Here is a 113,705-nt window from a genome sequence, read left to right on the forward strand (position 1 = left end):
GCATGACCTTGGTGATCTCTTCGGCGGCGGTGTTCAGCGCCTCCTTCAACGGCATCTCGCCGCCGATCGCCTGGTTGAGCCGCAGTTCGGTGATCGCCAGAACCTGGGTCGCCTCGGGAAAGGTGAAGGTCAGCCGCGCATTGGGCAGCGCCTCGGCCATCGCCTTCATCCAGCGGTATTCCGGTTGATCGGCCATCTCGCTTTCCAGCACCGCCCGGCTGACCGGCATCGAACCGGCCTCGGCATAGGCGCGCTGCGCGGCGTCGGTCTGGAACCAGCTCAGGAAGGCCAGCGCCGCCTGCTTGTTGTCGTCCGAGATATTCTTGGGCACGCCGGCCAGCCAATGGCCCAGCGGCGTGGCCGAGGGGATCTCGGCGGTGCCCGGCGGCGGCGCATAGGCCACCTGGCCCACAACCATCGACTTGCTTTCGTCGTCGAACAGCCCCGGGGCCGGCACCGAATTGATATGCGCCGCGCGCCCCGTCGCCATGTTCTGGATCACATTGGTCTGGGTTTGGCCGGCGGTCGAGGGGTGGCCGACGTCATTGGCCAGCTTCAGATAGGTTTCCATCCCCGCCAGAGTGCCCTCCGAGTTGATCGAGACCTGGAAGCTGCCATCGTCCTGCTGATCGACGATACCGCCGCCATGCGACCAGATGTAGGGAAAGACGTCATAGGTCACGTCGAATGTGCCGCGCTGGCCACGCTGCGAAATACCGTACCGGCGGTCGGTTTGCAGGGTCTTGGCGTTCTCGTAGAGCTCATCCCAGGTCTTGGGCACGGAAAGGCCGGCCTCGTCATAGAGATCCTGCCGATAGTGCAGGATCAGCACGTTGGGATTGACCGGAACGCTCAGCAGATCGCCGCCGTCGCAGGTGATCGTCTTGGCCTCAGCGTTCCAGCAGGTGCTGTCGTCGAAGGTGTAGATGTCATCGGAGAGCTCGAAAGAGGCGTCGATCTCTTGCAGCGGCGCGATGAAACCGCCGGTGTAGAACTCGACGAAAAAGCCGGCGTTCATGATCAGGATGTCAAACGGGCTCTCATCGGCGCGCACGGCGGTGCGCTGTTTCTCGAGGCTGCCGGCAAAGGGGTTCACGTCGAGCTCGACGGTATTGCCGGTCTCGTCCTCGTAGGCCTCGACCACGGCCTGAAAGCCGGGGAACCAGGGCGACTGGTTGATGACGATGGTGATCGGCGCCTCTTCGGCCGCCGCAAGCGAGGCGCTCAGCGCCAGGGCGCTGGCGGCAAGTGTCGCGGTCATTCTGCTTTGGTAAGTCATAGATCCTCCCATGGGTCTGAAATGCCAGTGCCTCCCGCACCGATCCGAGGCCAACCTAACTCGCGGCGAGCCATTCCAGAAATGAAAAGAATTCCGGTCTCCATAGCCAATGGCTATGCCACTTCCCCGAATGCTGTCCCCTGCACCGGCCGATTGGCGGTGCGGATCAGTTGAAGGGGTCGGCGGTGCATTCCTCGATCAGCCGGTCGGCCACCGCCCGCGCCGCCGGGGTCAGCAGGCCCGGTTTGCGATAGATCAGCCCGGCCTGGCGGTTGGTCACCAGATCGGGCACGTCGATCTCGATCAGCCGGCTGCCCTCGGGCGAGAGCAGCTGCGAGCGGGTGGTATAGATCAGCGTGTCGGTCTGCGCCGCATGGGTCAGCAGAAAGGTCAGCGAGGTCGAGACGACATTGGCCCGTGGCGGGGTGAGGCCGAGGCTGATCACCCGGCCGTCGAGCTTGCGCCGGGCCAGGGTATTGTCGGGCGGCAGCGCCCAGGCCAGCGCCAGCGCCTCGACCGGGGGCACGTTGGTGCGGCCCGCCAGCGGATGCTGCGGCCGGCCGACGCAGATCAGATCATCTGCCGTGAGCAGGTGGAATTCCAGGTTGGCGCTTTCGCTGTCGATCGGCCGTTCCGCAACGACGAAATCCAGCGTGCCGGTGGCCAGCCCGCGCAGCAGCGAGCTGTCGAAACCGGTCTGCACCTCGACCTGCACGTCGGGCCGCTGTTCGGTAATCCGGCTGATCGCCTCGGGCAGCTTGCGCCGTACCCAGGACGGCCCGGCGCCGATCCGCACATGCCCGCCCTGGCCTTCGCGCAACTGGGCGATTTCATCGGCGGCGTCGCGCACCTGGGCCATCACCACCCCGGCATGTTCCGCCAGCCGGACCCCGATCGGCGTCAGCGTGATGCCATGGGCGTGGCGTTCCAGCAGCGGCGTGCCGACCTGATCCTCGAGCAGCTTCAGGGCTTTCGACAGCGTCGGCTGGGCGACGTTCAGCTCGGATGCGGCGCGGGTGATGTTGCCGGTCTGGGCGGTGCGAAAGAAATAGCCGAGAAGGCGCAGATCGAAATTGCGGGGGTGCATGTTTCCCTCTCCCTTGCGCGCATGGCCGACGCCGGGACCATAAGCCGCCCGAGGGCCGGGCGCAAAGGGGCATTGCCGCCTTCTCGTGCGCCACCTGCGGCTAGAACATCACCCGCGGCAGCCAGGTGGCCAGCGCCGGGAAGAACCAGACGACAGCCACGCCGATGGCCTGCAAGACGATGAACGGCAGGACCCCGCGATAGATATGGCCCGTGGTGACCTCGGGCGGGGCCGCCCCCCGCAGATAGAACAGCGAAAATCCGAAGGGCGGCGTCAGGAACGAGGTTTGCAGGTTGATGGCCAGGACGATGCCAAGCCAGATCGGATCATGGCCGAGCAGGATCAGCGTCGGCACCACCAGCGGCAGCACGATGACCGAGATTTCGACGAAATCGAGGAAGAACCCCATGAAGAAGACGATTACCATGGTCACCAGCAGCGCCCCGGTTGCGCCGCCCGGCAGGTTCTCCAGCCAATGCGCGACCCGCTCTTCGCCGCCAAGCCCGATGAACACCAGCGAGAACATGCCGGCGGCGAGGATGGTGGCAAAGATCATCGCCGTCATGGTCATGGTCGAGGCCACCGCCCCATGCACCACCCGGTCGCGCAGCAGGTTGTTCAGGGCGGCCAGGATGCCGGTCACCCCGACCAGGGTCAGAACGATGTACAGCCCGCCGGCCAAGTAGGCGCCTGTCCCGAGATCGCCGCGCTGCAACCGCACCGGAAACAGCCCCGCCGCGATCGCCAGAACGATCAGCGCCGCCGCCGCGACGGCGATCACCCCCCGGTGCCGCCCGCGCCGCGCCCCCGCCAGCAGGAGCGCACCCACCGCGCCCACCGCCGCCGCTTCGGTCGGAGTGGCCAGCCCGCCGAGGATCGAGCCCAGCACCGCAAAGATCAGCAGCACCGGCGGCACGATGGCGCCCAGCACCTCGGGGCGTGACGGCCGCGGAAGATCCGCCGGTGCCGGCGGCATGTCGTCGGGGCGCAGCACGCCGCGGGCCAGCACATAGATCAGATAGAGTGAGACGAGCACGAGGCCGGGGACCAGCGCGGCGGCAAAGAACTGGCCGACCGACAGCGCCTCGACCGCGAATTTGCCCTGTTCGTATTGCGCCTGCTGATAGGCGTTCGACATCACGTCGGCGAGGATGATCAAAAGCGTCGAGGGCGGGATGATCTGGCCCAGGGTGCCGGCGGTGCAGACGATGCCCGAGGCGACACGCGGGTCATAACCCGAGCGCAGCATGGTGGGCAGCGCAATCATTCCCATGGCCACAACCGTCGCCCCGACGATTCCGGTCGAAGCGGCGAGCAGCGCGCCCACTAGCACCACCGAGATGCCAAGCCCGCCGCGCAACTGGCCGAAGGCGCGCCCCATGGTATCCAGCAGCTCTTCGGCAATGCGGCTTTTTTCCAAGAGCGCGCCCATCAGGACAAACAGCGGAATGGCGATCAGCACCTGGTTCGAGATCAGCCCAAACACCCGTTGCCCGAAAGCGCCCAGAAGCGAGATGTCCATCGCGCCCAGAGCCCAGCCCAGATAGGCAAAGAGCACCGCGACACCGGCAATCGAAAAGGCCACCGGAAAGCCCGACAGGATCGCCACCACGAGAGCCGCGAACATCAGAAGATCGAGAGTGTCGCTCATGCCGCGTCCTCATTGGCAAATAGCCGCGCGAGGATCGCCAGCGATTGCAGCGCCACCAGCGCGCAGAACAGCGGGATCAGCGATTTCAGCAGGAACACCGCCTCGATCCCGCCAACCGAGATCGGGCCCTCGAGAATGCGCCAGGAGTTGCGCACCGACGGCCAGGACCACCAGGCCAGCGCCGCCATCGATGGCAGCAGGAAAAGAAGATGCCCGGCAATGTCGATGCGGCGCCGGGCAGCCGGCGTGACCTTGGCATAGAAGATGTCGACCCGGACGTGCTTGTCCACCAAGAGCGTGTATCCGGCCGCCAGCATGAACAGCATGGCATGCAGGTAGAGCACGCTTTCCTGCACCCAGATCGAGTTCACGCCAAAGACATAGCGCCCGATCACGATGCCGAACTGGATCAACACCATGGCCAGGGCAAACCAGCGCAGCACCCGGGCGACACCCCGGTTCAGCCCATCGATCAAGCCTGCAAGTCTCAGCATCCGCCACCTCTTCCCGTCGCGACAGGGCCGCGCGCGAGGGACATGCCCCCGCGCGCCGCCGGATCAGTAACCCATCACCTGGGCGCGGGCGTTCATCTGACCGTTGTCGGCATAGCTCATGTAACCGCCGACGCTGTCGCGATAGGCAACAAAGCTCTCGGTGATGCGGCGCACCAGCTCGTCATCGTCCTCGCGCAACTCGTCGATCACCTCCTTCGCCGCCGCGCCCATGGCGTCGATCACGTCCTGCGGGAACATGCGGACCTGCACGCCATCCTCTTCGACCAGCTTCTTCAGCGAAGCCGCGTGCTTGGTGGTGTATTCGGTCCAGACCGGGTTGTAGAGGCTTTCGCAGGCCAGCGAGACCGCCTGTTTCAGATCCTCGGGCAGATTGCCGAAAACCTCGGCATTGACGCCGCATTCCTCGGCCGAAGAGGGTTCGCCGACACCGGGCCAGTAGTAGGTCTTGGCCACCTGCTGATAGCCCAGCGCGCTGTCGGTCCAGGGGCCGATGAACTCGCCGGCATCAAGCGCCCCGGTCTGCAACGCCTGGAACATCGCCGGGCCGGACATGGCCTGTGCTGCCATGCCGATCTTTGCCGCCATTTCCGAGGCCAGGCCGGTGGTGCGGAACTTCATGCCCTTGAGATCCTCGACCGAGGTGATCTCATCGCGGAACCAGCCGCCCCATTGCGGGCCGGAATTGCCGCAGAGAAAGGGCTTGATGCCGAAGCGGCCATACATCTCGTCATAAAGCGCCTGGCCGCCGCCGTGGTAGAGCCAGCCGAATTGCTCGTCGGCGCGCAGGCCGAAGGGTTGCGAGCCAAAGAGCAGGATGCCCTTGGATTTCGACCCCCAGTAGGCCGGCACCGCGTGGTAAAGCTCGGCGGTGCCTTCGCTGACGGCGTCAAAGACGCCGGGCCCCGGCACGATCTCGCCCGAAGCGTAAAGCTTGACCTCGATCCGCCCGCCCGAAAGCGTGGTGATCCGGTCGGCCAGCATCTGCGCCGCCACCCCCGGCCCAGGCAGGTTCTTGGGCCAGGCGGTGACCATCTTCCATTGCTGCACATCCTGCGCAATCGCCGGTGTCGCCAGCGGCGCGGCGGCCGCGCCAAGCGCGCCGGTGGTGAGAAATTTGCGTCTGTCCATTTTTTGTCTCCCTGTTGGATTGGATCAGTTCTTGAGAATGCCGGGCAAGTTCAGCCCGTGGTCGCGGGCACAATCGATGGCGATGTCATAACCGGCATCGGCGTGCCGCATCACGCCGGTCGCCGGGTCGTTCCACAGCACGTTGGCGATGCGGCGGTCGGCGTCCTCGGTGCCGTCGCAGCAGATCACCATGCCGGAATGCTGCGAAAACCCCATGCCGACTCCGCCGCCATGGTGCAGCGAGACCCAGGTCGCGCCGGAGGCGGTGTTGAGCAGCGCGTTCAGCAGCGGCCAGTCGCTAACCGCATCCGAGCCGTCCTTCATCGCTTCGGTCTCGCGGTTGGGCGAGGCCACCGATCCGCTGTCGAGATGGTCGCGGCCGATCACCACCGGCGCCTTCAACTCACCGTTGCGCACCATTTCGTTGAAGGCCAGCCCCAGCTTGTGACGCACGCCGAGCCCGACCCAGCAGATCCGCGCCGGCAGCCCCTGAAAGCTGATCCGCTCGCGCGCCATGTCGAGCCAATTGTGCAGATGCGGGTCATCGACCAGCTCTTTCACCTTGGCATCGGTCTTGTAGATATCTTCCGGGTCGCCCGAGAGCGCGGCCCAGCGGAACGGCCCGATGCCACGACAGAACAGCGGCCGGATATAGGCCGGAACGAATCCGGGGAAGGCAAAGGCGGTTTCAAGCCCCTCTTCCAGCGCCACCTGGCGGATGTTGTTGCCGTAGTCCAGCGTCGGCACGCCGGCGTTCCAGAAATCGACCATCGCAGCGACATGCACCTTCATCGAGGCGCGGGCGGCCTTTTCCACCGCCTTGGGATCGCTTTCCTGGGCCTCGCGCCACTCTGCCACGCTCCAGCCCTGCGGCAGATAGCCGTGGATCGGATCATGCGCCGAGGTCTGATCGGTGACCATATCGGGGCGCAGGCCGCGCTTGACCAGCTCGGGATAAACATCCGCCGCATTGCCGATCAGTGCCACCGATTTCGCCTCGCCCGCCTTGGTCCAGCGGTCGATCATCGCCAGCGCCTCATCGAGCGAATGGGTCTTTTCGTCGACATAGCGCGTGCGCAGGCGGAAATCGGCGCGGCTCTCGTCGCATTCCACCGCCAGACAGCAGGCGCCGGCCATCACCGCCGCCAGGGGCTGCGCGCCGCCCATGCCGCCAAGACCGGCGGTCAGGATCCAGCGGCCGGTGAGATCGCCATCGTAGTGCTGGCGGCCGGCCTCGACAAAGGTCTCGTAGGTGCCCTGCACGATGCCCTGCGAGCCGATGTAGATCCAGGACCCGGCGGTCATCTGGCCGTACATGGCGAGGCCCTTCTTGTCCAATTCATTGAAATGATCCCAGTTGGCCCAATGCGGTACCAGGTTGGAATTGGCGATCAGCACCCGCGGCGCATCCTTGTGGGTGCGGAAGACGCCCACCGGCTTGCCGGATTGCACCAGCAGGGTCTGGTCCTCTTCCAACGCCTTCAGGCTGGCGACGATCAGGTCGAAATCCTCCCAGGTGCGCGCGGCCCGGCCGATACCGCCATAGACCACCAGCTCATGCGGGTTCTCGGCCACATCCGGGTGCAGGTTGTTCATCAGCATCCGCATCGGCGCCTCGGTCAGCCAGCTCTTGGCGCTGATCTTGGGGCCGGTGTCGGGAAAGACGTCGCGGATGTTGTGGCGGGGGTTGGTCATGCGGTGCCTCCAAGCTGCGGGGCCATGTCGGCCAGTCTTTGCAGGATACGGGTAAGAGGGGCGCGCAGGCGCGCGGCCTTGGCGCTGTCATAGCTCCAGGGCGCGTGCTCTGCGGTCAGATAGGTGGATTGCGCCAGTTCCATCTGGATGGCGTGAATTCCAGTCTCGGGCCGGCCATAATGGCGGGTCGTCCAGCCCCCCTTGAACCGGCCGTTCACCACCGTGGAATAGCCTTCGGACGCGGCGCAGATCTCCTGCACGGCGGCCTCGATGTCGGGCGCGCAGGTGGTGCCATTGTTGGTGCCGATGTTGAAATCCGGCAGGGTGCCGTCGAACAGGAACGGGATCTGCGAGCGGATCGAATGGCAATCGTAGAGGATCGCAACGCCGTGCCGGGCGCGCACCCGCTCCAGCTCGGCCATCAGCGCGCTGTGATAAGGCGCGTGAAAGGCGGCGCGGCGGGCTTCGATCTCGCCGGCATCGGGCGGGCTGTCCCAGATTTCCTTGCCGTCGAAATCGGTGAGCGGCACGAGGCCGGTGGTGTTCTGGCCGGGATAGAGGCTCTGGCCCGAAGGGTCGCGGTTGGCGTCGATGACATAGCGATGAAAACCCGCGCGCACCGTGGTCACCCCGGGCAGCAGCCCTGCGTAGAGGTCGTGAATGTGCCAGTCGGTGTCTTCCAGGCCCCGGCCCCGATCGTTCAGCCGGGTGCTGATATCGTCAGGCAGCCAGGTGCCGGTGTGCGGCAGGCCAAGCACCACCGGGCCCTCGCCGCGGGAAATCTCGACCGGGGTCATGGCGCAAGCTCCGGCATCCTGATCTCTGCGGCGCGGCTGAGCGCCGCGCCCCGAACCAGTTCGGCCGCCCGTTCCAGATCGGGCGCCATGTAGCGATCTTCTGTCAGGCCCGGCACGCTCTCGCGCAGACAGGCCAGCACCTGCCGCAGCGGCGCGCTGGTGGAGAGCGGCGCGCGAAACTCGATGCCCTGGGCGGCACAGAGCAACTCGACGCCGAGGATGCGGTCGAGATTGGCCACCATCCGCCCCAGCCGCACCGCGCCATGGGCCGCCATGCTGACGTGATCCTCCTGATTGGCCGAGGTCGGGGTGGAATCGGTGACACAGGGGTTGGCGAGATGCTTGTTCTCGCTCATCAGCGCCGCCGTCGTCACCTCGGCGATCATCAGGCCCGAATTCAGCCCCGGGTCCGGGGTCAGGAAGGGCGGCAGGTCAAAGCTCAGCGTCGGGTCGACAATCAGCGCGATGCGGCGCTGCGCGATGGCGCCGATCTCGGCCAGGGCCAGCGCGATCATGTCGGCGGCAAAGCCTACCGGCTCGGCGTGGAAATTGCCGCCCGAGACAATCAGGTCGGCCCCCACCAGCACCAGCGGGTTGTCGGTGGCGGCATTGGCCTCGGTCTCCAGCGTGCGGCCGGCCATCCGCAGCAGGTCCATCGCCGCGCCGGTCACCTGCGGCTGGCAGCGGATGCAATAGGGATCCTGCACCCGGGTATCGCCCTCGCGGTGGCTTTCGCGAATTTCCGAGCCGTCGAGCAGCGCGCGCATGCAGGCCGCCGCCTCGATCTGGCCGGCATGGCCGCGCAGGGCGTGGATCTCGGGTTGCAAGGGCGCGGTCGACCCCATGATCGCATCGGTGGACATCGCCGAAGTGACAAGCGCCGCCTGCATCGCGCGCCAGCCGTCGAACAGCCCGGCCAATGCGAAAGCGGTCGAGAACTGCGTGCCGTTGATCAGCGCCAGCCCCTCCTTGGCGCCAAGCGCCACCGGTTCCAGCCCGGCCCGCCGCAGTGCCTCGGCGCCGGGCAGCGTTTCGCCTTCAAAGACCGCCTCGGCCTCGCCCATCATGACGGCGGCCATATGCGCCAGCGGCGCCAAATCGCCGGAGGCGCCGACCGAGCCCTGAACCGGGATCACCGGCGTCACGTCACGGGCCAGCATCGCTTCGAGGAGCGCGATCAATTCCATCCGCACGCCCGAGGCGCCCCGCCCCAGAGACAGCAACTTCAGCGCCATCATCAGCCGGGCATGGCGGCGCGGGATCGGATCGCCCACGCCGCAGCAATGCGACAGAATCAGGTTGCGTTGCAGCGTCGCGGTATCTTCGGGTGCGATCTTGACGCTGGCCAGCTTGCCGAAACCCGTGTTCACGCCATAGACCGCCGCGTCGCCGCTGGCGGCGGCATCGATCCGCGCGGCGGCCTCTTTGATGCCGGCGTGGCAGGCGGGATCGAGCCGCGCCGGGCTCTGGTCGTGATAGATGCGGGCCAGCGCGGCAAGCGTGGTGGTGCCGGGGGTTAGGGTAATCATGCCCGTCCTCCGTGAATCCGCCGGTAGAGCGGGTTGATGCCGATGCCATAGCTCAGCTCGGCCGGCGCCTCGACGTCCCAGAGCGCGAGGTCGGCGCGCATCCCGGGCGCGATCACACCGCAATCCTTGAGACCCAGCGCACGGGCCGCATGGCAGGTGGTGCCGGCCAGCGCCTCGGCCGGGGTCAGGCCGAACAGGGTGCACCCCATGTTCATCGCCAGAAGCAACGAGCCCATCGGCGACGATCCCGGGTTCCAGTCGGTCGCCACCGCCATCGGCACACCCGCCGCGCGGAACGCCGCAACCGGCGGCTTTTGCGTTTCGTGCAAGGTGTAGAAGGCGCCGGGCAGAAGCACCGCGACGCTGCCCGCGGCCTTGAGCGCGCGCGCGTCCGCCTCGGTGGCGAATTCGACGTGATCGGCCGAGAGCGCGCCATGGCTGGCCGCCAGTGCGGTGCCGCCGATATTGCTCAGCTGCTCGGCATGCAGTTTCACCGGCAGACCCAGCGCCGCGGCCCGGTCAAAGAGCCGGGCGATCTGGGTGGTGTCAAAGGCGATGCCTTCGCAGAACCCGTCCACCGCATCGACCAGTCCCGCGTCATGGGCGGCCTCGAGCGCCGGTATGCAGACCTCGTCGATATAGGCGTCGGCCGTCTTCCCTTTCGGCACCGCATGGGCGCCCAGAAACGAGGTGACGACGCGCAGCGGCCGTTGCGCGCCGACCGCCCGCGCCACCCGCAGCATCTTCAGCTCGGTCTCTATATCCAGCCCATAGCCCGACTTGATCTCGACCGTGCCGACGCCCTCGGCGATCAGCGCATCAGCGCGGATCAGCGCGGCGTCCAGCAAGGTCTGTTCGTCCGCCGCTCGGGTCGCCGAGACGGTCGAGACAATCCCGCCGCCGGCCCGCGCGACCTCTTCGTAGCTGGCGCCCTGCAAACGCATCTCGAACTCGCGGGCGCGGTTTCCGCCGTGCACGATGTGGGTGTGACAATCGATCAGCGCCGGGGTCAGCAGCCGCCCGCCGCCATCGATTTCTTGTCCGCGCCACGCCGGATCGGCCTCCGCCATCGGGCCGACCCAGGCGATCCGGTCGCCCTCGATCCGCAGACCGGCCTGCCGGAGGAGGGAATACGCCCCATCCGCCCCGTCCATGCGTGCGACCGACACGTTGGTGATGAAGACCGGGTCTGACATAACATCTCCTTGCTTTGATGCCTACATAAAGCTAATATGTACGTACTTATTTTGTCAATGGAGATGACACATGCAGGAGATCCATGCGCGACAGGCACTTACGGCCGAGGGTTGGGTCGGCGACCTGCGCATCGCCATCGACAACGGCCGGATCGCGCGAATCTCCACCGGTCCGGCCGAGGGCCGCCGCTCGGTCGATCTGCTGCTGCCGGCGCCGGCGAACCTGCACAGCCATGCCTTTCAGCGGGCGATGGCCGGCCTGACCGAAACCCGCGGCCCCGACCCCAAGGACAGCTTCTGGACCTGGCGCAAGCTGATGTACCGTTTTCTCGACCGGCTGACGCCCGATCATGTGCAGGCCATCGCGGCGCTGGTCTTTCTCGAGATGCAGGAGGCCGGCTACGGATCGGTGGCCGAGTTCCACTATCTGCATCACGACATCGGCGGCGTACCCTTTACCAACCTGCCGGAAATGGCCGAACGGATCGCCGCCGCCGCGCAGGAAACCGGGATCGGGCTCACCCTCTTGCCGGTGCTCTACATGCAGGGCGGCTGTGACGGCCGCGCCCTGCAAGGCGGACAACGGCGGTTCGGCTGCGACATCGATCTCTTTGCCCGGCTGCACGCCGAAAGCGCCGCGCGGATCGCCCGTGGCCCGGAAGATCACGCCATCGGCCTGGCGCCGCATTCGCTGCGCGCCGTGCCGCCCGCGGCGCTGGCGTCGGCGCGTGCCATCGCGCCCGAAGGCCCGTTTCACATGCATCTTGCCGAACAGCAGGCCGAGGTCGCCGAGGTCGAGGCCCATCTCGGCGCCCGGCCGGTGGACTGGCTGCTGCGCAACGCCGAGGTGACGCCGGATTGGTGCCTGATCCACTGCACCCAGATGAGCGATGGCGAAACGGCCCGGCTGGCCGCCACCGGCGCCGTGGCCGGGCTCTGCCCGATCACGGAATCGAGCCTTGGCGACGGCATCTTCAACGGCAAGAGCTTTCAGCAGGCCAGGGGGCGCTTTGGCATCGGCTCGGATTCCAACATCCATATCGCGCTCTGGGAAGAGCTGGCGACGCTCGATTATTCACAACGCCTGCGTGACCACAGCCGCGCCGCCCTGGCCACCCCGGAGCAATCGACGGGGCGGGTGCTCTTTGACACCGTTGCCCGCGCCGGCGCCCAGGCGGCAGGCCGGCAGGCGGGGCGCATCGAGACCGAGCAATTTGCCGATCTGATGGCCATATCCACCGACAATGAATTCCTTTGCAATCGCAGCGGCGACGCGGTGCTCGACAGCCTGATCTTTACCGGCCGCGGCCGCGCCTGTGTCACCGATGTCTGGAGCGCCGGCCGCCACATGGTACAAGACGGTCGCCACATCCATCGCGACCGGATAGTACGGACGTTCCTCGACGTGATGGACCAGCTTGGACAAGAGATATGACACCGCCGACCCGCCTGTCCTGGAAAGACGTGCGCGACGAGATCCACAAGGCGATCCTGTCGGGCCGCTACGGCCCCGGCGACCGGCTGCCCCGCGACGCCGATATCGCCGAAGAGATGAACTGCGCCCGGTCGACCGTGCAGCGCGCGATGCAGGATCTCTCTGACAGCGGGCTGGTCGATCGCCGCCGCAAGGGCGGCACAAGGGTGCGCGCCGAGCCGGTGACCCGCGCCACGCTCGACATTCCGATCACCCGCCGCGAAGTCGAACAGCGGGGCGGGCGCTATGGCTATCAGCTGATCCGCCGGGTCGAGGAGACCGCGCCGCACAGCGTGCTGGCGACCTTCGAACTCACCACCCCGCAGCCGATGCAGCGGATCGAAGCGCTGCATTTCTCCGATGGCCGGCCCTATATCCTCGAAGACCGCTGGGTCTGCCCGGAGACGGTGCCGGAGATCCGCGATCTCGATCTCACCAGCCAGAGCGCGAACGAATGGCTGGTGCTCAACAAGCCCTACAGCCGCTGCGACATGCGTTTCTTTGCCATAACCGCCGAACCGCAGATGGCCGAGCTGCTGGAAACCGAGGTTGGCGCCGCGCTTTTGGTGATCGAACGGACCACCTGGATCGAGACCGCGCCGATCACGACGGTCAAGGCGATCACCGCGCCGGGCTACCGGCTCCTGACCACCAGCTGAACGCCGCGCGCCTCTGGGTCTGCGTCCCTTTCGGGTCTTGCCGCGCGCAGGGTCGACGGCGCGCCCTGCCCTGGCCATATAACCGGACTACCAAGAATTGCCGGGAAGGTATTTCCGGACTTTCAAAATTCCTGATAAAGAGTTGTCGCAGCTTTGCGGGTGGCCGGAATGGCCGTTCAGACGCATAGTCGGGCAAACGCCACGCCGGCTTCAGGAGCGCTCATGACCGCGAAATACTATGCCCCCCACGGCGGCCACCCCGGCCAGGACCAACTGCTGACCGACCGTGCCGTCTTTACCGATGCCTATGCCGTCATCCCGAAAGGAACGATGCGCGACATCGTCACCAGTTTTCTGCCGTTCTGGAACGACACCCGGCTCTGGGTGATTTCCCGCCCCCTGAGCGGCTTTGCCGAAACCTTTTCGCAATACATCATGGAAGTGCAGCCCGGCGGCGGCTCGGACCGACCGGAAACCGACCCCGGCGCCGAGGGCGTGCTGTTTGTCGTCGAAGGCACCGCAAGCCTGACGGTGCAGGGCGAAACCCATGAGATGACCCCGGGCGGCTATGCCTATCTGCCACCCTCGACCGATTGGACCCTGTACAACCGGGGCAAGGAGACCCTGCGCTTTCACTGGGTGCGCAAGGCCTATGAGGCGGTCGAGGGCCTCGATCTGCCCGATGTGCTGATCCTGAACGAAAACGACATCGCGCCGACAGAGATGCCCGGCACCGACGGCAAATGGGCTACCACGCGCTTTGTCGACCCGAACGACCTGCGTCACGACATGCATGTCACCGTGGTGACCTTCGAGCCCGGCGCGGTGATCCCCTTCCTGGAAACCCATGTCATGGAACACGGGCTCTATGTGCTGGAAGGCAAGGCAGTCTATCGCCTCAACAACGACTGGGTCGAGGTCGAGGCCGGCGATTACATGTGGCTGCGCGCCTTCTGCCCGCAGGCCTGTTATGCCGGCGGCCCCGGCAAGTTCCGCTACCTGCTCTACAAGGACGTCAACCGCCACATGGCGCTGCGCCCGGCCCACGCCGGCCTTGCCTGCGGCCACCGGGTGCGCCAGGCCGCCGAATAGCCGCAGTCTGACCTCCGCGCCGTGACCGCGCGGCCGGAGCCAACGGCCGAGGCCCCGGGCCAAGCCCGGGGCGCGCCGCCTCACACCTCGCGCATTATCCCGCCGATGGCATGGGTCAGATCCCGCGCCGCCGCGATCACCGGGCGGCTCAAGCGGTCGACCTCTGCCATGCTGACGCGGCTTGTCGGGCCCGAGACCGAGATCCCCGCGATCGCCTCGCCGTTCAGATCGAACACCGGGGCGGCGATACAGCGCATGCCGGCATTCTTTTCCTCATTGTCGATGGAAAAGCCCCGGGCCCGCACTTTCCGCAGATCCGCCCGCAGCGCCTCCCGGTCAGTGATCGTGTGATCGGTGAACACCTCCAGCCGGGTCGCGGCCAGAAAACGGCCCAGCCGCGCATCGTCCATCTGCGCCAGAAGCACCTTGCCGATGCCCGAGGAATGCATCGGCGACAAGGTGCCCGGCGGAAAGAAGGCGCGGATGCTGGCATGGGTTTCGACCTGGCTGAGAAACAGCACCGCGCCTTCCTGCTCGATCCCGAGATTGGCGGTCTCGCCGGTGTCCTCCATCAGACGCCGCAGGTACGGCCTGGCCCGGTCGACAAGGCTGGTGCGTCGCAGAAACCGCGCGCCGATCACATAGGCGCGGGGCCCGATGTGCCAAGTCTGATCCTCGGCGTCGAATTCCACCAGCCCCCGGCCTTCCAGCGTCACCAGAATCCGGTAAACCGTGGCCGGCGCCTGCCGCGTTTCGCTGGCCAGAGCGGTCAGCGACCTGCCCTGCGCCGCGCTGAGATATTCGAACACCTCCATCGCCCGATCCAGCGATTTGATGGTGTTCTGCGCGGTCTTGTCTTCCCAGCCCCGCGGCCGGCCCCGGGCCCGCCGCGGGCCTCGTTTTCCGCCATTGTCTTGAGAATCCATAAGAACCATCTGCTTTCCAGTGAAAGATAAATTCACTATATGAAAAATACAACTCATTGGCAATCATGGTATTTTTCGAAACCGGGGCATTCCGAAAGCCGATTTCAAAATAATGTCGCCCGCCGTCGTCGTCATTTAAGGTGCAGACAACGACGGAAGGAGACCCCCCATGAGCTTTCAAAACCCTGTTTTCATCCCGGGTCCGACGAACATCCCGGAAAACCTGCGCAAGGCCTGCGACATGCCGACGATCGACCATAGATCGCCGCTCTTCGGCCAGATCCTGCACCCGGCCCGCGAGGGTGTACGCAAGGTTCTGAAAAGCGACAGCGCCGAGGTCTTCATCTTCCCCTCGACCGGCACCGGCGGCTGGGAAACCGCGCTGACCAACTGTCTCTCGGCCGGTGACAAGGTGCTCTCGGCGCGCAACGGCATGTTCTCGCACCGCTGGATCGACATGTGCCAGCGCCACGGGCTGGACGTCCAGATCGTCGAGACCCCCTGGGGTGAAGGCCTGCCGGCGGATCGCTTCGAAGAGATCCTGACCGCCGACACCAACCACGAGATCAAGGCCGTTCTGGCGACCCACAACGAGACCGCTACCGGGGTCAAATCCGACATCGCCGCAGTGCGCAAGGCACTGGACGCCGCCGGCCACCCGGCACTGATGTTCGTCGACGGCGTGTCCTCGATCGGGTCGATGGATTTCCGGTTTGACGAATGGGGCGTCGACGTGGCGGTTGCCGGCTCGCAGAAGGGCTTCATGCTGATGGCCGGTCTCGCCATCGTCGGCTTCAGCGAAAAGGCGATGGCAGCCACCCAGACCGCGACACTGCCGCGCACCTTCTTTGACGTGCATGACATGAAGAAGGGCTATGCCAACAGCGCCTATCCCTACACCCCCGCCGTCGGCATGTTGAACGGTCTGAACCAGGCCTGCACCATGCTGCTGGACGAGGGTCTCGAGAACGTCTTTGCCCGGCATCACCGCATCGCCGAAGGCGTGCGCGCCGCCGTGGGCGCCTGGGGGCTGGAGCTCTGCGCCGCCTCGCCGGACCTCTATTCCGACACGGTCAGCGCGATCCGCACGCCGGAAGGCTTCAACGCCACCGACATCGTGTCGCACGCCGCCAGCAAATACGGCGTCGCCTTTGGCGTCGGTCTGGGCGAAGTCGCGGGCAAGGTGTTCCGCATTGGCCACCTCGGCTCGCTCACCGACGTGATGACCCTGTCGGGCCTCGCCACGGCGGAAATGTGCATGGCCGATCTCGGCCTCGACATCACGCTGGGCTCGGGCGTTGCCGCCGCGCAGGAATACTATCGCGAGCATGCCGTCGCGGCCCGGAAATCCGCAGCCTGAGGATCCGTCTCATGAAGGATACACCGATGTATATCCCCACCTACGACGACATGCTGGCCGCGCATGAGCGCATCAAGCCGCATATCCGCAAGACGCCGGTCCGCACCTCGGACTACCTCAACGAGCTTGCCGGGTGCCAGCTGTTCTTCAAATGCGAGAACTTCCAGGAGCCGGGGGCCTTCAAGGTCCGCGGCGCCTCCAACGCGGTGTTCGGGCTGGATGACGCACAGGCGAAACTGGGCGTCGCGACGCATTCCTCGGGCAACCATGCCTCCTGCCTCAGCTATGCGGCTATGAAGCGCGGCATCCCCTGCAACGTGGTCATGCCGCGCACCGCGCCGCAGGCCAAGAAGGACACCGTCCGGCGATACGGCGGCAAGATCACCGAATGCGAACCCTCGACAAGTTCGCGCGAAGCGACCTTTGCCGAGGTACAGGCGAAAACCGGCGGCGATTTCGTGCATCCCTACAACGATCCCCGGGTGATCGCCGGGCAAGGCACCTGTGCCAAGGAATTCGTCGAACAGGTCGACGGGCTGGATTTTGCCGTGGCCCCGATCGGTGGCGGCGGCATGATCTCGGGCACCTGCCTGACGCTTTCGACGCTGGCGCCCGAAACGAAAATCATCGCCGCCGAGCCGGAACAGGCCGACGATGCCTATCGCAGCTTCAAGGCCGGGCACATCATTGCAGATGACGCGCCCAAGACCGTGGCCGACGGGCTGCTGGTGCCGCTCAAGGATCTGACCTGGCACTTCGTGTCGAACCATGTCTCCGAGATCTTCACCGCTTCCGAGCAGGAGATCGTCGACGCGATGAAGCTGGTCTGGAAACACCTGCGTGTGGTGATGGAGCCGTCCTCCGCCGTGCCGCTGGCCACCATCCTGAAAAACAAGGAGCACTTCGCGGGCAAGCGCGTCGGCGTGATCGTCACCGGTGGCAACGTCGACCTCGACAAGTTGCCGTGGATGGTGGGTTGAAGACCCGCCTTACCCGGATTTCCGTAGGCCGGGCGGCCGCCCGGCACCTTCTCAGGGAGCAAGAAAGATGAAAGACATGACCAACCTCGACAATTTCGAAGTCGGCTACGACATTCCCGCCAAGCCCGGCATGGACGAGGCCGATATCCAGACCCCCTGCCTGATCCTCGATCTCGACGCGCTCGAGCGCAACATCAAGAAAATGGGCGATTACGCCAAGGATCACGGCATGCGCCACCGGGCGCATGGCAAGATGCACAAGTCGGTCGACGTGCTGAAGCTGCAAATGGAGCTGGGCGGCGCGATCGGCGTCTGCTGCCAGAAGGTCTCGGAGGCCGAGGTCTTCGTGCGCGCCGGCATCACCGAAGTGCTGGTTTCTAACCAGGTTCGCGACGCGGCCAAGATCGAACGGCTGGCGCAGTTGCCCAAGCGCGGCGCAAATATCATCGTCTGCGTCGACGACCTGGCCAATGTCGCCGACCTCTCGGCGGCGGCCAAGGCCGAGGGCACCGAACTTGGCGTCTTTGTCGAGATCGACTGCGGCGCCGGGCGCTGCGGCGTGACCAGCACAGAGGCCGTGGTCGAGATCGCCCAGGCCGTGCAGGCCGCCGACAACCTGACCTACAAGGGCATCCAGGCCTATCAGGGCGCGATGCAGCACATGGACAGCTACGATGACCGCAAGGCCAAGATCGATGCCGCCGTGGCCCAGGTCAGCGACGCGGTCGCGGCACTCAAGGCGCTCGGCATCGAGACCGAGCTGGTCTCGGGCGGCGGCACCGGATCGTATTACTTCGAATCCAATTCGGGCGTCTACAACGAGCTTCAATGCGGCTCTTATGCCTTCATGGACGCCGATTACGGCCGCATCCTCGACAAGGACGGCAACCGGATCGACGCCGGCGAATGGGAAAACGCCTTTTTCATCCTGACTTCGGTGATGAGCCACGCCAAATCCGACAAGGCGATCTGCGACGCCGGCCTCAAGGCGCAGTCGATCGACAGCGGGCTGCCCTTCATCTACGGCCGCGATGACGTGGAATACGTCAAATGTTCGGACGAGCACGGTGTGATTTCCGACCCCAAGGGCGCGCTCAAAGTCAACGACAAGCTGCGCCTGGTGCCCGGCCACTGCGACCCGACCGCCAATGTGCACGACTGGTATGTCGGTGTGCGGAACGGCAAGGTCGAGACCGTCTGGCCGGTCTCGGCCCGAGGCAAGGCCTACTAAGCGCCTGAAACCCCGGGGAGGGGGAGAGCCCGAGAGGGCCAAAGTCGCCCGTGTGTATGCTCACCTTCCGGCAGTGGCACACGGGCGCACGAATTTTATGTGGGAGACAATACATGTTCATCGTACCCGAAAGAGACATCGCCGACCTTATGACCCGCGAAGCGGCTTTCGACGCCGTCGAAAAGGTGTTTGCCGCCATGGCGTCGGGCGACGCCTACAACTTCCCGGTCGTCCGCGAGGCCATCGGGCACGAGGATGCGCTTTACGGCTTCAAGGGCGGTTTCGACCGCGCCGGGCTGACACTCGGGCTGAAGGCGGGCGGATATTGGCCGAACAACCTTGAAAAGCGCGGCATCATCAACCACCAGTCGACCGTCTTCCTGTTCGATCCCGACACCGGCAAGGCCAAGGCGATGGTCGGCGGCAACCTGTTGACCGCGCTGCGCACCGCGGCGGCCTCTTCGGTGTCGATCAAGCATCTGGCGCGCAAGGATGCCAAGGTGATCGGCATGGTCGGCGCCGGCCATCAGGCCAAGTTCCAGCTGCGCGCCGCGCTCGAGCAGCGCGACTTCGAGAAGGTCATCGGCTGGAACTTCCATCCCGAGATGTTGCCCAATCTCGAAGAGGTCGCCAGCGAGGCCGGTCTGCCATTCGAGGCGGTCGCGCTCGAGGGTCTGGCCGAGGCGGATGTGATCATCTCGATCACCTCGTCGTTCGATGCCATCCTGCACGCGGATCATGTGGCCCCCGGCACCCATATCGCCTGCATGGGCACCGACACCAAGGGCAAGCAAGAGGTCGAAACCGCACTTCTCGGCAAGGCCACGGTCTTTACCGACGAGGTGGCGCAATCGATCTCGATCGGCGAGGCACAACATGCGATCGAGAGCCAGATCCTGCGGGCCGAGGACATCACCCAGGTAGGCGCCGTGATCAACGGCACCCACCCGGGCCGGATCTCGGACGACGAGATCACCCTCTTCGACGGCACCGGTGTCGGTCTTCAGGATCTGGCCGTCGCGGCGGCGGTTGTCGATCTGGCGGTGGCCAAGGGCCTCGCCATCGAAGTGGATTTCTGACGCCACCGACCCGCGTCCACCTTCGCAAAATTCACTGACCTTGCCTCAGGTTGCGCCCGTCCGGGCGCAGCCGGCCCCTTTGTTTGTCCAGAGGTTTGTCATGCTTCTGCCCCTGTCATTGTTGTTCGTGGGTGCTGTCCTCGTGCTCAACGGCCTGTGGATGGCGGGACGGATTTCCGACCGCGAGATCGTGGTGATCAATTTCGCCACCGCCGCGATCACCGCTACCGTCGCCATCCTGTCGCTGGTGCGGGCAACCGGGGTGGCCGAGGTCCGCAGCGTGGCGATGACGCTGTTGTTCAGCGTGACCTACCTCTGGGTGGCGATCAACCGGCTGAGCGGGTCGGACGGGCGCGGTCTGGGCTGGTTCAGCCTCTTCGTGGCGCTCTCGGTCCTGCCTGAAGCGGTGCGCAGCCTCGCCGTCGCACAAAGCGCGATGGATGTCTGGCTGGGCCTGTGCTGGGTCGCCTGGGCGGGACTGTGGTTCACCTATTTCCTGGCGCTGGGCCTGCAACGGCCGATCCAGTCGCAGGCCACCGTTGCCACGCTGGCCAGCGGCGTGCTGACCGCCTGGCTGCCAGCGCTGTTTCTGATGTACGGGGCACCGGCCTGAGCCACGCCCCGGATGGTCGCCGGCCGGGGAGGGCCGGCCGGCGTCCGCCCCACCCGGCAGGGCCGCATCGTGAGGATGCGGCGCCCTGCCACACGGAATTTCTCGCAAATCAGGAGGAGAGAGAGAAATGTCATCCGACATGACGGCCGATACCGTCACCCCCGATGCGGTGCACGCCGTTGACGAAAAACTGCCCGCCGGCAAGCTGTTCACGCTCGGGCTGCAACATGTGCTGGTGATGTATGCCGGCGCCATCGCCGTGCCGCTGATCGTCGGCCGCGTCCTGGAACTGACCCCAGAACAGGTCGCCTTTCTGATCTCGGCCGACCTGTTTGTCTGCGGTCTGGTGACCATCATCCAGTCGTTCGGCGCCTCGAAATGGTTCGGCATCAAGATGCCGGTCATGATGGGGGTGACCTTTGCCTCGGTGGGCCCGATGGTGGCGATTGCCGCCGCCAACCCGGGCACCGAAGGCGCGCGCATGATCTTTGGCGCAATCATCGGCGCGGGCGTGATCGCCATGCTGATCGCGCCGCTGGTCAGCCGCATGCTGCGGTTCTTTCCCCCTGTGGTGACCGGGACCATCATCCTGGTGATCGGCGTGACGCTGATGCGGGTCGGCATCCAGTGGATCTTCGGCGTGCCGGTCGGCCCGACCGCGCCGCAGCTTGTCGATCCGGCGCATGCCGACTGGCTGACCCAGATCCGCGATCTCGGCGCTGGCGCGGTTCCGGCAGTGCCCGAGGGGCTGAAACTGGCCCCCACCGTGAACAACGTGAACTATGCCACACCGCAGAACATGATGATCTCGGCCCTGGTGCTGGGGACCATCGTCGTGGTGATGAAATACGCCCGCGGTTTCCTCGCCAATATCTCGGTGCTGGTCGGTATCGTCGTCGGCGCGGTGGCGGCCTCGGCCCTGGGCATCATGCACTTCGAGCATGTCGGCAAGGCCGAATGGTTCGAGCTGATCACCCCGTTCCGCTTCGGCCTGCCGATCTTTGACCCGATCATGATCCTGACCATGACCCTGGTGATGATCGTCGTGATGATCGAATCCACCGGCATGTTCCTCGCCCTGGGCGACATCTGCGGCAAGAAGATCGAACGCCCGTCGCTGTCGGCCGGCCTGCGCACCGACGGCCTTGGCACGCTGATCGGCGGTCTGTTCAACACCTTTCCCTATACCTCGTTCAGCCAGAACGTGGGCCTTGTCGGGGTAACCGGCATCCGCTCGCGCTATGTCTGCGTGATGGGCGGCGCGATCATGATCGTGCTCGGGCTGGTGCCGAAGATGGGCGCGCTGGTCGAAAGCCTGCCGGTGGCCGTTCTCGGCGGCGCCGGGCTGGTGATGTTCGGCATGGTGGCCGCAACAGGCATCCGCATCCTTGGCGGCGTCGAATTCAAGGAGAACCGCTACAACGGGCTGATCGTCGCGATTTCGCTCGGGATGGGGATGATCCCGCTGATCGCCCCGGAATACACCATGTGGCTGCCGCATGCGATCGAACCGCTGATCCATTCCGGCATCCTGCTGGCCTCGATTGCCGCCGTGGGACTGAACGTCGCGTTCAACGGCGCCAGGGACGTCAGTGAAGACGAGTTGCGCACCGCCGCGCTGCAAGCGGAAGGTGGTCACTGATCCCCTGCTTTGCTAGGCTCTGACAACCAAGCCCCGGCCGGCGACGGCCGGGGCTTTTCTGTCTCGCACCCTCCCTGGCAGCCAAAGAGTGAACACATGGGCGCACGATCTTCGCAAGTGGTGACGGTGGTCATCCGCCGGTTGCCGGTGACCGCAAGGCCGGAGGTCCAGGCGAAAATGGACCGGCTGCGCGCGGCGGCGCGGCAATACCCGGGTTATCAGGGCGCGGATGACACCTATCTGCCTGCAACCGACACCCATGTCGATCTTGTCACCCTGTTCCGCTTCGATTGCCGCAAGAACCTGAAGCGCTGGGAAGGCGCGCCGGAGCGCAAGCGGCTGATCGCCGAGGTGGACCGGCAGTGCCTGGAGATCTCGGACCGCGCCGCCTTTGACGGGCTGTCGCTGCTGCTGCCCGACACCGTCAAGGTGAGCAAGCTCGAGACCGTCGTTGTCCTGATCGCGCTGATCCTGGCCCTTGGCTGGCTGGCGAATATGCTGCTGCCGCCGATGGCCGAGCCCTGGCGGACGGTGCTGACGGTCGCGGTCAATGTCTGCCTGATCAGCTATCTTTTCCTGCCGTGGTCGATCCGGCTTCTGGTGGCGATCCGCAAACGCCTGTTGTCCTGACCCGCAAGAAAAAGCGGCGCTCCGAAGAGCGCCGCCTGGCTGTCATCTATGCGCGACCCGCCCTGACGGCGGCCGCTGCGCGGTTCAGGCGCGGCTGTCCTTGGCGTAAGAACCTTCACCGTGACCGGACATGCCACCCGAGACTTCCTCGGTGGATTCGTCGGTCAGCTCTTCGGGCAGCACCAGGTTCAGCACGATAGCGAGGAAGGCCGCCGGCAGAAGACCCGAGGTCAGCAGCACGCGGGCGGTTTCCGGCAGGTGCTGGAGCGCACCCGGTTCGAGCTGCAAGCCGAGGCCGAGGCTCAGCGAGATGGCGAAGATCACCATGTTGCGCCGGTTCCAGTGCACGTCCGAGAGCATCGAGATGCCGGCCGCGACCACCATGCCGAACATTACGATCACACCGCCGCCCAGCACCTCGATCGGCACCGTGCGGATCACGCCGCCCACTTTCGGGACCAGCCCGCAGATGATAAGGAAGATCGCGCCGCAGGTGACCACGTGGCGGCTCATCACGCCGGTCATGGCAATCAGGCCGACGTTCTGGCTGAACGAGGTGTTGGGAAAGCCGCCGAAGATGCCGGCCAGCGCCGTGCCGAAACCGTCGGCATAGGTCGCGCCGGTGACTTCTTCGGCCGTGGCCTCGCGGCCCGCGCCGCCCTTGGTGATCCCCGAGACATCGCCCACCGTTTCAATCGCCGAGATAAAGGCCATCAGGCAGAAGCCGATCACCGCGGCAATCGAGAACTCGAAACCGTATTTGAACGGTTGCGGCAGCGCGAAGGCGGCGGAATTGGCCCAGGAGCCGGTGATGGCGTCGAGGCTGAGCATCCCGACCGCAATGGCATAGACATAGCCCACGATCAGGCCGATCAGCACCGCCGAGATCGACAGCATGCCCTTGGTGAAGAACTTCAGCCCCAGTGTCACCACGATCACCACGATCGCCGCCGACCAATTCAGCAGGCTGCCGTATTCCGGCGTGCCGATGGCCGGAACGCCGCCCGCGGCATACTGGATGCCGACCTTGACCAGCGCGAGGCCGATCATCGTCACCACGAGGCCGGTAACCAGCGGCGGCAGGGCAAAGCGCAGCTTGCCGACGAAAGTCCCGATAAAGGCGTGGAAGATGCCGCCGACGATCACGCCGCCGAACAGCGCGGCAAGCCCGTCGACGCCCTTGCCCGCAACCAGCGGAATCATGATCGGCAGAAAGGCAAAGGACGTGCCCTGCACGATCGGCAGCGCCGCGCCGACCGGCCCGAGGGTGATGGTCTGAAGCAGCGTGGCGACACCGGCAAACAGCATCGACATCTGGATAAGGTAGAGCAGTTCGGGAAAATCAGCCGAGCCCGAGCCAAAGCCAAATCCGGCGGCGCCGGCGACGATGATCGCCGGTGTCACGTTGGACACGAACATCGCCAGAACGTGCTGGATGCCCAGCGGTATGCCCTTGGCCAGACCCGGGAAGTAATTTGGATCCCGGAGTTGCTCCGGTGTCCCGATTGATGTGTCAGCCATTGTGTCTCTCCCCATTATAGCTGATGGTGAAGGCCGCCCCTCCTCCTGGCGGCCCGGTGATCAGTCCGCCACCACCTCGTAGGGCGTGTCGAACCAGTGCTCCTCCAGGTTGGCGCCGTCGCCGATGCGGTCGATCACCGCAAACACCCCGGACCCGCCGAGCGGTGTCAGCACCCCGTGCCAGACATTGCGCCCGATATTGACCGCCTGCCCCGGTTCCGTGCGATAGGCACGCGGCTGGCCAGGGCGGCCGTTTTCATCTTCGGCCAGAACGACAAGAAAGCCCTCGTCGCTCATCGGGATGAAGGCCTGTGACCCCAGCGGATGCCGCTCCATCATCTCCAGTCGGAACGGCAGGCTGAAGACCTCGGATTTGAACAGGCTGATGCCGGCGCGGCCGTCGACGATGTCGAGCGCGGCCAGATCGTGGAACCGACCGCAGAGGCCCTTGTTGATCAGCTTGTCGGGCGTCCCCGCGCAGCCGATCAGCTCGGCCAGACCGGCCATGGCCCTTGCCTCGGCGGGCCGGGCGGTGATCTTGTCCGATGTCACGGTCATGGCAGCAGATCCTTAAGGCGGAATTCGGCAATGCGCTCGACCTGCCGGCAGGCCTCGGCGAATTCGGTGTCGCGGTCGTTGCTGATGCGGCGGTCAAAGGCCGCCATGATCGACGCCTTGTCGTGATCGCGCACCGCGATGATGAAGGGAAACCCGTGCTTTTCAACGTAGTCGTCGTTGAGCCGCGTGAAGGTTTCGCGCTCTTCGTCGGTCAGCATGTCGAGCCCGGCACCGGCCTGTTCCGAGGTGCTCTCGGCGGTCAGCCGCCCGGCCGCCGCCAGTTTTCCGGCCAGATCGGGGTGCGCGGTCAGCACACCCAGGCGCTTGTCGGGCGCGGCGGTGCGGAACACCCGCGCAAGTGCATTGTGCAGCCCCAGGGCGGTGTCATGTGCCGGCCCCAGTTCCAGGTCATGCGCCCCTTCGGCGATCCAGGCCGAATGTTCGAAAATGCCACCGAACCTGCTCACGAAATCCTCGCGCGTCATCTCGCTGGGCCGCTCCCGGCGTTCATGCGGACGAGTCTTTGCCCAGTGCTCGGCGATTTCCAGACGCGTCGGGCACCAGACGTCGTCAAAGCTGAGAATATAGTCGATGAACCGCTTCAGCGCCGCGATCTTGCCCGGACGGCCGACCAGCCGGCAATGAAGGCCGATCGACATCATCTTGGGACTGCCGGCCTGACCTTCGGCATAAAGCGTGTCGAAGGCATCCTTGAGATAAGAGCCGAAATCCTCACCCGTGACCCAGCCCGGCGCGGTGGCAAAGCGCATGTCATTGGCTTCCAGCGTATATGGAATGATCAGCTGGTCACGGTCGCCGTATTCGCGCCAATACGGCAGATCGTCGTCGTAGGTGTCGGAAATATAGTCAAATTGCCCGGTTTCCGCCGCCAGTCGCACGGTGTTTTCGCTGCACCGGCCGGTGTACCAGCCGCGCGGTTCCTCGCCCACCACCTCGGTATGCAGGCGGATCGCCTCGGCGATGGCCGCACGTTCCTCGGCTTCGGGCATGTCCTTGTGTTCGACCCATTTCAGACCGTGGCTGGCAATCTCCCAGCCGGCAGACTTCATCGCCGCGACCTGCTCGGGGCTGCGCGCCAGTGCCGAGGCGACGCCGTAGATGGTCACCGGTATTGCCGCCCCGGTGAACAGGCGGTGCAGGCGCCAGAAACCGGCCCTGGCGCCGTATTCGTAGATCGATTCCATGTTCCAGTGGCGCTGCCCCGGCCACATCGCCGCACCGGGGATGTCGGACAGGAAGGCCTCGGAGGCCGCGTCGCCGTGCAACACGCAGTTCTCGCCGCCCTCTTCATAGTTCAGCACGAACTGTACGGCCACCTTCGCACCATTGGGCCATTGAGCGTCGGGAATGCGGGGACCGTAACCGATCATGTCGCGCGGATAACGTGTCAATTTGGAACTCCTTTTGGTCTTGCCCCTTCATAGAGCATAAAATCAGATGTGTTTTTCAAATAATACTAGAAGGAGCATCTTGTCGCCTGCTGTTTGTGTCCGGCGGGCTTTCACGCGTACAAATCAACAAGCATAAAAGGAGGCTACCCGTGACCGGCTATCTGACAACACATGTCCTCGACACTGCACGCGGCTGCCCGGCGGAGGGCCTGAAGATCGAACTCTATCGGATCGAAGGCGACAGCCGGACGCTTCTCAAGACGCTGAAGACCAACGATGACGGGCGCACCGACGAACAGATCCTGCCGGCGGAAAAATTCGCGACCGGCACCTACGAGCTGGTGTTCCATGCCGGCGCCTATCTGGATGCCACCGGCACACCGCCAGAGACGCCGCGGTTCCTTGACGTCATACCGCTGCGGTTCGGGATGTCGGAAGCGTCTCACTATCATGTGCCGCTGTTGCTGTCGCCCTTCGGCTACAGCACCTACCGGGGCAGCTGAGCGACGCTCAGCTCCCTTGGCCCCCCGATCATCCCTGGGCGGCCTCGCGCACGGTCGCCCCGATCCGGTCGATGATGAAATCCATGAACAGCCGGGTCTTGGGATCCTGCCGCCGCCGGTGGGTGAACAGACAGGCCATCTGCACCGGCTCCGGCGGGGTGTCGGTGGCCACGGGCACCAGCGCGCCCGATTTCAGGTGATGCGCGATCTCGAAGATCGGCTTCATCACGATGCCCTGCCCCGCCAGCGCCCAATCGGTCAGCACATCGCCATCATCGGATTCGTACCGGCCCTTGACCGGAAAGCGCTCGGGCCCGGTCGCGGTCATCAGTCGCCACTGGAACTCGGCCGCGCCGGGAAACCGCAGGTTGAGGCATTCATGCCCCTGCGCCAGGATCTCCTGACCATTCGCCGGCATGCCGCGCCGGTCCACATAAGACGGAGCGGCGCAGAGAATGCGTTCGACATCGGCGATCTTTCGGATCCGCAGATTGCTGTCTTCCGGCTGGCCGAGAAAGAAGGCCAGATCGAGCCCCTCGGTGGTGAGATCGACCTTGCGGTCGGTCAGCCGCAGGCGGACGCTGACCTCGGGATATTCAGTCAGAAAATCGGGCACCTCCGGCGCGATCAACCTGCGTCCCACACCAAGCGGCGCCGCTACGTAAAGCGACCCCTTGAGGTTCTCGGTCATGTCGACGATCTGCGCCTCGGCATTTTCCACCGCCTCGAGGATCTCGATCGCCCCCCGATAGAAGGACTTGCCCTGTTCCGTCGGGTTCAGCGACCGGGTGGTGCGCTGAAACAGCCGCACGCCGAGATGTTCCTCGAGCTGCGCGATCCGCGCCGAAGTCACCGCCGGAGAAATCCTCAGATCGCGCCCGGCGGCGGACATGCTGCCCAATTCGTAGACGCGAACAAAGGTGCGGATACTGTCGAAATAGGACATTGTTCGTTTTTCTTTGAGACTGCTTGGTGTTTCACGGCAATACCAGAACAAACGCCGGTCCGCTAGTCTGGCTGCGAACACGAATCTTGGGAGAACCGCCATGTATGACTTGGCAATCATTTGGGACTGGATCGCCTTTTCTGTGCGATGGCTCCACATCATCACCGCGATGGCCTGGATCGGCGCCTCGTTCTACTTCGTGGCGCTCGACCTGATGCTGAAGCCCAATCCGAACCTGCCCGACGGCGCGCATGGCGAGGAATGGGAGGTGCATGGCGGCGGCTTCTATCACACCGTCAAATACCTCGTGGCGCCGGCCGAGATGCCCGAGCATCTGACTTGGCACAAATGGCAGAGCTATTCGACCTGGCTGTCGGGCGCCGTGCTGTTGATGATCATCTATTGGGTCGGCGGCGAGCTCTTTCTGATCGATCCGACCAAGGCCGATCTGTCGCTGTGGCAGGCGATCCTGATTTCCGGCGGCTCGCTCACCATCGGCTGGATTGCCTATGACTTCCTCTGCAAGTCCAAGCTGGGCGAAACTCCGACGCTGCTGATGCTGCTGCTGTTTGCCATCCTCGTGGCGATGTCCTGGGGCTACAACCAGATTTTCACCGGCCGCGCGGCGCTGCTGCACCTCGGCGCCTTTACCGCGACGATCATGACCGCCAATGTGTTCTTCCAGATCATGCCGAACCAGCGCATCGTGGTGAACGACCTCAAGGAAGGCCGCACCCCGGACGCCAAATACGGCAAGATCGCCAAGCTGCGCTCGACCCACAACAACTATCTGACGCTGCCGGTCGTCTTCCTGATGCTGTCCAACCACTACCCGCTGGCCTTTGCCACCGAGTACGCCTGGATCATTGCCAGCCTGATCTTTCTGACCGGTGTCACCATCCGGCACTACTTCAACACCATGCACCGCACCGGCAAGGGCCCGCATTGGACCTGGGCGGTCACCGTGATCATCATGCTGGTCATCGCCTGGCTGTCGATCGTGCCCAGCATGGACAGCTACGAGGAATCCCAGGCCCGGGCGCTAACCCCCTACGAGCAGAAGTTCGCCTCGGCCGAAGGCTTCGCCGAGGCCTATGACACCGTGGTCGGCAATTGCTCGATGTGCCACGCGCGAGAGCCGGTCTGGGAGGGGCTGCATTGGGCGCCCAAGGGGATCTTTCTGGAAACCGAGGCCGATGTCGCGCGCAATGCGCAGCAGGTCTTTCTGCAAGCCGGGGTCAGCCACGCCATGCCGCCGCCCAACGCGATCCAGATGGATGAGGCGGACCGCCGGACCCTCGTTGCCTGGTATCGCGACGGCCTTTAGGGTTGAACACCGGGGCGCAAGCGTATTCACTTGACGCGCCCCGGCCGCGCCGAACCTGGCGGATCGACCCGATCCCGCCGCGGTGCGGGCGGGTGCCTCCGCAACCGGCTGGCCGCATGTCGGCACGACTTACCACGGCAGGTTCCGATGCCAGAAAAACCGCGCGCCGCAGCCAGGGACCGCCTGGCGCTGATCCCCGAAGGCGCGTTCAGCTATCCGATCGACCGGCCCGGACCCACACGGTGGTTCGGGTTTCTGCTGTTGCCCGAGTTCACGCTTCTGGCTTTCAGCTCGGCCATCGATCCGCTCAGGATTGCCAATCAACTCGCCGGCAAGCCGCTTTACGGCTGGCTCGTGCTGTCCGAGGACGGCCAGCCGGTGCCCGCCTCTGCCGGGCTGGAGATCTCGGCGCAGGCCGGTCTCGAGGCGCTCGACCCGGGAGTGCACCTGTTTGTCTGCTCCGGCAATCGCGGCACCGAGGTCGCCACGGACCGTGCCCTGGCCGCGATCCGCAAGCACAGCCGCTTTGGCGGCGCGGTCGGCGGCATCTGTACCGGCGCCGCCACGCTGGCACGGGCCGGCCTGCTGGACGGCAAGCGGTTCACCCTGCACTGGGAGAACCAGCCGGGGTTCACCGAGGCCTTTCCCGACCTCGAGCCAAGCAGCACGCGGGTGGAAAGGGACGGAACGCTGCTGACCTGTGGTGGCGGATCGGCCGCCACCGACATGATGGTCGACATCATCGCCGCGGATTACGGCCGGGACTTTGCCATCGCTGTCGCCGACATGTGCCTGAACGCCCCCGCACCCGCGCCCGACCGCGAACAGCGCTCATCCATCGCCAAGGCGATCAGCTCGCGCAACGCCCGGCTGCTGCATGTGCTCAGATCGATGTATGCTCATATCGAAGAGCCGCTGACGCTTGACGGGTTGGCCGAGAATGCCGGAATTTCGCGGCGCCAACTGGAGCGGCTGTTCCGCCTGTTCCTGAAGGAATCCCCCGCCACCACCTATCGCAACATCCGCCTCGACCGGGCGCATTCGCTGCTGGCCGAGACCGACATGAGCGTGATGGAAATCGCGCTGGCCACCGGGTTCAGCGATGTCGCCCTGCTGGCGCGGCACTACAAGGCCCGCTTCGGGCAGACGCCTTACGGCAAACGCGGCAAGAAATGACCACCGCCGCTCCGCGCAGGGCAGCAACGGTTCGATCCGCGCCCAACTCTTGTCGTCCAACCAGAAAAGACTGCTCATCAAGATGCCCTCCTGCACATCTTGATCCACAGAAACACCAGACCGGGAACCATCTTGTTGAGTGCAGACCCTAGGGATCCTGGGTGCCGACAAACATCCGGTCTTTGGCGGCGGTGATGTGGTGGCGCATGGTGGCCGCCGCGACCTCGGGCTGCTGTAGGCGGATCGCCTCGAGCACGGCGCGGTGTTCGGCCAGCACCAGATCCTGGCGCCCCGGGGTGTCGAGCAGCGTCAGCGACCGCGAGAGCTTGACGCCAAAGCCGATCTGTTCGCCGAGGGATTCGAGCACCGAGGCAAAGAACGGGTTTTTCGAGGCCCGCGCAATGGCCAGGTGCAGCTTCTGGTCCGCCTCGACGCCGAGCGCATTCTGCGCATAGGTCTGCTCCATCTCGCGGTAGGCCTGATCCATCGCCGCCAGATCCTCGTCATCGCGTCGCCGCGCCGCCCAGGCCGCCGCCGCGCCTTCGACATCGATGCGGAATTCGTAACAGCGCTGCACATCCGACACCGAGTCCAGCGGCACAAAGCTGATCAATTGCCGGTCGGGCCGCCGCAGTACATAGCTGCCCGATCCACGGCGCGACTGGACGATCCCGTCATCGCGCAGCCGCGACAGTGCCGCGCGCACAATCGGGCGAGACACGCCGAAGGTCTGGGCCAGGAGCTCTTCTGCGGGCAACCGGCTGTGGACCGGATATTCCTCTTCGAGGATCTTGGCCAGTAGCTGGTCGTAGACTTGATCCGCCAGTGAGGGGCGCCGGGTCTCTGACAACATGGTCTCCTTTGGCTTGGGTTTGACACGAGTCTACACCGGGCAGGCGCCGGATGTCCCTTATAAGACACCGGCGCCCGGTTGTAACGGCCTGTCCCTGCCAAACCGCATGTCCGGTGCCGCCCCCGAAACGCTAACCCTGCGGTCCCGGAGACGGCCTTGACGCGGACGCGCCTTACCCGGCCTCTGCCGGCGCCGGCTTGTCGGCCGGTTTGCGGATCACCAGGAAGTAGACAAAGACCAGCGTCAGCACGACAAAGAACAGGCTGTCGGGATTGGTGAAGAAGGTCGTCGGATCGCCGTTGGACAGCGCCAGCGAGCGGCGCAGGAACTCCTCCAGGTTGGGCCCGAGGATATAACCCAGCAGCATGGTGATCACCGGAAAGCCGTTGCGCCGCAGGTAGAAGGCCAGCACACCCATGCCAAGCGCCATGAACATCTGAAAGGCGGAATAGGTCGCGACATAGCTGCCCACCACGGCCAGAAGGGCAATGACGGCATAAAGCACGTCCTTGCGCACCGAGACGATGCGGATGAAATACGGCCCGATCAGGTAGAGCGTCAGAGGAATGAGCACCACGGCGGAAAACAGCAGCGCGGCCAGCATCGGCGCGATCAGACCGGCCTGATCCGACATCAGCTGCGGCCCCGGCTGGATGCCGTTGATCACCAGCACGCCCAGCATGATCGCGGTGATCGGATCGCCGGGGATGCCGAAGGTCAGCATCGGCACCATCGCCCCGCCGCAGACCGCGTTGTTGGCGCTTTCCGAGGCGGCGATGCCCTTGGGGTTGCCCTTGCCGAAGCTCTCGGGCGCGTCCGAGGTGCGCACCGCCTCGGTATAGGCGAGGAAAGAGCCCATCGACCCCCCCGCCCCCGGCAGCGTGCCGACGAAATAGCCGATCAGGCAGGACTTGAAGTAACAACCAAAGCCGATCTTGCGGATGTCAGAGAGCGGCGGCAGGAAATCGCGGCGCCTGATCCTGACCTTCTCGGCGGCCGCTGCGGCGGCGCTGATATCGCGCGACGAGGCGGCTTGCATCAGCACCTCGGCAATGGCGAAGGTGCCGATGATAACCGGCATCAGATCGATCCCCGCGGTCAGGTTGGAATAGCCATAGGTGAAGCGGGTGATCGGCTCCATCGCGTCAAGCCCGACGGTGGCCAGCATCAGCCCGATACAGGCGGCCAGACCGGCCTGCGGAATGCGGCCGCGCTGCGCGATCACCACGACGATCAGCGCGAATGCCAGGAGAGAGAATTTGCCGGTGGTCTTCACCAGAAGCGACAGCTCGGCCACGAAGGGCGCGACCGCGATCAGCAGCAGTGCGCCGACCGCGCCGCCGAACATCGAGCCCAGCGCCGCATGACCCAGCGCCAATGCGCCCTTGCCCTGCTGCTGCATCGGATAGCCGTCGAGCGCGGTCATCATCGACGAGGGCGCGCCGGGAATGTTGATGGTGGTGGCGGTGATCGAGCCGCCGCACATGCCGGCCATGTAGATGCTGGCGCAGGCCATCAGCGCGGTCTCGACGTTGAGCGTGTAGGTCAGGGGCAGCAGAAGCGCCATCGCCAAGGTCGCGGTCAGCCCGGGAATGGCGGCAAAGATGGTGCCGATCACGAAGCCGAGGATCACGTAGGTCAGATTGAACGGATCGAGCAGCAGGGAGAAGCTGTTGATGACAAGAAGAATGAAATCCATGAGTTACCCCCACAGCGTCGGGAGGCGAACCCCGAACAATTGCTGGAACATGACATAGGCGACGCCGGTGATGACCGCGGAGATGGCGGCCTTGATCACAAGCTTTTCGAAAGACGAGAAGATCACGATCAGCGCAAAGACGAAGAGGCCCGACGAGAGGAAGTACCCCAGCGGCTTGAAGGCGACGATATAGGCAAAAATCGCCGCACCGACCCAGAGATGGGTATAGCTGCGCGGCCCCTCGGTCGCGGCGGCATCGGCGCCTTCGCGCAGTTTCTGAACGATCAGGATGCCGGCAAAGACGATGGCCGCGCCGCCCACCAGGATGGGAAAGAACGATGGCGTCAGACCGCCATCGGAGGTCGGCGCACCGAGGCTCAGGGCCGAAATGAAATATCCGACAGACACTGCCAGAGTGACATAGAGAAATACCAGGTGTCTGTTTAAGAGCATCGTCTTCTCCCGCGATGGGTGTGGTAAAATCGGAAGGGCCGGAGGCTTGCGCCGCCGGCCGGGCATGTCTCCGGCCGGGGACCGGAGACATGATGGGCGTGGCTTACAGGTTCAGCTCGTCCATGAGTGTGAAGGTCTTGTCCTGAAGCGCATCGATCCAGCTGACGACCTCGTCAGACCCCAGCCAGTCGGCGGTCACACCGACCTGTGCCAGCCAGTCCTGGAACTCGGCGCTGTCATAGGCGGCCTTGAAGGTCGTCTCGAGCGTGTCGATCGCGTCATCGGGGGTGTTCGCGGGGGCCGCGAGCACGATGAAGCTGCCGGTCTGAAGGTCATAACCCTTGGATTTCAGCGTCGGAACGTCGGTATAGGTGGCGTTCTGCACCGAGGTCAGCTCGACCACGCCCTTGGCGTCGCCCGACGACAGGATGCCGCTGAAATCGCCCAGCGAGGAGATCGCCGCGTCAAGCTCGCCCGAGAGCAGCGCTTCGGCTTCGGCACTCGACGAGCCGGCATAGGTGATGACGTTGAAATCGACGTCCAGCAGCTTTTCCAGTTGCATCGCCGAGAGATACGGGCCCGAGCCCTTGGGCGCCACGCCGAGCGTGACGGTGCCGGGGTTTGCCTTGGCCCGTTCGACCAGTTCCTCGAAGGTGTTGATGCCGGTGTGCTTGGACACGACGATCGCATCGGCCTCGGAGGTGATGCGGGCGATCGGCGTCATGTTGTCGAGCGAATAGCCCGGCACCATCTGACCGCGCGGCAGGGTGATGACGCTGTCATAGGTCAGCACGCCGACGGTGTGGCCATCGGGGCGCGCACTGGTCATCTGGATCAGGCCGGTGGCCGTCACGGCGCCGGCGATGTTTTCCACATAGATCGACTTCGGCAGATCCTGCTCGGCGATGTTGCTGATCTTGCGCGAGATCGCATCGGCGCCACCGCCTGCGGGCCAGGGCACGATCAGGCGAATGTCCCGGGTGGGGAAATCCGCCGCAGCGACCGATGTGCCAATGATACAGGCACCAAGTGCCAGCGCGAGTTTGCTTTTCAGGCTTTGGGAAATCATAGACCTGTTCCTCCTTCACAGATGTCGTCATCCAGATAAATCTGGCCGTTTGAATGCACCGATTGGCCTGACGACGCGAAGGCCTCGCCAGTGCGGTTTCGGTTTTGTCTTTGGTGGGGGCGCAAAACCGGACTGTCGGTCCGACCTCACGTGCGCGCTGCGGCATCGACAGGGCGCGACATATGTCATCGCCGTGCCGGACCTTGCGCCTCTCGAAGCGGGCTTGCGCCACGCTCCCGATGCGACTGATAACACCCTCCCATATATTACCCAGCCGGGGCCGCCTCGGAGTGTCGCCGGATCAGACCGGACGCTCCAGGAGGCTTGAGTCACATTACTGAATAGCTTTTTACAAATCAACGGAAAAAGTTACTAATTATCCGCAATTTTTACGCATTTCTTGCAAAATCTGTCTACTTTAGCGACAAATATAGACGAAACCTGACAGGTCTTTGGCGATTGGGACGCCTGTTGACAAGATCTGTAAGGCCGGACCTGCGGAGCGCCTCGGATCAGGCCCCGCGATGTGACGGCGCGAAACAAAAATGGCCCGCCAACCGCATCGGAACGCGGCGGCGGGCCATGAGGTACCGATCCGGGAGAAGGTCAGACCTTCACAAGATCGGCCGGGAGGAGCTCGTCGGGGAGGTTCTGGTAACACACCGGCCGCAGGAAACGGCGAATCGACAGCGTGCCGACGGAGGTTGCGCCAAAGTTGGTGCTGGCCGGGTACGGCCCGCCGTGCACCATGGCGTCGCAGACCTCGACCCCGGTGGGGAAACCATTGGCCAGAACCCGGCCGGCCATGCGCTCGAGCAGCGGCAACAGCGCGCGCGCCAGCTCGATGTCTTCGGCCTCCATCTGAAGCGTCGCGGTCAGCTGCCCTTTGAAGCTCTGCGCGACCTGTGTCATCTGCGCGGCGTCCGCCACCCGGATCACCAGCCCGAGCGGGCCAAAGACCTCTTCCGACAGCGCCTCGTTCTCGAGCCAGTCGCCAGCGGACACCTCGAACAGGTAAGGCGCAGCCGCGCGGCCCTCGCAGGCGGTGCTCAGCAGGGATTTGACGCCGGCGCCTTCGGCCACCCGGCGGGCGCCGTCGCGATAGGCCGCGGCCATGCCATCGGTCAGCATGGTCTGGGCGGCAACCGCCTTCAGTCCCTCGGTCGCCGATTGCACGAAGGCATCCGCCTCCGGCCCGTCGATCACGATGGCAATGCCGGGATTGGTGCAGAACTGACCGACCCCCATGGTCAGGCTTCCGGCCCAGCCGGTCCCCAGCTCCACGCCTCGGGTCGAGGCCGCTTGCGGCAGAACGAACATCGGATTGACGCTGCCCAGTTCGCCGAAGAACGGGATCGGCTCGGGGCGCGCGGCGCAGAGGTCAAAGAGCGCCCGTCCGCCGCCGAGACTGCCGGTGAAACCGACCGCCTTGATCCGGGGGTCCGTCACCAGTGCCTCGCCCACGGCGCGGCTGCCGCCCTGGACAAGGCTGAAGATGCCCGCGTCCATTCCGAGCGTGTCCAGCGCCGCGACGATGGCATCCGCGACGACTTCACCGGTGCCGGGGTGCGCGCCATGGCCCTTGACGACCACCGGACAGCCGGCGGCCAGCGCGGCGGCGGTGTCGCCGCCGGCGGTGGAAAAGGCGAGCGGGAAGTTGGAGGCGCCGAAGACCGCCACCGGGCCGACCGGGCGCTGCATCATCCGCAGATCCGGGCGCGGCAGGGGCTGACGCTCGGGCAGGGCCGCGTCGTGGCGGCGGTCGAGGTAATCGCCGTTCAGGACATGCTCGGCAAACAGCCGCAGCTGGCCGGTGGTCCGGCCGCGCTCGCCCTCGAGCCGTGCCGCGGGCAGGCCGGTTTCGGCGCTGCCGATTTCGGTGATCTGCGCGCCGCGGGCGTCGATCTCGTCGGCGATGGTGGTCAGAAGCCGCGCCCGGGCCTCGCGGCTGGTGGCGGCAAATCCGGCAAAGGCGGCCTCGGCCGCCGCGCAGGCCTCGGCCACCAGCTCGGGCGTGCCGGCCGAAAACTCAAAGGTGCTGCCGCTGGCCGGAGCGGAGGAGAACCGCGCCGCCGCGCCGACGCGCTTGCCTGCGATCCAGTGATCTCCGTGGGGCGTAAAAGTCATGTTATCGTCCTGTCCGTTCGCGCCATGCGCTATATTTCACTAGGTTGTCTTCGTCGGTCGCCGGATAGAGGCCGATGATCGCGGCCCCTTCGTTGACCTGTTCCAGAACGAAATCCTCGTAGGATTCCATGCCGGTGCACTCCTCGGCGATCTCTTCCGCCAGATGCGCCGGGATCACCATCACACCATCGCCGTCGCCCAGCATCACGTCGCCCGGAAAGACCGGCGCGTCGCCGCAGGAAATCGGCACATTGATGTCGATCGCCTCGTGCAACGTCAGGTTGGTCGGCGCCGAGGGGCAGGCAAAATAGGCCGGTATCTCGAGCGCGCCGATGCCCATCGCATCACGCACCCCGCCATCCGACACCACCCCCGCGACGCCGCGCTTTTGCAGCCGGGTGACCAGGATCGATCCGGCGGTGGCGGCGCGGCTGTCCTTGCGGGCATCCATCACCAGCACATGACCCTCGGGGCAGGCCTCGACCGCCACCCGCTGCTTGTGGTCGCGGTCACGGAACACGGTAAGCGGATTGCGGTCTTCCCGCGCCGGGATATAGCGCAGGGTGAAGGCCTGGCCGACCATGGTCACCGGCTTGCGTTCGACCGGCACGACGCCCTGCACGAACTGGTTGCGCAATCCCCGCTTGTAGAGCGCCGTGGCAACGGAGGCCGTGGATACCCTTTTGAATTTGTCACGTGTCTCGCTGGACAAGATGTAATCGCTCATGGTCATTCCTATCGTGTGGCTGGTAGCAGCCCTGGTTATCGTGACTTCGGCCCGCCCCAGCGGCGGCAGGCAGCCCCGGCGCTGCGCGGCCGTCGGGCGCCGCGAACCGGCGCCGGACGCAGATCGGCCCGCCCGTCGGGCAACCGCACCGGCCACCAAACGCCGGTGGCGTTCAGCGGCTCGACCGCACTCCGATTTTCAGAAGAGTCAGCAGATCGCCCCCTCCAAACTCCCTCCGCCAAAGTTAACAGGATTAGTATACTTTGGCCGGAAATGTGTCAATATTAGTAATGGAAAACTTCACAAATTTGACGACAGATGGTGATTTTCGCGGAAATCAGCGCACAGAATTTACAGATTACGAAATCATCGCGCTGATGCAGACATGAAAAAACCGGCCGTTGTTGCCTGCGGCCGGGGAAAAATCGGTCTGGTCTGGGGTGCCGGGGCCTTAGCGCGACAGGGCCATCGCCGCCATCGCCGGCAGGCGCAACAGTTCTTCGGCCTGCGTCACCCGTTCGGGCGTGTAATAGCCCTCTTCATGCAGGATGTTGACCGTGGCTACCAGCTCTCCGCCGAGGATCACCGGGAGGTTGACCACCGAGGCGCAACCCAGCCGGCCGATCAGCTCGGCATCCGGGAAGACCGCGTCGATATCGGCCAGCGTATTGGCGACAAAGCTCTCGCGGCGGCCGTGCACCTGCTCGAACCAGGGGTTGAGCGTGATCTCCTTGGTGCCGGAGGTCGGATAATTCTCCGGGTCGTCGGTATAGGCGCGGCGCGCGAGCATCGCCTGCATGTCGGCGGTCATCACGGTAAAGAGCTTGGCGCCCACCGTGGCCTTGGTCAGGGCGCAGAGCGCGTCAAAGGCCTGGGTTTCGGTCACGGCCCCGGACAGCGCATCCTCGAAGGCACGCAGGGCGGTCTTGGTCTCGGTCATCAAATGTCCTTGCGATCTGGATTGCCACCCGAGGCGGCATAGAGGGATTGCGTATAGGGATCCTGAAAGCTGCCGTCGTGCAGCGCGGTCGCCGGGGCGATCTCGACGATGCGGCCCTTGTTCATCACCGCCATGCGGTCGCACATGAAGCTCACCACCGGTAGGTTGTGGGTGACCAGCAGATAGGTCAGCCCCTGTTCGCGGCGCAGCCGTTTCAGCAGGTTGAGGATCTCGGCCTGAACCGAGACATCCAGCGCCGAAGTCGGCTCGTCGAGCAGCATCACCCGCGGCTCCAGCATCAGCGCCCGGGCGATGGCCACCCGCTGGCGCTGCCCGCCCGAGAGCTGGTGCGGAAAGCGGAAGCGGAAGCGCGTGTCCAGCCCGACGGCGGCCAGCATCTCGACCACGCGGCGGCCGCGGTTGCCGATGCCCTGCACCTGCAATGGCTCGGACAGCACCGCATCCACCGTCTTGCGCGGATGCAGCGAGGCATAGGGGTCCTGGAACACCATCTGGCAGCGGCGGGCAAATCCGTGATCCACCATGTGGCCGCGCGGCTGGCCCAGCACGCTGATTTCGCCGGTCCATTCCGGGGCCAGCCCGGCAATCGCCTTGAGCACGGTGGATTTGCCGGAACCGCTCTCGCCCACCAGCGCAAAGCTCTCGCCTTCGGCAACCTCGATATCGACTCCCTGCACCACCTTGGTCGGCCCGTAGGAGATATCGAGGTTCTTGAGGGAAATCGCGCTCATGTGCCGCTCCATGCGCTGCGGTCGAGCACCGGCAGCTCGTCGCGGGTTTCTTCCATCCGGGGCACCGCCGCCAGCAGCCCCCGGGTGTAGGGGTGGCGCGCTTTGTGCAAATCGGCGGCGGCGCAGCTCTCGACCACCTGGCCGGCATGCATCACCAGGATGCGGTCGCAATAGCGCGCCACCAATTGCAGGTCGTGCGAGATCAGGATCAGCCCCATGCCCTTGTCGCGCACCAGCTCGTCGATCAGGTCGAGCACCTGCGCCTGCACCGAGACATCCAGCGCCGAGGTCGGCTCATCGGCGATCAGCAGGTCGGGCTGCGGAATCAGCATCATCGCGATCATGATGCGCTGGCCCATGCCGCCGGAAACCTCATGCGGATAAAGCCCGGTCACCCGCTCGGGATCGTTGATGCGTACCGCGTGCAGCATCTCGATCACCCGCGCCTGCACGTCGCGGCGCGCCAGTGTCTCATGCGTCAGCAGCGCCTCGGCGATCTGCGCGCCCACGGTCATCACCGGGTTCAGCGAGAACTTGGGATCCTGCATGATCATCGAGATCCGCGCGCCGCGCAGATCGCGCATCCGCCGTTCGGACAGCGTTGTCAGGTCGATGCCGTCAAACGCCAGCCGATCCGCCTCCTGCCGGCCCGGCGTGCGGATCAGCCGCAGGATGGCGCGGCCGGTCATCGACTTGCCCGAGCCGCTTTCGCCGACGATGCCAAGACGTTCGCGGCCGAGGGTGAACGACAGCCCCTTGACCACCTCGGCCCGGCCTTGCGGCGTCGGAAAGCTGACCCGCAGGTTCCTGACATCGAGAAGCGGGCTCATGACTTGCCCCCCTGCTTGGGATCGAGCACATCGCGCAGCCCGTCACCGAGGAAGCAGAAGCCCAGCGAAACCACGATGATGGCAAAGCCCGGCATGGTCGCCACCCACCATTGATCAAGGATGAAGGTCCGCCCGCGCGAGATCATCGCGCCCCATTCCGGCAGCGGCGGCTGCGCGCCCAGCCCGAGAAAGCCGAGACCCGCGGCGGTCAGGATGATGCCTGCCATGTCGAGCGTCACCCGCACGATCATCGACGAGGTGCAGAGCGGCAGCACGTGGCGGGTGATGATCCGTGCATGCGAGGCGCCCAGCAGCCGGGTGGCCGAGATGAACTCGGAGTTGCGGAAGGTCAGCGTCTCGGCCCGGGCGATCCGGGCATAGGCCGGCCAGGACGTGATGGCGATGGCGATGATCGCGTTTTCGATCCCCGGCCCGAGCGCGGCGACAAAGGCCAGCGCCAGGATCAGCTTGGGCATCGACAGGAAGACATCGGTCACCCCCATCAGCAGCTTGTCGGTCCAGCCGCCGAAATAGCCCGAGATGGCACCGATCAAGAGCCCCAGCGGCGCCGAGATCACCGCCACCAGCGCCACGATGGTCAGGGTGATGCGGGCGCCATAGATCACCCGGCTGAAGATGTCGCGGCCCAGCTCGTCGGTGCCCATCCAGTGCTGCGCCGAGGGCGGCAAGAGCCGCGCCTCGAGGTTCTGGCCCAGCGGGCTGTAGGGTGCGATCCAGGGCGCAAAAAGCGCCGCGAGGATCAGCAGCAGGAGGATGAAGGCCCCCACCATCGCCAGCGGATTGCGCGCCAGTTGCAGCGCCATGCGGTAGGCATGGCCCAAGTTGGCCTGCAATCTCGAGGCCGGAGACTCGCCGAGCAGCCAATGTCTTGCGGTGGTCATGCGGGCCTCCTATCGGCTGCGCGGGTCAAGGACGCGGTAAAGCACGTCCGAGAGCTTGTTGATCAGGATGAAGACCGCGCCGATCACCAGCGTCGCGCCCAGCACCGCATTCATGTCGGCATTGAGCAGCGCCACGGTCAGGTAATTGCCGATGCCGGGCCAGCTGAACACCGTCTCGATCATCACCGAACCCTCGAGCAGAGCGGCATAGGACAGGCCGATCACGGTGATCAGCGGCACCCGGATCGGCCGGAAGCCATGCACCCAGATCACCCGCCATTCCGAGACGCCCTTGACCCGTGCGGTGGTGATGAACTCCTGCCCCAGCGTGTCGAGCATGAAACTGCGGGTCATCCGCGCGATATAGGCCAGCGAAAAGAACCCGAGGATCGCCGCCGGCAGGATCAGGTGATCGAGCGCGTTCCAGAACACCTCCCAGTCGCCCGCCAGCGCCGCATCGACCAGCATCAACCCGGTCCGTGGCTCGACCAGCCCCTCGTAGAAGATATCGACTCGTCCCGGCCCCGCGACCCAGCCGAGATTGGCATAAAACACCACCAGCCCGACGAGACCCAGCCAGAAGGCCGGCACCGAATAGCCCAGAAGCGCAAAGACCCGGATCAGCTGATCGACCCAGGTGCCCTGACGCGCCGCCGCCCAGGTGCCGCAGGGCACGCCAAGACCGACACCGATCAGGATGCCCAGCGTCGCCATTTCCAGCGTGGCGGGAAACACCCGCGCCAGATCCTGCGCCACGGGGCGGTTGGTCGAGACCGAATGGCCGAGATTGCCCTGGAAGACATCGCCGACATAAGAGGCGAACTGCAAGACCAGCGGCCGGTCGAGCCCCATGGCGACGCGGGCGGCGTCATATTGCTCTTGCGTGGCGCGGTCGCCGACCACCGCCAGAACCGGATCGATCGGGATCACCCGGCCGATGAAAAAGGTGATCGCCATCAACCCGATAAAGGTCAGCGCCGTCACCACGACAAAGCCGCCGAGCGACCTGGCCGCCTGCTTGAGCCTGTGGGCTCCTGCTGTCTTCCTGCGCAAAGGCACCGCCCCTTTCCTGCGTCGATGCCACCCCGTCCGGGCCGCATCGTGACGGCCACTGCCTTCGGACAAGGCAGGCCGCACCGTTCCGAATGCCTCCGTGCATAAAACAAATTTTGCTTATTGCAAAAAATTTTTTTCTATAACAAAAATATTCTTACCATGTCGCTCCGGCACGGGAGACCGTTCGCAACAGCTTTGCAGAAGCGGGCGGCGCATAGAAGGGGAAGGCTGCGACCATGCCGCGCGAAAGAGCCAGACGAGACCCGCAACTTGGCGCCGCGATCCGCAAGCGGCGCAAGCAGGTGCAGATGACCCTGCAAGCGCTCTGCGACCGCTCCGGCGTTTCGGTCGGCTATCTCAGCCAGGTCGAGCGCGACAATGCCACACCGTCGCTGGGCACGCTGGCGCAGATTGCCGATGCGCTTGGCGTCGCGCTGGAATATTTCATCGCCGCGCCCAAGCCGTCAGACGGGCTGACCCGCGCCGGCCAGCGGCCGCAGTTTTCTCTGGCGCATTCCTCGCTTACCTATGAAAGCCTCGCCGCCGATTTCCCCGGCTCGGAACTGTCGAGCTATCTGCTGCATGTTCCGCCCGGCTATGTCTCGGAAACCGTGAGCCATGAGGGCGAAGAGATGATCTTTGTCCTCGAAGGCGAGATCGAACAGACCCTCGACAACCAGAGCTTTCGCATGAAGGCGGGCGATTGCCTGCATTACAGCGGCCAGACCGCCCATGCCTGGAGCAACCCGACCGAAAAGACGGCCCGCATCCTCTGGGCCGGGACATTGACCGTCCTGACCCGCGCAGGCGCTATCGAGCTCCCGGAGCTGGCACACAAGATATAGGCGCCGCAGAGCGTCCGCTGCCAGCTCTTTCACCCTGATCCAACAAGGAGACCCCCTGTGAAACATCTGAAATCCACCCTTCTGGCCAGCGTCCTGGCGCTGCCGCTGGCGGCCCCGGCGGCCTTGGCCGAAACCCCCGAAGGCGTGCTTGTCGTGGCGCAGAACATCGACGATATCGTCGCGCTCGACCCGGCCCAGGCCTATGAGTTCACCTCGGGCGAGCTGGTCACCAACCTCTATGACCGCCTGGTGCAATACGACGCCGAGGACACCACCGTCCTGGCCCCCGGCCTCGCCACGGACTGGCAGGCGGATGATGCCGCCAAGACCATCACCTTCACCCTGCGCGACGGCGCGACATTCGCCTCGGGCAACCCGGTGACCACCGAGGATGTGCTGTATTCCTTCGGCCGCGTCATCAAGCTGAACCTGACGCCGGCCTTCATCCTGGCCCAGCTTGGCTGGACCCCGGAGAATGTCGACCAGATGGTCACCGCCGAGGGCAACACCGTCAAGGTGACCTATGACGGCGATTTCTCCTCTGCCTTCGTGCTCAACGTGCTGGCCTCGCGCCCGGCCTCGATCGTCGACAGCGCGCTGGTCCAGGAGCATGAGGTCGATGGCGACATGGGCAACGCCTGGCTGAACGAAAACTCCGCCGGCTCCGGCCCCTTCACGCTCGACCGCTACGCCCCGGCGCAGATGGTGCGCATGGGCGCCAACGAAAACTATTTCAACGGCGCGCCGGAAGTCGACAGCGTGATCATCCGCCATGTCGCCGAAGCCGCGACCCAGCAGCTTTTGCTGGAACAGGGCGATGTGGACATGGCGCGCAACCTGACCCCGGATCAGATCGCCTCGATCGACAGCGAAGAAATCAAGGTCGAGACCTTTCCGCAGGCCGCCGTCCACTTCCTGTCGTTCAACCAGAAGACCGAGAGCCTGACGCCGCCGGCAGTCTGGGAAGCGGCGCGCTATCTGGTGGATTACGAGGGCATGACCAACTCGATCATCAAGGGCCAGATGGACGTGCACCAGGCCTTCTGGCCCAAGGGCTTCCCCGGCTCTTATGACGAGACGCCGTTCACCTACGACCCGGAGAAGGCCAAGGCGATCCTCGACGAGGCCGGCGTCGAGACGCCGATCACCGTTTCGATGGATGTGATCAACGCCGCGCCCTTCACCGACATGGCGCAATCCTTGCAGGCCAGCTTTGCCGACGCCGGCATCAATTTCGAAATCCTGCCCGGCACCGGTAGTCAGGTGATCACCAAGTACCGCGAGCGCAGCCACGAGGCGATGCTGCTGTATTGGGGCCCCGACTTCATGGACCCGCATTCCAACGCCAAGGCCTTTGCCTACAATTCCGACAATTCCGACGGCTCTTATGCCGCCACCACCACCTGGCGCAACGCATGGGCGGTGCCGGAGGCGCTGAACAAGAAGACCATGGCGGCGCTCTCCGAGGCTGACCCCGAGGCGCGGCTCGACATGTACCGCGAGCTTCAGAAATCGGTGCAGGACAGCTCGCCCATCGTGATCATGTTCCAGGCGGCCTATCAGGTGGCGATGGATGATGACGTGACCGGATACGTCAACGGCGCGACTTCGGATTTCGTTTATTACCGTCTGGTCGACAAGGACTGACCACAAAACCGCAGGCTGCCGGTATCCCCGGCGCCTGCCCCATTTCAGCGACACCCATCGGAGCCCGCATGACCGCCTTTCCCCGCACCGCAACCCGCCTGGCCAACCTGCGCGCCCGCATGGCCGAGACCAGCACTGATCTCGTGGCGCTCGGGCCCTCGAGCCACATGGCCTGGCTCTCGGGCGTTCACCCGCATGGCGACGAACGGCCGGTGCTGCTGCTGGTCAGCCAGAGCCACGCCGGGTTTCTGATGCCGGCGCTGAACGCCGATGCCGCGCGCCGCGACACCGACCTGCCGTTCTGCGACTGGCGTGACGACGAAGGCCCGGACGCCGCGCTTGCCGCCCTGCTTGCCGCCTGCGACGCCACCGGCCCGGGCCTGTCGGTAGTGCTGGACGAGACCATGCGCACCGATTTCGCCCTGCGCCTGCTCGACGCGATGGACAGCCCCCGGCGCCGCTTTACCGAAGACACCGTCGGAGCGTTGCGCGCCGCCAAGGACGCCGGCGAAGACGCGGCGATCAAGGCCGCGCATCTGCTGAACGACAGCGCCGTCAAGGCCGCCTTTGCCGCCCTCGAGGAGGGCATCACCGAGCGCGAGGTGGTCGAATTGATCCAGGACCACTACAAGGCCAATGGTGCCAGCCTGGTGTTCTGTTCGGTCTGCTTCGGCGCCTCTTCCGCCTTTCCGCATCACACGCCGGGCGAGACCCCTCTCTCGCCGGATACGGCCGTGCTGATCGACACCGGCTGCCGGCTGAACGGCTATCCCTCGGACATGACGCGCTGCGGCTTCTTCGGCACGCCGGGCGAGGAATACACCAAGGTTTTCAATGTCGTGGAGGACGCGGTACAAGCCGCGCTGGAGGCGGCCAAGCCCGGCGTGCCGGCGCGTGACATCGACAAGGCCGCCCGCGAGGTGATCGCGGCGGCGGGCTATGGCGACCGCTTCCTGCACCGCACCGGCCACGGGCTGGGCATCGACGTGCACGAGCCACCCTATATCGCCGCCAATTCCGACGCGGTGCTGGCCGAGGGCAATGTCTTTTCGATCGAGCCCGGCATCTACATCAGCGGCGCCTTTGGCATTCGTCTGGAGGAAATCGTGATCCTGCGCGAAGACGGGCCCGAGATCTTCTCGGAAATGCCGCGCGACATGGTGCGCCCCGGCTGATCGGCGGCTGTCTCTGACGGAAATGACGGCGCCCCGCGGCGCCGTCGTCCTGCTCACGCCAGCTTTTCGGCGATCCGGTGCAAGAGCTTCTCGTGATCGGCATCGAAATTGCGAATGCCTTCGGCGAGTTTCTCGGTGGCCATGGCATCGGCATTCATCTTCCAACGGAACCGCGCCTCGTCGACTGCAAGCCGCGCGCGGCCAGTGGCCTTTTCCGGCGTCAGCATCCGCTTCAGCTCGGCCGTCTCGGCGTCAAGCTCTTGCAGCAGCCCCGGCGAAATCGTCAGCCGGTCACAGCCGGCCAGCGCCTTGACCTGGCCGATATTGCGAAACGAGGCCCCCATGACGATGGTCTCGATTCCGTTGGATTTATAGTAGTCGTAGATTTCGCGCACCGAGAGCACGCCGGGATCTTCCTGGGCCGCAAAGGCGCGGCCGTCGCGGGCAGTGTGCCAATCGGTGATCCGGCCGACAAACGGCGAAATCAGCGCCACACCCGCATCGGCGCAGGCGGCGGCTTGGGTGAGCGAAAAGAGCAGCGTCAGATTGCAATCCGTCCCCTCCTGCTGGAGGATTTCGGCCGCGCGGATGCCCTCCCAGGTGGCGGCCAGCTTGATGAAGAGCCTGTCACGTCCGACGCCGCGCTCGGCATAGGCGGCCACCAGCGCCCGCGCCTTGGCGACCGAGGCCGCGGTGTCGAACGACAGCCGCGCGTCCACCTCGGTCGATACCCGGCCCGGCACCAGCTTGGCCAGTTCGACGCCAACCCCGACGGTCAGCGCGTCAGCGATCTCGAGCGGTGTTTTCCCGGCCCCTCGTCCGGCCTCGATTTCCCGCGCCACCAGCTCTTCGAACGCCGGCATCTGAAGCGCCTTCAGGATCAGGCTGGGATTGGTGGTGCAGTCGACCGGTTTCAACGCCCGGATCGCGGTGACATCGCCGGTATCGGCAACGACGGTCGTCATCTGCCGCAATTGGCTCAGGCTGGTTTGCATCAAGTCTCTCCATTGATCATTGGGGCCGCGCTGGTCTCACCCCTGACTCTCGGCCAGCGAAAAGGTCACATCGGCGGGCAGGCACGCCGCGAGGATGCGGCGCGCGTTCGGCAGGTCGTTGCTTTCGGCCCGGGCCAGCGCCGCGTCGGGCGAATGGTCGTGATCGAGCCAGCGCTGCACCAGTCGGTCGCGCAGCACGTCGCCCGGCGTGTCGAGCCAGACCGACAGATCCCAGAGCGGCGCGAGCGCGGACCAGGGCGCCTCATTGAACAGCAGGTAATTGCCCTCGATGATCGCCACGTCGCATTCGGCCTCGATCACGGCAGCGCCGGCGATGGCCAGGTCGCGGCTCCGGTCGAACAGCGGATAGACAACCTCGCCACCGTCCTTCAGCCGCCGGATGAGATGAATGAAGCCATCGGCATCAAAGGTTTCCGGCGCGCCTTTGCGTGGCAGCAGGCCGCGGGCGGCGAGAATCTCGTTGTCGAGGTGAAAGCCGTCCATCGGGATGGCGCGCGCGCTGCGGCCGGCCTCGTTGACCGCCGCCGTCACATTGGCGGCAAGGATGGATTTGCCCCCGGCCGGCGCGCCGGCAATGGCGACCAGCCAGCGGCCGGGCTTTTTCGGCAGGCCAGCGATGCGCTGGGCCAGATCGGCAATCTTGCTCTGGGGAAAGGTGTCGGGCGTGATCATCTTCGGCGTCCGCTGGTTCGGCCCCGGCCGCCAGGCGACGACTCGGGCATTATGTGATCCGTCGATCACGGGTGGCTATGTATGCCAGAGTTGGGTCGTGAGTCAATTATTAATTCCTTCGAAAGTAATAATTGAGAGTAACACCACGGTCTTCTCTTGCCAATCCGCCAAGAGCTCCTACTATGCAGGCGGGAGCCAAACGAGGCAGACCAGACGGGGCAGAATCGTGAAGAATCAAACCGATACAGGGCCCGGAAGCCCGGCGTCAGCTCGCGAGGCGCTGCTGCGCTCCAACCCGCAAAAGGGTTCCAACCAGGTTGCCGTGCGCGACTATAACGAGCGGCTGATCCTGCAACTGATCCGTAGCCACGGCGAGCTGACCAAGGCCGAGGCGACTCAGGCGACCGGATTGTCCCCCAATGCGGTCTCGGTGATTTTCCGAACGCTGGAAGAGGAAAACCTCCTGATCCGCGGCACGCCTCAGCGCGGCAAGATCGGCCAGCCGTCGGTCCCGGCCCGGATCAACCCCGACGCGCGCCACTATCTCGGGCTGCGGATCGGGCGCCGGGGGTTCGACCTTGCCATCGTGGACTTTGCCGGTGCGCTGCGCGCGGTGCAGCACGACTTTCACCAATATCCCACGCCGGAGCGCAGCATCGCCTTTGTCAAAAGCGCCCTGCCGAAAGTGCTTCGCCGCGCCGGTCTGCACAAATCGGACATCTCGGGATTGGGCATTGCCATGCCCTGGGAACTCTGGAGCTGGACCGAGGAATTCGGCGCGCCGAGAGAAGAGATGGCGCGGTGGAAGTCGGTCGATATCCGGAGCGAAATAAGCCGGCTGGTGCCCTTTCCCGTCAGCATCGCCAATGATGCCACCGCCGCCTGCACCGGCGAATTGATGCATGGCGCGCATCTCGGACAATCCGACTTTGTCTATTTCTTTGTCGGCACCTTTGTCGGCGGCGGTATCGTTCTGAACTCCGGCATCTTTTTCGGCCGCCGGGGCAACGCCGGCGGCTTTGGGCCGCTGCGCGTGCCCGGCCGCCCCGGACGCGACCGGCTGGTCGATCACGCCTCGCTGACGGTGCTTGAGGAAATGCTGCGCGACGCCGGAGAAGACCCGGGCCGGGTGGCGCGCGATTCGTCCGTCTGGAAGGATTGTCCCGGGCCGGTTCAGGCCTGGATCGAGATCGCGGCGCATGGGCTGGCGCATGCCGCGGTGTCGTCGCTGGCATTGATCGATTTCGATGCGGTGGTGATCGACGGCGCCTTTCCCGAACATGTCCGCCGGGCGCTGGTGGCAGAGGTGAACCGCCAACTTGACGGCATGGACCTGCAAGGCGTGCTGCGGCCGGACTGCGAGGCCGGGCGGCTGGGCGGCATGGCCCGGGCAATCGGCGCCGCGACCCTGCCAATGTACCAGGATTACGCCATCAACCAGAACACCCTGATGCGGACCGGCCCGGCGCCGACGCAGCCGCCCGCGTCCTGAGATTCGGCGCTGCATGGCGCGGCACTGGCCGGCCGTGCGGTCACACCATCATCCGGCGCGGGTCTTCCAGCAGCCCGCAAAGATACCGCATGAACCTGGCCGCATCGGCACCGTTGATCACCCGGTGATCGTAACTGAGATCGAGCGGCAGCATCGGCACCGGGCGCGGGGTGTCATCCTGCCAGAGCGTGGCGGTCTCGGTGCGGGAAATGCCCAGAATTGCCACCTCCGGCGGATTGACGATCGGCGTGAACCCCGTGCCGCCGATGCCCCCGAGCGAGGAGACGGTCATCGAGGCGCCGCCCATCTCCTCGGGCCCGATCCTGCGGTCCTGCGCCCGCGCGGCGAGGTCTGATATCTCGCCGGCGATCTGCCAGAGACCTGCCCTGTCGACGTCGCGCAGCACCGGCACCATCAGCCCATAGGCGGTGTCGACGGCAATGCCGACATGCACATAATCCTTCAGAACCAGCGTCTTGCCATCAGGGCTAAGCGAGGCGTTGAACCGCGGAAAGGCGCGCAAGGCCCGTGCCAGCGCCTTGATGTGGAACGCCAGCGCGGTCAGCTTAATATTGCGCTCCTGCGCCTCGGTTTTCAGCGTCCTGCGAAAACCTTCGAGAGCGGTGATATCGGCCCGGTCGTGATGCGTGACCTGCGGGATCATCGCATTGGCCGCGGCCAGATTGGCCGCCGCCGCCCGGGCAAAGCGGCTTGTCGGCTCTTCGGCGACCGCGCCAAAGGCGGCGTGATCCACCTCCCAATAGCCGCTTTCGCCCGAGGGCGCGGTGGCGCGCGAGGGGCGTTCCAGATCCTCGCGGGCGATGGTGGTCCGGCCCAGATCCTGCGCCAGTGTCTTCAGGTCGATTCCCCGTTGCAGGGCCAGCGCCCGAACCGAGGGGGCTGCGATAAAATCCGTCATTTCCGCCCCCTACCAGCTTGCCGAGATATACTGGGTTTCCATGAATTCGAGCATGCCCTCGTGCCCGCCTTCGCGGCCCAGCCCGGATTGCTTGACCCCGCCAAAGGGCCCCGCCGGGTCCGACACCAGACCGCGATTGAGCCCGACCATGCCATAGTCGAGCCGCTCGCAGACCTGCATTCCGCGTCTGAAATCCTCGGTGAAGACATAGGCCACCAGCCCGTATTCGGTGTCATTGGCGCGGGCGATCACCTCGTCCTGATCGGTGAAGGTCTGTATCGCGGCGACCGGGCCGAAGATCTCGTCATGGACACAATCCGCATCCGGCGCGACATTGGTCAGCACCGTGGGCGGATAGAAAAAGCCGGGGCCCTCTGGAACCTTGCCGCCCAGTCGCAATTCGGCGCCCCGGGCCATCGCATCCTCGACAAATGCCGCCACCTTGTCGCGGGTAGCGGCATTGACCAGCGGGCCGACGTCGATGTCCGCCTCGAGACCGTTGCCGACCTTCAGAGCGGCCATCCGTGCGGTGAGTTGCGCGGTGAAGGCCTCGGCCACCTCCGCATGCACATAGATCCGGTTGGCGGCGGTGCAGGCTTCGCCGAGATTGCGCATCTTGGCCAGCATGGCGCCAGCGACGGCGGTTTCCATGTCGGCATCCTCAAAGACGATCAAGGGCGCGTTGCCGCCCAGCTCCATCGCCGGCTTCAGCACCTGGTCGGCGGCGGATTTCAACAGCTTGCGGCCCACGCCGGTGGAGCCGGTAAAAGAGATCACCCGCACCCGCGGATCATGCAGCATGTGATCGACCAGCGCGCCGCTGCCAGTCGTCGGCAGCACGTTGACAAGGCCCGGCGGCACACCCGCCTCTTCCAGCAGCGGCATCAGCGCCAGCATGGTCAGCGGCGTTTCCGAGGCCGGCTTGATGATCACGCCACATCCCGCAGCCAGCGCCGGGGCGATCTTGCGGGTGCCCATGGCCGCCGGATAGTTCCAGGGCGTGACCAGTACGGCAAGCCCGACGGGTTTGTGCTGAACCACGATCCGCGCGCCGGAGGCCGGGGCCCGGGTGATCAGCCCGTCGGCGCGCACCGCTTCCTCGGCGAACCAGCGAAAGAACTCGGCGGCATAGCCCGCCTCGCCCATCGCATCGGCCCGCGCCTTGCCGTTTTCCCGGGTGATCAACCGGGCGAAGGCCTCCTGTCGCGCGGTCATCAGCTCCCACGCCTTGCGCAGCACTTCCGAGCGGTCGCGCGGGGTGCGGGCGGCCCAGTCCTTCATCGCGGCCTCGGCCGCGTCGAGCGCCGCATCGGCATCGGCGATCTCGGCCGAGGCGACCGAGGCCAGAACCCGTTCATCGGCCGGATTGATGACGTCGAACCGCGCGCCGCCGGCGCCCGGCACCCAGCGTCCGTTGATATAGAGATCGGTGCATTCCATGTTGGCCTCCATGGCTCAGAGCAGGTGGCGGAGTGGCTGTTCCATCCGGCCCGCGAATTCGGAAACAAGCGCCACGGCATCCGCCGCGCCCAGTTGATCCCCGGCGCATTCCAGCGTGACGACATGACCGCCGCCCGAGGGCGTCAGGGTCAGAACCGGCGCGTCCTCGGCCCCGAGGGCGAGGCTGCTGATCCGGCTGAGCCGCAGATCCCGCAAGCGAAGGTCGGGCACGGCATCGGGCGGCGCCTCTGACACGCCCGACAGCGGACCGGCGGCGGTGACATAGAACCGGGTGGCGCCGAGGCGCTCGACCGCGACGATCGCGCCCGGCTTGCCCAGGCTTGCCGCCGCCATGCCGGCGAGCAGCGCCGCCGGGTCCGTCAGCCCGGCGCTGTCGGCGGCCCAGGCGGCGAAATCGGCAAATCCGTCGGCCGGGATCTCGGCGGTGAGACGTCGCGACACCGCCGGCGCCGCCTCGGCACTTGCGGCGGGCAGCGCCCGCAGCACCTCGAGATCGGCGACGTGATAGGGCTGCGGATGGCCGGCCCGGGCCAGGCGCGACAGGTCGAGCCCCTGTTCCAGCGCCAGACGCCGGGCCTTGGGTGAAGCGAGAATACGGCCGGTCCGCGAAGCCGGCGGCGACGTTTGCGCCGGCGCGTTGGACTTCGCCTTTGCTGGCGCCGGCGAAGGCGATTTTTCCGTCGGCTCCACCTTGGCCGCCGGAACCGCGCCACGGCTCTTCTGCACCGGGGTGCCGGGCTTTTCCGCCACGATCACCGCGATGGTCTCGCCGACCGGCGCCTCTTCTCCGGCCTCGGCCAGCAGCGCCGCGACGTAGCCGTCGAATCCGGCCTCGACCTCCATTGTGGATTTGTCGGTCTCGACTTCGAACAACACGTCCCCGGCGGCAACCTGCTCGCCCGGCGCCTTGTGCCAGGCGACGATCACCCCGCTGTCCTGCGCCATGCCAAGCGCCGGCATGATCACGTTGTCGCCCTCGGGCACGGGCTCCGGCGTGACGGATGGCGCCGAACCGGAACCCTCAGCGCCCTGCCCCGCGTCAGAGCTCGCGCCGATCAGCGCGATCACCTCGCCCACCGGCACCTCGGCCCCGGCCTCGGCGCCGATATGGGTGACAAAACCCTCGGCGCCGGCGGGAACCTCCATCGTCGCCTTGTCGGTCTCGACCTCGAACAGCACGTCATCGGCGGCGACCGCCTCGCCCAGTGCCTTGTGCCAGGCGACAATCACCCCGCTGTCCTGCGCCATGCCGAGCGCCGGCATGATCACCTCATGCGGGGGCAGACCCGAGGTTTCATTCCGCGGCATGGATCATCTCCCCCGCCATCAGCTTGCGCGCCTGCGCCGCCACGCCCTCGGGGGTCGGCACGGTGATATCCTCGAGCGCCGGCGAGAACGGCACCGGCACATCCATCGCCCCCATGCGCAGCACCGGCGCGTCGAGGTGATAAAATGCCTGTTCATTGATCCGGGAGGCGATCTCGCCGGTCACCCCGTAACTCTGGTGGCCTTCGTCCACCACGATCACGCGCGAGGTCTTGCGTGCGGATGCCAGCAGCGTCGCCTCGTCCAGCGGCACGATGGTGCGCGGGTCGATCACCTCGGCGCTGATCCCCTCCTGGGCGAGGAGATCGGCGGCGGCTTCGCAGACCTGCACCATCGACGAGGTGCCGATCAGGGTGATATCACGGCCCTCGCGCTTGATATTGGCGGCGCCGAAGGGGATCAGGAATTCCTCCTCCGGCACCGGAGCCTTGTCGTTGTACATCAGCTTGTCTTCGAAGATCACCACCGGATTGTCGTCGCGGATGGCGGTCTTCATCAGCCCCTTGGCCTCATAGGCCGACGAGGGCATGGCGACCTTGAGCCCCGGTATATGCGCAACCAGCGCATGCAGCGACTGGGAATGCTGCGCCGCCGAACGGCGGGTGGCGCCAAGATTGGTGCGCAGCACCAGCGGCACGTTCAGCTTGCCGCCCGACATGTAATGGGTTTTCGCTGCCTGATTGCAGAGCTGATCCATGATCAGATAGATGAAATCGCCGAACATCAGGTCGACGACGGGCCGCGTGCCGGTCATCGCCGCGCCAACGGCGAGGCCCATGAAGCCCGGCTCGGCGATCGGCGTATCCACCACCCGCGCGGTGCCGAACTCCTCGACCAGACCCGAGAGCACCTTGAACGGCGTGCCGGCCTCTGCCACATCTTCGCCAATGATGAACACGCGCTCGTCGCGGCGCATTTCCTCGGCCAGGGCTTCGTTCACGGCCTGGGACAGGGTGATTTGTCGCATCGGTTCCTCCTCAGGCCGGGCTGCGCGCCAGCGCGTGTGTCACATCGGTGTAGACATGCATGTCCACCTCGGAGACGTCGGGGTATCGGGCCGCCAGCGCATATTCGACGGCGGCGGTTGCATCGGCCTTGATCTCTTCGTTCATCGCCTCGATCTCGTCTTCGCCGGCGATGCCTTCCTCGACCAGCCAGGATCGGAACCGGATGATCGGGTCGCGATTGTCCTTCCAGTCCTTCTCTTCGTCCTTGGAGCGGTAATATTCGCGGTTGATGTCGCCCACGTGGTGACCGTGATAGCGATAGGTCATCAGCTCCAGAAAGAACGGCCCTTCGCCCTTGCGGGCGCGTTCGACCAAGGTGCGGGTCAGCGCATTGACCGCCAGCACATCCTGCCCATCGACCTGATGCGCCTCGATGCCGAAGGCCTCGGCGCGGGCGCAGATCGAGCCGGCGGCGATTTCCTCGGTCCGGGTATATTCGGAATAGCCGTTGTTTTCGCAGGCATAGATCACCGGCAGGTGCCAGAGCGCGGCCATGTTCATCACCTCGTACATCAACCCCTGCGCCGTGGCGCCATCGCCGAAGAAACAGACGGTGACGTCGTCGCGGCCCAGCAGTTTGGCGGTAAAGGCCGCGCCGGTGGCGATGCCCATCGAGCCGCCGACAATGGCATTGGCGCCGAGGTTGCCATTCGACTGGTCGGCGATATGCATCGAGCCGCCCTTGCCGCGGCAATAGCCCTCTTCCTTGCCCAGAAGCTCGCAGAACATCTCGCGGAATGCCGCGCCCTTGGCGACGCAATGGCCGTGGCCGCGATGGGTCGAGGTGATCTTGTCGGTCACCTTCAGCGCCTCGCAGATGCCCACGGCGACGGCTTCCTCGCCGGAATACATATGGGTCAGCCCCGGCATCTTGGCCGAGAGGTAAAGCTTGTTCGCATTGTCCTCGAAGGTGCGGATGCGCACCATCTGGCGGTACATGCGCAGGTAGTCTTCGGTGTTGGTTTTCTTGGTCATAATGTCCCCCTGCGGCGCGCCGGTCAGTAGCGGTTGGCGATCGGCAGGTCTTGCGCCGGAAAGAGCGAGATCACCTCGCAGCCGGTGTCGGTCACCACCACCTCTTCCTCGATCCGCGCGGCGGAAAAGCCGTCGGCGGCGGGGCAATAGGTCTCGAGCGCAAAGACCATGCCGGTCTGGATTTCCATCGGGTTGTCGAGCGAGACCGCGCGCGAGATGATCGGGCGTTCGTGCAGCGCCAGCCCCAGCCCGTGACCGAATTGCAGGCCGAAGGCCGACAGCTCGTCGGGAAAGCCGAATTCATGCGCCTTGGGCCAGAGCCGAGCCACCTGATCGGTCGTCACCCCCGGCTTGATCGCTTCGATCGAGGCGTCGATCCATTCGCGCGCCTTGACATAAGCATCCTGCTGCGCGGGCGTCGACGTGCCGATATTGAAGGTCCGGTAATAGCAGGTGCGATAGCCCTGATAGGATTGCAGGATATCGAAAAACGCCTGATCGCCGGGGCGGAACAGCCGGTCGGTGAAATTATGCGGATGCGGGTTGCAGCGCTCGCCGGAAATGGCGTTGATCGCCTCGACATCGTCCGACCCCATCTCGTAGAGCAGCTTGTTCGACATCGCGACGATGTCATTCTCGCGGATGCCCGGTTTCAGCTCTTCGTAGATCATGTGATAGACGCCATCGACCATGCTGGCTGCCTGGGTCAGAAGCTGGATCTCGTCCCAGTTCTTGATCTCGCGGGCGCCGAGCATGATCTGCTGGCCGTCGACCACGTTGAGCCCGGCCTCCTTGAGCGCGTGAAACATCGCCGTTTCGGCATAATCCACCCCCACCGGCATATCCTTCATGCCGGCGTCCTCGATCAGCCCGGCAATCTCTTCGGCGTATTTCTTCATCAACCCGAAGCTGGGCGGGATCGTGCCCCGCATGCCGACGACACCGGCGCGGCAATGATCGGGGATCAGCCAGTCCGAGAACTTCTTGTGGTGCACCGCGGCGGAACCGAAATCCCAGACGTAAGGCGCGTCGTCGCCGGTCAGCAGGCAGAAACGGCACATCTTGTCGCGTTCCCATTCGCCGATCTTGGTGGCCGAGACATAGCGGATGTTGTTGACGTCAAACAGCAGAAGCGAGCCGGCATCGCTGGCCTGGAGCGCCTGACGGGTGCGGCTCAGCCGGTAGCGGCGCAGGCGGTCGTGGTCGATCCGGCGTTCGAAATCCACCGAGGAAAACCCCAGGGCAGGCAGGCGGCCTTGCCATTGCCAGTTGGGGTCAAGGTCCTGCGGGGTGAGGACATTGGGGGTCAGGGCGCGGTTCATGGCAATACTCCTTGGGGCGCGTGGCGGCACGCACCGGATGGTCGGTCTGTGGCGGAAAGGGCGGCGGCGCTGACGTCGCTCAGGGCGTCACTGGATGCACCAGCCGCCGTCGATGTGGATCATCTGGCCGGTCATGTAGTCGCTGTCGTCGCTGGCCAGAAAGGACGCGGTGCCAGTAATGTCCTCGGGATAGGACACCCGCTTGATCTGAAGCGCGTCGCGCACGATGTCGTCATAGGCCTGGCCCTCGCGCTCCTTGAAGCCGATGTCCACGAGGTCCTTGTCGAGCTGTTCCCAGAGCGGCGTCACCACCACGCCGGGCGCATAGCCATTGACGGTGATCTTGTGCTCCGAGAGCCCCAGCGCGCCGCAATGGGTCAGCGCCAGACAGCCGTATTTGGAGGTGCAATAAACTGTCACATCGACCAGCGGCTTGCGCGAGGCGATGGAGCCGACGTTGATGATCTTGTAGGGGTGATCCTCCATCGGGCCCTGGGCGATCATCTGGCGGGCGGTTTCCTGCATGCCAAGCCACATCGCCTTGGTGTTGACGTTCATGATCATGTCCCAGTTGTCTTCGTCGATATCCATGAAGAACCGGGGCTTGTTGAGACCAGCATTGAAGAGCCCGACGTTGATCGACCCGAAGGCCTCGACCGTGGCTGCGACGGCGGCGGCATTGTCGGCGCGCCGGGTGACATCGGCGCTGACCGCGATCGCCCGGCCGTTTCCGGCGGCGTTGATCTGATCGGCCATCTCCTGCGCCGCATCACCGTCGAGATCGGCGATGCAGACATTGGCGCCCTGCGCGGCGAAGGCTTCGGCATTGGCCGCGCCCATGCCACGGGCGGCGCCGGTGATCAGGATGTTCTTGCCTTTCAGGCGGTCGGGGTCCATGGCTCTCTCCTCCTCAGATCAGGATGGTCCGGTTGTGTGGATCAGCGCCTCGGCCCGCTCCTGGGCGCGGCGCAGCGCATCGCGCGGCGCGGTCAGCCCGCGCAGCATGTCGTGGAATTCCTCGCCGCAGATCTGGATGATGCCGGTGATCTCGGGCACCGGCGGGCGCGGCCAGAATTGCAACTCGTCGCGCCAGGACATGGCGTCCACCGCCTCGAAGATCGGCGAGGCGCGGCGCACTTCGGCATCGGAAGCCACGGAATAGCGCGGGTTGGTGCGGCTGCCGTTCTGGACAAAGAGCTTCTGCGCCTCGGGGCTGGTAAAGACGCGCAGCGCCTCGGCCGCGGCCGGCACCCGCTCGGGGGCCAGATTGGCCGGGATGCCCATCACATAGCCGCCCACCGGCGCCACGTTGGTGGCGCCCGGCCCGTGCGGATGCGGCAGATAGCCGGTCTGGCCATAGGCCGGCGACGAGGGATCAAGCTCGAAATAGGGGGCGAGCAGGGTGTAGCCATAGGCCATGGCGATCTTGCCGGCGGCAAAGGGCCGCACCCGTTCGTACCAGGACATCGACAGAATGTCGGGCGGCGAATAGCGCAGCAGCTCCATCAGGAAGTCCGCCGCCAGCAGCCCCTTGTCGGTGTCGATGGTGACGCGATAGCCGCGGTCGGCCAGCCCGTCGGTGTCAAAGCCGCCGGCAGCTTCCGGCAGATCGAGCACCGGCTGGCCGAAATCCGCCAGAGTCATCAGGAAGGTATGGCCAAGCGCGGTGCCCCGGGCCGCGTTCCAGGCGATGCCATAGCGGCCTTTCTGCGGGTCGTGCATCCGCCGCGCGGCCTCGAGCAGCTGGTCGGTCGTGCCCGGCGGTTCCAGCCCGGCCTCAGCAAAGAGGTCGCGGCGATAGAACAGCAGCTCGGGCGTGGTCTGGGCGGGCACGCCATAAGGCCGGCCACCCCAATGGGCCGCCTTCCAGCCGGCGGTGTGAAAATCGGCCGGATCGACGGCCGCGACATCGATCACGTCATCCAGCGGCATCAGAACCGACTTGTCGGCAAATTCGCCAACCCAGGGCAGATCGAGCGCGATGATGTCATAGCGGCTCGCCTTGCGTTCGGCATTGCGCAAGGCTTCCTCGCGCAGCCGGTCGATTGAAAAGGCGCGCTGGTGAATCTGCGTGCCGATCACCTGTTCAAACTGGCGTTTGAGGTTCTCCATCACCATGAAGGTCGGGTCGCCATGCACGAGCACCCGAATGCCGCCCGCCACCTTCAACGGCTCGGGCAGTACCTGGATCGGCGGAATCGAACGGGCGGTCATGTAAGAGCCGCCAAAGTAATAGTCGCGGTCCTCGGCGGCCTTGGCCCCGGAGCCGAAATAGGTCTCGGTCAGCCGGCGCACCCGGCCCGAGATCCGGGTCCATTGATCCATCATCTTGTCGCTGGGATGCATCGAGAAGCTCTTGCCCGACTTGGTGCGCGGCCGCTGGTCGATCAGCCCGGCATCGATCATCTCCTTCAGCCGCCGGCTGGCGGTGGCATAAGGCACATTGGCGGCGGCGATCAGCGAGGTGGGCGTGACGATCTTGGCCTCCAGGTGCCCCTTGATCACATGCAGCGCCATGCGGAACACCGGGTTCGGGGCGTTGAGCTCGATGGTGTGGTCGAGCTCGTCGCTGCAATCCTCCAGATAGGACAGAATCTGAAGCATCTCGCCCGAGGCAAGCTGGGTCTGCATGCGGGTGTCCGTATGTGTGCCCATTGCATTCATCTCGGGAGACCAGCCCTTTCGTGTCGCCTGGGGCCTTCCGGCCGCGGTTTCGCTCAATTTGGATGATCTGGATTTGCCCATGCCATCACCTCCCGCAGATTGTTCAACTTGATCGTTGCAGCGTATCGCGAAATTATCCAATTTGGATATGCAGGCACTCATTTTGGACATTTTCGCTAAGTTCCCGAACCGGGAGACGGCGCACTCTGTCGTCAGTCGTCCGGCGCACCGGATGATGATTCCCCGAGGAGGAGGGGGATTGGCCTTGTCACAGGCCGTGAACGAGACAACCCGGGAGGAGACCCAAATGACACTTCGCAGAGTTCTTGCCGCGTCCGCCGCCACTGCCGCGCTTGCCGGTGCCGCGTTCGCGGGCGGCCATGGCGGCTACAAGATCGGCATCACCCAGAACAACGTCGGCGTCGACAGCTACCAGACCACCTACGAAAAATCGTTCATTGCCGCGGCCGAGGCCAACCCCGACGTCGAAGCCGTGGTGCTCGACGCCGGCGGCGACGTCGCGCGCCAGATCGCCCAGATGGAAGACCTGATCCAGCAGGAGGTCGATGCCATCATCATCTGGCCGACCAATGGCGAGGCGGTGATCCCCGCCGTCCGCAAGGCGCACAAGGCCGGCATCCCGGTGATCGTGACCAATTCCAACATCGCAGAGGAAGGTTTCGATTTCGTGGCCTCCTTCTCGGGCCCCGACAATATCACCCAGGGCTCGCGCTCGGCCGAGATCATGTGCGACAAATTCAAGGAGATGGGCATCGAAGACGAGGCCCGCGTGGTGCAGATCTCGGGCCAGCCCGGCTATACCACCGCCATCGAGCGCCAGAAGGGTTTTGACGACCGCCTGCCCGAGGTCTGCCCGAACGTGACATTAGTCGAGACCCAGCCGGGCGACTGGAACCGCGAGAAATCGCAGAAGGTGATGGAAGCCTTCCTGGTCAAATACGATGACATCGACGGTGTCTATTCCGGCGACGACAACATGGGCGTCGGCGCCCTGAATGCCGCCAAGGCTGCCGGCCGCGACGGCATCATCTTTGTCGGCGCCACCAATTTCTCGGTCGGCTACGAGGCGATGGAGCGTGGCGAATACTGGGGGTCGATCTACCAGTCGCCGGTGGACGACGCCGAAGCCGCGCTGAAGACCGCGGTCGATGTGCTCGAGGGCAAGGAGGTGCCTTTCCTGAACTACTTCGACACGCCGAAGATCACCCAGGACAACATGGGCGACTACACCAAACCGGTGTTCTGAGGCCTTCAGGGTCTGCCTCGGGCGCGGCCTTGGCCCGCGCCCGTTTTCACCGAACGTTGTCACCCCAGGGAGGCGAGCATGGGCCGAGTGTCGAACCGTTCCTGCATCGTGACCGGCGCCGCGCGCGGTATCGGCCGGGCCATCGGCGAAGCGCTGCTCGACGAGGGCGCAGACGTCTGCTTTGCCGATATCAACGGCGATCTGGTGCAACAGGTCGCCGACCGGAACGCGCCGCGCGCCGCCGAGACCGGCGGCAAGGTGACCTGGGCCGCCGTTGATGTCGCCGACCGCGCCCAGGTGCGCGCCATGATCGACAAGGCGGTGGCCGTCTTCGGAAAGCTCGACGTCAAGTTCAACAATGCCGGCGTCAACAAGCCGATGAATTTTCTCGAAGTAACCGAGGACAACTGGAATTTCATCATGCGCGTCAACGGGCTGGGCTGCATGATCGGCATGCAGGAGGCGGCCAAGCAATTCATTCGTCAGGGCACGCCGGGCAAGATCATCAACACCGCCTCTATCGCCAGCCGCCAGGGGTTTGACAATGTCGCGCCCTATTGCGCCAGCAAATGGGGCGTTGTTTCGCTGACCCAATCCGGCGCGCGCGATCTGGCGAAACATGATATCACCGTCACGGGTTTTGCGCCGGGCGTCGTGGCCACCGAAATGTGGGAAGAGGTCGACCGCGACCTGCTGGCCATCGGTGCGGCGCAGAAACCGGGCCAGGCGATGGAGGAGTTTTCCGCCGAGATCCTCCGGGGCCGCGTCGCCAGGCCGGAGGACATCACCGGCACGACAACTTTTCTGGCCTCGCGCGACAGCGATTACATGACCGGCCAGATCGTGATGATCGACGGCGGCATGACTTTGGTCTGAGCGGGGCGCTCCGCAGGCAGGGGCGCCACCGCTCGGCTGGTTGAAAGGAACGGCGCCGGGAGCGCGCCGCAGGGGAGGACCGCATGACAAGCGTCACCAAGACACAGATCGGGGGCTTTCTGGCCCGCCAGGGCATCCTGGTGGCCTTCGCGCTCTTTATCATCGGGTTCACGCTGGCCAATCAGCGCTTTCTGGACCCTGACAACATCCTGGGCGTGGTCCGGTCCTCGGCCATTCTCGGCGTCATGGCGCTGGGGGTGACCTTCGTGGTCATCAGCGGCAATCTCGACCTGTCGGTCGGTTCGATGATGTCGTTCTCGACCATCGTGGTGCTCGACCTGCACGACAAGCTCGGCCCGACGCTGGCAATCCCGGCGATGTTCGCCATGACCCTCTGCCTCGGCGCCTTCATCGGCTTTCTGGTGGGCTATCTCAAGCTCAACTCGCTGATCGTCACTCTGGGCATGCTCTCGGCGATCCACGGGCTGACGCTGACCTATTCCGGCGGCCAGAACATGGACATCGCCGACAAGGCGGGAACCTGGTTTTCGGTCTTCGGCCAGGGCGAGGCCCTGGGCATCCCGGTGCCGATCCTGATCTTTCTGCTGCTGGCCGCCGTGCTGGGAACAATCCTGGCTAGGACGCCCTTCGGCCGCAAGGTCTATGCGGTGGGCGGCAATGGCACTGCGGCCACCTTTTCCGGCATCCGACGGGCGCGCGTGGTCTTCGCCTGCTACCTGATGTCGGCCTTCTGCGTGGCCACCGCCGGGCTGATCCAGGCCAGCCGTTCGCTGGGCTCGCAGAACACCGTCGGCCAGGGGCTGGAGCTGGAGGTTCTGGCGGCGGTGATCCTTGGCGGCGCATCGCTTCTGGGCGGGTCGGGCACGATCTTCAAGACCGTGATCGGCGTGCTGATCCTGGGCTTCATCCAGAACGGCCTGCTGCTGGTCGGCCTGCAATTCTATGTCCAGTATGTGGTGACCTGGGTGATCATCATCCTCGCCGTCTGGCTCGATGTCGCGGCCAAACGCGGCAAGCTCTTGTCGCCGATCGCCTGAAGGAGGATGACCATGCAACCCGGAACGCTTTCGACCTTTCTCAAGCGCGGCGCCATCTGGGGCTTTATCGTGCTCGAGCTGATCTTCTTTTCGGTGGCGGGCGAGTTCCTGTCGCTGAGCGAAAAGGCCTTCATGGATTTCGACAACATGCTGCTGCTGTTCAAGCAGTCGGCGCCGATCGGCATCATCGCCATGGGCATGACGGTGATCATGATCAACGGCAATATCGATCTCTCGGTCGGCGCCACCTATGCAATCTGCGCTATCGTGCTTCTGGATGCGATGAGCTGGCCGGTCTTTGCCGGTCTCGGCGATGCGGTGATCCCCGTGGCCTGGCTGCTGGCGCTGCTGACCGGCGTCGCCCTGGGCGCGCTGAACGGGCTGATCGTCTGGAAAACCGGGGTCGATGCCTTCATCGTCACCCTCGGCTCGATGCTCGGCTATCGCGGGCTGGTCTTCATGTACAACGGCGAACAGCCGACCTCGCATCTCAACTGGACATTGGTGGATTTCGCCGAGGCGCAGTTTCTCTGGCTGCACACGGCCACCTGGTTTCTGCTGATCGTGACGGCGGTGATCTGGTTCCTGATGAACCGCACGGTGCACGGCCGCAACGCCTATGCCATCGGTGACAACCGCGAAGCGGCAGTCAATGCCGGTATCCGGGTCGGGCCGCACATGATGATCAACTTCATGATCATCGGCTTTCTGGCGGCGCTCTCGGCAGTGGTGTTCTATTCCGAAAGCGGCTCGGTCAATCCCAATGACGGCGAGCTCTACGAGCTCTGGGTGATCACGGCCGTGGTGCTGGGCGGCACCAAGCTGGCCGGCGGCGCGGGTTCGATCGTATCGACCTTTGGCGGCGTGCTGGCAATCCAGCTGCTGCGCAAGGGGCTGGCCCATATCGGTGCCGATACTTCGACGGTGAACCTCGTTATCGGCCTGATCCTGATCGCGGTGCTGTTTCTCGACAGGCAGCTGAACGTCAAGGGCAAAGAGGAGCTGAAGATATGACCGATGACACCCCTGCCCTGCGGCTCGAAGGCATCGTCAAGACCTTTCCCGGGGTGCGTGCGCTCGACGGTGTGTCGTTCTCCGTCATGCCGGGCGAAGTGCATGCGTTGATGGGCGAAAACGGCGCCGGAAAATCCACCCTGATGAAGGTGCTGGGCGGCATTCACCAGCCGGACGCCGGCAAGATCATCGTCGGCGAGCGACCGGTCGTCATGTCCGGCCCGCTCGAGGCCAAGGCCAAGGGCATCGTCTTCATCCACCAGGAGTTGAGCCTCGCCGAAGAGCTGACGGTGGCCGAGAACATCTATCTGGGCGAATTGCCGCGCAAGCGCTTCGGGCTGGTCGACTGGGACCGGCTATATGCCCGCACCGATGCGATCTTGAAAAAGCTCAAGGTGAGCTTCGACGCCCGGACCCGGGTTGGTGACCTTTCGATTGCCAACCAGCAGATGGTCGAGATTGCCCGCGCCCTGACGGTCGAGGCCAAGGCGGTGATCTTCGACGAGCCCACCGCCTCGCTCACCGATGCGGAAAAGGTGGTTTTGTTCGACGTGATCGCCGATCTGCAATCCGCCGGGGTCGGCATCATCTATATCTCGCACCGGATGGAGGAAATCTTCAAGATCACCGACCGGATCAGCGTGCTGCGCGACGGCCAGTATCGCGGCACGCTCGACACCGCCGAGACCACCGAGGAAGAGGTCACCCAGCTGATGATCGGCCGCAGTCTCGACCTCAGCCGCAATGTCAGCCATCACACGCTTGGCGACGTGGCGCTTGAGGTGCGCGGGCTGTCCTGCGGGCCGCTGTTTCAGGAAATCGATTTCGAGGTGCGCAGCGGCGAGGTGGTGGGGTTCTACGGGCTGGTCGGCGCGGGACGCACCGAGATTGCCGAGACCCTGTTCGGCCTGCGCGACCCCTCTGCCGGCAGCATCTTGCTCGATGGGGCAGAGGTGCGCATCAACTCCCCGGCCGACGCCATCGCCCTCGGCATTTCGCTTGTGCCCGAGGATCGCAAAGGCCAGGGGCTGGTGCTGGGGATGAACTGCCGTGACAACATGACCCTGCCGCAGGTCGACGATCTCACGGCCGGGCCCTTCGTCGCCGAAGGCTCCGAGGTGGCGATTTTCGACCAGTACCGCGACAAGCTCGACATTCGCACGCCGGGCTGGAAACAGCTCGTCGGCAATCTCTCCGGCGGCAACCAGCAGAAGATCGTGATCGGCAAATGGCTGTCGATGCATCCGCGCGTCCTGATCGTGGATGAGCCGACGCGGGGCATCGATGTCGGATCGAAATCCGAAATCCACAATCTGATCCGCGATCTGGCCGCACAGGGCTATGCGGTGATCGTGATCTCTTCGGAGATGCCCGAGGTGCTGCATGTCAGCGACCGGATCGTCGCGATGTATTCCGGCCGGATCATGCGGACCTTTACCTCTGACGAGGTCACCGAAGACAATCTGATCCAGGCGATCTCCGGGATCGGCAGCACCGGGCGGGTGGCCTGACGCCGGCCTGCCCGGGCCGTTCTGCTTTGCGGTCGCGGGATGCGCGATTGACTATCCTGCGGTTGTCACGGCTAGTGGCAGCCAGACCGGAGGGAGGATCATCGTGGAAAGATTCGGGATTTACACCGCACTGCTGACACCGTTCACCGAGCGTGGCGACATCGATACCGACCTCCTTGTCCGGCACGCCGAAGCCCTGTTGGCCGAGGGTGCGGACGGCGTGGCGCTTTATGGCACGACCGGCGAAGGCGCCTCGATCGGCCGGCAGGCGCGTCAGCGCGGCATCGACGCGCTGACCAATTCCGCCGTGCCGCGCGCGCGCATCGTGCTGGGCATCTGTGCCCCGTCGGTCGAAGATGCGACAACGCAGGTCGAGGAAGGGCTGGCGCAGGGGATCGAGAATTTCCTGCTGCTGCCGCCGTTCTACTTCAAAGGCAACGGTGATGACGGGCTTTACGACTGGCACGCCGAATTGTTCGCCCGTTGCGACAGCCGCGCAAGGTTCATCCTCTATCATATTCCCCAGGTCACGGGCGTCCCGCTTTCGGTCGCCCTGGTCGGCCGGCTGGTCGCCGATTTCCCCGCGCGCATCCGTGCGATCAAGGACAGCTCCGGCGACTGGGGCAACGCCGAGGCCCTGCTCGGCCTCAACACGATTCCGGTGCTGATCGGCGACGAACGCCTGCTGCACCGTGCGGCGGCCCTGGGCGGCGGCGGGGCGATTTCGGGCGTCGCCAACCTCTGCCCCAGGCGGCTGAAACAGCTTTTCGACAGCGCCACGGAAGACCGCGCCCTGTCAGAAGAGGTCACCCGGATTGTCTCGGTGCCGGTGATCCCGGCGCTCAAGGCGATGCTGGCAGAGAAATCCGCCGAACCCGCCTGGGAGCGTCTGCGCGCGCCTTTGACGCCACTCAACAACAGTCAGCGCGCCGTGGTGATCCCGGCGGGCTGACGCTCAATATTCGATCCGCGCCAGCCGCCGCAGCTCTTCCGGCGTCGTCGACGGCAGGCAAAAGAATTCGAGGTAGGCAGGGATCTGCTCGAACAGCATGTCGGTGCCGACCTGGGTCTCGCAGCCCCTGGCACGAGCGGCGGCCAGTAACGGCGTTTCCCGCACCTTCATCACCACCTCGCCCACCAGGGTCGTCGGGTCGATCCGCTCCGGGTCCAGCGGCAGCGGATCGCCCGGCCGCATGCCCAGCGGCGTCGCGTTGACCACGATGTCAAAGCCCGCGGGATCCTTCGATCCGGTCAGGATCTCGCACGCGGGATAATGCTGCCGCAGCCGCGCCCCGAGCCCCTCGGCGGCCCCGGCACTGACGTCATGCAGGCCGATGCGCGCCGCCCCTGCCGCCGCAAGCGAGGCGGCAATCGCAGAGCCCACGCCGCCGGCTCCGACCACCAGCGCCGACGCGCCTGCGACCCGTCGGCCCTTGCGCAGCACGCCGCGAACAAAACCTTCGCCGTCGAACATGTCGCCGACAAGTCGGCCTTCGTCATCGCGCCGCACCGCGTTGCAGGCCCCGCAGATCCGCACCGCAACGCTCGCCTGATCAAGCAGGCCTACGGTGGCAACCTTGTGCGGCATGGTGACCAGCGCACCGCCGATGTTGCGCAGCCGGAACACCAGCCGCAGGAAGTCGGGAAAATCGCCCACCTCGCAACCCATCGGCACGACCGCCGCATTGATGCCGCGATGGGCGAACCACGGGTTGTAGATCATCGGCGCCTTGAAGCTCTCGGTCGGCACGCCGAGATGCGCGATGAGGCGGGTCTGTCCGTTGATATCGACCATTCCACCGCTCCCGATAGCCAGATCACGGGCCGGCCCGCGAACGGGCCAACAAATCGATCTTCATATGACATTAGACATTTCGTCGGATATTTTTTCTAGCGATGACGGTGCGGCTTGTCTACAATTCCCTCATGAAACATCCATCCGACGACCAGACGATCTCTACCACGGTCTTTGACGCGCTGCGTCGGGACATCGTGTTCTGCAATCTCAAGCCCGGCGAAAAGCTGAAGCTGGAGGCGCTGAAAGCCCGTTACAACGCAAGCGTTTCGACCCTGCGCGAAGTGCTCAACCGCCTAGTGTCGGAACGGCTGATCGAAACCAGCGGCCAGCGCGGATTTTTTGTCGCCGGGGTCTCGCGGCAGGAGCTGCGGGAAATCGCCGATCTGCGGATCCTGCTGGAATCTCATGCGATGGACCTGTCATTTGCCGCCGGCGATACCGAATGGGAAGGCCAGGTCGTGGCCGCGCATCACAAGCTTCACCGCATGGAAGAACGCATGCTGGCCAACGATCTCTCGGCTCGCGAAGAGTGGAAGCGCTACGATTGGGAGTTCCATCAGGCGCTGATCAGCGCCTGCGGCTCGGCCTCGTTGATGGCGGTGCATGGCAATGTCTTTGATCGCTACCTGCGCTACCAGATGCTGGCTCTGACCTTCCGAGGCGCGATTGCCGTCGAGCAACATCAACAGCTTATGCAGGCGGCCCTCGACCGCGACGGGGCGCGTGCGAAGGAGGTTCTGCGGCGCCACATCGACGGCGGAGTCGAAGACAGCCTGGCAGCCAATCCGCCGGTCTGGGCGCCCGATCCATAACACCATACAAAATGAAAATCGTATGAGATTTCTTTATTCAACGGAAATTTTTGACTTCATGCGTTGATTCGAATCGAAGAATGTGCGACCTGACACTATGACCGCATAAAAAAGCGGCATCTCGTGTCACCACTGGGAGGAATCTGATGACCACGAAATTTGCCCGCCGTTCGGTGATGGCGGCCGCCCTGGCCACCGCGACCGCATTGGCCTTTACCCCCGCCGCCGCACAGGACAAGATCAAGCTGCGCCTGTCCGCCGTGTCGTCCGATACCGATCAGCGCGCTGTCGCGCTGCTGGAAAAATTCGGCCCGATGGTCAGCGAGATCGCCGATTTCGAGCCGCATTGGAACGCCACGCTTTTTGCCCAGGGCACCGAACTGGAAGCCATTGCCGTGGGCGATCTGGAAATGTCGATCACCTCGGCACAGGAACTGGCGACGTTCTTCCCCGAATTCTCGATCTTTACCGCCGGCTATGTGCATCAGGACGCGGCGCATCAGGTGGCGGTGTTCAACGATCCGCTGATGGATGACTTCAAACAGAAGGCCGAGGACGAGCTGGGCGTCAAGCTTCTGACCGTGATGTATCTCGGCCGCCGCCAGGTGAACCTGCGCCAGACCAAGGATGAGCTGACCGTCATGACCCCGGAGGATCTGGCCGGTGTGAACCTGCGGATGCCGGGCACCGACGCCTGGCAGTTCCTCGGCCGCGCGCTTGGCGCGAACCCGACGCCGATGGCCTTTACCGAGGTATATACCGCGCTCTCCACCGGCTCGGTCGATGGCCAGGACAATCCGCTGCCCACGGTGGTGGATGCCAAATTCTACGAGGTGACCAACCAGATCGTCCTGACCTCGCACCTGGTCGACCTGAATTATCTGGCGCTCTCCAAGGCGACCTGGGACAGCATGACGCCGGAACAGCAGGAGGTGGTGCAGGCCGCTGCCGATGCCACCGCCGAATTCGCGCGCGAGAACCAGCTTCAGAAGGAAGCCGAGCTGGGCTCTTTCCTCGAAGAGCAGGGCCTCGCCGTTTATGAGCCCGATGTCGCGGCCTTCCGCGAGCGGGTGCAGACTATGTATCTCGACAGCGAATATGCCGAGACCTGGCCCGAGGGTCTGCTCGAGAAGATCAACGCCCTGGGCAATTGATCTAGCGCGCCTCGGGGGAAACCGCGATGAAGAGGTTGATCAACGGGGCGTCCCGCCTGACAGAATTCGCGGCGGCCATGATGATGGCCGCCATGTTCGCCACCTTCATCATCCAGATTTTCATCCGCTATTCGGCGCGTGTCCCCGGGGTCGCCGAAGCGGTGCCCTTTCTCAGCCCCGAGAACTTTGGTTGGACGCTGGAATTCTGCCTGCTCATGTGGATCTGGCTGGTGTTCTGGGGCAATGCCTTCATCGTGCGCGAACGCGACCACGTGACGTTTGATATCCTCTATCAGGGCGTCAATCCGGCGCTGCGCAAATGGTTCGTGATCGTCGCGGCGCTGGCCATCATCATCGGGCTTCTGGCCTCGATCGGCCCGACCTGGGACCGTTTCTACATCCTGCGGCTGAAACGCACCGCCACGCTCGAGACGCTGTTCGGCTCGGATGTGCGGATGCTGCACATCTACATGATCTATATCGCCTTTCTCCTGATCGTGCCGGTTCGTTATGCGATCCGCGGCTGGAAGGCCTGGCGCCTAGGTGCGGATGAGGACCTGCACCACTACGAGGCGCTGGCCCGCGAAAAAGGCAAAGACATCCACAAGGCCGACGATACATGAGCCTCGAATTCACGCTCTGCCTGATCTCGCTCTTCCTGTTTGCGGGCATCGGCATGCCGGTCGCCTATGCGATCCTGCTGGCCTCGCTGGTCTATCTCTTTCTCGGTGGCCAGAGCATCGGCATCGCCGGCAAGACACTGATGGACGGGGTTTATCAGAGCTTTATCCTGCTTGCCGTGCCGCTTTTCATCGTCGCCGCGAACATCATGAACGCCGGCACCATCAGCGACCGGCTGCTGCGCTTCTGCGTCGGGCTGGTGGGCCGGTTCAAGGGCGGGATGGGGCATGTCAACGTGGTGGCGTCGCTGATCTTTTCCGGCATGTCCGGCTCTGCGGTGGCGGATGCAGCAGGGATCGGCAAGGTGATCATCGACATGATGGTCAAGTCGGGGCATTACACCCGCGGCTATGCCGCCGCGATCACCGCCGCCTCGGCGGTGATCGGCCCGATCATCCCGCCGTCGATCCCGATGGTGCTCTATGCGCTGGTTTCGAACGAATCCATCGGCTACCTGTTTCTCGGCGGCATCGTGCCCGGCCTGTTCCTCGGCAGCGTTCTGATGGGGATGAACTGGTTCATTGCCCACCGCCGCGACTTCGGCACCGAAGATCCGGTGCCACTGAGGGATTTGCCGGCGCTGACCGTGAATGCCTTTCCGGCGCTGCTGATGCCGGCGATCCTGCTGTACGGCATCTATGGCGGCGTCACCACGCCGACAGAGGCCGCCGCCGTCGCCGCCTTTTACGCGCTGATCCTGGCCGCCGTCTTCTATCGCGCGCTGTCGCTCGGGGCGTTCTACCATATCCTTGTCGAAAGCGCCCGCTCTTCGGCCGCCGTCGGCCTGGTGATTGGTGGCGCGCTGATCCTGAACTTCATCGTCGCCTCCGAGAACATCCCCTCGATGATGGCCGCGGCGATGGTCGATCTGAACATTTCGCCGCTGGCCTTCCTGCTGGGGGTCAACCTGCTGATTCTGCTGCTGGGCTGCGTGCTGGATGCGACGACGATCATCCTGGTCATCCTGCCGCTGTTCATTCCGACCTGCCGCGAACTGGGCATCGACCTGGTGCATTTCGGCGTGGTCGCGGTGGTCAACTGCATGGTCGGGCTGATCACCCCGCCTTATGGCATCCTGTTGTTCGTCATCAACGCGGTCACCCGCATCCCCCTGGCCGAGATCATCCGCGAGGTGCTGCCTTTCCTTGCGGTTCTGGTGATGGCGCTGCTGGTGCTGATCCTGGTGCCCGACCTGGTGCTGTTCCTGCCGCGGATGCTTGGCTATCAGGGCTAGGCGGCCCCAGCCGGCCCGCACGTTCTTCCCGTTCCGACACGAAAGACCCACGCGATGAAAACCATCTACCTGCTCAACGGCCCCAATCTGAACCTTCTGGGCAAGCGCCAGCCGGAGATCTACGGCCACGAGACGCTCGATGACGTGGCGCGCATGTGCCAGGAGGCCTGCGCCGAGGGCTTCGAGATCAAGGCGCTGCAATCCAACCACGAAGGCCAGATCGTCGACTGGATTCACCAGGCCCGCGAGGCGGCCTGCGGCATCGTCATCAACCCCGGCGCCTACAGCCACACCTCGATTGCCATCCTCGACGCGCTCAATGCCTTCGAGGCGCCGGTGATGGAGGTGCACATCAGCCAGATCCACAAGCGCGAGACCTTTCGCCATCATTCCTATGTCTCGCATCGCGCCGACGCGGTGATCGCCGGGCTGGGGCTCGACGGCTATGTCGCCGGCGTGCGGCGGATCTGCTCCCTGGCCGGAGCCGCCGGATAATGACCGAGGGCCCGAAGCTCGCCGTCGTCGGCGCCGGTCTGATCGGCATCCGCCACATCGAGGCGATCGACAAGACGGCCGCGGCGACCCTGGCCTGCATCGTCGATCCCGCCGAAGCCGGCCAGGCCGCGGCCCGGGCGCACGGCGTGCCCGGTTACCTCACGCTTGAGGAAATGATCGCCGCCGGCGGCATCGACGGGGTGATCCTCGCCACGCCGAACAGGCTGCATGAGGCGGGCGCGCTCGCCTGTATCGACGCCGGTCTGCCGGTGCTGGTGGAAAAGCCCATCGCCACCGACCTGCCCGGCGCGCGCCGCATCGTGGCGGCCGCAGAGGCCGCAGGCGTCGCCGCCGCCGTTGGCCACCACCGGCGGCACAACCCGCTGATCGCCCGGGCAAAGGCGCTGATCGACGAAGGCCGTCTGGGCCAGATCGCCAGCGTGCAGGGCACCACCTGGTTCATGAAGCCCGATAGCTATTTCACCACCGACTGGCGGCGCCGGAAAGGCGCCGGGCCGGTCTACCTCAACCTGATCCACGACATCGATCTGCTGCTGCACCTGGTGGGGCCTGTGGTCAGCGTGCAGGCGATGGAATCCAACGCCGTGCGCGGCAACGAGGTCGAAGAGACCGCGGTGATCCTGCTGCGCTTTGCCTCGGGCGCGCTGGGTACGGTCAATGTCTGCGACACCGCCGTCGCGCCCTGGAGCTGGGAGCTGACGGCGCGGGAAAACCCGGCCTACCCCGCCACGTCCGAGGATTGTTACTGGCTGGGCGGCACCGAGGGCTCGCTGTCGCTTCCCAACCTCGCGCTGTGGCGCAACCTGGCGACGCGATCCTGGTGGGAGCCGCTTTCGGCCACCCGCTTCCCTTTCGACCTCACCGATCCGCTGATCCTTCAGATCGAACAATTCGCCGCCGTCGTCCGGGGCGAGGCCGCGCCGCTTGTCTCGGCGCGCGACGGGCTGGCAGCGCTCGAGGTGATCGAGGCGGTCAAGAACTCGGCCGCAAGCGGACTGCCGGTCGCGCTGACCGGCTGAGACCGGAACGGCGGGTCGGCTCGGGGCACCGCCTATCGGCTGGGCACGCCCTTGCCGCGCATCAGGCGCTTTTGCGCCGCGATCCGAAACGGCGCATTCGGGGCGCCGTATCCGCCGTAGCCCGCGCGCCGTTCCACGATCTCAAAGAACATTCCGCCGGCATAGGGCCGGGAATAGAGCTGCAAGAACGCGCCGCTGGCGTCCTCGTCATAGAGAATATTCGCCGCCGCGAGCCGGTCGAGCATCCCCGGCGCCAGGTCGAACCGCGCCGCGAGATCGGCATAATAGTTCTCCGACATCGGCAGCGGCTCAAAGCCGCGTCGGGCCAGCTCTTCGGCGGTGGAAAAGATATCGTCGGTCGAGAACGCGACATGCTGCACCGAGGCGCCGAAACTGTCCGCCAGGAAATTGCCCGCCATGGTGCGGTGGGTTTCCGCGCCGTTTAGCGTGATGCGGAACCGGCCGTCGCGGGTTTCCAGCGCCTGGCTGCGAACCAGCCCGTCGGGATCGACGACATCGACCATGGGCGATTTGTCCATCTCGAACAGCGTAGTGTAAAACAGCGACCAGCTGAGCATTTCGTCATAGCTCATGGTCTGGGCCAGGTGGTCGATCCGGGTGAGGCCGGCGCCCGTGGCTTGCGCACCCGACGAGGTGAATTCGACCGACCAGACGTCGCTCAGCCCGCTGGCCTCGTCGATGAAATGCAACACGCTGCCGGAAAGGCCGCGGATCGCCGGAATCTGCAACTCGCCCGGGCCGACCGGCTGATCGAAGGGTTTGGCCCCGAGCTGCCTTGCCCGCGCCACCGCATCCGCGGCATCCGGGACCGAGAGGCCGATGTCGCAGACGCTGGTGCCGTGCATGTTGTAGGCGCTGCTGGCATAGCCAGTGGTTTCGCGGTTCACCACGATACGGATCTCGCCCTGGGTCCAGAGCGAGAGCTTCTTGGCGATATGGCGCCCCGACTGGTGGAAACCCAAGGTTTCCAGCATCGCCTCGAGCCTGTCGGCCTCGGCGCCGCGGGTCGCGAACTCGACAAAGGACACCCCGTCGACAGAGGACCGGGCCGGCATTTCGGCGGAGGTGAAAGCCAGCGCGGGCTCGGCCCGGCGCACGTCATCCATCAGCGCGATCAGCGAGCGATGGCCGTCCTTGGCAATGGTTTTCGGCGGGCCGGAGCGGAACTGGTCATTGAAGATCTCGAGGCTGATCGGGCCGGCATAGCCAGTCGCCATCACGGCGCGCATGAAGTCGGTGACCGCCAGATCACCTTCGCCCGGCATGTTGCGGAAATGGCGTGACCAATAAAGCAGGGGCATCTCGATTTGCGGGGCATCGGCCAGTTGCACAAAGAAGATGCGGTCGCCGGGGATGCGGCGGATGGTGTCGGGGTCGATCTGGCGGGCCAGTGAATGAAAGCTGTCGAGGATGATGCCGACGTTCTCATGATCGGCCCGGCGGACGATTTCCCAGGCGTCGCGGTGGTCGTTGACGTGCCGGCCCCAGGCCAGCGCCTCATAACCCACACGCAACCCGCGCCGGGCGGCGCGTTCGCCCAGTTCGTGGAAATCCGCCGCCGCCCGGTCGATGCCACCCAGCGCCTGCGGATGGCAGGAGGAACAGACCAGCACCAGTTCGGTGCTCAGCTCCTGCATCAGGTCGAACTTGCGTTCGGCGCGGTCAAAAGCCTTGGCGCGCAGCGGCTCCGGCAGACCTTCGAAATCGCGGAACGGCTGAAACAGGGTGATTTCCAGCCCCATCGAACGGATCATGTCGCCCACCTCGCGCGGGCTGCCGTCATGGGCAATGAAATCCTGCTCGAAGATCTCGATCCCGTCGAAGCCGGCTTCGGCAATCGCCTCGAGTTTTTCCGGCAGGTTGCCCGAGATCGAGACGGTGGCGATGGAGGTTTTCATGCCTTGTCCCCCTGAATGGCATCACGCAGGGCGGCGTGATCGAGATCGGCGCCGGTAAAGATGCCCCAGGCATCGACGCCCTGTCCGAAAAACAGCTCGTAGCCCGAGATCACCGCCAGCCCCGCAGCCTCGGCGTCTTGCAGGAACTGCGTATCGGCCGGCGTGTAGACCGCGTCGAAGGCCCAAGTGGCGCCGGCCATTGCCTCGACCGGCAGCGGCGTGCCGCCGATGCCCACCATGCCCAACGGCGTGCAATTGATGATCCCGTCCGCCCCTTCGGCGGCGGCGACGGCCTTGGTGAAGGTTTCGATCCGGGTGTCGGAGCCGAGGGCGCGCAAGGCCGTGGCCAGCCCTTCGGCCTTGGCCGGGTCGAGATCGACGCAGCGGATCGATCGTGCGTTCAGCGCGATCAGCCCGAAGGCCACCGCCTTGCCCAACCCGCCGGTGCCGATCAGGCAGACGGTGCCGGGCGCGGCATCGCCGCGCACCGATCTGTAGGCCGCCTTGAAACCGGAGTAATCGGTGTTGAAGCCTTTCGGCCCGTCCGCGTCAAAGACCACGGTGTTCACCGCGCCGATGCCACGGACCAGCGGATCGGAGACCGCGACCTTGGCGGAGACGATTTCCTTGTAGGGATAGGTGACGTTGATGCCGCGATAGCCGCCGCCCTGCGCCCGGTCAAAGACCTCGTCAAAGCTCTGGCCGAGGTCTTTCGGGATCAGCCGGTCATAGGTGACGTCAAACCCGGCCAGCTTGCCCGCGGTTCGGTGCAGGCGCGGCGATTTGGAGCGGGCGATATTGTCGCCGATCAGGCCGAGCTTGATGCTGCGGGTCATTGCTGTTCTCCCTTGCGGCCAAAGACGCGGGCCTTGCCCTTGGACCAGAGCGGGGTCTGGCTGACGAAAATCAGGATCACCGCGGCGAAGAGCACCAGCGACAGCGGGCTTGTCACGATACCATGAAAGAAGCGGCCAAGGTCTTCGCGCTCCGAGATGATCGCGCGACGCCAGTTGTCGTCGAGCAGGCGCGACAGGATCACGCCGAGGATCACCGGCCCCAGCGGATAGCCGTAATGCCGCATGAAGTAGCCGAAGACGCCGAAGCCGAGCATCCAGTAGACATCGGAAATCGAGTTGTTCACCGCATAGGCGCCGACGATGCTGAGCAGCATGATCAGGGGAATCAGCACCGCACGCGGCATCTCCACGATCCTGGTGAAAAGCTTGATCCCGGTCAGACCAAAGAGAAGCATGAAGCAATTGGCCGTCACCAGCGCGCCGACGATGAACCAGAACATGTCTGGCTGGTCGATCATCAGCATCGGCCCGGGGTTCAGCCCGTGGATGAACAGCGCGCCGATCATGATCGCGGTCACCGCGTCGCCGGGAATGCCCAGTGTCATCATCGGGATGAAGGCGCCACCGACGGCGGCGTTGTTGGCGGTTTCGGGCGCGACAAGCCCCTCCATCGCGCCATCGCCGAATTCGCGCTCGGGCGACCTGGTGACGCGCTTGGCGTGGTCATAGGCCATCAGCGCCGCAATGTCGCCGCCGGTGCCGGGCAGGGCGCCGATGGTGACGCCGATGGTCGAGGTCTGCAACGACAGCGGCAGGTGTTTTTTCACGCTCGCCAGCGAGGGCACGATGCGGCTTATCTTCTGGCGCACCGCGTCCTTGTCGACATGGTGCAACTGGCCCAGCGCCTCGGAAACGCCGAACATGCCGATCATCACCGCGATGAAGGAAATGCCGCCTTCGAGGACCTGGAAATCGAAGGTGAAACGTTCGGCGAAGGTCAGCGGATCGCGGCCCACCGCGCCGATGGCAATGCCGAGCGCGCCGGCGAAGATGCCCTTGACCAGGGAACCCTGGCTCAGCGAACCGACCAGCAGGATACCGAGGATCGCCAGCAGCATGTAATCGCGCGGCTGGAAGGTCAGTGCAAAATCCGACACCAGCGGCGCGGCCAGCGCCAGCACGCCGATGCCGATGAAACCGCCGATGAAGGACATGACGGTGGTGACGCCGATGGCCTCGCCGGCCTCGCCGCGCCGGGCCATGGGATAGCCGTCAAGCGCCGTGGCGATGGCCGAGGGTGCGCCGGGAATGTTGAGCAGGATCGCGGTGCGCGAGCCGCCATAGACGCCGCCCATGTAGATGCCGATCATCAACGAGATCGCCGGATAGACATCCCAGGAGAAGGTAAAGGAGATCAGGATCGACACCGCCATGGTGACCGAAAGCCCCGGAATGGCGCCGACATAGACCCCGGCAAAGGTACCGAGCCCCACCAGCAGCAGAAGCTGCGGCTGGCTGAAGACGGTGAGAAAATCCATCACAGCGCTCATTGCGCCCCCTCCGCCCGGAACAGATCGCGGAAAAACTGGATGAACTCGGCTTCGGGCAGGATGCCGGCGGGCATCAGCACCGAAAAGACGATGCGGAAGATCAGCCAGATCACGATCAGGCTGCCAAGCGAAACGGCCAGCGTCCAGACCCAGCCGCGCCGGGCGAGGAATTTGATCGCCAGGATCAGAAACAGCGCCGAGGTCGGCAGGAAGCCCAGCGGTTTCAGCAAAATGCCGTAGATTGCAAGCGCCAGCGAAAACAGCACCACGGCCGGCGGCAGGATGTCTCGCGCCAGCGTTTCGCTGCGATCAAGCGGCAGTTTCGCGGTTTTCAGCAGCACCAGCAGCGAAGCCAGAACCATCACCGCCGTCGTGGCCATCGGCACCGAACCGGGGGCCGAGAGCGCTTCGAAGCCTGAAATGCCATACGCGCTCCAGAACAGGCCGAGGCTGACCGCCAGCATCAGCCCCGCAAAAACCAGTTCTCCGGGCCGCCGCTGATCCGGGGCGCCGCCGGGCGTGGCGTCGGAGGTGCCGTCGTGATGTTCGGGGTCGATATGTTGCATGGCGTCCTCCCTGGAAGGCCTGCTGAAATGAATGGCGCCGCGCATCGAATGGAACGCGCGGCGCCGGTTACGCGGGACGAACGGGCCGCCGGTCAGGCAATCACTCGCCAGGACGGGCGATGCCGAACTCCTCGGGCGAGGCTTTGGTCAGGCCCGCGTCTTGCAGGAGCCAGGCGGTGCCTTGCTGCCATTTCGACAGGAATTCCTCGGCCTCGTCTCCGGCAATGCCCATCAGGGTAAAGCCGCGGTTCTCCATCAGCGCCACGAAATCCGGGTGCTCGACACCGGCGGCGAAGGCCTCGGACAGCTTGGCCACCACATCCTCCGGCGTGCCCTTGGGGGCAAAGACCCCAAAGAACGGGCCCCAGGGCAGATAGGTGCTGTAGCCGTCGTTGAACTCCGTCACGGCGGGCACGCCGGGCAGCTTGTCGTTGGCGGCGACGTCGAACACCGCCAGCGGCTTCATGTTGCCGGCGCGGATGCCTTCGATGGCGGCCCCAAGGACGGCCGGCATCACGTCGATTGCCCCGCCCTGAAGCGCGGTCAGCGCCGGGCCGTCGCCGTCATAGGGCACGGCAATCACATCCAGTTCCCCTTCGACGGTGTTGATCATCGCGGTGATCACCGAGGGCAGGCCGCCGGGGCCGGTGGCACCAAAGCGGACCTCGCCGGGGTTGGCCTTGATGTGTTCCATCATGCCGGCGTAATCGTCAAACGGCGCATCCTTGTTGGCCACCAGAATGGGCGTGCCACGGGCCAGGATGTTGATCGGAATGAACTCGCCGTAATCCTTGTCACCCAGGCCCATGATCTTGTAGAGCATCGGATTTTCCGCGCCCATCAGCAGGGTGTAGCCGTCGGCCGAAGCCCCCGCGACATGGTTCAGCGCGATCGCGCCCACCGCGCCGGTCATGTTCTGCATGACGACACTGCCGCCCAGAACCTCTTCGGCATGCGGCGTGACAGAGCGCATCACCGTGTCGGTCGAACCACCGGCCCCCCATTGGATGATGCCCTGGATTTCCTTTTCCGGGTATTCCGCGACGGCTGCGGTCGCCGACAGCGCGAGCGCGCCGAGCGCGCCCCAAATGGCTCGTTTCATCTGTATCCTCCCAAATCTTCAAACAGTCGGGCCAGGCAACTTCCCAGCCCGGGACAGGCGGACTATCACAGATGGCGCGGCGTAACGTCAAATACTCAAATCTAGAAATGATTAACCTAATGTTATTCTGACCGGCGAAACTCGGGCCCTTGTGCCACCGCCCGCCCCAGTTCGCGACGAAAGTGACTTATTGCGTTTTCGGCAAAGCCCGACAGCACCCGGCCCTTCTTGCGCACCACATAGGATTTGACGGTGACCTCCTCGCGCAGCGCACGGCGCACCAGACCGGGCATATAGACCTCGGCCACGGAAAATTCGTCGATCACCGCCACGCCCAACCCGTGCCGGACCAAGCTCACCACCGTCTGGGCAAACCGGCCGCGCATCGCATGGTTCACCGGCAGCCCAGCATCCCTGAATGGCTGGGCGAGCAGCGCGCCATAAGGATCGGCGGGATCGACGCCGATCAAGGGCTGGTCGGTCAAGTCGCGCACGGAAATCTCGGCCCTGTCCGCGAGGGCATGCCCCTCGGGCAGGATCACCACCAACCGCCCCTCGGCGATCTGTTCGTTTTCGATCGAAGCGTTCTCCACTGCCGACGACATCACAACGAATTCGCCGCGCTCCAGCAGCAGATAGTCCACGGTCTCCTCGATCTTGAGAATGTTCAGATCGATGAACAGATCCGCATATCGCCGGCGCACCCGTTTCAGCACGCGGGCGGCAATGAACTGGGCAATCGACGGCGCCGCACCAAAGGCCAGCCGCACGTCCTCGCCTTTTTGCAGGGCACCGACCGCCGATTGCAGGTTGGCGACGCCCTTGTAGACCTCGCGCACCTGATCGAAGACCGCGCTGGCCTCGACCGAAGGCACAAAAAGCCCGGCCTTGCGCTCGAACAGCCGGATACCAAGCGAGTCTTCGGTATGTTTGACCAGGCGACTGATGCCGGGGGCCGAGACATTGAGCATCTGGGCCGCGCCGCTGATCGTGCCGGTCATCATCACCGCGCGGATCACCTCGATCTGTCGCAGAGTCATTTCGGGCATCGTTCCTCCTTTCGCCCCGAGATTAACATGGAGTTACGTGAAGACAAGAACAAGCATTTGACGTTAAGGCGTGCGCTCCGCAGGCTGTGGTCCGGATCAACCAATAGGACGGGCCATGACCGACAAACAGCACATCTGGACCGAAGACTGCGACCTGCTGGTGGCGGGGTCTGGCGCAGCCGGGCTGGCGGCGGCGGTAACCGCGGCGCATCACGGGCTGAAGGTGGTTCTGGCGGAAAAAGACGCGGTTCTTGGCGGCACCACCGCATGGTCGGGCGGCTGGATCTGGGCACCGGGCAACCCGGTGGCGCGGCGCCAGGGCATCGCCGAAGACCCCGAGGCGCCGCGCCGCTACCTGCGGGCGGTGCTGGGCGAGACGTTCAACCCCGAGCTTGCCGGGGCCTTCTTGCAGGCCGCGCCGGAGATGGTGGCGTTTTTCGAGGCCGAGACCGCGCTGCGTTTCGACTGCGGTGCGGCCATTCCCGACACCTACTGCCATCTGCCCGGCGCCGGGCTTGGCGGACGGTCTGTCATCGCCCAAGCCTTCGACGCCCGCGCGCTCGGACCGGACATCGCGCTGCTGCGGCCGCCGCTGCGTGAAACCAGTTTCCTCGGCATGACCATCCAGGCCGGGGCCGACCTGCGGGCCTTCCTGACTGCAACCCGTTCGCTGAGATCGGCCCTGCACGTCGCCCGGCGGCTGGGCCGCCACGCTTGGGATCTGGCACGCCATCGCCGCGGCATGGACCTGCGCAACGGCAATGCGTTGGTGGCGCGGCTCCTGCTTTCGGCGCGCGAAATCGGCGTCGACCTGCGCCCCGGGCAGGCGCTGGCCGAGGTGATCTCGGATGCCTCCGGGGTGCACGGCGCCGTCCTGACCGTCGGCGACACCGAAATCCGCATCCGCACCCGCCGCGGGATCGTACTTGCCTGCGGCGGCTATCCGCATGACCTCGCGCGGCGCAGGGCAAGCTATCCCTGCCACCGTCACCACACGCCGCTGGCGGTGCCCGCCGCCACCGGCGACGGCCTCCGGCTGGGCGAAGCCGCCGGCGGCCGGCAGGATATGACGCTGGCCGCGCCAGCCGCCTATTGTCCGGTCTCCCGGGTCAATTGGCCCGACGGCCGCAGCGGCGTCTTTCCGCATATCATCGACCGCGGCAAACCGGGGGTGATCGGCGTGCTGGCCGACGGCCGGCGGTTTTGCAACGAGGGCCTCGGCTACCACGATTACGTCACCGCGATGCAGGCCGCGACCGCGCCCGGCGATGAACAGATGTCCTGGCTGATCTGCGACCGGCGGTTCCTGCGGCGTTACGGGCTGGGCATCGTCCGCCCGGCGCCGGTGCCGATCCGGCCCTGGCTGCGCGCGGGCTATCTCAAGACCGGCGGCACGCTGGCCGAACTGGCGCAGGCCTGCGGCATCGACGGCGCGGGATTGGCGGAAACCGTGGCGCGATACAACACCGGCGCCCGTCGCGGCGAAGACCCGGCGTTCCAACGCGGCAGCTCGGCCTACATGCGGCTGCAAGGTGATCCGGCGGTCACGCCCAACCCCTGCGTCGCCCCGATCGAGACCCCGCCGTTCTACGCCGTCAAGGTCGTACCCGGCAGCTTCGGCACCTTTGCGGGGTTGAAGACCGATGGCCAGGCGCGGGTCTTGGGCGCCGGCACGGGCCCGATCCCCGGCCTCTATGCGGCAGGCACCGACATGGCCAGCGTCATGGGCGGGCATTACCCGGCGGGCGGCATCAACCTCGGCCCGGCGCTCACTTTCGGCTTTGTCGCCGGCCGCCATGCGGCAGGGGCGGCGCCATGAGCCGGCTGCTCTCGCTCGCGCATCTGACCGCCATCGAGCTGGCGCCGCCGGAGCTGATCCGTGCCGCTGCCGAGGCCGGGTTCGATGCCGTCGGCCTGCGACTGATCGCGGTGACCGACACCAGCCCCGGCTACCCACTGATGGCGGATCCGGCAATGCGGCGCGCCACCTGCGCCGCGCTGCGCGAAACCGGTCTGCGGGTGCATGACATCGAATTCGTCAAGCTCACGCCCGAGACCGACCCCGCCGGGCTGCAATCCTTCCTCGACGCGGGGGCGGAGCTTGGCGCTTCCGAGGTCATCACCGCCCCCTATGATCCCGATCTGTCCCGGCTGGCCGACCGGCTCGGCGCGCTCTCCGAGCTTGCGGCGGCACGCGGTCTTGGCGTCTCGCTGGAGTTCTTTCCCTGGACGGTGGTGCCCGATCTCGGGGCCGCCCTGCGGCTGGTCGAGGGCGCGGCGCCCGATGTCGGCATCCTCGTCGACAGTCTGCATTTCGACCGCTCGCAAAGTCGCCTGGCCGATCTGCGACACATCCCGTCGCGGCGCCTGCGCTTTGCCCATCTCTGCGACGCGCTTGTCGCGCCGCCCTATTCCACGCAACAGCTCTTGCACGCCGGCCGGGCCGAGCGCCTGCTGCCGGGCGAAGGGGATATCGACCTCGCGGGCTTCCTCTCCGCCCTGCCCCAAGACCTGCCGCTCGCGCTGGAGGTGCCGATGACGCGCCGCACCGCCGAGCTGGGGCCCGAGGCGGTCATCCGCCACGTCTTCGCGGCGACGTCCGGGTTTCTCGCGGCGCAAGACAGCACCTGATCCTAGCCGGCGGCCGCGATTCCGGCATCCACCAATTGCTCCCAATCCGGCAGGTCGGTCAGCGCCTCCATGTCGAAAGCCGCGAGAAAGCGGTCGGTGGTGACAAAGGTATAGGGCGCGCCGCGCCGGGGGCTTCTGGGGCCCGTCCCGATCAGGCCGAGGGCATGCAGCCTGCCGATCAGGTCGCGGCCGATCTCCTTGCCGAAGATCTCCTTGAGCCCGTCGCGGGTGATTGGCTGGTGGTAGGCGATGGCCGCCAGTACCGCGAGATCGAAGTCCCGCAGGTCGAGTTCCTGCCCGCCGACATCCGCCGCCGCGCGGACCGCCGGCGCATAGGCCGGCCGCGTCCGCAGCAGCCATCCGCCGGCGGATTTGCTGATTTCGAAAGACCGGCCTTCGAGCTCGACCGCAAGATCCTCGATCAGAAGGTCCACCGAGGCCCCCTGCCCCACGACCCGCGCCAGATCATCCGCCGGCACCGGCGCGGCGCTGGCAAAGAGCACCGCCTCGATCCGGCGCATCCATTCGCGCCACCGCAGCTCGGGCGGCAGGCTCTCCAGCTCACGGTCGAAATCCGGCTCGGTCTCGCTTCGGGCCATGGTCAGACCCCGTAGAGCCGAAAGGTGTCGCGCCCGGTCAGCTCGCGCGCCGCACCAAGCGCGACCAGCCGGTCGCAGAACCGGCGGGCGGCCCGGCCTGACCGGAGCGAGGTGAGCGCCGTCGGCGCCACCGCATCCCGCGTCAGAAACAGGCGAACGGCCTCTTCCGCCCCTCTGGCCCGGAGCTTTGGCGCCACCGCGTGCAATCGGGCGGCGCGCTGGCCAAGCTCTGCGGCTTCGCGCGCCGCCTCGCGCGTGGCCTCGGCCACGGCCCGGTGACAGGCCAACCGCAACTCCTCACCGGTCTTGCGCAGATCGCGCCGCTTGAGGCCGAGCGACAGAAGCGGCATGAGATGCGACCAGCCGAGCGCCCGCGCCAGCACCGCATCGGCAATCAGAAGTGCGGTGGCCTCGGCCCCCGGACTGTCCTCGAGAACCGCTTGCAGGGCAGAGGCCGCGCGCCGGATCGGCGCCCCCTGCCCGGCATCCAGCCAGGCCGCGATCCGAGGCGGTTCGGTTTTGGGCAGCGCCCGGGGCAACGCCCTGGCCGAAAGCGGGCGTTCCACGGCCCGGCGCCAGGACAGATAGACCTCACCTGCGGGGCCGGGCTGATGGCCCGGCGGCAGGAACACCACCACGTCGCGCAACTCGCCCGCCCGTTCGGGCCGCCCGGCATGGGCGACGCAATTCTCGGCCGCCCGCAGGGCCAGCCGCGCACGCAACAGGGCGTGGGGCAAGGCTCCCTGTGCCAGGACAAGATGCAAATGGGCCAGCGCCGCCCCCGACAGAAACGCCAGATCCTCAGAGGTTTCGGCCCGCCCTGCGCCAAGCCAGGGCGGCATGCGGAGCGCCATGTCACTCTCGTTGCTGAAGGTCGCGGCGGCATAGGTCATCCGGCAAGGCTAGCCCATCTCGGCGCTTCTCGCCATATTCGACTGTCAAAACCGCCCTTGCCTTCTTCATGTCCAATAACCTTGCCTTCTCGGCTGGCCGGTCATAGGCTTCGGCGCATGTCGAACCGCCCCATCAGCCCCCCTGCCCCGGAGAACAGTTTCGAAGCGGCGCATGCCCCATCCGGGGCGGACCCGCGCGGCGCGGCCTCTGACAACACCTTGAAAGCCTATGCCCGGGATTGGGCGCATTTCTCGCGTTGGTGCCGGATGACGGGCGCCGATCCGCTGCCGCCTTCGCCCCAGCAGGTCGGGGATTATCTGACGGCAATGGCGGCGCCCGCAGACGACCGGCAATCCCCTGCGGCCCGCCGCCCCCTTTCGGTGTCCACCATCGAGCGTCGCCTTGCCGGACTGGTCTGGAACTACGCGCGGCGCGGCTTCGCGCTCGACCGTCAAGACCCGGAGATCGCCACGGTGCTGGCCGGGATCAGACGCCGCCACGCCCGCCCCCCGGCGCAGAAAGAGGCCATCCGGCCCGCGGATATCCTCGCCATGGTTGGCACATTGGGCTTCGACCTGCGCGGGTTGCGGGATCGCGCGATCCTATTGCTGGGCTTTGCCGGCGGATTGCGTCGGAGCGAAATCGTCAGCCTCGACCGCGGCAAGGACGACACCGCCGACGGCGACGGCTGGATCGAGATCATGGAGGCCGGCGCGCTCCTTACCCTCAAGGCCAGGACCGGCTGGCGCGAACTCGAGGTGGGGCGCGGTTCGTCCGAGCGGAGTTGCCCGGTGAAGGCGCTGGAGGACTGGCTGCACTTTGCCAGGATCGACACCGGGCCGGTCTTTGTCCGTACCTCGCGCGACGGCAAACGGGCGCTGAAGGCACGGCTGAACGACAAGCATGTGGCGCGACTTGTCAAACGCACCGTTCTGGACGCCGGGCTGCGACAGGACTTGCCAGAGCAAGAACGACTTGCCCTGTTCTCCGGTCACAGCCTGCGCACCGGGCTTGCCAACGCGGCCGAGATCGACGCGCAGGCTGTTCAGAAACGGCAGGGCCATGCCTCGGCCGAGAGGTCCGGTTCTCGACGCCAGGCCGACAGGTTTCAAGTGAACCTGACCCGAGCGGCGGGGCTCTGAGCGGCATGAGCCGAGGCCTTCGCCTTGCGGCTCAGGGCCGGGCATCGCCCGAGAAGCGCGCAATCCGGGTGAGCAGATAGATCTGCCACAGCGCCGCCAGAATCGCCGCCCCGAAGACCGCCTGAATCGAGATCAGCGCGACAAAGCCGGCGCCGAGCAGCGGCAAAAGCGCTGCCGGCGCGGCCAAAGCATTGAAATAGGCGGAATAGGCCGGCCGCCGGTCATCGGGCGATATCTCCATGAGATAGCCCAGATAGCCGATGGTCACGCCGTTCATCATCGCCCCGATCAAAACGAAGAGCAGGGCAAAACCGATCAGCCCGGCCCCGGCCCAGATCAGCCATATCGCAATGAACGGCGGCACCATACGGACAATCGCGACCATGCGCAGCATCGCCAGCTTTCCGGCGCCATCACCGAGCCAGCCCCAGAGCGGGTTCGACAGCAGCGCCCCGGCGGTTTGCGCCCCGAGCAGGATGCCGACATCGGCTGCGCCGATGCCGTTGCCGGCGGCAGCGACGACATAAAACGGCAGCGCCATCAACGTCGCGCCACCGAGCCATTGCGAATAGAGGAACAGCCGAAAGCGGGTGTCGTCTTGCAGCACCTGCCAACCGCCGCGCAAAAAGGCGGTGATGCCGGGCGGCGTGGCTGTGCCCGCCTTGCGCGCCGGCACCGGCGGTTCCCCCGCCGCGACAAAGAACGTCGAGGACAGGATCATCAACAGCGCCGCCAGCGCAAAGATCACGGCATGGGCCAGTAGCAGGGGCAAGGCGTCGATCGTCAGCCCGACAAAGCCCGCCACGGCAAAGGCGATCAACCCGCCGCCAAAGAAGCGCCAGGCCAGCATCCGGCTGCGGGCCTCGGAGCGGATCGAGCGACCGACGATGTCGTTATACGGCACCGCGACCACCCCGCTGACAAAGGCATAGACCGTCCAGAGCGCGAGGAAGCCGACAGCCAGCGGCACCGGCGGCCAGTCGAATTGCGGCCAATCCGACCCCCACCAGAGCAGAATCGCGATGAACGCCAGACAAGTCGCGCGCCCGTAGGCACCAAAGACGTAAAAGGGCATCCGCCGTTCGGCCCGCTCGGCCAGGTAGCCGACGAGCAGTTGCGGCAGCAACCAGCCAAGCCGCAGTATCGCGCTGGCAAAACCCACCGCAAAGGCGCTGCCGGTCAGATGAAAGACCAGGCTCGCCACGACGGTCGCGGAATCGACCGCCGCCGCCCCACCCTGAAACGCCGCACCTGCGCCGGCAATGCGCCAGAACCGGCGGCTCTCATCGGGCAGTGTCGTCGGCTCAGACCCGGACATTGGCCCGTTCCGCCTCGATCCGGGCTTGCCGGATGTCGATCCCCGATTGCCACAACACGACCAGCCCGATGCCGACGACCAGGATGATCGACACCATCCAGTTGAACAGGATCATCAACAGCGCCTGTTCTTCGGGAACGCCCAACAGCTGAAACGCAAGCGCCGTGCCGATGACAAAGCCCCCCGGCACCCGGACGAACCGCGACAGCACCAGCGAAAAGCCGCCAAACACCATCAGGAAGAGGTAATCGAGCGGTGCCAGAACCACGCCAATGGCCAGCCCGGCCCAGAGAAAATGCGTGGCCGAGACAAATTTTGCCGCCACCGCGCCGAGCAGCACGTTCAGCCTGTGCTGCCGGCTGCGCGGCCAGACGACACCGCTGCACAGCGATCCGCGCAAGGCGGTGCCGTTGGCCCGGAACCAAAGGGCCACCCAGTCGAAGATGCGGCAAATCAGCGGCCCTTCCCGCGCAAACAGGGCGCGAAAGCGGAACATCGCCCAAAGCAGACCGCTGAAGAGCGCGAAATTCAGTGCCCCGGCGACCGCCAGGCCCAGCTCCAGATTGCCGGCGATCTGAGGCACCTCGCCCGCCATTGCCACGACCCCGGCAAAGAGCGCAAAGACCACGCCATCGATAAATCGCGCGATGATGGTGGTGGTCAGCACGGTGCCCATCTTCAAGGTTTCCATCCGCGCGATCAGCCAGGACCGCACCAGCGGGCTGATGCCAAGCGGCACCAGCACATTGGCGCCGTATCCCGCCAGCAGCGCCCCGGTCAGCCGCAGCGTGCGCACCGGTTTCACATCATGCAGAATCTGACGCCATTTCCAGCCGTTCAGCACCTGCTCGAGCAGCACAGTCGCCGCCAGCACCGCGATCCAGCCGAGGTTGGCCGAGCCGAGCCCGGCCAGAAACCGGCCGAAATCGAGATCGCGGTACAGCCAGAAGACAATGGCAAGCGCGACCATGCCGCCTGCAACGGGCAGCCCCCAGCGCGACAAGATCCGTTTCATGCCAGTGCCCCCGCCCCGTGCCGGACATGCTGTTCTGTGGCCATTGCCATCTCCCTTGCGCAATTTCCCTGACACGCCATCCTACAGACCGTATCATGGTACGGAGTCAACCACACAAGTGACAGGAGCGCCTGATGAAACCCTTCACGATTGGTAATGCGGCAAAGGCAACGGGTGTCGGTGTCGAAACCATCCGCTTCTACGAGCGCCGCGGTCTTATCGCCCAGCCAAAGCGGCCCGAAGGCGGCGGCGCCCGCGACTATGATGCCGACACCGTTGCGCGATTGCATTTCATTTGCAAGGCCAAGGAGATGGGGTTTTCCCTGGCCGAAACTGCCGAGCTCCTGGCGTTGAGAGATGATGGCGAGGCCGGTTGCGCCACGGTGCGCGCCCGCGCCATCGCCAAACGCCGGGAGATCGAGATCAAGCTTCTTAGGCTGAAGGAGATGTGCAGCCTGCTTGATGACCTCATTGCCGGCTGCCCGGGGTCCGGGGAGCTGTCGGATTGCACCATTCTGGGGGCCATCGAAACCCACGACCGATGAGGCCGGCCCCGGTCAGGTCCACGGTCCTTTCGGACCCCGGGCTCGGGACTTGGGGATACTGCTGGCCGACAGCGGGGTTGTCCGCGGCGCTGGCCGCGATTGGCTCGCCAAGGCCCGCAGGGCGGCGATGCGGTTCTCGGTCGCCGGATGGGTTGCGAACAGGTTGTCATGCTTGTGTGCGTGCAGCGGGTTGATGATGAACATATGCGCCGTCGCCGGATTGCGCTCGGCGGCGTGATTGTCGATCCGGGCAGCGCCCATGGCGATTTTTTCCAGAGCCGAGGCCAACCAGAGTGGCCGGCCGCAGATCTCGGCGCCCATCTTGTCGGCGGCGTATTCCCGTGTCCGGCTGATTGCCATCTGCACCAGCGCAGCCGCCAGCGGTGCGAGCATCATCATCAGCAACGTACCGATCAGCCCAAGGCGTTCACGCGACCCGCCGAAGAACAGCGCAAAATTGGCCAGCACCGAGATCGCGCCGGCAAAGGTCGCGGTAACGGTCATGATCGCGGTGTCATAGTTGCGGATGTGGGCCAGCTCATGTGCGACCACCCCGGCCAGCTCCTCTCTTGTCAGGCTGCGCAGCAGGCCCGAGGTCACGGCCACCGCCGCATTTTCGGGGTTGCGCCCGGTGGCAAAAGCATTGGGTTGCGGCGTGTCGATCAGATAGACCTTGGGCTCGGGCATCCCGGCGTTTCGGGCCAAATCCGCAACCATAGCGTGCAGCCCCATCCGATCTCCCGGTGTCACCGGCTGGGCATTGTGCATCCGCAGCACCATGCTGTCGGAGTTCCACCATGTGAAGGCATTCATCGCCGCGGCCACCACCAGGGCGATCACCGCGCCGCCTGCCCCGCCGATCAGATAGCCGACGCCCATGAACAACGCGGTCATTGCCGCCATCAGCATTGCCGTTTTTACGTAGCCCATTGTTGTCTCCGATCCTTGAATGCGCCTTGATGCAGGAAATATGGCGCGGATTTCGGGGCCTGCAAGTCGCCGCGTTGTGTGTGTCATAGGCCCGTTCCGGGCAATGGGTTGGCGCGAGGTTGGTGATCCCGTTGGCGGCCTTCTACTTCCTTAAAATCGCCCGAGAGAGACAGCCATTTGGCGGGCTGTACCGCGGCGAATGCGAGCATTTTCAGGAACGCCATGCCCGTGATTTTTCCGGTCGGGTTCCTTGGTCCAGATTGATCCGTTGCGAGGGTCTGCAATCAACGTAGTGCAGCAGCGTGCGGCGCGGTTTGGTAAATTTTTGGGCCGGTCTTTAACGAGGGTCATCGTGACAATCTCTTCGGCACAGGGCAGGGCCTCGCCAGCTGATCGGCGTTCATCCTGCCCAAGAAAGTTGGCCATGGCCAACTTTCCCCTGCCGGGCATCCCGGACGGCTCTGGTCAAATAGGCGTCGGGGTTGGCAATGTCGCAGAGACGCTTGGCCATCCGGTCCTGCAAGGTCAGCGTCTGTCTCAACCCCAAGGACGTTAGTGCCGCGGTCAAAGTGTTGTGCTGAACCCCCAGCATCTTGCCGAATTCATAGAGAACCCGCTGCGCTCCACGCTCCGAGGTGGGCGGATCGGGGTAGAACGCGGCCAGAGCCCGAAGCTGTGGCCATAGCTCGGCTTGCGAAGGTTCGGAGTATTTTTTTGTATTGGAGTTTGTTGGCTCTTTGTGTCGGACGTTTTGACCGTCATTGGCGGACGTCGGAACCGGTGTTGCCTGTGTCCCGTCACCATGCGGCAGGGCGTTGCCCGTGGCCTCGACCTCGGTTTCCTGTTGCATCGGCGCGCTGACCTCTGGGGGCATCAACAGTCGTGTCAGTTCCTGGATGATCGACCTGGCCTGCACGATGGTGGCACTGGCGCGTCGCATCAGGGTGCGGGTGCCTTCGACAAAGGCCCGCGCCTCTTCTGCCAGATCGAGTTCAAGGCATTGGCGTCTCAGCGTCTGGATACGGGCCTTGAGGCCGCGCAGCTCAAGCGCCTCTTCGCGGCGTTTTTCGGCAAGATGCAAAAGTTCCTCGGATCGGACCAGCAGCGGAGAGAGGTCGATGCCGTAGGCCGCAACAACTTTGCCCGCACGGTAGATCGGAAATCTCTTCCGGTTTGCACTGTCCCTGCGGACAATCAATCCGACGGCCTCCAGCCGCTCCAGATGCCGGCGCAGCTGCCTGTCGGTGATGCCCTTGGCACGAAAGCACAGTGTCTCATTGCTCGCGAAGACTGTGAGCAGGGTGGTGGGTGAGATCGCCATGTCCCGCCCGGTTTCGGAATTCTTGCAGGCCAGACAGCTCAAAAGAGCGTCCAGAACGACGATCGACGCCGCGCGCAGGCCCAGATCCCGACCGACCGTGTTGACCGCGGCCATGAGCGCGCGTCGGGTAATCGGCCGAAAGTCGGGTTGCGTAGATATTGCGCCGATCCCCTCGAAGCCACGAGGGGTCGACAAGGCACAGGTTTCCTGTGCCACGGCATCAGGTGCCGCGACATACTGGTGATTCATGCAATTTCAGACGGCAAAAGGCGACCGGTCACCGAAAACGGTGTTGCAGGGATTCGTTTTTGGGGGTACCAATAAAGTGCTAGTAAATCGGGACCCTCTGGAGTGCGTCACTGCCTTCGGGGGGTTTCTTTTTGCGCTGCTGTCTGCCTCCTTACTGCTCGGTTTCGTTTCTGCCTATCTGTTGGCCATGGCCAACATTAATGAAATCAACGTGTTACGTGATTATGATTGGTCTTCACGTTGCTTCCATTCTCGGTAAAGCCTTTCCAGGTTGCCTTCGACAAACCCGATAAAGCCCTGTTCATCCGTTGCCGTCACCTCGACAACGATCCGTTTGCCCTTCGCCTTGAACGCCAGCGAGGTTCCATCCAGACGCTCCAGCGGGGCAGGGGAGCTGGCCGGTTTTTGCGGCGCGGCTTCGCGCTGCGCCCTGGCTTCGATGTCCTGCATGGCCTCGATCGCGGCGGCCAGCCTTTCCGCAGGCGTCCCCGATCCGGGGACCAGGGGCAGGACGGCGTCACATGAGCCGGCGCCAATGCTTTTGACCAGGCGCCTCAATTCCAGCCAGGGGCGCCGGCCGGCCTCGTGCGCGGCACCGATCTTGTAGATGATGGTGTCGGGCACGTCCCGCGCCACGCCGATCAGTTTGCTCAGCGTCCCCTTGTCGACAGCGAGCACCTCGCCGATGTCGCTGCGGCTAAAGCCCTGTTCTTCCAGCTTGGTGGCAAAGATCGCCTGTTCGATGAAGCTGCGTTCCAGCCGGGCCGAGTTTTCCAGGGCCTGCGAGACAAGCGCCTCGCGCTGGTCCATTTCCTTGATGTAGGCTTTGACCTTGATCCCAAGCGCGCGACAGGCGGCAATGCGCCGCCGCCCGTAGACCACCTCATAACGTGGTCCGGCCCCGCGGCGATAACGCAGCAGGGCAGGGAGTTGTTGGCCGGAGGTGCGGATCGACGCAATCAGATCCTCGAGCCCGTCAGCCACGTCGAACCGGTCGGCGATCTCGGAATCCGCAATTTCAGCAACATCCACCTCTTGCGCCGATTGCGCCGAGACCTGCGACAGGACATCCGACATGCTCTTGATCGAACGCGGGGCTGTCGTTTCCTGTTGCGGCGCGGGCGTGGCCGGAGCCGCTGGCTTCGACCCCATCTGGGCCAGGCTCTTGGCCAGAAGATCACGTTTCATGGATGCCTCCCCGACCCCAGGCCGATTGGATCATGTCCTCGATGTCGTTCGAGAAGCCGATGGCGGATTCAAGCGCGCGGTCATACGTCTTGCGGTTCTTCGACCCCACGAGATCGACCTCGAAGATCGTTTTCTGCGACAGCCCGGCTTCGCTCACCGCGGAGGATTTGACAAAGGGTGTCTTGACGACGCTTTCGCCCAGCAGTTCCCTGATCCATTCGGCCAGATCCTGCTGCGTGCTGATGGCGGTGTCGAACCGGGTCAACAGATAGGCGAAATTGTCATAGGCGCCGATGCCGCCATTGGTATAGAGCACTTCGAGGATGCCCGAGGCCATGGTCAGGAACTGGCTGGCCGAGGCCAGGTCGACGCGCTCGGGAATGACGGTCATCAAAAGCGATGTCGATGCGCAGGCGGCCGCCATGGTCAGATATCCGAGTTGCGGCGGACAGTCGATCAGCACGATATCGTAATTGTCCTCAACCTGGCGCAGGGAATCGCGGATGCGGTTGAAGAAAACCGGCTGTTCGCCACGGCTCAGGGCCGTCGGCGTCTCGGTTTCGAATTCCGAGAGCATGATCCCGCCGGGGACAAGATCGAGATTCGGAAAATAAGTGCCTTTCAAGACGTCGGTGATCGGTTGCCGCGAGGTGTCGCCGTCGTTGTAACGGATCGCATCGTACAGCGTGCCGCCGTGACGGAAATCGATCTCGGGCTGGTATCCGAAAAAGGTGGTGAGAGAGGCCTGCGGATCGGCATCCACCAGGCACACGCGGTATCCGCGCAGGGCAAGTCTCATCCCCAGGGTGACTGTTGTCGTCGTCTTGCTCGAGCCGCCCTTGAAGTTGACGGTCGACCAGATTTGCAGCTTGTCCCCCGGGCGCCGACCGGGAAGGAACTGATAGGGGTCCTTCGCGCTCTGAGCCAGAATGTTGCGGATTTCCAAGATGTTGTCGGCTGTATAGAGGCGCTTGTTGCCGGGGCCTTGCTCTACCTCGGGGATGCGTCCGTCAAAATGCGCCTTGCGGAGATATCCGTCACTCACGCGCAGCAATTCGCCCACCTCGGCGGTGGTGAAGCTGCGAAGCGTCTTCTCTTCCTTGGGAGCCAGGAAAAGCTTGGACATGTGTTCAAGGGCTTCGGAAAGCCTGTTAGCATCCGCCTTGAGCTTGTCATGCAACACAGGGTGCATCGTGGTCTGCCCGTCTTGTTCCGCCTGTTTCGCGTTACTCCCTCTTGCCTGTCGAGGTTGGATTCGAGGAACGCGGCCGGCAATTTTTCTTTTGTTTCGCGTTACAGGTATGCAGGGTAGCCTTCTGAAACTCAAGAAAAATGTTCGCGCATGCCTTGTATCTCGAAGGGTTTCATTCCCCGGATGCAATGAAAATTTTGGCGACGGACCAAATGGCGCAAGTGTAAGACATTGAATTTTATGCCTAAAGTTATGCACAGGTTGTCCACATCCGCGGCTTTGCGGCTCTCGGGGCCTCAGAATGCTACGTTCTGCCTTTGTCTGTTGTAACGCTCACTGCAAAATTTCGGCGGGCTCTGCGTCCTCTGAATAGGGCGCAACGATTCTCGCACGACGCCACATAACAGTCTGCACATCGAGGGACGAACCGGATATTGGCGTTACTGGATCGCCGCAGTCTGGGAAAAGCACAGTGTTGGCAGGCATCCGAAGAGATTATCGGACATTCTAAGCGATAGCCCAGAGGGGCGGTTTTGGGTGACTAGGGATACTATAAGCGCCGCGCGGTGTTCCCGGTTTCCGATGCCGGTCGGGATGGTGGTCTGACGGCCGCGCGGAAAAGGCTTGAATATCACACCGGGCCCGCGCGAGTCTCGCGCAAGCCCGGCGCGCATGCTTTCGGGCGGGCAACCCAAGGAACCTGGCCCGTGACACTCTATCTTCGCTCGCTGCGACCGGTGCAATTGCGTCTGATCTCGGCAATCGCCAGGCATGGCAAGCTGCGCCTGGCGGCGGATACCTGCAACATGACGACGCCGGCGGCCTCGCGCATGTTGGCCGAGATCGAAAGCCAACTTGGCACCGAATTGTTCACCCGTACGCCCAAGGGCATGTTGCCGACGCCCGCAGGCCGGGTGCTGGTCAATCATGCCCGCAAGCTGGTGCATGACATTGACCAGATGGCGCAGGACTTCGCGGCTCATCTTGGGGGCACCGGTGGCTCGGTGCGGGTCGGAGCAGTCACCGGGGGCGCCCTTGCGGCGGCGATCCCGGCGATCCTGGACCTGAAATCGGAGGCGCCGCTGGTGGATGTTGCGCTGGATGTATCCTCATCTTCACGCTTGATGTGGGGGCTGGAGCGCGGCGAATTCGATTTCACCCTGAGCCGCGTCGGGCCGCATGATTATTCCCGCGACTTCGAGATCCATCCGGCCGGCGATGAAGCGGTGCTGTTGATGGTGCGCCGCGGGCATCCCATGGCCGAGGCCGGCGAGGTGACGCTGGCCGAGTTGCGCGACCAGGCCTGGACGATGCAGGATCGCGGCGCGCCCATCCGACACGCCTTGGAAATCGCCTTTCACGAAGAGGGGACGGACCTGCCGGCAAACCTGATCAAGACCGCTTCGGTGGTGGCGATCATGGCCTTGCTGCGCGACTCCGACGTCATTGCCGTGGTCACTCATGAAGTGGCCGATCTTCTGCTGTCGCCGCCCTTTTGCGCCGACCTGGCCCTGCTTCGGACGGTGCGGCAGATCCGGATCGAGCCCTATCACATCCTCTGCCCGCGCGATCGATTGATGTCGCCGGCGGCCCAGCGTCTGCTGGCGCTGGTCCAGGCCCGTCTGGGCCGCTAGTGTGTTACCAATACTGTCAACGCGATAGTCCGAGATGTAAATTGTTGGGCAATCCGTCCTCGGCATAGGCTCCCCTCAACACAAGGTTTGCATCCGGAGGGGACATGAAGAGCCGCGCAACAATTCACCGGGATTTTGCCATCGCGCAGATCGACGATCGCCTCTATTCGGCTTTTATCGAGCACATGGGCCGGGCCATCTATACCGGCATCTATGAACCGGATCACCCGACCGCCAACGCCGACGGTTTCCGCCAGGACGTGCTCGAACTGGTGCGGGGGCTGAAGATCCCGGCAATCCGCTATCCGGGTGGCAATTTCGTTTCCGCCTACAAATGGGAAGACGGGATCGGCCCGCAAGCGGATCGCCCGGTGCGGCTCGATCTCGCCTGGCGCTCGAAAGAGACCAACCAGGTGGGCATCAACGAGTTTGCGAAATGGGCACGCGACGCCGAGATCGAGATGATGCTGGCGGTCAATCTCGGCACCCGCGGCATCGAGGAGGCGCGCAATTTCGTCGAATATTGCAACCATCCCTCGGGCACCTATTGGAGCGACCTGCGCCGCAGCCATGGGGTCGACCAACCCTATGGCGTGAACATGTGGTGCCTGGGCAACGAGATGGACGGCCCCTGGCAGATCGGCCACATGGAGGCCAAGGAATACGGCCGCCTGGCCGACGAGACATCCAAGGCGGTCAAGGCTTTCGGCAAGGGAATCGAGACCGTGGTCTGCGGCTCGTCGAACGACCAGATGCCGACCTATCCCGACTGGGAGCGGCAGGTGCTGGAGGAATGCTACGAGAACGTCGATTACATCTCGCTGCACAAGTATTTCGGCAACAACAGCCGCGACAGCCTGAACTACTTTGCCAAGATCGAGGAGACCGGGCGGTATATCCAGTCGATCGGCGGCGTCATCGATTACGTCAAGGCCAAGAAACGGGCCAAGAATGACATCTACATCTGCTTCGATGAATGGAATGTCTGGTATCACAACCGCGCGCAGGATTCGAAGAATTGGCAGTCCTGGGACTGGCCCGAGGCGCCCGCGCTGCTGGAAGAGGATTACAACCTCGAAGATGCGATCTTTGTCGGCGGTCTGCTCAACGAGTTCATCCGCCGCTCGGATCGGGTCAAGATCGCCTGTATCGCGCAGCTTGTGAATGTCATCGCGCCGATCCGCACAGAGACCGGTGGCCCGGCCTGGGCGACGACGATCTATTACCCCTATCAATTCGCCAGTCTCCATGGCCGGGGAACGACGCTGAACGTCGCGGTGGACGGCCCGCGATATGATGCCAGGGTGGCGCAGGACGTGAACTACCTGGATGTTGCGGCGGTTCTGGCGCCCGACGGCAGGTCGATCACCATCTTTGCCATAAACCGTAGCCCGGACGCGACCATGGACCTCGACCTTGCGCTGCACGGTTTCGATGGCCTCGGCCTGATCGATCACCAGGTGATGGGCGGCAACAGCGCCGATGCGCGGATTGCCAATACCGCGGCACAGCCCGACCGGATCACGCCACGCAAGGGCGAAAAGCTGGCGGTTGCAGATGGCAGGGTGACCGGCGAGCTGCCCGCGTTCTCTTATAGCGTGATCCGATTGTCGGTCGGCTGACGGCAGAATGCGTGAGGAACCGGAAAAGGGGGGAGCGGCAATGCAGGACACCGGAGTTCATCTGAGAGACGTCACGAAGAGCTTTGGCGCGGTGGATGTGATCCGGGGGGTCGACATGGACATTCCGCGCGGTCAGTTCGCGGTGTTCGTCGGCCCCTCGGGCTGCGGCAAATCTACCCTGCTGCGGATGATTGCCGGCCTCGAGGACACCAGCGACGGCCAGATCGCCATCGGCGCGCGCGATGTGACGCACGAAGACCCGGCAGATCGCGGCGTGGCCATGGTGTTCCAATCTTACGCCCTTTACCCGCATCTCTCGGTGTTCGAGAACATGGCGTTCAGCCTGCGCCTGGCAAAACGGCCCAGGGCGGAGGTCGACGAAAAGGTGCGCCGGGCGGCCGGCATCCTGAAACTGTCGGACCACCTGGACAAGAAGCCGGCGCAATTGTCCGGCGGTCAGCGACAGCGGGTGGCCATCGGCCGCGCCATCGTGCGGGCGCCGGATGTGTTCCTGTTCGACGAGCCGCTGTCGAACCTCGATGCCGAGCTGCGGGTGCAGATGCGCCTCGAATTGGCGCGGCTGCACAAGCAGCTCGGCGCGACGATGATCTATGTCACCCATGATCAGGTCGAGGCGATGACCCTGGCCGACACGATCTTTGTGCTGCAAGGCGGGCACGTACAACAACATGGCGCGCCGCTTGATCTATATGACGACCCGTCGAACCGCTTCGTGGCGGGTTTTATCGGATCGCCGTCGATGAACTTTTTCGAGGCAACGGTCGCCAGCCATACCAAGGACGGCATTACCGCCCAGCTGGCCGGCCAGCCCGACCAGAGCTTTGACATTCCGCTGCGCCATCGCCCGGAGCAAGGCAACGTCCTCGTGCTGGGCATGCGGCCCGAGCATCTGATGGTGACGGCAGCGGGCGGCATGCGTGTCACCGTGGACGTCGCCGAAGAGCTGGGCGGCGTGTCCTATCAGCATGGCACGCTGGAGGGCGGCGAAGCCGTGATTTTCCAGCAGACCGGCGCGCGCCACGGCATGCACGGCACGGTCCAGACCGTCACGCCCGAGCTGGCACGGATCTTTGTATTCGACAAGAGTGGTGACCGGGTTCGGTAGGGTCACGAGAACAGCAGGAGGAGACTGAAATGATTAGAAAAATTGGGAAACTGACCGCGGCAACCGCCTTGGCCTTGGGGCTTTCGGGCCCGGCTTGGGCGCAGGTCGAGGTCGAGTGGTGGGATTTCCTCGGCGGCGGCGACGGTGTGCGCATGAAGGCGCTGATCGGCCAGTTCAACGAGGAACACCCCGACATTCAGATCAACGGCACCACGCTGGAATGGGGGCTGCCGTTTTATACCAAGGTGCGCACCTCGGTGGCGGTCGGGCAGGGGCCCGACATCATGACCTATCACCTGTCGCGCCTGCCTCTGGCGCTCGAGGAGGGCGTGCTGTCGCCGATCACCGAGGCCGATCTCGAGACCGCCGGGATCTCGACCGGCGATTTCTTCCCGGCCTCCATCGCCGCCGCCTCGAGCGAGGACGGCGCGCTGATGGCCGTGCCTTTCGACATCCATGCCATCGTCACCTATTACAACCGCACCGCGCTGGAAGGCACCGAATGGCTGGACGCTGACGGCAACCTGACCGGGCTGAACTCGATCGACGACATGACCGCGCTGCTGACCTGGGCCAAGGACAACGGCTTTTCCGATCCGCTGAGCTTTCAGACCGAGGGCGGCGGCGGCACTTGGCGCGTCTTCTATACCCTGCTGCGCCAGCAGAACGGCGAGATGCTGACCGATGGCGAAGTGCTGGCCGGTGACAATCTCGACAAGGCGGCCAATGCGATCAAGATCATGGCCGATTGGCGCGCTGCCGGGCTGATCCCGGAGCAGGCCGCCTACGAGGCGTCCGTGGCGCTGTTTTCAGGCGGAAAATCGGTGCTGCACATCAACGGCGTCTGGGAAGTGCCGACCTTCAAGGACCAGACCGAGGCCGACACTCTGGGCTTTGACTGGTTCGCCAACGAGGTGCCGCAGCTGATGGACCAGCCCGCGACCTGGGCGGACAGCCACGCCTTTGCCATCCCCAATGATCCCGATATGGACGCCGAAACCCGCGACGCGGTTCTGACCGTGATCGGCTGGATGGAAAAGCACTCCCTGGACTGGGCGGGCGCCGGCCACATCCCGGCGTACAAGCCGACGGTGGACAGCGACGCATATGGCGCGTTGCAACCGAACGCGACCTATGCCTCTCTGGCCGGCAACGCGGCCTTTGATCCGCGCTCCAAGATCGCGGGCGTCGCCTCGCCGATCTATGACGCGGTGGACAACCTGATCGCCCCTGCGGTGCATGGGTTCCTCAGCGCCGATGATGCCGCGGCCGAGATGAAAGCCCAGCTCCAAGCACTGTTGAACTGAAGACGATGGCCGGGGATGTGACATACATGTTCCCGGCGTCACATGCCGAAGGCAGGGAGGCCGTCATGTCGAAAGCAAACCGTCGCCGTCGCGAATTGCGGGCCGCAGGCCTGTTGATCGCGCCCTTCCTGCTGGTCTTCACGGTTTTCTTTCTCTACCCGACCTACAAGGTCATCGCGCTCAGCTTTACCGATGCGCCACTGATCGGCGAGGGCACCTGGATCGGGCTGGCGAACTACGTCAAGCTGTTCAACGACCGGCTGTTCTACACCTCGCTCTGGAACAACTTCTACTTCGTGCTGCTGACCGTCGTGCCGACCACGGTGATCGCGCTTCTGATCGCGCTGGCGGTGAGCAAGCTGAAGGGCCGGATGCAGGCGCTGGTGCTGACGCTGTTTTTCCTGCCCTATGTGCTGCCGGTCTCGGTCGTCACCATGATCTGGACCTGGATGCTGGATTTCCAGTTCGGCATCCTGCAACCGCTGATCGCGGCGGTGACGGGCAAACCGGTGCCGGTGTTCAAGAACCCCTATTGGGTGATGCCGATGATCGCCGTCGTCACCATCTGGTGGACCAATGGCTTCAACGTGCTGTTGCTCATCGCCGGGCTGCGCAACATTCCCCAGGATCTCTACGAGGCCGCGGCCCTGGATGGGGCCACGTCATGGCAGCGCTTCTGGCGGATCACCTGGCCGCTGCTCTGGCCGATCACCGCGCTGGTGCTGACGCTGCAACTGATCCTGCAACTCAAGCTTTTCGATCAGGTCTACCTGCTGTCGAACGGCGGCCCCTTCAACCAGTCGTATGTGGTGCTGATGCAGATGTACCGCGAGGCCTTTCAGCTCAACAACGGCGGCTATGCCTCGGCCATCGCCATGGTGCTCTTCGGGATCATCGTCATCGTCTCGGTCCTGCAATTCCAGCTGCTGCGTATCGGAGCCCGCAAATGACCGCCAAACGCGCCCGCAACCTCGCCTTTTCCGCCATCGTGCTGATCGCCGCCGCGATCTGGATCTTTCCGCTCTACTGGGCGCTGACCACCTCGCTGCGCAGCGAGAACCGGATCATCTCGGACGCCGGCGTGCTGATCGACGAGCTGAATTTCTCGGCCTATATCGATGTGCTGTCGACCTCGAAGCTGCCGCTGTGGTATCTCAATTCGGTGGGCACCTCGGTGATCATCACCGTCATCGTCCTGCTGACCGGCATGATGTGCGCCTATGCGCTGTCGCAGCTCAGGTTCCCGGGGCGTCAGACGCTCTATCTTCTGGTGGTGGCGAGCTTCATGGTGCCGGTGCCGGCGCTTTACGTGGCGCAGTTCGTGCTGATGAACGATCTCGACATGGTCAATACCTGGTGGGGGATCATCTTGCCGCAATTGATCGTGCCGGTGGTGGTGATCGTCTACAAGCAGTTTTTCGACGCCATTCCGCGCGAAATGCGCGAGGCGGTGCTGCTGGACGGCGGCGGCGAATTCGTGCTGCTGTTCAAGCTGTACCTGCCGCTGAACTGGGGGATCACCGCGGCGCTGGCGATCATCACCTTCATCTCGGCCTGGAACAATTTTTTCTGGCCGTTCCTGGTGGTCACCAGCGAGGACATGATGACCATCCCGGTCGGCATTACCCAAGTCACCGATGCCTTTGGCGTGGCCTATGCCCGGATGATGGCGCTGGCGCTTCTGGCCGCCGCGCCGGTGATCATCGGCTACCTGATCTTCCAGCGGCGCGTCACCGAAGCGGTGATGATCTCGGCCGGGGTGAAAGGCTAGGGGGTTTCGCGGCGGCAATGCCCCCGCGCTCAGAGCCGCCGCAGCACCTCATCCAGCAGGCGCTGCGCGACCGGCGACAAGGCGCGGTGGCGGACATGCAGCACCAGATAGTTCGACACCACGATGTTTTCGTCGGTTTCGACAATCGCCAATCCGGGGGCGATGCGGGCCAGGAGCTGCCCGACCTCCCGGGTCTGAGGCGAGACCGCCCGGGAATCCGAGACGATGTTCAGGGCGATGAGCAAGGACGAGCTGTTTGTCACCTGCGCCGGCGTCGGCAGACGATTTTCCAGAAACGCGGTTTCCAGTGCGGTACGGATCGGAGACCCCGGTTCCTGAATGACAAACTCGTAGGGCAGGGTCTCTGACAGCGCCACCCGTCGGCCTGCAAGCGGATGATCGGCGCTTGCCACCAGGCAGACGGTTTCGGTGCGGCCGGGATAGGCCTGAAAGGCCCGCAGGTCGCTGTCTGATCCGACCCGCGCCAAAACGAAATCGAACCGGCCTTCCTCGAGCCCGCGGATCAATGTCACCGAGGGCGCCACCTCGATGGTGGGCTGGATGTCCGGCATCTCGGCGCGCACGGCCATCAGCGCGGGCACCAGGGCGCCCACCGCCGGCCCGGTGACCGCGCCGACGCGCACCGCGCCGGCGGTGCCGCCCTGAAGCTGCGCGATCTCGGTGGTCAGCGTGTCCACCTCGGCGAGGATGACCCGGGCGTGGCGCACGAAGGCCGCGCCGATCGGCGTCGGCGCCATCCCGCGCGGCAGACGTTCGAACAGCGGCCCGCCGGCATCGGTTTCGATCTCGGACAACATGCGCGAGGCGGCGGGTTGCGACATGCCCACCGCATCCGCCGCAAGCTGCAACTTGCCATGATCGCGGATGGCGCAGATCAGCTTGAGATGGGACGGTTTCATCCGTTGGGTCAGGGCGGAGGTCATGCGACCTAGGCATATCATATATGTTATGTCGGTCGTCAATGTTCGAATTAGTATGATATGTTTTGCCCGGTTACTTTGGCCCCCAAGGCGCTTCCGATGCAACGAGCGGCGCCTCAGAGGAGGACAAAATGACATTCAAATCCATTCTCGCCAGCACTGCGCTGGCGACCATTCTTGCCACCAGTGCCTATGCCGACGGTTTTGTCGGGATTGCCATGCCCACAAAATCATCCGCCCGCTGGATCTCGGACGGCGAGTCGATGGTGCAGCAGTTCGAAGCCGCGGGTTACGAGACCATCCTGCAATACGCCGAGGATGACATTCCCAACCAGCTGGCGCAGATCGAGAACATGATCACCAACGGCGTCGATGCGCTGGTGATCGCGGCGATTGACGGCACTACCCTGTCGAACGCGCTGGAGAACGCGAGTTTCGCCGGCATCGAGGTGATTGCCTATGACCGTCTGATCCGCGACAGCGGCAATGTCAGCTATTACGCCACCTTCGACAACTTCAAGGTCGGCGTGCAGCAGGCCGAGACGCTCGTCGCCGGGCTCGAGGAACGCTATCCCGATGTCGCGCCTTGGAATGTCGAGCTGTTCGGCGGCTCGCCCGACGACAACAACGCCTATTTCTTCTACGATGGCGCGATGTCGGTGCTGCAACCGCTGATCGACAGCGGCAAGGTCAACGTCGTCTCGGGCCAGATGGGCATGGACACGGTGGGCACCCTGCGTTGGGACGGCGCGGTGGCGCAGGCGCGGATGGATAATCTGCTTTCGGCGCATTACACCGACAAGCAGGTGCATGGCGTTCTGTCGCCTTACGATGGGCTGTCCATCGGCATCCTGTCTTCGCTCAAAGGTGTGGGCTACGGCACCGGCGACACGCCGATGCCGATCGTCACCGGTCAGGACGCCGAGGTGCCTTCGGTCAAGTCGATCCTGGCGGGCGAACAGTATTCTACGATCTTCAAGGATACCCGCGAACTCGCCCGCGTCACCGTTGGCATGGTCGAGGCCTTGCTGGAAGGCGGCGAGCCCGAGATCAACGACACCGAGACCTATGACAACGGCGTCAAGGTCGTGCCGTCCTATCTGCTCGAGCCGCTGAAGGTCACCGAGGAGAACTGGCAGGAACGCCTGATCGACACCGGCTATTACACCCTCGATCAGATCAAGTAAGCGCTCCGGCGCATTTCTCTCCCTGTCGTTGATCTGACGGGCCGGTCTGCATCGTCGGGCCGGTCCGCCTGAAATTCCCCGAACCCGTGAGGCACCCGCCATGCAGGACATGCTGCTGGACATGCGCTCCATCACCAAGACCTTTCCGGGCGTCAAGGCGCTCGACAATGTCTCGTTGCAGGTCAAGGCCGGCGAGATTCACGCCATCTGCGGCGAGAACGGCGCCGGCAAGTCGACGCTGATGAAAGTGCTCTCCGGCGTCTACCCGGCGGGCAGCTACGACGGCGAAATCCATTATGACGGCGCCCTGACCGAGATGCGCGACATCGCCGACAGCGAGGCGCGCGGCATCATCATCATCCATCAGGAGCTGGCGCTGGTGCCGCTGCTGTCGATTGCCGAGAACCTGTTTCTCGGCAATGAAAACGCCCGCGGCGGCGTCATCGACTGGCGCGACACCAACCGCCGGACCGAGGCGCTGTTGCGCAAGGTGGGCCTGCGCGATGCCCCGACGACGCAGGTCGAAAAGCTGGGCGTCGGCAAGCAGCAACTGGTCGAGATCGCCAAGGCGCTGGCCAAGGACGTGCGGTTGCTGATCCTCGACGAGCCGACCTCGGCCCTGTCGGAGAGCGACAGCCAGAAGCTGCTCGACCTGATGCTCGAGCTCAAGGCGCAGGGCATGACGCAGATCATCATCAGCCACAAGCTGAACGAGGTGCGCCGCGTGGCCGACAGCGTCACGGTGATCCGCGACGGCCAGTCGGTCAGCAGTTTCGACACCAGCGACGGCATCACCGAAGACCGCATCGTGCGCGACATGGTGGGCCGGTCGATGGAAAACCGCTATCCCGAGCGGACCCCGGAGATCGGCGAACGCATCATGCGCGTTGCCGACTGGTCGGTCTATCACCCCGAGCATGACGACCGGCAGGTGATCAAGGACGTCGGCTTTGACGTCCGCGCCGGCGAGGTGGTCGGCATCGCCGGCCTGATGGGGGCCGGCCGGACCGAGCTTGCCATGTCGATCTTCGGCCGGAGCTGGGGGCAGAACATCTCGGGCACGGTCGAGATGCACGGCCAGCCGGCGGATGTCTCGGACGTCAGCCGAGCCATTGCCGCCGGGCTGGCCTATGTGCCGGAGGATCGCAAGAGCCTCGGGCTGATCCTCGACGACAGCATCACCCGCAACATCACCATCTCCAACCTGCCGGACGTGGCGCGCGGGCCGGTGCTGAACGAACATGCCGAAAAGCGCGTGGCCGAAAAATATCGCGGTGATCTGGGGATCCGCACGCCGGGCGTGTTCCAGAAGGTGGTGAACCTCTCGGGCGGCAACCAGCAAAAGGTGGTGCTGTCAAAATGGCTCTTTGCCGGCCCCGAAGTGCTGATCCTGGACGAGCCGACCCGCGGCATCGACGTCGGGGCGAAATACGAAATTTACGGTCTGATCAACGATCTCGCCGCCGCCGGCAAGGGCGTGGTGATGATCTCGTCGGAGATGCCGGAACTGCTGGGCATGTGCGACCGGATCTACGTGATGAACGAAGGCGCCTTCGTGGGCGAAATGCCCGCAAGCGACGCCAGTCAGGAGCGCATCATGTCGCTCATCGTGAACAACTAGGGGGCTTGCCATGTCGATGGCCGAAGACACCAACCAAAAGGCCGGCGGCTCGGGCCGACTTGCCGAATACCTCACCGCGCATCTGCGCGAATACGGGCTGCTGTTTGCTCTGATCGCGATCATGGCGTTTTTTCAGGTGGTCACCTCGGGCACGCTGCTGCGCCCGATCAACCTGACCAACCTGCTGTTGCAGAACAGCTATATCGTCATCATGGCGCTGGGGATGCTGATCGTCATCGTCGCCGGGCACATCGACCTGTCGGTCGGATCGGTGATGGGGTTTGTCGGGGCGCTGGCGGCGGTGATGGTGGTCAACTGGGAGGTGCCCATCGCCGTGACCATGGCGACATGCGTCGTGGTCGGGGCGCTGATCGGAGGCGCGCAGGGCTATTGGGTGGCCTATTGGAAAATTCCCAGCTTCATCGTGACGCTTGCCGGGATGCTGGTGTTCCGCGGCTTGTCGCTGTGGCTTCTGGAAGGCCAGTCGGTCGGCCCCTTCCCGCGCGAATTTCAGGTGATCGCCACCGGTTTCGTGCCGGATGTCCTGCCCGGCGGCGAGGCGCTGAAAGGCGTCCTCGGCACCCGCAACTTCAATGTGCTTGCCTGCGCCATCGGCATCATCGCCGCAAGCTGGGTGGTCTGGTCCGGGCTGCGCAAGCGCGCCCACAACAAGGCCTACGGCATCGAGGACGAACCGCGCGCCTTCTTTGTGGTGCGCACCGCGATCATCGCGCTGGCGCTGGTCTTCATCCTCTACAAGCTGGCGACCTTCCGGGGCCTGCCCAATGTGCTGCTGACCATGGGCGTTCTGACCGTTGTCTATGCCTTCATCACCGAACGCACGGTGCTGGGCCGCCGCATCTATGCGCTTGGCGGCAACGAGAAGGCGGCCAAGCTCTCGGGCATCAAGACCGAACGGCTGACCTTCCTGGCCTTCGTCAACATGGGCATCCTAGCGGCCATCGCGGGACTGGTCTTTGCCGCCCGCCTGAACACCGCGACCCCCAAGGCCGGGTTCGCGCTGGAACTCGACGTGATCGCGGCGGTCTTTATCGGCGGGGCGTCGATGTCGGGCGGCGTTGGCCGGATCGTCGGCGCCGTGGTGGGCGCCTTCCTGATGGGGGTTCTCAACAACGGCATGTCGATCATGGGCATCGGCATCGATTACCAGCAGATGATCAAGGGGCTGGTGCTGCTCGCGGCCGTGATCTTCGACGTCTACAACAAGAAGAAGGGCTGAGGCATGGCTTTCAAACCCGCCAAATGGCCGCGCAAGTTGCGCTCTGCCGAATGGTACGAGGGCAGCACGAAGGACGTGATCTATCATCGCGGCTGGATGAAGAACCAGGGCTACCCCGACGATCTCTTTGACGGCCGCCCGGTGATCGGCATCCTCAACACCTGGTCCGACATGACGCCGTGCAACGGTCACCTGCGCGAACTGGCGGAAAAGGTGAAGGCCGGAATCTGGGAGGCCGGCGGGTTTCCGATGGAGGTGCCGGTATTCTCGGCCTCGGAAAACACCTTCCGCCCCACCGCGATGATGTTCCGCAACCTCGCCGCCCTCAGCATCGAGGAACAGATCCGCGGCCAGCCGATGGATGGCTGCGTGCTGATGGTGGGCTGCGACAAGACCACGCCGTCGCTTCTGATGGCGGCCGCGTCCTGTGACCTGCCGTCCATCGTGGTGACCGGCGGGCCGATGCTGAACGGCTGGTTCCAAGGCGAAAGGGTCGGCGCGGGCACGCACCTGTGGCGCTTTTCCGAGGCGGTGAAGGCCGGCGAGATGACGCAGGAGGACTTCCTCGAAGCGGAATCCGCCGTCACCCGTTCCTCCGGCACCTGCAACACCATGGGCACGGCGTCGAGCATGGCGAGCATGTCCGAAGCGCTTGGCATGGCGCTGTCGGGCAATGCGGCGATCCCTGCGGTGGACAGCCGACGTCGGGTCATGGCGCAGCTTTCCGGGCGCCGCATCGTGCAGATGGTCAAGGACGATCTGAAACCCTCGGACATCCTGACCCGCGAGGCATTCGAAAATGCCATCCGTTGCAACGGGGCGGTGGGTGGTTCGACCAACACGGTCGTTCACATGTTGGCCATCGCGGGCCGGGTGGGCGTGGATCTCACGCTGGACGACTGGGACCGGTGCGGGCGGGATGTCGCCACGATCCTGAACCTTCAACCCTCGGGCAAATACCTGATGGAGGAATTCTTCTATGCCGGCGGTCTGCCTGTGGTGCTGAAACGGCTGGCCGAGGGCGGCAAGCTGCACAAGACGGCTCTGACCGTTTCGGGCCAAACGATCTGGGACGAGGTCAAGGACGCAAAGAACTGGAACGAGGACGTGATCCTGCCGCTCGACAAGGCCTTGACGCAAAGGGGCGGGATCGCGGTGCTGACGGGCAATCTTGCGCCGAAGGGGGCGATCCTCAAACCCTCGGCCGCCTCGCCGCATCTGATGCAGCACCGCGGCCGCGCCGTCGTCTTCGAGGACATCGACGATTACAAGGCCAGGATCAACGATGACGCGCTCGACATCGACGAGACCTGCATCATGGTGCTCAAGAACTGCGGGCCCAAGGGCTATCCCGGTATGGCCGAGGTCGGCAACATGGGACTGCCGCCCAAGGTGCTGAAGAAAGGCGTCAAGGACATGATCCGCATTTCCGATGCGCGCATGTCCGGCACCGCCTATGGCACGGTGATCCTGCACACCTCGCCCGAGGCGGCGGCGGGCGGGCCGCTGGCGGTTGTCCGCAGCGGCGACATGATCGAGGTCGATGTCGAAAACCGGCGCCTGCACCTCGACATCACCGAGGCGGAATTGCAGGCGCGGCTGGCCGATTGGACGCCGGCGCATGAACGCGCCGAAAGCGGCTATGCCTGGCTGCACCAGGCGCATGTGGAAGGCGCGGATACCGGCGCCGACCTGGATTTCCTCAAGGGCTGCCGCGGGGCGCCCGTGGGCAAGGATTCTCACTGATGAAAATAGCCCTCGTTGGCATAGGAAAGATCGCGGTGGACGAGCATGTGCCCGCGATATCGGACAGCCCCGACTGGGAACTCGCCGCCACCGTCAGCCGGGAGGGCGCGGTTGACGGCGTGGAGGCCTTTACCGACCTCGGCGCCATGCTCGAGGCGCGGCCCGACATTCGCGTCGTCTCGCTCTGCCTGCCCCCGGTGCCGCGGTTTGCCTATGCGATGCAGGCCATTGCGGCCGGGCGCCATGTCATGCTGGAAAAGCCGCCCGGGGCCACGCTGGCCGAGTGCCATGCGCTCGAGCGGGCGGCGCGGGCAGCGGGGCTGACGCTCTACACCACCTGGCATTCGCGCGCGGCCGAGATGGTCGGGGCGGCGAAAGCCTGGCTGGAGGACAAGACGCTGACGTCGCTGACCGTGACCTGGAAAGAGGACGTGCGGCGCTGGCATCCGGGGCAGAGCTGGCTCTGGGAGCCGGGCGGTCTCGGTGTCTTTGACCCGGGCATCAACGCGCTGTCGATCGTGACCGAGATTCTGGCCGAAGACCTGCATGTCACCCAGGCGGTGCTGGAGGTGCCCGAGAACTGCCAGACGCCGATTGCGGCCCGGGTCGGGTTTTGCCATCCCGGCGGCGCCAGGGCCGAGGCCGTTTTCGACTGGCGCCAGCAAGGCGATCAGATCTGGGAAATCGTGGCGGTGACCGAAAGCGGCAGCCTCCGGCTGGCCGATGGCGGTGCAAGGCTCGAGATCGACGGCACGGTCAAAGGCGCAGCTGCGGCGCTCGCCGGGGAATACCCGCGGCTCTACAAGCGTATGGCCGACCTGGTGCGTCAGGGGCAGTGCGATGTCGATCTGCGTCCGATGACCCTGGTGGCCGATATCTTCATGCTCGGCCGGCGCGAACGTGTGGCGCCCTTTGTCGAGAGTGCGACCGATGCCGCTTGACCCGCCGACCGAGGAAAGCCTGACCATTGCGCGCGGGCGGTCGCGGGCGCGGATCCTGACCTATGGCGCCACGCTGGCCGACTTTCGCCTCGATGGCTTTACCCATTCGCTGGTGCTGGGCAGTGAGGACGCCGTCGCCTATCGCGGCCCGATGCGCTATTTCGGGGCCATTGTCGGACCGATTGCCAATCGCATAGCAGGCGGCCGGGCGCCACTCGACGGCGGGATCGTCACACTCGCGACCAACGAGGGCGACACCGCGCTGCACGGCGGTCCGCAGGGACTGTCGCAGCGCACCTGGAGCATCGAGAGCCGGGACCGGCATCGGGTGGTCCTTGGCATCGCGTCCGACCCGGGTGATGGCGGTCCGCCTGGGCCGCTGACGATCCGGGTGGCCTATGAGATCGAGGAGGACGGCGCGCTGCGGCTCGAGATCACAGGTCAGAGCCCGGCGCGAACTTTCTGCAACCCGGCCTTTCACGGCTATTGGTGTCTCGGCGGCGAGGGCCTGGCCGGGCATCGACTGCGTGTTGCCGCCGATCATTATCTGCCGACCGACCGGGCGCTGATCCCCACCGGCGAGATCGCACCGGTCGCCGGCACGGCCTATGACCTGCGAAGCCCGACGCCATTGCCGGCCGCTGTCGATCTTGACACCAACTTCTGCCTGAATGGCACGGGCTTTCGCAAGGTCGCGTGGCTGGAAACCGACCGGCTGACGATGACGGTGGAGACCGATGCGCCGGGACTTCAGATCTATGATGCCGCCGGTCTCGACACGCGCCCGGCGCGGGGCCATCACGGAAAGCCCTATGGTGCCTTTGCCGGTCTGGCGATGGAGCCCCAGCTCTGGCCCGATGCGCCGAACCACCCAGAGTTTCCCTCGATCGAGTTGAGCCCCAACAGGGTGTTCCGCCAATCCTCCCGTTTCAGATTCATCCGCAAGGAGACCCCATGATCCAACCATTGACCGGAATCCTCCCCGTGGCGCCGACGCCGTTTCACGCCGACGGGGCCATCGACACCGAGGGCATGACACGGGTGCTGGACTGCATGATCGACCAGGGGGTCGACGCGATCTGCATCCTGGCCAATTACTCGGAACAATTCGTTCTGTCGGATGAAGAGCGCGCCACTCTGACCCGGTTCTCGCTCGAGCATGTGGCGGGCCGGGTGCCGGTGATCGTCACCACCAGCCATTTCAGCACTCAGGTGGTGGTCGATCGCGCCCGCGAGGCCGAAGCCCTGGGCGCGGCGATGCTGATGATGATGCCGCCTTATCACGGTGTGGGTCTGGTGCCGGGCGAGGCGGCGATCTTCGAGCATTTCGCCGCCGCGTCGGATGCGGTCTCGATCCCGATCATGGTGCAGGATGCGCCACTATCGGGCGCGACCTTGCCGGTGCCACTGCTGGTGCGGATGGCGAAAGAGATCGAGAATGTCAGCTATTTCAAGATGGAAACACCGTTTGCCGCCGACAAGCTGGCGGCGTTGATCGAGGCGGGGGGCGAGCATATCGTTGGCCCGTTTGACGGCGAAGAGGCGGTGACCCTGCTGGCCGACCTGGATGCCGGCTGCACCGGCACCATGACCTCGGCGCTGCAACCCGAACTGATCCGGCCCATCGTCACCGAGTATCGCGCCGGCAATGTCGATGCTGCGCTGGCGCAATGGCGCGCCTGCCTGCCGCTGATCAACCATGAAAACCGCCAATGCGGGCTGCGTGCGGCCAAGACCGTGATGCAGGCGGGGGGCGTGATCGGTTCGGATCACGTGCGCCATCCGCTCAAACCGATGACGGACCGGACGCGGGCCCGGCTGCTGCAACTGGCGGCCGAAAGCGAGGTGATCGCGCTGCGCTGGGGAAAGTGAGGACAACAAGATGGCCTATGACCACAAAGGCAAGCATCTGATCGCAGGCGATTGGATCGGGTCCGACGACAGTTTTGACTCGCAGCCGGTGACCGGGCCGGCGCTCAGTTTTGCGGCGGGTGGCGCAGAGGAAGTGGACCGCGCCGCACGGGCCGCGGAACGCGCGTTTTCGACCTACGGCAACACCTCTCGCGCCGCGCGGGCGGATTTTCTCGAGGCCATCGCCGAAGAGATCGAGGGACGTGGCGCCGAGATCACCCGGCTTGGCTGCGCCGAGACCGGCCTGCCGGCCGCCCGGTTGGAGGGTGAGCGCGGACGCACCACCGGCCAGCTCAGACTGTTTGCGGCGCATATCCGCGCGGGCCGCCATCTTGACCGGCGTCATGATCCGGCGCTGCCCGAGCGGCAGCCCTTGCCGCGGCCAGATCTGCGAATGGTTCAGCGGCCCGTCGGGCCGGTGGCGGTCTTTGGCGCTTCGAATTTCCCGCTCGCCTTTTCGACTGCGGGCGGGGACACCGCATCGGCCCTGGCCGCTGGATGTCCGGTTGTGGTCAAGGGCCATCCGGCGCATCCGGCCACCGGCGAGATTGTCGCCGAGGCCATTGCCGCGGCCGTCGCGCGCAGCGGCATGCCGCCGGGCACCTTTTCCTTTGTTCAGGGAACCAGCCACGCCCTTGGCGGCGCCCTGGTCCAACACCCCCTGATCCGCGCGGTCGGCTTTACCGGCTCGCTGGCGGGCGGCCGGGTGCTCTTCGATCTCTGCGCTGCCCGCCCCGAACCGATCCCGTTCTTTGGCGAGCTGGGCTCGGTAAACCCGGTCTTTCTCCTGCCGGCGGCGCTTGCGTCTCGAGCGACCGAGCTTGGCGCGGCCTGGGCCGCATCGCTGACCATGGGGGTGGGCCAGTTCTGCACCAAGCCGGGCATCGTGATCGCCGACGAGGGGCCGGGGCTCGAGGCCTTCACTCAGGCGGCGGCCCGCGCGGCCTCCGATGTGGCCGCCTCGGCGATGCTGACCGAGGGGATCGCAAGCGCCTTCGGGCGCGGCGCGGCGCAGGTCAGATCGCGGCCCGGCGTGACGGAGATCCTCAATGCTCCCGCCGAGGGGCGACAGGCCGGGCCGGCGCTGTTCCGGGTCAGCGCCCGGGACTGGCTTGCACAAAGTGCGCTGGCCGAAGAGGTCTTTGGACCGCTGGGCCTTGTCGTGACCGCTTCCGGGCCGGAGCAGATGCTCGAGGTTGCCAGAAGCCTGAAAGGCCAGCTGACCGCAACGCTTCAGCTCGACGAGGCCGACACCGACCTGGCGCGGGAATTCGTTCCGGTTCTGGAACACAAGGCCGGGCGCGTGCTTGTGAACGGCTTTCCGACCGGGGTCGAGGTGGCAGATGCGATGGTACATGGCGGGCCCTATCCCGCATCTACCAATTTTGGCGCTACCTCGGTCGGCACCCTGGCGATCCGCCGGTTCCTGCGGCCGGTATGTTACCAGAACATGCCCGAGCGCCTGTTGCCGGCAGACCTGCGCGACGACTGACCGGCCTGCCGGCCCTGGCCCGGCTAAAGGTCGGTCAAGGCGCGGCAGAGCGGGTGTGAAGGGTCGCGCAGCCCGTCGATGACGTCGAAATGGTGGCGGTCGGCTTCGGCGATCAGGGGCACCGGAGCGTCAGCCGTGCTCCAGGCCTCGGACAGCAGCGCCGACTGACGCAGGAACTCGGGCCGCTCCACCGCCCCGACCCAAGCCGTCACCTCGACGTTGGGCACCAATCGGCACAGCGCCGGGCTTTCGGCGGCGGCCTCCTCGGGGGTGAGTTTGAGCGAATCGTTCATCGGGTTGAGTTGCAGCGGACGCAGGTCATGCACGCCGCTGATCGAAACCACCCGGTCGACTCGAGCCAGCACCTCGGGGGGCAGGGGGCTGTCGTCGCAGACCATGCGGGTCACGAGATGCCCGCCGGCGGAATGCCCGGTCAGACGGATCGGTCCGGGCACCCGCGCGGCCATCGCGGCGATGGCCCGCCCGATCTGGCCGGTGATCTCGCTGATGCGCGCTTCGGGGGCCAGGGTATAGCCGGGCAGGGCGACGGCCCAGCCCTGCGCCAGCGCGCTTGCCGCGAGATGGGACCAGTAGGATTTGTCGAAGGCCAGCCAGAAGCCGCCATGCACGATAACCACCAGACCATGGGCGGCCTGTTGCGGCAGGAAGATGTCATACGTTTCGCGCGGATGATCGCCGTAGGGCAGGTCCAACTCGCCTGCCACGTCCTCGCGAAATCGTGCCGCCGCGGCGGCCCATCTGTCGGGATAGTCATCGCCTTCGGGAATATGCGCGGCATTGGCAAAGGCGTCGCCCCAGTCGATCCCCGTCAAATCGCTCATCGTCAAATCCTCTCCCTTCGTCTGCCGATCTTTATTCAAGCATAAAAGGTTTATGCTTGAAATAACTTTCTGATCCGGCCACACTGCCCCGCGCCCGCCCGCCGCCGCCTGCGGCACGTCCCGGGTGCCGTGCAGCATGCGACGCCGGGTGCGTGGATACCATAGCCTGAAGGGCATGTGATGACAGATAACAGCTACGATCCGGGCGCCGAAGGCACCAAGATGTCCTTTTCGGACGCGATGTCATATAGCGATTACCTGAGGATAGACGAGCTGCTGTCGCTGCAACAACCGCTGTCCCCGGCGCATGACGAGATGCTGTTCATCATCCAGCACCAGACCAGCGAGCTGTGGATGAAACTGGCGATCCGCGAACTCTCGAGCGCGCGCGAGGCGCTTCTTTCCGGCCAGCTTCCGGCGATGTTCAAGATGCTCGCCCGGGTCACGCGGATTTTCGAGCAGCTCAATTCCGCCTGGGACGTGCTGCGCACCATGACGCCGGCCGATTACACCCGGTTCCGGGATTCGCTGGGCGCATCCTCGGGGTTTCAATCCTATCAATACCGGATGATCGAATTCATTCTCGGCAACCGGAATGCAAACATGCTGGCGCCGCATGAGCATGTGCCGCAGGTCCGCCAGATGCTCTCGGACGAGCTCGCGCGCCCCAGCCTGTATGACGAGGTGGTGCGCCTGTTGTTCCAGACGCTGGATGGCGGCACCGACGGGATGCCCGCGCCGCAACTGCGTCAGCCGCACGCGGCCATGCCCGAAATCCAGGAGCGCTGGAAGCTGGTCTATCAGGATGTCGAGACCTATTGGACGTTATATGAGCTGGCCGAAAAGCTGGTCGATCTCGAAGATTACCTCCGCCGCTGGCGGTTCAATCACGTCACTACGGTGGAACGTGTCATCGGCTTCAAACGTGGCACCGGCGGCTCTTCGGGCGTGCAATACCTGAGGCGGATGCTGAGCGTCGAGCTGTTTCCCGAACTGTGGCACCTGCGCGGAGAATTGTGATGACCGACCTGCCGAAAAAAGAGCTGTTTTCCCTGCCCGAGGGGGTGATCTACCTCGATGGCAATTCGCTCGGCCCGTTGCCGCGCAAGGCGCGCGCCCGCGCTGCGCAGGTGATCGACGCCGAATGGGGGCAAGAGTTGATCAAGGCCTGGAACACCGCCGACTGGATCGGGCTGCCCAAGCAGGTGGGCGACCGGATCGGCGGGCTGGTCGGCGCGCCCGAGGGGACGATCGCCACCGGCGACACGCTGTCGATCAAGGTGTATCAGGCGCTGGCGGCCGCGTTGAAGATGCGCCCGGACCGCAAAGTCATCCTGTCGGACAGCGGCAACTTTCCCTCCGATCTCTATATGGCGGAGGGGCTGATCGAGACCATCGACAAAGGGCTGGAGCTGCGCACGCCGGCGCCCGAGGCGGTGCTGGAGGCGATCACCGACGAGGTTGCCGTGGTGATGCTGACCCAAGTCGATTACCGCACCGGCAGGATGCATGACATGCAGGCGCTCACCCGGGCGGCCCATGCCGCCGGGGCGGTGATGATCTGGGATCTGGCGCATAGTGCCGGTGCGGTGCCGGTGGATCTGATGGCCTCCGAGGCCGAATTTGCCGTCGGCTGTACCTACAAATATCTCAACGGCGGCCCCGGCGCGCCGGCCTTCATCTACGTGCGGCCCGACCTGATCGAGACGGTCGAACCGGCGCTGTCCGGCTGGATGGGCCATGATGCGCCCTTTGCCATGGAGCGGCACTATCGCCCGGCCATGACAACCGAAAGGCTGCGCATCGGCACGCCGCCCATCGTGCAGCTTTCGATCCTTGAAGAGGCGATGAACATCTGGGAGGGCGTCGACATGGCCGAGATCCGGGCCGCGTCGATCGAATTGTCCGAACTCTTCATCCGCGAGATCGAAGCCCGCTGCCCCGATCTGACCCTGGCCTCGCCCCGCGATCCGCAACAGCGCGGTTCGCAGGTGTCCTTTGCCTTTGACAACAGCTATCCGGCGATGCAGGCGCTGATCGCGCACGACGTCATCGGCGATTTCCGTGCGCCCGACATAATGCGTTTCGGCTTCACGCCGCTCTATCTCGATGCCGATGACATTCGGGTTGCCGCCGGGCGGATCGAGCGGGTGTTCCGCGACGGGTTGTGGCGGGATCCGGCCTATCAGACCCGGTCGCGGGTGACCTGACGGGCCGGTCAGGGCTGTCCGGCCAGGAACATCGGCCCGCCGCGATGGCGCGGGAAGCCGTAGCCGTTCACCATCACCACGTCGATATCCTCGGCCCGGCGCGCGGTGCCATCGGCAAGCACTGCGCGCGCTTCGGCCTGCATTGCATCCAGCAGGCGGCGCATGATGTCGGCCGGGCGGTCAGCCGTGCGGCCCTGCCGCGCGCGCTCGGCCGCGATCATCCCGCGCACGGTCTCTGACGGCACCGGCCTGCCTTCGACGTAATCGTACCAGCCTGCGCCGGCCTTGCGGCCCAGGCGGCCGGCCTCGCAGATGCGGTCGGCGATCGCGACGTAGCGCTCGTTCGGATCGCGCGTGGCGGCGCGGCGTTTGCGCATCGCCCAGCCGATATCCAGCCCGGCCATGTCCTGCATTTCGAAGATGCCGATCGGAAAGCCGAAATCGCGCATGGCGGCATCCACTTCTTCGGGCCAGGCGCCGTCCTCGACGATGTACTCCGCTTCGCGACGATAGGCCGACATGATGCGGTTGCCGATGAAGCCGTCGCAGACCCCGGCGAACACGCCGATCTTGCCCAGCCGCTTGGCAAAGGCCGCCGCACTGGCAACCACCGTGTCGGCGACCGCATCGGGCAGGACGATTTCGAGCAGTTTCATCACATGCGCGGGCGAAAAGAAGTGCAGCCCGATCACCCGGGAGGGATCATCGAGGGTCGCGGCCAGTTCATCGATATCGAGATACGATGTGTTGGTGGCCAGGATCGCGTCGGGCCGGGTGGCGGCCTCAAGCTCGGCAAACACCGCTTTCTTGACCGCCATCTCCTCGAACACCGCCTCGATCACCAGATCGGCCTGCGCCAGCGCAGCATATTCCGTGCCCGCCGCAAAACGGTCGAGCGTGACCGCGACGGCGGCGGCATCCTGACCTTCGCGCCGCGCGCTTTCCTCCACCATCTCGCGCACCCGCCTGGCGCCGGCCTCGGCGGTGGCTGCGTCGCGTTCGACCATCCGCACCTGAAACCCGCGCCGCAAACAGGCGGTGGCGATGCCGGCGCCCATCGTGCCGCCGCCGACAACGCCGACCTCGGCGATCTCGCGGGCCGTGCCCTTGGCGCGCGGGTCCGACAGGCTGCGCCGTTCGGCGAAGAACACATGGCGCAGCGCCGCACATTGCGGGCTGGACTTGAGCCGCAGGAACCGCGCGCGCTCGGCTTGCAGCGCGTCCTCCGGCGG

The 113,705-nt window shown here is 64.9% G+C and carries 103 protein-coding genes (1 of these 103 running past the window's edge); 49 read left to right on the forward strand and 54 right to left on the reverse strand.

Annotated elements, in window-relative coordinates:
- From PVW49_RS07860 to hutI, 9 genes are all read right to left on the reverse strand, one after another.
- On the reverse strand, nt 1-1,261 hold a 1,261-nt coding region (locus PVW49_RS07860), incomplete at its 3' end, for an extracellular solute-binding protein (RefSeq protein WP_274590276.1).
- Nucleotides 1,262-1,445: 184 nt separating this feature from the next.
- Entirely contained in the window at nt 1,446-2,366 is a 921-nt protein-coding gene (locus PVW49_RS07865) for a LysR family transcriptional regulator (RefSeq protein WP_274590277.1), read from the reverse strand.
- Nucleotides 2,367-2,466: 100 nt separating this feature from the next.
- Complete coding sequence (locus PVW49_RS07870; protein ID WP_074837132.1) at nt 2,467-4,017, reverse strand: TRAP transporter large permease; 1,551 nt, start codon at nt 4,015-4,017, stop codon at nt 2,467-2,469.
- Entirely contained in the window at nt 4,014-4,511 is a 498-nt protein-coding gene (locus PVW49_RS07875) for a TRAP transporter small permease subunit (RefSeq protein WP_048534965.1), read from the reverse strand. Before PVW49_RS07875 ends, PVW49_RS07870 begins: the two co-directional genes overlap by 4 nt.
- A 63-nt stretch (nt 4,512-4,574) precedes the next feature.
- The gene (locus tag PVW49_RS07880; protein WP_274590278.1) at nt 4,575-5,660 is read right to left on the reverse strand and encodes a TRAP transporter substrate-binding protein; all 1,086 of its coding nucleotides are present in this window, start codon (nt 5,658-5,660) and stop codon (nt 4,575-4,577) included.
- Between the two features lie 24 nt (nt 5,661-5,684).
- Nucleotides 5,685-7,355 carry a urocanate hydratase gene (hutU, locus tag PVW49_RS07885; RefSeq protein ID WP_274590279.1) on the reverse strand — a complete coding sequence of 557 codons (1,671 nt, stop codon included), beginning with the start codon at nt 7,353-7,355 and terminating at the stop codon, nt 5,685-5,687.
- Nucleotides 7,352-8,152 (reverse strand): N-formylglutamate deformylase, encoded by an 801-nt coding sequence (hutG, locus tag PVW49_RS07890; RefSeq protein WP_274590280.1) that lies wholly within the window; start codon nt 8,150-8,152, stop codon nt 7,352-7,354. The genes hutU and hutG overlap by 4 nt, the downstream gene beginning before the upstream one ends.
- Nucleotides 8,149-9,681, reverse strand: coding sequence for a histidine ammonia-lyase (hutH, locus tag PVW49_RS07895; protein ID WP_274590281.1), 1,533 nt, complete (start codon nt 9,679-9,681; stop codon nt 8,149-8,151). The genes hutG and hutH overlap by 4 nt, the downstream gene beginning before the upstream one ends.
- Nucleotides 9,678-10,877 carry an imidazolonepropionase gene (hutI, locus tag PVW49_RS07900; protein ID WP_371398996.1) on the reverse strand — a complete coding sequence of 400 codons (1,200 nt, stop codon included), beginning with the start codon at nt 10,875-10,877 and terminating at the stop codon, nt 9,678-9,680. The genes hutH and hutI overlap by 4 nt, the downstream gene beginning before the upstream one ends.
- Nucleotides 10,878-10,947: 70 nt before the next feature.
- On the opposite strand from hutI, the gene PVW49_RS07905 reads away from it, so the two are divergent.
- The 3 genes from PVW49_RS07905 to PVW49_RS07915 all read left to right on the forward strand — a co-directional run bounded on the left by PVW49_RS07905 (nt 10,948) and on the right by PVW49_RS07915 (nt 14,102).
- Nucleotides 10,948-12,312, forward strand: coding sequence for a formimidoylglutamate deiminase (locus PVW49_RS07905; protein ID WP_274590282.1), 1,365 nt, complete (start codon nt 10,948-10,950; stop codon nt 12,310-12,312).
- Complete coding sequence (locus PVW49_RS07910) at nt 12,309-13,010, forward strand: GntR family transcriptional regulator (RefSeq protein WP_048534956.1); 702 nt, start codon at nt 12,309-12,311, stop codon at nt 13,008-13,010. The genes PVW49_RS07905 and PVW49_RS07910 overlap by 4 nt, the downstream gene beginning before the upstream one ends.
- A 222-nt stretch (nt 13,011-13,232) precedes the next feature.
- Complete coding sequence (locus PVW49_RS07915; RefSeq protein WP_048534954.1) at nt 13,233-14,102, forward strand: bifunctional allantoicase/(S)-ureidoglycine aminohydrolase; 870 nt, start codon at nt 13,233-13,235, stop codon at nt 14,100-14,102.
- An 80-nt stretch (nt 14,103-14,182) separates the two neighbouring features.
- Here PVW49_RS07915 and bhcR read toward each other — a convergent pair whose 3' ends face one another.
- A complete protein-coding gene (gene bhcR, locus PVW49_RS07920; protein ID WP_074837139.1) occupies nt 14,183-15,028 on the reverse strand; it encodes an HTH-type transcriptional regulator BhcR in 846 nt (281 codons plus the stop codon).
- Between the two features lie 169 nt (nt 15,029-15,197).
- Here bhcR and bhcA point away from each other — a divergent pair, with 169 nt between their 5' ends.
- From bhcA to PVW49_RS07955, 7 genes are all read left to right on the forward strand, one after another.
- On the forward strand, nt 15,198-16,388 hold the full coding sequence (gene bhcA / locus PVW49_RS07925; protein ID WP_274590283.1) for an L-aspartate--glyoxylate aminotransferase BhcA: 1,191 nt from the start codon (nt 15,198-15,200) through the stop codon (nt 16,386-16,388).
- A gap of 11 nt (nt 16,389-16,399) precedes the next feature.
- Nucleotides 16,400-17,368 carry a beta-hydroxyaspartate dehydratase BhcB gene (gene bhcB, locus PVW49_RS07930; RefSeq protein ID WP_274590284.1) on the forward strand — a complete coding sequence of 323 codons (969 nt, stop codon included), beginning with the start codon at nt 16,400-16,402 and terminating at the stop codon, nt 17,366-17,368.
- A 67-nt stretch (nt 17,369-17,435) separates the two neighbouring features.
- Complete coding sequence (bhcC, locus tag PVW49_RS07935) at nt 17,436-18,599, forward strand: 3-hydroxy-D-aspartate aldolase BhcC (RefSeq protein ID WP_274590285.1); 1,164 nt, start codon at nt 17,436-17,438, stop codon at nt 18,597-18,599.
- A gap of 113 nt (nt 18,600-18,712) precedes the next feature.
- Nucleotides 18,713-19,678: an iminosuccinate reductase BhcD gene (gene bhcD / locus PVW49_RS07940; RefSeq protein ID WP_074837142.1), complete on the forward strand. Its 966-nt coding sequence runs from the start codon at nt 18,713-18,715 to the stop codon at nt 19,676-19,678.
- A 100-nt stretch (nt 19,679-19,778) separates the two neighbouring features.
- A complete protein-coding gene (locus tag PVW49_RS07945) occupies nt 19,779-20,291 on the forward strand; it encodes an AmiS/UreI family transporter (RefSeq protein WP_074837143.1) in 513 nt (170 codons plus the stop codon).
- 127 nt (nt 20,292-20,418) lie between these two features.
- Nucleotides 20,419-21,933 carry a nucleobase:cation symporter-2 family protein gene (locus PVW49_RS07950; RefSeq protein WP_274590286.1) on the forward strand — a complete coding sequence of 505 codons (1,515 nt, stop codon included), beginning with the start codon at nt 20,419-20,421 and terminating at the stop codon, nt 21,931-21,933.
- Between the two features lie 96 nt (nt 21,934-22,029).
- Nucleotides 22,030-22,563 carry a hypothetical protein gene (locus tag PVW49_RS07955; protein ID WP_074837144.1) on the forward strand — a complete coding sequence of 178 codons (534 nt, stop codon included), beginning with the start codon at nt 22,030-22,032 and terminating at the stop codon, nt 22,561-22,563.
- A gap of 84 nt (nt 22,564-22,647) precedes the next feature.
- Here the strand turns inward: PVW49_RS07955 and PVW49_RS07960 are convergent, their stop codons facing one another.
- Genes PVW49_RS07960 through puuE form a run of 3 tightly spaced genes read right to left on the reverse strand, consistent with a single transcriptional unit; the run spans nt 22,648 to nt 26,054 of the window.
- On the reverse strand, nt 22,648-24,084 hold the full coding sequence (locus PVW49_RS07960) for a uracil-xanthine permease family protein (RefSeq protein WP_048534940.1): 1,437 nt from the start codon (nt 24,082-24,084) through the stop codon (nt 22,648-22,650).
- Nucleotides 24,085-24,144: 60 nt separating this feature from the next.
- Nucleotides 24,145-24,642 (reverse strand): ureidoglycolate lyase, encoded by a 498-nt coding sequence (locus PVW49_RS07965; RefSeq protein WP_274590287.1) that lies wholly within the window; start codon nt 24,640-24,642, stop codon nt 24,145-24,147.
- A complete protein-coding gene (puuE, locus tag PVW49_RS07970) occupies nt 24,639-26,054 on the reverse strand; it encodes an allantoinase PuuE (protein ID WP_274590288.1) in 1,416 nt (471 codons plus the stop codon). Before puuE ends, PVW49_RS07965 begins: the two co-directional genes overlap by 4 nt.
- Nucleotides 26,055-26,203: 149 nt before the next feature.
- On the opposite strand from puuE, the gene uraH reads away from it, so the two are divergent.
- The gene (uraH, locus tag PVW49_RS07975) at nt 26,204-26,557 is read left to right on the forward strand and encodes a hydroxyisourate hydrolase (protein WP_074837147.1); all 354 of its coding nucleotides are present in this window, start codon (nt 26,204-26,206) and stop codon (nt 26,555-26,557) included.
- Nucleotides 26,558-26,585: 28 nt separating this feature from the next.
- Here uraH and PVW49_RS07980 read toward each other — a convergent pair whose 3' ends face one another.
- Nucleotides 26,586-27,503 carry a LysR family transcriptional regulator gene (locus tag PVW49_RS07980; protein WP_048534937.1) on the reverse strand — a complete coding sequence of 306 codons (918 nt, stop codon included), beginning with the start codon at nt 27,501-27,503 and terminating at the stop codon, nt 26,586-26,588.
- Nucleotides 27,504-27,603: 100 nt separating this feature from the next.
- Here PVW49_RS07980 and PVW49_RS07985 point away from each other — a divergent pair, with 100 nt between their 5' ends.
- On the forward strand, nt 27,604-28,830 hold the full coding sequence (locus PVW49_RS07985; protein WP_048534936.1) for a urate hydroxylase PuuD: 1,227 nt from the start codon (nt 27,604-27,606) through the stop codon (nt 28,828-28,830).
- 147 nt (nt 28,831-28,977) lie between these two features.
- Nucleotides 28,978-30,006 carry a GlxA family transcriptional regulator gene (locus PVW49_RS07990; protein WP_274590289.1) on the forward strand — a complete coding sequence of 343 codons (1,029 nt, stop codon included), beginning with the start codon at nt 28,978-28,980 and terminating at the stop codon, nt 30,004-30,006.
- A 148-nt stretch (nt 30,007-30,154) separates the two neighbouring features.
- Here the strand turns inward: PVW49_RS07990 and PVW49_RS07995 are convergent, their stop codons facing one another.
- From PVW49_RS07995 to PVW49_RS08045, 11 genes are all read right to left on the reverse strand, one after another.
- Nucleotides 30,155-30,856, reverse strand: a complete 702-nt coding sequence (locus PVW49_RS07995) for a FadR/GntR family transcriptional regulator (protein WP_048535123.1) — start codon at nt 30,854-30,856, stop codon at nt 30,155-30,157.
- A gap of 175 nt (nt 30,857-31,031) precedes the next feature.
- The gene (locus PVW49_RS08000) at nt 31,032-32,558 is read right to left on the reverse strand and encodes a tripartite tricarboxylate transporter permease (RefSeq protein ID WP_274590290.1); all 1,527 of its coding nucleotides are present in this window, start codon (nt 32,556-32,558) and stop codon (nt 31,032-31,034) included.
- A gap of 3 nt (nt 32,559-32,561) precedes the next feature.
- On the reverse strand, nt 32,562-33,011 hold the full coding sequence (locus PVW49_RS08005) for a tripartite tricarboxylate transporter TctB family protein (protein ID WP_048534933.1): 450 nt from the start codon (nt 33,009-33,011) through the stop codon (nt 32,562-32,564).
- A gap of 103 nt (nt 33,012-33,114) precedes the next feature.
- On the reverse strand, nt 33,115-34,080 hold the full coding sequence (locus PVW49_RS08010) for a Bug family tripartite tricarboxylate transporter substrate binding protein (RefSeq protein ID WP_074837151.1): 966 nt from the start codon (nt 34,078-34,080) through the stop codon (nt 33,115-33,117).
- 606 nt (nt 34,081-34,686) lie between these two features.
- Nucleotides 34,687-36,207, reverse strand: coding sequence for an aldehyde dehydrogenase (NADP(+)) (locus PVW49_RS08015; protein WP_274590291.1), 1,521 nt, complete (start codon nt 36,205-36,207; stop codon nt 34,687-34,689).
- 1 nt (nt 36,208) lies between these two features.
- Nucleotides 36,209-36,934, reverse strand: a complete 726-nt coding sequence (locus tag PVW49_RS08020; RefSeq protein WP_048534927.1) for a ribonuclease activity regulator RraA — start codon at nt 36,932-36,934, stop codon at nt 36,209-36,211.
- Nucleotides 36,935-37,385: 451 nt separating this feature from the next.
- Nucleotides 37,386-37,874, reverse strand: a complete 489-nt coding sequence (locus PVW49_RS08025) for a GAF domain-containing protein (protein ID WP_274590292.1) — start codon at nt 37,872-37,874, stop codon at nt 37,386-37,388.
- On the reverse strand, nt 37,874-38,626 hold the full coding sequence (locus PVW49_RS08030) for an ABC transporter ATP-binding protein (RefSeq protein ID WP_074837155.1): 753 nt from the start codon (nt 38,624-38,626) through the stop codon (nt 37,874-37,876). Before PVW49_RS08030 ends, PVW49_RS08025 begins: the two co-directional genes overlap by 1 nt.
- On the reverse strand, nt 38,623-39,456 hold the full coding sequence (locus tag PVW49_RS08035; protein ID WP_074837156.1) for an ABC transporter ATP-binding protein: 834 nt from the start codon (nt 39,454-39,456) through the stop codon (nt 38,623-38,625). Before PVW49_RS08035 ends, PVW49_RS08030 begins: the two co-directional genes overlap by 4 nt.
- On the reverse strand, nt 39,453-40,358 hold the full coding sequence (nikC, locus tag PVW49_RS08040) for a nickel transporter permease (protein ID WP_274590293.1): 906 nt from the start codon (nt 40,356-40,358) through the stop codon (nt 39,453-39,455). The genes PVW49_RS08035 and nikC overlap by 4 nt, the downstream gene beginning before the upstream one ends.
- A 9-nt stretch (nt 40,359-40,367) precedes the next feature.
- Nucleotides 40,368-41,411, reverse strand: a complete 1,044-nt coding sequence (locus tag PVW49_RS08045; RefSeq protein ID WP_274590374.1) for an ABC transporter permease — start codon at nt 41,409-41,411, stop codon at nt 40,368-40,370.
- Nucleotides 41,412-41,650: 239 nt separating this feature from the next.
- Between PVW49_RS08045 and PVW49_RS08050 the strand changes: the two genes are divergently transcribed.
- From PVW49_RS08050 to PVW49_RS08060, 3 genes are all read left to right on the forward strand, one after another.
- Nucleotides 41,651-42,259 carry a helix-turn-helix domain-containing protein gene (locus tag PVW49_RS08050; RefSeq protein ID WP_048534916.1) on the forward strand — a complete coding sequence of 203 codons (609 nt, stop codon included), beginning with the start codon at nt 41,651-41,653 and terminating at the stop codon, nt 42,257-42,259.
- 57 nt (nt 42,260-42,316) lie between these two features.
- A complete protein-coding gene (locus PVW49_RS08055) occupies nt 42,317-43,906 on the forward strand; it encodes an ABC transporter substrate-binding protein (protein WP_074837159.1) in 1,590 nt (529 codons plus the stop codon).
- 68 nt (nt 43,907-43,974) lie between these two features.
- Nucleotides 43,975-45,081, forward strand: a complete 1,107-nt coding sequence (locus tag PVW49_RS08060; RefSeq protein ID WP_274590294.1) for a M24 family metallopeptidase — start codon at nt 43,975-43,977, stop codon at nt 45,079-45,081.
- Nucleotides 45,082-45,134: 53 nt separating this feature from the next.
- Here the strand turns inward: PVW49_RS08060 and tal are convergent, their stop codons facing one another.
- Nucleotides 45,135-46,076: a transaldolase gene (tal, locus tag PVW49_RS08065; RefSeq protein ID WP_074837161.1), complete on the reverse strand. Its 942-nt coding sequence runs from the start codon at nt 46,074-46,076 to the stop codon at nt 45,135-45,137.
- Nucleotides 46,077-46,112: 36 nt separating this feature from the next.
- Nucleotides 46,113-46,769, reverse strand: a complete 657-nt coding sequence (locus PVW49_RS08070) for a nucleoside/nucleotide kinase family protein (RefSeq protein ID WP_074837162.1) — start codon at nt 46,767-46,769, stop codon at nt 46,113-46,115.
- Nucleotides 46,770-46,995: 226 nt separating this feature from the next.
- Between PVW49_RS08070 and PVW49_RS08075 the strand changes: the two genes are divergently transcribed.
- Entirely contained in the window at nt 46,996-48,261 is a 1,266-nt protein-coding gene (locus PVW49_RS08075) for an ROK family transcriptional regulator (protein WP_048534909.1), read from the forward strand.
- Between the two features lie 40 nt (nt 48,262-48,301).
- On the opposite strand, the gene PVW49_RS08080 is transcribed toward PVW49_RS08075, so the two are convergent.
- The 8 genes from PVW49_RS08080 to PVW49_RS08115 form a co-directional block, all read right to left on the reverse strand.
- Nucleotides 48,302-49,180: a 2-oxo acid dehydrogenase subunit E2 gene (locus tag PVW49_RS08080; RefSeq protein WP_274590295.1), complete on the reverse strand. Its 879-nt coding sequence runs from the start codon at nt 49,178-49,180 to the stop codon at nt 48,302-48,304.
- A gap of 9 nt (nt 49,181-49,189) precedes the next feature.
- Nucleotides 49,190-50,620 (reverse strand): NAD-dependent succinate-semialdehyde dehydrogenase, encoded by a 1,431-nt coding sequence (locus tag PVW49_RS08085; protein ID WP_274590296.1) that lies wholly within the window; start codon nt 50,618-50,620, stop codon nt 49,190-49,192.
- Nucleotides 50,621-50,635: 15 nt separating this feature from the next.
- A complete protein-coding gene (locus PVW49_RS08090; protein WP_274590297.1) occupies nt 50,636-51,949 on the reverse strand; it encodes a biotin/lipoyl-containing protein in 1,314 nt (437 codons plus the stop codon).
- Entirely contained in the window at nt 51,936-52,934 is a 999-nt protein-coding gene (locus tag PVW49_RS08095) for an alpha-ketoacid dehydrogenase subunit beta (RefSeq protein WP_074837165.1), read from the reverse strand. The genes PVW49_RS08090 and PVW49_RS08095 overlap by 14 nt, the downstream gene beginning before the upstream one ends.
- A 10-nt stretch (nt 52,935-52,944) precedes the next feature.
- Nucleotides 52,945-53,949, reverse strand: coding sequence for a thiamine pyrophosphate-dependent dehydrogenase E1 component subunit alpha (locus PVW49_RS08100; protein WP_048534904.1), 1,005 nt, complete (start codon nt 53,947-53,949; stop codon nt 52,945-52,947).
- Between the two features lie 23 nt (nt 53,950-53,972).
- Nucleotides 53,973-55,271, reverse strand: a complete 1,299-nt coding sequence (locus PVW49_RS08105; protein ID WP_274590298.1) for a M24 family metallopeptidase — start codon at nt 55,269-55,271, stop codon at nt 53,973-53,975.
- Nucleotides 55,272-55,358: 87 nt separating this feature from the next.
- On the reverse strand, nt 55,359-56,168 hold the full coding sequence (locus PVW49_RS08110; RefSeq protein WP_048534901.1) for an SDR family NAD(P)-dependent oxidoreductase: 810 nt from the start codon (nt 56,166-56,168) through the stop codon (nt 55,359-55,361).
- Between the two features lie 18 nt (nt 56,169-56,186).
- Nucleotides 56,187-57,926 (reverse strand): extracellular solute-binding protein, encoded by a 1,740-nt coding sequence (locus PVW49_RS08115; protein ID WP_433962398.1) that lies wholly within the window; start codon nt 57,924-57,926, stop codon nt 56,187-56,189.
- A gap of 316 nt (nt 57,927-58,242) precedes the next feature.
- On the opposite strand from PVW49_RS08115, the gene PVW49_RS08120 reads away from it, so the two are divergent.
- From PVW49_RS08120 to PVW49_RS08145, 6 genes are all read left to right on the forward strand, one after another.
- Nucleotides 58,243-59,202, forward strand: coding sequence for a sugar ABC transporter substrate-binding protein (locus PVW49_RS08120; RefSeq protein ID WP_048534898.1), 960 nt, complete (start codon nt 58,243-58,245; stop codon nt 59,200-59,202).
- A gap of 78 nt (nt 59,203-59,280) precedes the next feature.
- Complete coding sequence (locus tag PVW49_RS08125) at nt 59,281-60,078, forward strand: SDR family NAD(P)-dependent oxidoreductase (protein WP_048534896.1); 798 nt, start codon at nt 59,281-59,283, stop codon at nt 60,076-60,078.
- An 83-nt stretch (nt 60,079-60,161) separates the two neighbouring features.
- Nucleotides 60,162-61,136: an ABC transporter permease gene (locus PVW49_RS08130; protein ID WP_048534895.1), complete on the forward strand. Its 975-nt coding sequence runs from the start codon at nt 60,162-60,164 to the stop codon at nt 61,134-61,136.
- 12 nt (nt 61,137-61,148) lie between these two features.
- Nucleotides 61,149-62,150: an ABC transporter permease gene (locus PVW49_RS08135; protein WP_048534893.1), complete on the forward strand. Its 1,002-nt coding sequence runs from the start codon at nt 61,149-61,151 to the stop codon at nt 62,148-62,150.
- Nucleotides 62,147-63,661 carry a sugar ABC transporter ATP-binding protein gene (locus tag PVW49_RS08140; RefSeq protein WP_274590300.1) on the forward strand — a complete coding sequence of 505 codons (1,515 nt, stop codon included), beginning with the start codon at nt 62,147-62,149 and terminating at the stop codon, nt 63,659-63,661. The genes PVW49_RS08135 and PVW49_RS08140 overlap by 4 nt, the downstream gene beginning before the upstream one ends.
- Nucleotides 63,662-63,764: 103 nt before the next feature.
- The gene (locus tag PVW49_RS08145) at nt 63,765-64,613 is read left to right on the forward strand and encodes a dihydrodipicolinate synthase family protein (protein ID WP_274590301.1); all 849 of its coding nucleotides are present in this window, start codon (nt 63,765-63,767) and stop codon (nt 64,611-64,613) included.
- Between the two features lie 3 nt (nt 64,614-64,616).
- Here PVW49_RS08145 and PVW49_RS08150 read toward each other — a convergent pair whose 3' ends face one another.
- Complete coding sequence (locus tag PVW49_RS08150; RefSeq protein ID WP_274590302.1) at nt 64,617-65,456, reverse strand: shikimate dehydrogenase family protein; 840 nt, start codon at nt 65,454-65,456, stop codon at nt 64,617-64,619.
- 131 nt (nt 65,457-65,587) lie between these two features.
- Between PVW49_RS08150 and PVW49_RS08155 the strand changes: the two genes are divergently transcribed.
- The 6 genes from PVW49_RS08155 to PVW49_RS08180 all read left to right on the forward strand — a co-directional run bounded on the left by PVW49_RS08155 (nt 65,588) and on the right by PVW49_RS08180 (nt 70,875).
- The gene (locus PVW49_RS08155; RefSeq protein WP_048535118.1) at nt 65,588-66,271 is read left to right on the forward strand and encodes a GntR family transcriptional regulator; all 684 of its coding nucleotides are present in this window, start codon (nt 65,588-65,590) and stop codon (nt 66,269-66,271) included.
- Between the two features lie 146 nt (nt 66,272-66,417).
- Nucleotides 66,418-67,425, forward strand: a complete 1,008-nt coding sequence (gene dctP, locus PVW49_RS08160; protein ID WP_048534888.1) for a TRAP transporter substrate-binding protein DctP — start codon at nt 66,418-66,420, stop codon at nt 67,423-67,425.
- A 26-nt stretch (nt 67,426-67,451) separates the two neighbouring features.
- The gene (locus tag PVW49_RS08165; RefSeq protein WP_274590303.1) at nt 67,452-68,048 is read left to right on the forward strand and encodes a TRAP transporter small permease; all 597 of its coding nucleotides are present in this window, start codon (nt 67,452-67,454) and stop codon (nt 68,046-68,048) included.
- A complete protein-coding gene (locus tag PVW49_RS08170; RefSeq protein ID WP_048534887.1) occupies nt 68,045-69,340 on the forward strand; it encodes a TRAP transporter large permease in 1,296 nt (431 codons plus the stop codon). Before PVW49_RS08165 ends, PVW49_RS08170 begins: the two co-directional genes overlap by 4 nt.
- 54 nt (nt 69,341-69,394) lie before the next feature.
- Entirely contained in the window at nt 69,395-69,835 is a 441-nt protein-coding gene (gene aroQ / locus PVW49_RS08175) for a type II 3-dehydroquinate dehydratase (protein WP_048534885.1), read from the forward strand.
- Nucleotides 69,835-70,875 carry a Gfo/Idh/MocA family protein gene (locus PVW49_RS08180; RefSeq protein ID WP_274590304.1) on the forward strand — a complete coding sequence of 347 codons (1,041 nt, stop codon included), beginning with the start codon at nt 69,835-69,837 and terminating at the stop codon, nt 70,873-70,875. The genes aroQ and PVW49_RS08180 overlap by 1 nt, the downstream gene beginning before the upstream one ends.
- Nucleotides 70,876-70,907: 32 nt before the next feature.
- On the opposite strand, the gene PVW49_RS08185 is transcribed toward PVW49_RS08180, so the two are convergent.
- The 6 genes from PVW49_RS08185 to PVW49_RS08210 all read right to left on the reverse strand — a co-directional run bounded on the left by PVW49_RS08185 (nt 70,908) and on the right by PVW49_RS08210 (nt 77,858).
- Entirely contained in the window at nt 70,908-72,794 is a 1,887-nt protein-coding gene (locus PVW49_RS08185; protein WP_274590305.1) for a bifunctional sugar phosphate isomerase/epimerase/4-hydroxyphenylpyruvate dioxygenase family protein, read from the reverse strand.
- On the reverse strand, nt 72,791-73,630 hold the full coding sequence (locus PVW49_RS08190; protein WP_274590306.1) for a shikimate dehydrogenase family protein: 840 nt from the start codon (nt 73,628-73,630) through the stop codon (nt 72,791-72,793). The genes PVW49_RS08185 and PVW49_RS08190 overlap by 4 nt, the downstream gene beginning before the upstream one ends.
- Nucleotides 73,627-75,141, reverse strand: a complete 1,515-nt coding sequence (locus PVW49_RS08195) for a tripartite tricarboxylate transporter permease (RefSeq protein WP_274590307.1) — start codon at nt 75,139-75,141, stop codon at nt 73,627-73,629. Before PVW49_RS08195 ends, PVW49_RS08190 begins: the two co-directional genes overlap by 4 nt.
- The gene (locus PVW49_RS08200) at nt 75,138-75,707 is read right to left on the reverse strand and encodes a tripartite tricarboxylate transporter TctB family protein (RefSeq protein ID WP_048534880.1); all 570 of its coding nucleotides are present in this window, start codon (nt 75,705-75,707) and stop codon (nt 75,138-75,140) included. The genes PVW49_RS08195 and PVW49_RS08200 overlap by 4 nt, the downstream gene beginning before the upstream one ends.
- A 100-nt stretch (nt 75,708-75,807) precedes the next feature.
- On the reverse strand, nt 75,808-76,809 hold the full coding sequence (locus tag PVW49_RS08205) for a Bug family tripartite tricarboxylate transporter substrate binding protein (RefSeq protein WP_274590308.1): 1,002 nt from the start codon (nt 76,807-76,809) through the stop codon (nt 75,808-75,810).
- Nucleotides 76,810-76,931: 122 nt separating this feature from the next.
- Nucleotides 76,932-77,858 carry a LysR family transcriptional regulator gene (locus PVW49_RS08210; protein ID WP_274590309.1) on the reverse strand — a complete coding sequence of 309 codons (927 nt, stop codon included), beginning with the start codon at nt 77,856-77,858 and terminating at the stop codon, nt 76,932-76,934.
- Between the two features lie 115 nt (nt 77,859-77,973).
- On the opposite strand from PVW49_RS08210, the gene PVW49_RS08215 reads away from it, so the two are divergent.
- The gene (locus PVW49_RS08215; RefSeq protein ID WP_274590310.1) at nt 77,974-79,677 is read left to right on the forward strand and encodes an FAD-dependent oxidoreductase; all 1,704 of its coding nucleotides are present in this window, start codon (nt 77,974-77,976) and stop codon (nt 79,675-79,677) included.
- Nucleotides 79,674-80,489: a sugar phosphate isomerase/epimerase family protein gene (locus PVW49_RS08220; RefSeq protein WP_074837055.1), complete on the forward strand. Its 816-nt coding sequence runs from the start codon at nt 79,674-79,676 to the stop codon at nt 80,487-80,489. The genes PVW49_RS08215 and PVW49_RS08220 overlap by 4 nt, the downstream gene beginning before the upstream one ends.
- Nucleotides 80,490-80,491: 2 nt before the next feature.
- On the opposite strand, the gene scpB is transcribed toward PVW49_RS08220, so the two are convergent.
- Both scpB and PVW49_RS08230 read right to left on the reverse strand, forming a co-directional pair.
- A complete protein-coding gene (scpB, locus tag PVW49_RS08225) occupies nt 80,492-81,088 on the reverse strand; it encodes an SMC-Scp complex subunit ScpB (RefSeq protein ID WP_074837056.1) in 597 nt (198 codons plus the stop codon).
- Between the two features lie 2 nt (nt 81,089-81,090).
- Nucleotides 81,091-81,981 carry a DUF1403 family protein gene (locus tag PVW49_RS08230; RefSeq protein ID WP_371398995.1) on the reverse strand — a complete coding sequence of 297 codons (891 nt, stop codon included), beginning with the start codon at nt 81,979-81,981 and terminating at the stop codon, nt 81,091-81,093.
- Between the two features lie 117 nt (nt 81,982-82,098).
- Here PVW49_RS08230 and PVW49_RS08235 point away from each other — a divergent pair, with 117 nt between their 5' ends.
- A complete protein-coding gene (locus tag PVW49_RS08235; protein WP_274590312.1) occupies nt 82,099-83,124 on the forward strand; it encodes a tyrosine-type recombinase/integrase in 1,026 nt (341 codons plus the stop codon).
- 31 nt (nt 83,125-83,155) lie between these two features.
- Here the strand turns inward: PVW49_RS08235 and PVW49_RS08240 are convergent, their stop codons facing one another.
- Nucleotides 83,156-84,442, reverse strand: coding sequence for a hypothetical protein (locus PVW49_RS08240; protein ID WP_274590313.1), 1,287 nt, complete (start codon nt 84,440-84,442; stop codon nt 83,156-83,158).
- On the reverse strand, nt 84,429-85,457 hold the full coding sequence (locus tag PVW49_RS08245) for a lysylphosphatidylglycerol synthase transmembrane domain-containing protein (protein ID WP_274590314.1): 1,029 nt from the start codon (nt 85,455-85,457) through the stop codon (nt 84,429-84,431). The genes PVW49_RS08240 and PVW49_RS08245 overlap by 14 nt, the downstream gene beginning before the upstream one ends.
- 134 nt (nt 85,458-85,591) lie before the next feature.
- On the opposite strand from PVW49_RS08245, the gene PVW49_RS08250 reads away from it, so the two are divergent.
- Nucleotides 85,592-86,002 carry a heavy metal-responsive transcriptional regulator gene (locus tag PVW49_RS08250; protein ID WP_048534868.1) on the forward strand — a complete coding sequence of 137 codons (411 nt, stop codon included), beginning with the start codon at nt 85,592-85,594 and terminating at the stop codon, nt 86,000-86,002.
- A gap of 12 nt (nt 86,003-86,014) precedes the next feature.
- Here the strand turns inward: PVW49_RS08250 and htpX are convergent, their stop codons facing one another.
- The 5 genes from htpX to repA all read right to left on the reverse strand — a co-directional run bounded on the left by htpX (nt 86,015) and on the right by repA (nt 91,017).
- Complete coding sequence (htpX, locus tag PVW49_RS08255) at nt 86,015-86,932, reverse strand: zinc metalloprotease HtpX (protein WP_274590315.1); 918 nt, start codon at nt 86,930-86,932, stop codon at nt 86,015-86,017.
- 150 nt (nt 86,933-87,082) lie between these two features.
- The gene (locus PVW49_RS08260; protein ID WP_274590316.1) at nt 87,083-87,358 is read right to left on the reverse strand and encodes a hypothetical protein; all 276 of its coding nucleotides are present in this window, start codon (nt 87,356-87,358) and stop codon (nt 87,083-87,085) included.
- Nucleotides 87,333-88,502 carry a helix-turn-helix domain-containing protein gene (locus tag PVW49_RS08265; protein ID WP_274590317.1) on the reverse strand — a complete coding sequence of 390 codons (1,170 nt, stop codon included), beginning with the start codon at nt 88,500-88,502 and terminating at the stop codon, nt 87,333-87,335. The genes PVW49_RS08260 and PVW49_RS08265 overlap by 26 nt, the downstream gene beginning before the upstream one ends.
- Before the next feature lie 222 nt (nt 88,503-88,724).
- On the reverse strand, nt 88,725-89,690 hold the full coding sequence (gene repB / locus PVW49_RS08270) for a plasmid partitioning protein RepB (protein ID WP_274590318.1): 966 nt from the start codon (nt 89,688-89,690) through the stop codon (nt 88,725-88,727).
- On the reverse strand, nt 89,680-91,017 hold the full coding sequence (gene repA, locus PVW49_RS08275; protein ID WP_244526503.1) for a plasmid partitioning protein RepA: 1,338 nt from the start codon (nt 91,015-91,017) through the stop codon (nt 89,680-89,682). The genes repB and repA overlap by 11 nt, the downstream gene beginning before the upstream one ends.
- Nucleotides 91,018-91,589: 572 nt before the next feature.
- Here repA and PVW49_RS08280 point away from each other — a divergent pair.
- The 6 genes from PVW49_RS08280 to PVW49_RS08305 all read left to right on the forward strand — a co-directional run bounded on the left by PVW49_RS08280 (nt 91,590) and on the right by PVW49_RS08305 (nt 98,342).
- A complete protein-coding gene (locus PVW49_RS08280; RefSeq protein ID WP_074837063.1) occupies nt 91,590-92,516 on the forward strand; it encodes a LysR family transcriptional regulator in 927 nt (308 codons plus the stop codon).
- Nucleotides 92,517-92,620: 104 nt separating this feature from the next.
- Complete coding sequence (gene arfA / locus PVW49_RS08285; RefSeq protein WP_274590319.1) at nt 92,621-94,138, forward strand: arabinosylfuranosidase ArfA; 1,518 nt, start codon at nt 92,621-92,623, stop codon at nt 94,136-94,138.
- 40 nt (nt 94,139-94,178) lie between these two features.
- Nucleotides 94,179-95,264 (forward strand): ABC transporter ATP-binding protein, encoded by a 1,086-nt coding sequence (locus PVW49_RS08290; protein WP_274590320.1) that lies wholly within the window; start codon nt 94,179-94,181, stop codon nt 95,262-95,264.
- Between the two features lie 29 nt (nt 95,265-95,293).
- Nucleotides 95,294-96,571, forward strand: coding sequence for an extracellular solute-binding protein (locus PVW49_RS08295; protein ID WP_082154671.1), 1,278 nt, complete (start codon nt 95,294-95,296; stop codon nt 96,569-96,571).
- A gap of 65 nt (nt 96,572-96,636) precedes the next feature.
- Nucleotides 96,637-97,521, forward strand: coding sequence for a carbohydrate ABC transporter permease (locus tag PVW49_RS08300; protein ID WP_074837168.1), 885 nt, complete (start codon nt 96,637-96,639; stop codon nt 97,519-97,521).
- Nucleotides 97,518-98,342 (forward strand): carbohydrate ABC transporter permease, encoded by an 825-nt coding sequence (locus tag PVW49_RS08305; protein ID WP_074837066.1) that lies wholly within the window; start codon nt 97,518-97,520, stop codon nt 98,340-98,342. The genes PVW49_RS08300 and PVW49_RS08305 overlap by 4 nt, the downstream gene beginning before the upstream one ends.
- A gap of 29 nt (nt 98,343-98,371) precedes the next feature.
- Here PVW49_RS08305 and PVW49_RS08310 read toward each other — a convergent pair whose 3' ends face one another.
- Nucleotides 98,372-99,262, reverse strand: a complete 891-nt coding sequence (locus PVW49_RS08310; protein WP_274590321.1) for a LysR family transcriptional regulator — start codon at nt 99,260-99,262, stop codon at nt 98,372-98,374.
- A 152-nt stretch (nt 99,263-99,414) separates the two neighbouring features.
- On the opposite strand from PVW49_RS08310, the gene chvE reads away from it, so the two are divergent.
- From chvE to PVW49_RS08350, 8 genes are all read left to right on the forward strand, one after another.
- Nucleotides 99,415-100,470 carry a multiple monosaccharide ABC transporter substrate-binding protein gene (gene chvE, locus PVW49_RS08315; protein ID WP_274590322.1) on the forward strand — a complete coding sequence of 352 codons (1,056 nt, stop codon included), beginning with the start codon at nt 99,415-99,417 and terminating at the stop codon, nt 100,468-100,470.
- Nucleotides 100,471-100,570: 100 nt separating this feature from the next.
- Entirely contained in the window at nt 100,571-102,091 is a 1,521-nt protein-coding gene (gene mmsA, locus PVW49_RS08320) for a multiple monosaccharide ABC transporter ATP-binding protein (protein ID WP_274590323.1), read from the forward strand.
- Between the two features lie 10 nt (nt 102,092-102,101).
- Nucleotides 102,102-103,331: a multiple monosaccharide ABC transporter permease gene (gene mmsB / locus PVW49_RS08325; protein ID WP_074837070.1), complete on the forward strand. Its 1,230-nt coding sequence runs from the start codon at nt 102,102-102,104 to the stop codon at nt 103,329-103,331.
- Between the two features lie 3 nt (nt 103,332-103,334).
- Nucleotides 103,335-105,077, forward strand: coding sequence for an L-arabinonate dehydratase (gene araD / locus PVW49_RS08330; RefSeq protein WP_274590324.1), 1,743 nt, complete (start codon nt 103,335-103,337; stop codon nt 105,075-105,077).
- Nucleotides 105,077-106,018: a Gfo/Idh/MocA family protein gene (locus tag PVW49_RS08335; protein WP_274590325.1), complete on the forward strand. Its 942-nt coding sequence runs from the start codon at nt 105,077-105,079 to the stop codon at nt 106,016-106,018. The genes araD and PVW49_RS08335 overlap by 1 nt, the downstream gene beginning before the upstream one ends.
- Complete coding sequence (locus PVW49_RS08340; protein WP_274590326.1) at nt 106,008-106,976, forward strand: aldose epimerase family protein; 969 nt, start codon at nt 106,008-106,010, stop codon at nt 106,974-106,976. Before PVW49_RS08335 ends, PVW49_RS08340 begins: the two co-directional genes overlap by 11 nt.
- Entirely contained in the window at nt 106,973-107,890 is a 918-nt protein-coding gene (locus tag PVW49_RS08345) for a dihydrodipicolinate synthase family protein (RefSeq protein ID WP_274590327.1), read from the forward strand. Before PVW49_RS08340 ends, PVW49_RS08345 begins: the two co-directional genes overlap by 4 nt.
- A gap of 10 nt (nt 107,891-107,900) precedes the next feature.
- Nucleotides 107,901-109,421, forward strand: coding sequence for an aldehyde dehydrogenase (NADP(+)) (locus PVW49_RS08350; protein ID WP_274590328.1), 1,521 nt, complete (start codon nt 107,901-107,903; stop codon nt 109,419-109,421).
- 23 nt (nt 109,422-109,444) lie between these two features.
- On the opposite strand, the gene PVW49_RS08355 is transcribed toward PVW49_RS08350, so the two are convergent.
- A complete protein-coding gene (locus PVW49_RS08355) occupies nt 109,445-110,263 on the reverse strand; it encodes an alpha/beta hydrolase (RefSeq protein ID WP_274590329.1) in 819 nt (272 codons plus the stop codon).
- A 180-nt stretch (nt 110,264-110,443) separates the two neighbouring features.
- Between PVW49_RS08355 and PVW49_RS08360 the strand changes: the two genes are divergently transcribed.
- The gene (locus PVW49_RS08360) at nt 110,444-111,283 is read left to right on the forward strand and encodes a tryptophan 2,3-dioxygenase (RefSeq protein ID WP_274590330.1); all 840 of its coding nucleotides are present in this window, start codon (nt 110,444-110,446) and stop codon (nt 111,281-111,283) included.
- Entirely contained in the window at nt 111,283-112,473 is a 1,191-nt protein-coding gene (gene kynU, locus PVW49_RS08365; RefSeq protein ID WP_274590331.1) for a kynureninase, read from the forward strand. Before PVW49_RS08360 ends, kynU begins: the two co-directional genes overlap by 1 nt.
- Nucleotides 112,474-112,481: 8 nt before the next feature.
- Here kynU and PVW49_RS08370 read toward each other — a convergent pair whose 3' ends face one another.
- Nucleotides 112,482-113,705: the 3' portion of a 3-hydroxyacyl-CoA dehydrogenase NAD-binding domain-containing protein gene (locus tag PVW49_RS08370; protein WP_274590332.1), read on the reverse strand. The gene runs 708 nt beyond the window's last position; only the last 1,224 of its 1,932 coding nucleotides appear in the window; its start codon lies beyond the right edge, outside the window; its stop codon occupies nt 112,482-112,484.

It is taken from the genome of Marinovum sp. PR37 (assembly GCF_028807375.1).
GTDB classification, from domain to species: Bacteria; Pseudomonadota; Alphaproteobacteria; order Rhodobacterales; family Rhodobacteraceae; genus Marinovum; species Marinovum algicola.

Coding starts and splice junctions, on each gene's coding strand:
- bhcB (WP_274590284.1), top strand. CDS start 16,400: ATGAAGGATACACCGATGTATATCCCCACCTACGACGACATGCTGGCC.
- PVW49_RS08180 (WP_274590304.1), top strand. CDS start 69,835: ATGACCGAGGGCCCGAAGCTCGCCGTCGTCGGCGCCGGTCTGATCGGC.
- PVW49_RS08335 (WP_274590325.1), top strand. CDS start 105,077: ATGAAAATAGCCCTCGTTGGCATAGGAAAGATCGCGGTGGACGAGCAT.
- mmsA (WP_274590323.1), top strand. CDS start 100,571: ATGCAGGACATGCTGCTGGACATGCGCTCCATCACCAAGACCTTTCCG.
- PVW49_RS08290 (WP_274590320.1), top strand. CDS start 94,179: ATGCAGGACACCGGAGTTCATCTGAGAGACGTCACGAAGAGCTTTGGC.
- PVW49_RS08355 (WP_274590329.1), bottom strand. CDS start 110,263: ATGAGCGATTTGACGGGGATCGACTGGGGCGACGCCTTTGCCAATGCC.
- hutH (WP_274590281.1), bottom strand. CDS start 9,681: ATGATTACCCTAACCCCCGGCACCACCACGCTTGCCGCGCTGGCCCGC.
- PVW49_RS07865 (WP_274590277.1), bottom strand. CDS start 2,366: ATGCACCCCCGCAATTTCGATCTGCGCCTTCTCGGCTATTTCTTTCGC.
- PVW49_RS07985 (WP_048534936.1), top strand. CDS start 27,604: ATGTATGACTTGGCAATCATTTGGGACTGGATCGCCTTTTCTGTGCGA.
- PVW49_RS08205 (WP_274590308.1), bottom strand. CDS start 76,809: ATGAAACGAGCCATTTGGGGCGCGCTCGGCGCGCTCGCGCTGTCGGCG.
- PVW49_RS08210 (WP_274590309.1), bottom strand. CDS start 77,858: ATGCCCGAAATGACTCTGCGACAGATCGAGGTGATCCGCGCGGTGATG.
- PVW49_RS08050 (WP_048534916.1), top strand. CDS start 41,651: ATGCCGCGCGAAAGAGCCAGACGAGACCCGCAACTTGGCGCCGCGATC.
- htpX (WP_274590315.1), bottom strand. CDS start 86,932: ATGGGCTACGTAAAAACGGCAATGCTGATGGCGGCAATGACCGCGTTG.
- mmsB (WP_074837070.1), top strand. CDS start 102,102: ATGTCGATGGCCGAAGACACCAACCAAAAGGCCGGCGGCTCGGGCCGA.
- PVW49_RS08230 (WP_371398995.1), bottom strand. CDS start 81,981: ATGACCTATGCCGCCGCGACCTTCAGCAACGAGAGTGACATGGCGCTC.
- PVW49_RS08000 (WP_274590290.1), bottom strand. CDS start 32,558: ATGGATTTCATTCTTCTTGTCATCAACAGCTTCTCCCTGCTGCTCGAT.
- arfA (WP_274590319.1), top strand. CDS start 92,621: ATGAAGAGCCGCGCAACAATTCACCGGGATTTTGCCATCGCGCAGATC.
- PVW49_RS07880 (WP_274590278.1), bottom strand. CDS start 5,660: ATGGACAGACGCAAATTTCTCACCACCGGCGCGCTTGGCGCGGCCGCC.
- PVW49_RS08105 (WP_274590298.1), bottom strand. CDS start 55,271: ATGAACCGCGCCCTGACCCCCAATGTCCTCACCCCGCAGGACCTTGAC.
- PVW49_RS08185 (WP_274590305.1), bottom strand. CDS start 72,794: ATGAAAACCTCCATCGCCACCGTCTCGATCTCGGGCAACCTGCCGGAA.
- PVW49_RS07955 (WP_074837144.1), top strand. CDS start 22,030: ATGGGCGCACGATCTTCGCAAGTGGTGACGGTGGTCATCCGCCGGTTG.
- PVW49_RS08195 (WP_274590307.1), bottom strand. CDS start 75,141: ATGAGCGCTGTGATGGATTTTCTCACCGTCTTCAGCCAGCCGCAGCTT.
- PVW49_RS08115 (WP_433962398.1), bottom strand. CDS start 57,926: ATGGGCACACATACGGACACCCGCATGCAGACCCAGCTTGCCTCGGGC.
- repB (WP_274590318.1), bottom strand. CDS start 89,690: ATGAAACGTGATCTTCTGGCCAAGAGCCTGGCCCAGATGGGGTCGAAG.
- PVW49_RS08085 (WP_274590296.1), bottom strand. CDS start 50,620: ATGGAATGCACCGATCTCTATATCAACGGACGCTGGGTGCCGGGCGCC.
- PVW49_RS08165 (WP_274590303.1), top strand. CDS start 67,452: ATGAAGAGGTTGATCAACGGGGCGTCCCGCCTGACAGAATTCGCGGCG.
- PVW49_RS08135 (WP_048534893.1), top strand. CDS start 61,149: ATGCAACCCGGAACGCTTTCGACCTTTCTCAAGCGCGGCGCCATCTGG.
- PVW49_RS08100 (WP_048534904.1), bottom strand. CDS start 53,949: ATGACCAAGAAAACCAACACCGAAGACTACCTGCGCATGTACCGCCAG.
- chvE (WP_274590322.1), top strand. CDS start 99,415: ATGACATTCAAATCCATTCTCGCCAGCACTGCGCTGGCGACCATTCTT.
- PVW49_RS08190 (WP_274590306.1), bottom strand. CDS start 73,630: ATGACCCGCAGCATCAAGCTCGGCCTGATCGGCGACAATATCGCCCGC.
- PVW49_RS08020 (WP_048534927.1), bottom strand. CDS start 36,934: ATGAGCGATTACATCTTGTCCAGCGAGACACGTGACAAATTCAAAAGG.
- PVW49_RS08300 (WP_074837168.1), top strand. CDS start 96,637: ATGTCGAAAGCAAACCGTCGCCGTCGCGAATTGCGGGCCGCAGGCCTG.
- PVW49_RS08350 (WP_274590328.1), top strand. CDS start 107,901: ATGGCCTATGACCACAAAGGCAAGCATCTGATCGCAGGCGATTGGATC.
- PVW49_RS07980 (WP_048534937.1), bottom strand. CDS start 27,503: ATGTCCTATTTCGACAGTATCCGCACCTTTGTTCGCGTCTACGAATTG.
- PVW49_RS08025 (WP_274590292.1), bottom strand. CDS start 37,874: ATGACCGAGACCAAGACCGCCCTGCGTGCCTTCGAGGATGCGCTGTCC.
- PVW49_RS08310 (WP_274590321.1), bottom strand. CDS start 99,262: ATGAAACCGTCCCATCTCAAGCTGATCTGCGCCATCCGCGATCATGGC.
- PVW49_RS08170 (WP_048534887.1), top strand. CDS start 68,045: ATGAGCCTCGAATTCACGCTCTGCCTGATCTCGCTCTTCCTGTTTGCG.
- PVW49_RS08295 (WP_082154671.1), top strand. CDS start 95,294: ATGATTAGAAAAATTGGGAAACTGACCGCGGCAACCGCCTTGGCCTTG.
- scpB (WP_074837056.1), bottom strand. CDS start 81,088: ATGGCCCGAAGCGAGACCGAGCCGGATTTCGACCGTGAGCTGGAGAGC.
- bhcA (WP_274590283.1), top strand. CDS start 15,198: ATGAGCTTTCAAAACCCTGTTTTCATCCCGGGTCCGACGAACATCCCG.
- PVW49_RS08265 (WP_274590317.1), bottom strand. CDS start 88,502: ATGAATCACCAGTATGTCGCGGCACCTGATGCCGTGGCACAGGAAACC.
- PVW49_RS08070 (WP_074837162.1), bottom strand. CDS start 46,769: ATGATCACGCCCGACACCTTTCCCCAGAGCAAGATTGCCGATCTGGCC.
- hutU (WP_274590279.1), bottom strand. CDS start 7,355: ATGACCAACCCCCGCCACAACATCCGCGACGTCTTTCCCGACACCGGC.
- PVW49_RS08345 (WP_274590327.1), top strand. CDS start 106,973: ATGATCCAACCATTGACCGGAATCCTCCCCGTGGCGCCGACGCCGTTT.
- PVW49_RS08090 (WP_274590297.1), bottom strand. CDS start 51,949: ATGCCGCGGAATGAAACCTCGGGTCTGCCCCCGCATGAGGTGATCATG.
- PVW49_RS08155 (WP_048535118.1), top strand. CDS start 65,588: ATGAAACATCCATCCGACGACCAGACGATCTCTACCACGGTCTTTGAC.
- dctP (WP_048534888.1), top strand. CDS start 66,418: ATGACCACGAAATTTGCCCGCCGTTCGGTGATGGCGGCCGCCCTGGCC.
- PVW49_RS08125 (WP_048534896.1), top strand. CDS start 59,281: ATGGGCCGAGTGTCGAACCGTTCCTGCATCGTGACCGGCGCCGCGCGC.
- PVW49_RS07910 (WP_048534956.1), top strand. CDS start 12,309: ATGACACCGCCGACCCGCCTGTCCTGGAAAGACGTGCGCGACGAGATC.
- PVW49_RS08340 (WP_274590326.1), top strand. CDS start 106,008: ATGCCGCTTGACCCGCCGACCGAGGAAAGCCTGACCATTGCGCGCGGG.
- PVW49_RS08140 (WP_274590300.1), top strand. CDS start 62,147: ATGACCGATGACACCCCTGCCCTGCGGCTCGAAGGCATCGTCAAGACC.
- PVW49_RS08035 (WP_074837156.1), bottom strand. CDS start 39,456: ATGAGCCCGCTTCTCGATGTCAGGAACCTGCGGGTCAGCTTTCCGACG.
- PVW49_RS08080 (WP_274590295.1), bottom strand. CDS start 49,180: ATGACGGATTTTATCGCAGCCCCCTCGGTTCGGGCGCTGGCCCTGCAA.
- PVW49_RS08060 (WP_274590294.1), top strand. CDS start 43,975: ATGACCGCCTTTCCCCGCACCGCAACCCGCCTGGCCAACCTGCGCGCC.
- PVW49_RS08150 (WP_274590302.1), bottom strand. CDS start 65,456: ATGGTCGATATCAACGGACAGACCCGCCTCATCGCGCATCTCGGCGTG.
- bhcR (WP_074837139.1), bottom strand. CDS start 15,028: ATGGATTCTCAAGACAATGGCGGAAAACGAGGCCCGCGGCGGGCCCGG.
- PVW49_RS08220 (WP_074837055.1), top strand. CDS start 79,674: ATGAGCCGGCTGCTCTCGCTCGCGCATCTGACCGCCATCGAGCTGGCG.
- PVW49_RS07915 (WP_048534954.1), top strand. CDS start 13,233: ATGACCGCGAAATACTATGCCCCCCACGGCGGCCACCCCGGCCAGGAC.
- PVW49_RS08260 (WP_274590316.1), bottom strand. CDS start 87,358: ATGGCCAACTTTCTTGGGCAGGATGAACGCCGATCAGCTGGCGAGGCC.
- PVW49_RS08030 (WP_074837155.1), bottom strand. CDS start 38,626: ATGAGCGCGATTTCCCTCAAGAACCTCGATATCTCCTACGGGCCGACC.
- PVW49_RS08010 (WP_074837151.1), bottom strand. CDS start 34,080: ATGATTTCCCAAAGCCTGAAAAGCAAACTCGCGCTGGCACTTGGTGCC.
- PVW49_RS07965 (WP_274590287.1), bottom strand. CDS start 24,642: ATGACCGTGACATCGGACAAGATCACCGCCCGGCCCGCCGAGGCAAGG.
- PVW49_RS08240 (WP_274590313.1), bottom strand. CDS start 84,442: ATGTCCGGGTCTGAGCCGACGACACTGCCCGATGAGAGCCGCCGGTTC.
- PVW49_RS08015 (WP_274590291.1), bottom strand. CDS start 36,207: ATGACTTTTACGCCCCACGGAGATCACTGGATCGCAGGCAAGCGCGTC.
- bhcC (WP_274590285.1), top strand. CDS start 17,436: ATGAAAGACATGACCAACCTCGACAATTTCGAAGTCGGCTACGACATT.
- hutG (WP_274590280.1), bottom strand. CDS start 8,152: ATGACCCCGGTCGAGATTTCCCGCGGCGAGGGCCCGGTGGTGCTTGGC.
- hutI (WP_371398996.1), bottom strand. CDS start 10,877: ATGTCAGACCCGGTCTTCATCACCAACGTGTCGGTCGCACGCATGGAC.
- PVW49_RS07950 (WP_274590286.1), top strand. CDS start 20,419: ATGTCATCCGACATGACGGCCGATACCGTCACCCCCGATGCGGTGCAC.
- PVW49_RS08215 (WP_274590310.1), top strand. CDS start 77,974: ATGACCGACAAACAGCACATCTGGACCGAAGACTGCGACCTGCTGGTG.
- PVW49_RS07990 (WP_274590289.1), top strand. CDS start 28,978: ATGCCAGAAAAACCGCGCGCCGCAGCCAGGGACCGCCTGGCGCTGATC.
- PVW49_RS08245 (WP_274590314.1), bottom strand. CDS start 85,457: ATGAAACGGATCTTGTCGCGCTGGGGGCTGCCCGTTGCAGGCGGCATG.
- PVW49_RS08305 (WP_074837066.1), top strand. CDS start 97,518: ATGACCGCCAAACGCGCCCGCAACCTCGCCTTTTCCGCCATCGTGCTG.
- tal (WP_074837161.1), bottom strand. CDS start 46,076: ATGCAAACCAGCCTGAGCCAATTGCGGCAGATGACGACCGTCGTTGCC.
- PVW49_RS08005 (WP_048534933.1), bottom strand. CDS start 33,011: ATGCTCTTAAACAGACACCTGGTATTTCTCTATGTCACTCTGGCAGTG.
- PVW49_RS08360 (WP_274590330.1), top strand. CDS start 110,444: ATGACAGATAACAGCTACGATCCGGGCGCCGAAGGCACCAAGATGTCC.
- PVW49_RS07905 (WP_274590282.1), top strand. CDS start 10,948: ATGCAGGAGATCCATGCGCGACAGGCACTTACGGCCGAGGGTTGGGTC.
- kynU (WP_274590331.1), top strand. CDS start 111,283: ATGACCGACCTGCCGAAAAAAGAGCTGTTTTCCCTGCCCGAGGGGGTG.
- aroQ (WP_048534885.1), top strand. CDS start 69,395: ATGAAAACCATCTACCTGCTCAACGGCCCCAATCTGAACCTTCTGGGC.
- PVW49_RS08235 (WP_274590312.1), top strand. CDS start 82,099: ATGTCGAACCGCCCCATCAGCCCCCCTGCCCCGGAGAACAGTTTCGAA.
- nikC (WP_274590293.1), bottom strand. CDS start 40,358: ATGACCACCGCAAGACATTGGCTGCTCGGCGAGTCTCCGGCCTCGAGA.
- bhcD (WP_074837142.1), top strand. CDS start 18,713: ATGTTCATCGTACCCGAAAGAGACATCGCCGACCTTATGACCCGCGAA.
- PVW49_RS07945 (WP_074837143.1), top strand. CDS start 19,779: ATGCTTCTGCCCCTGTCATTGTTGTTCGTGGGTGCTGTCCTCGTGCTC.
- PVW49_RS07870 (WP_074837132.1), bottom strand. CDS start 4,017: ATGAGCGACACTCTCGATCTTCTGATGTTCGCGGCTCTCGTGGTGGCG.
- PVW49_RS08130 (WP_048534895.1), top strand. CDS start 60,162: ATGACAAGCGTCACCAAGACACAGATCGGGGGCTTTCTGGCCCGCCAG.
- PVW49_RS08120 (WP_048534898.1), top strand. CDS start 58,243: ATGACACTTCGCAGAGTTCTTGCCGCGTCCGCCGCCACTGCCGCGCTT.
- PVW49_RS07875 (WP_048534965.1), bottom strand. CDS start 4,511: ATGCTGAGACTTGCAGGCTTGATCGATGGGCTGAACCGGGGTGTCGCC.
- PVW49_RS08200 (WP_048534880.1), bottom strand. CDS start 75,707: ATGCAACATATCGACCCCGAACATCACGACGGCACCTCCGACGCCACG.
- PVW49_RS08250 (WP_048534868.1), top strand. CDS start 85,592: ATGAAACCCTTCACGATTGGTAATGCGGCAAAGGCAACGGGTGTCGGT.
- PVW49_RS08095 (WP_074837165.1), bottom strand. CDS start 52,934: ATGCGACAAATCACCCTGTCCCAGGCCGTGAACGAAGCCCTGGCCGAG.
- araD (WP_274590324.1), top strand. CDS start 103,335: ATGGCTTTCAAACCCGCCAAATGGCCGCGCAAGTTGCGCTCTGCCGAA.
- PVW49_RS08110 (WP_048534901.1), bottom strand. CDS start 56,168: ATGGACCCCGACCGCCTGAAAGGCAAGAACATCCTGATCACCGGCGCC.
- PVW49_RS07960 (WP_048534940.1), bottom strand. CDS start 24,084: ATGGCTGACACATCAATCGGGACACCGGAGCAACTCCGGGATCCAAAT.